The following is a 115,343-nucleotide window of genomic DNA, read 5'->3' on the forward strand; positions in this document are numbered from 1 at the left end:
CTGGACATCGACCCCGCCCTGGAGCCCGAGGGCTACCGGCTGGTCACCGTGCCCACCGGGGGCGTACGACTCACCGGAGGCAGCCCGGCAGGCGTCTTCCGGGGCGCGCAGACCCTCCGTCAGCTCCTGGGGCCCGACGCCTTCCGCCGCGCCCCCGTCAGCGCCGCCGGCAAGACCGTCATCCCCTTCACGGACATCGAGGACAGCCCCCGCTTCCCCTGGCGCGGCCTGATGCTCGACGTCGCCCGGCACTTCCTGCCGAAGGAGGACGTCCTGCGCTACCTGGACCTCCTCGCCGCCCACAAGCTGAACGTCTTCCACTTCCATCTGACCGACGACCAGGGCTGGCGCGTGGAGATCAAGCGCTACCCCCGGCTCACCGAGACCGGCGCCTGGCGCAGCCGCACCAAGTACGGTCACCGGGCGTCCGATCTGTGGGACGAGACCCCGCACGGCGGCTACTACACCCAGGACGACATCCGGGAGATCGTGGCGTACGCCGCCGCGCGGCACATCCGGGTCGTCCCGGAAATCGACATCCCGGGCCACTCTCAGGCCGCCATCAGCGCGTACCCCGAACTGGGCAACACCGACGTCATCGACACGACCGCACTCGCCGTCTGGGACGACTGGGGCATCAACCCGAACGTACTCGCCCCCACCGACACCACCCTGCGCTTCTTCGAGGACGTCTTCGAGGAGCTCCTCGACCTCTTCCCCGCGGACACCTCGCCCTTCATCCACGTCGGCGGCGACGAGTGCCCCAAGGACCAGTGGAAGGAGTCCGCGACCGCCCAGGCGCGGATCGCCGAACTCGGCCTGGCCGACGAGGACGAGCTCCAGTCCTGGTTCATCCGTCACTTCGACACCTGGCTCACCGCGCGTGGTCGCCGCCTCATCGGCTGGGACGAGATCCTGGAGGGCGGACTTCCCCCAGGTGCCGCCGTGTCCTCGTGGCGGGGTTACGCGGGCGGGATCGCCGCAGCCGAGGCCGGCCACGACGTCGTGATGTGCCCGGAGCAGCACGTGTACCTGGACTACCGTCAGGACGGCGGCCCCGACGAGCCGATGCCCATCGCCTACGTAAGGACCCTGGAGGACGTCTACCGCTTCGAGCCCGTACCTCCGGGCCTCTCCGAAGTGGCGGCCCGTCACATCCTGGGCACCCAGGCCAACGTGTGGACCGAGGTCATGCAGAACCGGTCCCGCGTCGACTACCAGGTCTTCCCCCGGCTCGCCGCCTTCGCCGAGGTCGCCTGGTCCCGGCTCCCCGCATCCGGCGAACGGGACTTCGCCGATTTCGAGCGCCGGATGACCGCGCACTACGCCCGGCTCGACGCCCTCGGCGTCGGCTACCGGCCGCCGGGCGGCCCGTTGCCCTCGCAGATGCGCCCCGGCGTTCCCGGCCGCCCGATCGAGGGGGCACCCCCGAACGCGTAGGCACCGCATCCGGGTCGCTCACGGGGCCGCCGCGGGCCCCGTGAGCCTCCTCGGACCCGCCCGCACGAAGGTGACATGTCGTACGGGACTCGCTGAAGAGTGGCAATCCGCACTCTGCGCCGAAGAGGTGCGAATCGGTACCATCCCCTGGTCAGGGGCGGAAACCCCCTTCATGGACCCTCGCGTCGGGCCGGTCGGAAGATGTGCCAGAGTTGCCACGTCCGGGCTGTGAGCACGTACCGTACGGCGGGACAGGCGGGACAGCCGGGAGACCGGAAAGGGGCAGCTGGGTTGACCACTCACGCACCGCAGGCGATGCAGTCGGTGACGCTGCCGGCCTCGCTGGACGAGGCCGTGGCGGCGCTCGGCGCCATGCCCGCCGCCGTCCCTGTGGCCGGTGGCACGGACCTGATGTCGGCCGTCAACAAGGGGCTGCTGCGCCCCTCGGGCCTCGTCGGCCTCGGACGGATCAGCGAGCTGCGCGGCTGGCACTACCAGGACGGTCACGCGCTGCTCGGCGCCGGACTGACCCACGCACGCATGGGACGGCCCGACTTCGCCGCCCTCATCCCCGCGCTCGCCGCGTCGGCACGTGCCGCGGGCCCGCCCCAGATCCGTAACGCCGGGACGCTCGGCGGCAACATCGCGAGCGCGGCCCCGACCGGCGACACCCTGCCGGTGCTGGCCGCCCTGGAGGCCGAACTGATCGTCGCGGGAGCCGGGGGCGCCCGCCGTGAGGTCCCGGTCTCGCACCTGCTGGCGGGCCGCGAGATGATCTCGCCCGGCGAACTGATCGGTTTCGTCCGCGTACCGCTGCTGCACGCCCCGCAGGTCTTCCTGAAGGCCACAGGACGCACCGGCCCCGGCCGCGCGACGGCGTCCGTGGCGATCGTCCTGGACCCCGCCCGGCGCGGAGTGCGCTGCGCGGTCGGTGCCGTGGCACCGATGCCGCTGCGGCCCCTGGAGGCCGAACGCTGGATCGCCTCGCTGATCGACTGGGACGGCGAGCGCGGCCTGGCCCCCGACGCACTGGCCGCCTTCGGCGAGTACGTCGCCGCGGCCTGCATCCCTGACCAGACCCCGCCGGACGACGGGGGAGAGGCGCCACCGCTGCCCCCGGCCGTTCAACATCTGCGCCGCACCGTCGCCACGCTGGCCCGACGCGCGCTCGGGAGGGCACTGTCGTGAGCAACGACCCCAACGAACAGCAGGGGCAGCACGACCCGTACGCGCAGCAGTACGGCAGCTGGCAGCCGACCCCGCAGAGCGGCGAGTACGACGCCGAGGCGACGGCCTTCGTCCACCTGCCCCCGGAGGACCTGGCGAACGACCCGCTGGCCGCCCCCGGCCACGGATACGTACCGCCGATGATCCTGCCGCTGACCCCGGCCGCGGGGCTGGATCAGGCGGGAACGGGCAGCTGGGTCGTCCGGACGCCGAACACGCAGACCTCCGACCCGCATGGCTCCGACCCGCATGGCTCCGACCCGCATGGCTCGGACCTACACGGCTCGGACCTGCACGGCTCCGACCTTTATGCGTCCGACCAGCGGACGCCGGGCCCGCGGAGCCCTGACGGGCCCGCGGAGGGCGAGCCCCCCGCGCCCTCCTCGGTGCACTGGCCGGACCCGAACCAGCAGCAGGAACACCGGGAGTACCCGGTCACCTCCTCCACGACGGCCCAGTGGGACTTCGCCGAGGTGACGACCGCCGCCGCCGAGCCCCCCGCGGGCTCCGGGGCGCCCGGTCACACCGGCCAGTGGACGATCCCGGTCGCGGACGGCGACCTCCCGGAGGAGTCCGGCGAGTTCGCGGCCTCCGCCCTGGCCTCGCAGTGGTACGCCGGCACGGACAAGGACCGGCCCGCCACACTGCCGGGCGGCGCCCCCGCACCGTGGGCGACGCCGCAGCCGGAGGAGGCCGAAGGCGCGCTCCCGGCCGCCGGGGACATGCCGTCGGGCACGGAGCTCCCGGAGGGCACCGAGGACGCGCAGGGCACGGAGGGCACGGAGGACGCGGAGGGAACGGAGGACGCGGAGGCCACGGATGTCACCGCAGCCCCCGCCCCCGACCCCACGCCCACGCCCACCCCCACGCCCGCCCCCGACGCCCAGCCGGAGGGCGACATCCCCGAGGCGACGCCGCCTCACCAGGACCCCGAGGTCCCGGCATACGCGTCCGGCACCGCTGCCACCCCCGTCACGGGCGCCGCGAGCGAGCACCCCTCCGCCTCGTACGTCCTGCACGTGAACGGCGCCGACCGCCCGGTCAGCGACGCCTGGATCGGCGAGTCCCTCCTCTACGTGCTGCGCGAGCGCCTCGGCCTCGCCGGCGCCAAGGACGGCTGCTCGCAGGGCGAGTGCGGTGCCTGCAACGTCCAGGTGGACGGGCGTCTCGTCGCCTCCTGTCTGGTCCCCGCGGCCACCGCGGCGGGCAGCGAGGTCCGTACGGTCGAGGGTCTCGCCGTCGACGGCGAGCCGTCCGACGTGCAGCGGGCCCTGGTCGCGTGCGGAGCCGTCCAGTGCGGCTTCTGCATCCCCGGTATGGCCATGACCATCCACGACCTCCTCGAGGGCAACCACGCGCCCTCCGAACTGGAGACGCGCCAGGCTCTGTGCGGCAACCTCTGCCGCTGCTCCGGCTACCGGGGAGTGCTCGACGCGGTGGGCGAGGTGATCGCGGGCCGCGAGGCGAACGCCGAAGCGGCCGCGTCCGGGCCGGCCGACGAAGTGCGCATCCCGCACCAGGCGTCCCCGGGCGCCGGTAGTGTCCAGCCTCAGCCGCACGAGGGAGGCGACCTGTGAGCCGCAAAAGCAGGACCGCCGCAATCCCGAGCGCGACCCCACCGGCCGACCACAGCTGCTGCCGCAGCGGGGCGAATGACAAGGAGGCGGCGTGAGCAGCGACGCAGCCACCGCGACCAGCGCCACCCGCACCACGTTCCCTGACACCACCGTTCTCGGCTCCGGCCCGGACCAGGAGACTCCCGCGCTCGGCCTGGGCGCCTCGCTCCCGCCCGCCGACGCCCGCGCGAAGACCGAGGGCACCTTCCCGTACGCGGCGGACCTCTGGGCCGAGGGACTGCTGTGGGCGGCCGTGCTCCGTTCACCGCACCCGCACGCCCGCATCCTGTCCATCGACACCTCGGCAGCGGCCGAGATGCCGGGGGTACGGGCGGTCGTCACCCACCAGGACATCCCCGGGGACGGCTCCTACGGGCGTCTGGTCGTCGACCGCCCCGTGTTCGCCTCCGAGCTGGTGCGCCACCACGGTGAGCCCGTGGCCGCCGTCGCCGCGGACCACCCGGACACGGCACGCCTCGCCGCGGCGGCCATCGCCGTCGAGTACGAGGTCCTGGAACCGGTCACCGACCCGGAGAAGGCGTTCGCCGCCGAACCCCTGCACCCCGACGGCAACCTCATCCGCCACATCCCGCTGCGTTACGGCGACCCGGACGCCGTGGGCGAGGTCATCGTCGAGGGCCTGTACCGCATCGGCCGCCAGGACCCCGCCCCGATCGGAGCCGAGGCCGGTCTGGCCGTGCCCCGCCCCGACGGCGGCGTGGAGATCTACACGGCCTCCACCGACCCGCACACCGACCGCGACCTGGCCGCCGCCTGCTTCGGCCTGGAGCCGGACCGGGTGAAGGTCGTCGTCACCGGTGTCCCCGGGGCGACCGGCGACCGTGAGGATCCCGGCTTCCAGATCCCGCTGGGCCTGCTCGCCCTGCGCACCGGCTGCCCGGTGAAACTGGTCGCCACCCGCGAGGATTCCTTCCTCGGGCACGCCCACCGCCACCCGACGCTCCTGCGCTACCGCCACCACGCGGACGCCGAGGGCCGGCTGGTCAAGGTCGAGGCCCAGATCCTGCTCGACGCCGGCGCGTACGCCGACTCCTCGTCCGAGTCCCTCGCCGCCGCGGTCGCCTTCGCCTGCGGCCCGTACGTCGTCCCGCACGCCTTCATCGAGGGCTGGGCCGTCCGTACGAACAACCCGCCCTCCGGTCACGTACGCGGCGAGGGCGCGATGCAGGTCTGCGCGGCCTACGAGGGCCAGATGGACAAGCTGGCGGCCAGGCTGGGCATCGACCCGGCCGAGCTCCGCCTCCGTAACGTGCTGTCCACGGGTGACATCCTGCCCACCAGCCAGACCGTGACGTGCCCGGCACCGGTCGCGGAACTGCTCAGGGCCGTACGGGACTTCCCGCTGCCCGCCCTGCCGAAGGACATCTCGCAGGACGACTGGCTGCTGCCCGGAGGCCCGGAAGGCGCGGGCGAGCCCGGGGCCGTGAGACGCGGAGTCGGTTACGCGCTCGGCATGGTCCACATGCTCGGCGCCGAGGGCGCGGACGAGGTCTCCACGGCCACGGTCCGGGTGCACGACGGCATCGCCACGGTCATCTGCGCAGCGGTGGAAACCGGCCAGGGCTTCTCCACCCTCGCCCGGCAGATCGTGCAGGAGACCCTGGGCATCGAAGAGGTCCACGTGGCCGCGGTGGACACCGACCAGCCCCCGGCGGGCCCGGCGACGCACGGTCGTCACACCTGGGTCTCGGGCGGGGCCGTGGAGCGGGCCGCCAAGATGGTGCGCACCCAGCTCCTCCAGCCGCTGGCCCACCAGTTCGGCATGTCCACGGAGCTCCTCCAGATCGCCGACGGCAAGATCACCTCGTACGACGGGGTGCTGTCCACGACGGTCACGGAGGCCATGGACGGCAAGGAACTCTGGGCCACCGCCCAGTGCCGCCCCCACCCGACCGAACCCCTCGACGAGTCCGGCCAGGGCGACGCGTTCGTCGGCCTCGCCTTCTGCGCGATCCGCGCGGTGGTGGACGTCGACATCGAGCTGGGTTCGATCCGGGTCGTCGAGATGGCGGTCGCCCAGGACGTGGGCCGCGTCCTGAACCCCGCCCAGCTGGCCGTCCGTATAGAGGCGGGCGTCACGCAGGGCATCGGCGCCGCCCTCACGGAGAACCTCCGCACCGCCCGTGGCTTGATCCGGCACCCCGACCTCACCGGCTACGCGCTTCCGACGGCCCTGGACGCACCGGACATTCGCATCGTCAAACTCGTCGAGGAACGCGACGTGGTGGCCCCCTTCGGCGCCAAGGCCGCCTCTGCGGTACCGGTGGTGGCGTCCCCCGCGGCCGTCGCCTCAGCAGTCCGCTCGGCAACCGGCCGCCCGGTCAACCGCCTCCCGATCCGCCCACAGGCAGCGGTGGCAACACCCAAGGCATGACAGGCGCCTGACGGTGTGATCCGCGTTGCACGTGCAACCCGGGGGTGCGGTCTGTCACTGATGCTGACTACAGTGATCTGTAAAGCTTCAGTCAGATGTACACGGGGGAGGGCACTGTGGCGAGCGACGCAGGGTCAGGAGCGGGACCGGCGCCGGGATGGCCGTTCGCGGGCATCTTCGATGTCGTACAGGACACAGTGGGTGACCTGTACACGGAGCTGCAGTCGTTCACGAAGTTCCGGGACCGCATCGACGAGCTCCTGCAGGACCTCAAGGCATCACCGGCCGACGCGAAGAAGGTGGGCGAGGACCGTGTCGCCCCAACCGAGTTCGGCGATGTGGCGTGGACCGAGGCCCAGGGGCTGTACGGATCGTACAAAACGGTCATCACCGAGCTGGAAAACCTCTCGAAGATGCTCTCGGACTCGATAGAGGGCATGGGTATCGCGGTTCTCGCGTCCCACAAGGGCTACGAGAACATGGACGAGGACATCCGCGCGCGCATGCGCGCTATCAGCGGCAGTACCGAGGAGCATTACGGCGGCGAGTACGTGCCGGATGAGCCTTCGGCGAAGTCGGCGGAGCCGACGCCGACGCCGCAGGAAACCTCCGCGGACTTCTGATGGCGACGTTCTGTGGCGGGGTAGGGGTACGGGCAGAGGTAGGGACGGGGGAACGGGATGCCTAGGACATCGTTCGAGGACATGTCGCACGAGCGGATGCTCAGGTGGCTCGACCAGACCAACAGCGGGGCTGTGCAGGGCGCGGCCGACCGCTTGTTGAGCGCGTCCACGGAAATCAAGAAGATCGCGGAGGACTTGAAGATCCGTCCGCAGATCGTGGAGTGGAAGGGCGAGGGCGCCAACGCGTTCCGAACCTGGACCGCGGACCTGGCCAACGCGACCTTGCGCCTCGCCGAGTACAGCGAGGGCGCGTCGAAGCGGCTGGCCGAGGCGTCCGACGCGATCGCCCTGGCCCAGATGGCGATTCCCCGCACGCACGCCGGCGCACAGGCGAACCTGGACGCGGCGCTCGCGGCGCGGAACGACCCGGATGCATCGGCGGTGGCCCGGACGTCGGCGGAGACGCTGATCGCCGGGAAGGAAGCGAACCGCCAAGAAGCTGCCCAGGTGATGAAGAGGCTCTCGGAGGCATACGAGCTGTCGAGCGACCGGATCACGGGCATGGACGTGCCCAAGTTCCCGCCGCCGCCGGAGGCGTTCGTGCCGAACGCGGATCAATACGACAGCACTGGCGGTGGAGACTACAGCCGTACGGGCGGAGCGATCGGCGGAACCGCCGGCGGTGTCGCGGGCGGTCCCGCGGCGTATGCGAGAGAAGCCGAATCGGCAGGTGGCGGCGTAGCGGTGACGCCCGGATTGGTGCAGTCGCCCTCTTCTTCAGGCACCATGCCGCGTTCCGTGGATATGGAGATCGACAGCGTAGCCACGCTGCCGGACGCTCCGGCCATTCCTTCGGCGACTCCGCCGAGCATGCCGGGCGGGGGGAAGGCCGATGGCGGTTTGCCGTCGGTGATCGGGGGCGCCCCGCCGATTGTCGCGCGTGGCCCCGGCCAGCCGCCCACGGCTGTTGGCGGAGGTAAGTCGACAGGTACTTCGCGCCTGCCCGTGTCCCCCGCGACCGGCAGGACTTCCGGCCCCGGGCCCATCGGCCGACCGTCCGGGCAGAGCGGAATCGTCGGTGGCCGCCCGGTCCCACAGTCGTCGGGCAGGCCGATGGTGGGACTTCCCCGCGGCACCGTGATCGGTGGCGAGGGAACCCATGGCGGCCGTGCACCCATGGGGCACGGCCCGGGCATGGGGGGTCCCACCGGTGGTCAGAACGGCATGATGGGCGGTCGCCGTCTGGCGGGTGAGACCGGCGGAATCGTGGGTGGCCGTCCGCAGCAGCAGGGGGCCACCAGCGGCCGTCCGTTCACGCCGGGAGGCAGTGGCCTGGTCAGGGGCGGGGGCTCGCCTCAGAGTGCTCGTGGCGCAGGTCCGGTGGGCCGTGGGGGAGCACTCAATCCTCAGCGTCCGGGGGACTCGCGCCGTGAGGCAAGGGGCGAGAGGCCGGACTACCTCACGGAGGATGAGGAGACCTGGCAACAGAACGGTCGCCGCATCGTGCCGCCGGTCGTCGACTGAGTACTAGGAACTAGTAAAGGAATCGCATGCGGATCAGCAGGAACGTCAACTGGGGAGCTGCTCGCCCAGGAACCGTGGCTTCGGTAGTTTTGGGGCTGCTGCTGATCGGGGCCGTACCTGCTCGTGCGGACTCGGTGCGTTCCGATCAGTGGCATCTCGACAGCATGCAGGCTGAGGAGATGTGGGAGACGAGTACCGGTGAGAACGTGACCGTTGCAGTCATCGACTCCGGCGTCGATCCCTCCAACCCGGACCTGCTCGGCCAGGTGCTCAAGGGGAAAGACCTGGCGCTCACTTCGCCTGGCGACGAACACGTCGACTACGACGGTCACGGAACCGGAATGGCAGGGCTGATCGCCGGTACAGGACAGTCGGGCGGGGGTGACGGCGCGTTCGGGCTTGCGCCGGGAGCCAAGATCCTTCCTATTCGTATGACGGACGACACCGGAAAGGTCAACGGGGCAACCGGAAGCAAGAATTTCAATGACGACCTCACGAAGGGTATTCGGTACGCCGCGGACAATGGCGCCAAGGTCATCAATGTCTCCTCTGGGGATTTGGTAGGTTCGCCACAGCTCGCCGATGCGGTGAAGTACGCCCTTCAGAAGGGATCGTTGATCTTCGCTGCTGTCGGAAATACTGCCGAGTCGGGAAATCCGATGCGGTATCCGGCAGGAACTCCCGGCGTGGTTGGCGTGGCATCCGTCGGTAGGGATGGCAAGAGAGCCGATTACTCGCAGTACGGGACTCAGGTCGATCTCGCCGCACCGGGTGTCGACATGGTCCAAGCCTGCGGTGGGAAAACGGGTCTATGTAAGACCACCGGCACCAGTGACGCCTCAGCTATCGCCTCTGCCTCCGCCGCACTCATCTGGTCCCAGCACCCCGACTGGACCAACAACCAGGTCCTGCGCGTCCTCCTGAACACGGCAGGCGGCCCGAACAACGGTGCCGAGCGCACCGACTACGTCGGACACGGCATCGTCCGCCCCCGCATCGCCCTGAAGACCCCGGGCGACCCCGGTCCCGCCGACGTCTACCCGCTCCCCGACCTCGCCGCAGCCGAGTCGGCGAAGCCGTCCGCAAAGCCGACGCCGACCAAGGGCGGCTCCGAGGCGGATGAGGACGAGACCCCGGCCGTCGCTGCCCCCGCCACCGACGACGAGAGCGGCAACGCAGCGCTCTGGATCGGCCTTGGTGTCGGAGCCGCTGCCCTGATCGGTGGTGCGGTAGCCGTCGCAGCCGCACGCTCCCGCCGCCGCACCGCCGCCCCCACCCCGCCCCCGTACCAGCAGGCGCCCCACCCGGCCTACGCCCCGCCCCACGGAACCCCCGGCGCCCGGCCCCCGTACGGCGGCCCGCCGTCCCAGGACCCCCGCGTCTGAGCGGAGTTGTGCAGGGGAAGTCGAGGCTTGCGGAGGCTGCGTAGCGTCCCACGCAACGCAGCCTCCGCAACCACTTACAACCGCCCCCAAGGGGTTCTGTCGGTCCGAGCAGGAGGCACTTGTCTGGTCTGCGGGCAGATCGAGAACACGAGCTTCGCGATCGACTCGATCCCCCGGCGGGCGTAGGGTGCGGCGGCGCGGGTGCCCTCGCATAAGTTGGCCGTCTCATCCGACGCACCGCGACGAGGATCAGCCCATGCCCAGCAGCACCAGGATCCGCCTGATCGAGCCCACCGACGCCGCTCCGATAGCCGCGCATCGGGTGCGGGACTTCGAGGCTTTCCGGCCGTGGGAACCGGCCCAGCCGGCCGACTTCTTCACCCCGGAGGGCCAGGCGGAGCGGATCGACGGCCTGCTGGCCGGATACCGGGCCGGCGCGGTCTGGCCGGGCGTGGTACTCGCCGACGACCAGGTGATCGGGCAGGTCACCGTCGGAGGCATCCTGCCGCAGCCGCACCTGCGCCGCGGCTCCGTCGGATACTGGATCGCCGGCGTCGCCCAGAATCAGGGGCACGCCGGGCACGCCGTCGGGCTTGTACTCCGGGTGATGACGGACGAACTCGGGTTGCACCGCGCCGAGGCGTCCACCAATCTGGAGAATCTGCCGTCGCAGCGGGTGTTGCGCCACAACGGGTTCAGTCCGTACGGCGTCGCGCACTCCTCGATCTTTCTCGACGGGAGCTGGCGGGACGGGCTGCTGTGGGAGCGGATCCTCAGCGACTAGCCTCGCCGCCGCCCGCCTCACCCGCGGTGGGCGCCGCCTCCGCCTGCGGATCTCGGCGACCTGGCCCTGGAGACACGAACTGGCCACGGCTTTCCACCGCCTCGCCCGCACTGCCCTGACCGGTTGGCTGACCCCCGCCCCCGCCCACCGTCGTGGAGCGTCGCGAGAGGGACGGCCGGATCAAGCTGCACCAGGCCGACGACCACCTCGCCTCCGGTGCGGCGGGTGGCGCGCTCTGGGGACATCGGGCTGCTGTTTCAGGCGCCGTCTCGGCGCGGCCATGGGCGCGCGGCCGCAGGTGGGGCCGTCACGGACACAGGGGCCGGCGAAGCCCGGTGCCGCCTTCCGGGTGCGTGCCCTACGGCTTGGCGGGGTGAGCGGAGAGCCATTCCGGGGCCAGCACCGACCAGATCTCGGTGTCCTGACGTACGCCCCGGTAGAGGTCGTTCTGCCGCTGTACGCCTTCGAGGGTCATCCCGAGCCGCTTGGCCACGTTGATGCTGGGCGTGTTCTCGGGGGACACCAGCCACTCCACCCGGTGCATTCCGCGTTCCCGGACCGCCCAGTCGATGATCACGCGAAGCGCACGGGTGATCAGGCCGCGCCCCGTCGCGTCCGGTTCCAGCCAGCAGCCTGCCTCGCAGGTGCCCGCGGCGGCGTCGAAGGCGGGCAGGAGGATGCCGCCGACGAGGAGTCCGTCGAGCCGGATGCCGTAGATCCGGCCGGTGTCCGCGGCGGTCTTGTCGGCGTGCTTCCGGAGCCAGTTCCGTGCGGAGTCGAGGTCGGGCACGACATCGGGGAGTCCCACGTGCTGACCGATGTAGGCCCGGCCGCGGTCCATGTGGGCGAGGAACTCCTCGGCCTGCCAGGGCTCCAGCGGCTGTAGCTCCGCTCCGTCACCCAGGGGTATCGCGAACACGCCCGTCCTCCTCAACTGCCGTGTACGTCCTTCGATCCTCGCACGCGGCCGGTGCCGGTCCCCGTGGCGCACTCCCCGGCGTGGAGTTGGCGAAACTGGGCGGTTAGCGTGGGCGTCATCGAGGGCGGAGACAATGACGCCGATGGAATCCGATACGCGAGTACGGGGGAATGCATGACGTTCGACGCAGAGTGGGCGGCACTTCGTGTGGAATCGACACAACGGGTTGATATGCGCCTGAATGGTGTCCCTGCGGAGCCCGGTGGTCCGTCTTCTGCCGACCTTGCGGTCAATCAGGACCACCTGGGCGCCATCGGGCACGAGGCGTACGAACTGCGGACCAGGGTCTCGAAGGACGGCGATCACGCCAGGCCCTCGACCTTCGACGCGGCCATCGCGCTCACCAACGGCAACTTCGAGAGCGGCTCGGGCCTTCTGAAGGTCCACGACCGTTGGAGTACCCACCTGAAGACGCTGCTCGACGCGTGCTCGCAGATTTCGAATCACCTTAATTACACGAAATCCGCCCATGCGAAGGATGACGTCCAGATCGGCGGCGACCTGATCTCGGTGTCCAAGCTCAACGAGTATCTGAAGTAATCCGCGGGGGAACAGGTCATGTTGAAGTACGAGGACATCGTCGACGCACCCGTCGGCAGACTGAAGACGGCCGCGGACGACTGGTCGGAGATGGTCACCAAGCTGGACCGGCTGGCCGAGGACGCCACCGACGGGATGAAGGCCAAGGCGGACAAGGCCGAGTGGGAAGGCGCCAACGCCGGCGTCACCAAGGCGTTCGTCGGCAAGACCGCCAAGGAGTTCAAGGACGCGGCGGCCGAGGCGAAGGGCGTCAAGCTCATCCTGGAGGACGCCCACACGGCCATCAAGAAGGCCAAGGACGATCTGGTGACCATCCGGGACGTCGACGGCCCGGCGGCGGGCATCCATGTCGACGCCAAGGGCAAGGTGACGACCCGCCATCCGCTGGAGAAGGACAACACGGCGCGGCACGACCCGGATTACAGCGAACTCCTGGCCAAGCAGCGTGCGTCCCTCGAAGCCTGGCAGAAGAAGATCGACCTGATCGTCGACAACTGCAACGACACGGATGTCGCATTCAAGAACGCCCTGGAAGCCAACGTCACCGAAGGCAAGGACTTCAGCGCACCGAAGTACCAGAACCTCGACCAGGAGGAAGCGGCCCGCGCGGCGCAGTTCGCCGCCAAGGGGCCTGCCCTCACGCACGCCGAACTCCAGGCGCTGAACGAGCTGCTGCGCGACAACTCCAAGTCCCAGGAGTTCTCGAAGAACTTCTATGAGAAGCTCGGGCCGGAGAAGGCCCTCACGTTCTTCGGCCAGATGGGAAGGGACACGCTCGATGAGAATGACTACGGCAAGGTCGACAAGGAACGCCTGAAGGACGTCCAGGAGCTGCAGCGCAATCTCGGTCTCAACCTGGCCACCGCCTCGCACGACAAGACGTTCACGGCCGAGTGGGGTCCAGAACTCCGAAAGCTCGGCACCGAGCAGATGCCGCTCACCCAGGGCGATTTCCGCACCAGTGCGTACGGTTATCAGCTGCTCGGTGGAATCATGCGCTACGGGAACTACGACGCGAAGTTCCTCAACCCGATTGCCGAGCATGTGGCGCAGCTGCACCAGAAGGATCCCTATCTCTTCGCCAACACCAAGCAGATCAACGGTCCGGTGGACAACCCGTTCAACCCGTCGGGGAAGGGCGGCGCCGGCTACGACCCGGCCACGGCCATGCTGGAAGCGCTCGGGAACAGTCCGGATGCCGCGAAGCGCTTCTTCACCGACGACCCGACCGCGTACAACGAGGATGGGACGGTGAACAAGGGGGCTTCGGCGGACCTCGGCAAGGACAAGGACGGCGAGGAGATCAAGAACTATCTCGACTTCTTCGGAAACGAGAAGTGGGAGACGTTCGGCGACAGCAACTCCACCGACCCGGACAAGCTGAAGCCGACGCTTCAGTACATGCCGGATGCACTGGGACGAGCCCTGGAGTCGGCGACCCTCGGCTACCCGGCCGGCCACCCGGACGCGGGCGTGGTCAGAGACGCGGACAACGCCAAGGTCATGCAAGACGTCATGGAGAAGTACGGCGCGGACGCGGGGCTTGTGAAGCACCAGGAGGGTCTGGCGGGCAGCCTCGGCGTCATGGGCGCTGGATACATCGATGACATCAACTGGGCGCTGGAGATGAACGACCAGAACAGTGTTTTCGCGCCGGGCAAGAACCCGGACGGACATCTCGACTTCTCTGACTCTCCGGACAGACACGGTCGGGACGTCGCGCGGCAGTTTCTGAGCGTCATGGGGCAGCATCCTGATGCGTACGCCACTCTCTCCGCAGCGGAGCAGGTCTACACCCGGAGCGTGCTTGAAGCCCAGGTGGGAGCCGATGGGATCGACACGGGCTCGGCCCGGTCGGCAGTGTTCGTGGGTGCCGAGGTGCAGGGCATGCTCGACCAGTCCCGGGCCGACCAGGTCCAGGCAGATCACATGAAGACGCACGAGGACTACGAAAAGGCCGTGGCCAAGCGGGCGGGCTGGGTGGAGTTCGGTGCGGTTGCCGGAGTCGCGGCGGGTGTTGCCTTCTTGCCGGCGACGGCTGCTGTGGGTACGGCCGCGGTGCTCATTCCGTTGGTCACCGACACGGCTAGTGGAGCTGCGGAGCAGGTCATCGGGCAGGTCGTCGGAGATATCTCGGACAACTCGGTGGAGAAGAGCAAGGAAAAGGCCGAAGACCTCACCGAGCAGGAATGGAACAGGATCTATCGTTCCGGCGAAGCGATGGCTGAGGCCCCGATGCGCGAGTTCCTGGCGGGTCATGCGAGCGCCGTCGACACGGGGTTCCGACAGGACATGAAGGAATCGATGACGACGGGTTACGGGAAAGGAAACGACCGCGAGAACCAACAGGGCACGGCACCGAATACCGACTGACGCAAGAGGAGCGGGTACGGGCGGATGAGGATCATGGGATGGGTGCGGGCACGGCGTCTGTTTGCCGTTGCCGGGCTGGTGCTGGTCTTGGGCGCCGGGGGTGTGGCGTGTGGTTCGGACGAGAAGGTGGAGGAGGCCCGGTTCGTCGGTGCCGGTGAGCTCTGTAATGGGCTGTTCGCCGGTCCGCTGGCGAAGAAGGTCGAGTCCGTAACGGGGGACACGGTGTTCTACAACCAGGGGACCAAGGGGCTGGACAATGTCGTCGACGCGCTGAAGCGCGGCTATGCGTCGGGGCGTAGCTGGGCAACCGGGGCCGAACTCTGCAGACTGGAACCGAGGGGTGGCGGGTCGCGAGAAAGAGGCGGGCTCAAGTTCTCCATGTACGCCCCACAGGACGTGGGTGACCTTCGTATGCCAGCCGGATCGGAGCTCTACACCATGGGCTTGCAGGCCGAAGTCGGGAAAGGAGGCGCATCGCTCTATGTCGAGTGTGTCAGCCCTCAGTTGAAGGGGTCGGAAGAGACCCCGTTGCGGATTCTGGGTGGTTTCGGGCGCGGGAAGAGCGACACACCGGACACGCGCGAGTTCCGCGATACCAACTTGGAGATCCTCCATGCTGCTTCGCTCGTCGTGGTGAACAAGCTCGAATGTGAGAACAACGCCGGTCTGACTGAGAAGCCCGTGCTGGAACCCCGCACGTGAGGTGAGGGATGAAGGGCCCCTCGAATTCGCCGGGATCCGAGGGCCCTTCGCGTAAGTACGGGCATGAGCGCCCTGGAGATCGTGACTGGATTCGAACCGGTGTCACTCGAGTTGCAGTCGAGCCTCTGAACCTCTCGGGCACACGGTCATGTGTGTTGTTTTCTTCCTTGCCCTGTCGACGTTATGGAGGCCGTACGCGGCGTCCAAGGGGCCCGGTCGGCCCGCAATCCGACTGCCACACACTGTTCATGAGGTATTGCGGGAACGGAAAAACTGCGGCCAGTGATCTGGATAAGGTCAAATGATGATGCTGTGCAAATCGAATCGGATGACCGTCATCGCCGTTCTGGTCATCGGCGGTCTTCTTTCGGGATGTTCCGGGGGCGAGGAACGCGCAGAATCCCCGGAACTGGGGCGGTGCAAGTCGTTGCTCGGCGCCGGGAACGTGGACGCGGCTGTCAAGACGACGGGCGGAAGCGATGTCGAGGTGAGCGGAACACCTCAGGCGGATGTGCTGGTGAACGGTCTCGTACGGGAGGCGAAGCGGTGGCAGAAGTCGGATCTGCTGCACAACTCCTACACGGGTTGCCGCATGGATGCGTTCGAGGGAGGCCAAATCATCGGCACCGTAGATGCATCGGTGAAGTGGTCCGTTCTCTCACTCGGGTTGCTGGACAGCCCGAAGAACAGTCGGACGTGGCGTCAGGTGAACGAATCGGTGTATGTGGCACCGGAACCTGGTCCGGCCCGAATGCAGTTGCTCGCGGCATGCGCGGTACCCGGAGCAACTGCGTCGCAGTCGTCCGATCTGCCGCTCCAGTTCGAGGTGTCGGGTGCGAGCCTCGGAGCGGAACTCCGGTGGGAGTTGCTGAGGGCGTTCGCTCAGTCGGTGACGGAGGAGATGGGGTGCGCGACGCCTCCCGTTATTCCCTCCGCACTGCCTGCGGCCACGTAACGTGGGATGTCTGACACCGGAGAGGCGCCTCCTGAGACGACGAATGAGGCAGACGCGCGAATGCCCCCACAGAGCTCTGCGGGGGAAGGGCGGTGTCAGCCGACGCAGGCAAGGCGCTGAAGGTGATCACCGGCTCCTCGCGGTTCGAAGCGACTGGCGAGCTGTCCACGGTCGCCCACGCGGCGAAGGAGCTGAGTGACCGGTATACGTCCTTCACCACCGGTGATGGAGACATCTGCCGCGGCTACACCCCCGTCTGCACGTCCGGCGACGAGCTCAGGATCACCTGGCAGGTGCCCGGCAGCGCACCGGTGGACGACCCGGCCCCGAAGTTCACCGTGCTGGAGATGGGGGGCGGGCCCTTACCGCGACGGGCGGCGCGTTCCTCCGGTTCACCAGCCGAAGCGGAAAACTGCCCGGCTCCGGGCCGGCCCACATCGACATGTCGATGGCACCCTCGCGGAGTGGGATCGGGCCGGCGACGGACGGGCCGACTGCTCCCACAAGCACCGCCGGCACGGCGTGAACGTGCGGGTCGTGACCGATCCGACGGGCCACACGCTGTGGATCTCGCCCTCGCTGCCCAGCCGTACCCACGACCTCACAGCGGCCCGCGGGCACCGGATCATCCGGCTCTGCGAACGCCAGGGCGTCCCCGTCCTGGCCGACCGGGCCTACCAGGGAGCCGGACCGTGGGTGACCACCGGACGCAAACGGCCTCCAGGCGGTGAACTGTCCCCGACCCAGCGCACGGTCAGCCGAGCACTGGCCCAGGCCCGGGCACCCGTTGAACGAGGGATGGCACGACTGCAATCCTGGCGCATCTTCCGCCGGTCCCGCGTGAGCCCAAACCGCATGACGTCAATCGCCGCAGCCGTCCTCACCCTGGAGAGACAACGCTGAAAACGGTCAAGGAATCCATGAGGATCGGATACGCGACGGGCAACGACCGTGAGAACCAGCAGGGCAGTGACCCGGAAGCCGGCTGACGCGGTGAGCGGCAACGAGACAGAGAGATGCTGATGTTGATCAAAGGTAGGCGTATCCCCGGCGGCCTCTCCGGTGTGGTCGTGGCTGCTTCTCTGCTCGTCGGCGCCGTCGGCTGCGGCGGAGGCGACGAGGGCGCGAAGGCGGCCGACGAGAAGCCCGTCGCCGCGGAGAAGCTGTGCGGTGGTGCCGTTTCCACCGAGGCGAGGAAGGCGCTGGAAGTCATCACAGGGTCGACCCGGTTCGAGAAGACGGACGAGACGTCCACCGTCGCCCATGCGGCGGAGGAGATGATCGGCGTCTTCTCGCCGCTCAGCAACGGCTCTTCCGGCGGGAACGGTGACGTATGCCGGATCTACACCCCGGCCGGAACGACAGGTGACGAACTCCGCGTCACCTGGCACCTGTCCCTCAGGGACCCGGGGAACGAGAAGCCCGCTCCGAAGTTCACGCCGCTGGACATGGGGGAGGGGGCGGGTGCCGCTCCGGACGAGGCGTTCGTCGGCCTCGCCTGCCGCGGCGAGAAGCTCCCCGGGTCGGCGCAGAATCCCGGCCATATCCGGATCGGTGTCCAGCGCATGGGAATGCCGAAGGAGGCCGAGGGCGACATCGAGGCGTTGACGCGTGCCTACGCGACCGTTACGCACTCGGTGTCGCTCGCCGTGGCGAAGCAGCTGGGCTGCGAAGGGGAGGCAGGGCTGGGCCCCAGGGCCTCATTCGAACCGGCGTAGCACCGGGGCGGGGAACGGAAAAGAGGCTCGGGACGCGGTTGAGGGCAGTGTGCCCTCGCGGCGTCCCGAGCCTCTTCTCAGCCCGTGCGGTGTGGAGACCATGACCGGATTCGAACCGGTGTAACTCGAGTTGCAGTCGAGCCCCTGAGCCTCTCGGGCACACGGTCATGTGTGTTTTCCTGCTTGCTCTGACGACGTTAGGGCGGCGGTGTGGGCCGTTCAAGGGGTCCGGCCGGTCCGCAATACGACTGCCATGCCCCGTTCATGGAGGACGCCAGGACCTACGACCAACGGACGAGACCGGACCCATATATAGACAGGGTTCAAACGCATCCATGCCCCTTACCCTTGGCTCATGACCGCCCTCGAACCGCGCGACGCCGATGCCTCGCCCTCCATCGAAGCCCTTCTCGGAACCCCCATCGGAATCACCGTCGCAGGCGAGAGCGAAAAGCAGCAGGAGCAGCAGCAGCAGGAGCAGGAAGCGAAGAGCGAGGGCGTCCTCGGGCGCACCCACCGCGCGCTCAGCATCGGCATCGTCTCCGTCGTGCTCCTCATCGCCTTCGAAGCCACCGCCGTCGGGACCGCGATGCCGGTCGCGGCGCGTGAGCTGCACGGCATCCCGCTGTACGCGTTCGCGTTCTCCGCGTACTTCACCACCAGCCTCTTCGCCATGGTGCTCTCGGGGCAGTGGGCCGACCGGCGCGGGCCGCTGGGGCCGCTCGCCGCCGGGATCAGTTCCTTCGCGGCCGGGCTGCTGCTCTCCGGGACCGCGAACAGCATGTGGATGTTCATCGCCGGACGGGCCGTCCAGGGGCTCGGCGGCGGGCTGGTCATCGTGGCGCTGTACGTGGTGATCGGCCGCGCGTACCCGGAGCGGATCAGGCCGGCGATCATGGCCGCCTTCGCCGCGAGCTGGGTGATCCCCTCCGTCGTCGGCCCGCTCGCCTCCGGCACCGTGACCGAGCACCTCGGCTGGCGGTGGGTCTTCGTCGGCATCCCCGTGCTGATCGTCTTCCCGCTGGCCCTCGCCCTGCCCGCGATCCGGCGGATGGCGGCGGGACCCGCCGACGGTTCGACGGGCGCGGAACCCTTCGACCGGCGGCGCATCCGGCTCGCGCTCGGGATCTCGGTGGGCGCGGGACTGCTCCAGTACGCGGGCCAGGAGCTGAACTGGTACGCCCTGCTCCCCGCCGCTGCCGGGGTCGTGCTGCTGGTGCCCGCCGTGCGTGGGCTGCTGCCTCCCGGCACCGTACGCGCGGCGCGCGGGCTGCCCGCGGTGGTGCTCCTGCGCGGGGTCGCAGCCGGTTCGTTCATCGCCGCCGAGTCCTTCGTGCCGCTGATGCTCGTGACGCAGCGTGGGCTGAGCCCGACGATGGCCGGTCTGTCCCTGGCCGTCGGCGGTGCGACGTGGGCGTTCGGCTCGTACGTGCAGTCGCGCCCTCGCCTGGAGGCGCACCGGGAGCCGCTCATGGTGGGTGGCATGGTGCTCGTCGCGCTGTCGATCGCGGCGGCGCCCACCGTGCTGATCGACGGTGTGCCGGTCTGGATCGTGGCCGTGGCCTGGGCCTTCGGGTGCTTCGGCATGGGCATGGTGATCGCGTCGACCAGCGTGCTGCTGCTGAAGCTGTCGGCACCGAAGGAGGCTGGGGCCAACTCGGCCGCCCTCCAGATCTCCGACGGTCTGTCCAACGTGCTGCTGCTCGCGGGCGGCGGGGCCGCGTTCGCGGCGCTGGGAGGCGGAGCGCTGGGGGCGGCTGCGCACGGGGCGGGGACCGGGGGCCTGGGCTCGCACCCGGGCGCGTTCGTGGCGGTGTTCCTGCCGATGGCGGGGGTGGCGCTGGCGGGGGCGTGGGTGGCGGCGCGGATACGGACCGGATAGCGGTACCACTCTGGCCCCACTGGCTGGTACCGTTTTGCTATGGCCATGAATCTGCGTCTTCGCGACGACCAGACCGAAGCACTCAAGCAGCGCGCCGAGCAGGAGGGCACGAGCATGCACGCGATACTCCTGCAGGCCGTGGACGACTACCTCGCCAGGACCGCCCAGCAGGCCATCGTCCGGAAGACCGCCAAGGAGCAGGCCGCCAAGTGGGGCGAGCTCATGGAGCGGCTCAAGTGACCTGCGTCTATCTGTCCGCCGAGGACATCCTCGTCATCGCCGAGCATGCCTGCGGCGACATGCAGATCGTGGTGCGCGACGCGGGCCTCCTGGAGTCGGCGGCGCACCGGCCGTCCGCGGCCATGTTCGGCGAAGAGGCGTACCCGGACGTGATCGACAAGGCCGCGGCGCTGCTGCAGTCGCTGGCGATCAATCACCCTCTGTTCGACGGCAACAAGCGCATGGCCTGGCTGTCCTGCGTGACGTTCCTGGCCATGAACGGAGTGGACCTGCGTCCCGACATCGACGCCGCGGAACGCCTGGTCATCGCCGTCGCGACGGGGGAGACGGACGAGGTGAAAGCCATCGCGCAAGGGCTTCGCGAGCTGGTCGTCACCGAGGTGTGACAGCCATCGCAATTCCTGACGCGGCGGCGTAGTTCAGGGACGTTCGCAGCCGGGCCCCCGGTAAGGTGGCCCGGTTGTCGTATCTCGTACGAGGTCGTACGAGGTCGTGCGAGACCCGCGGACAGCGCCACACGTACCCGAGAGACCCGAACCGGAGACCGTGACTACTACCGCCTCCCACCACCTCTCACCCGCCTTTCCCGGCCGCGCCCCCTGGGGCACGGCCGGCAAGCTGCGAGCCTGGCAGCAGGGCGCCATGGAGAGGTACATCCAGGAGCAGCCTCGCGACTTCCTCGCGGTCGCGACGCCCGGCGCGGGGAAGACCACCTTCGCGCTGACCCTCGCCTCGTGGCTGCTGCACCACCACGTCGTACAGCAGATCACCGTCGTCGCGCCGACCGAGCACCTCAAGAAGCAGTGGGCCGAGGCCGCGGCCCGGATAGGGATCAAGCTCGACCCCGAGTACAGCGCGGGCCCCGTGAGCAAGGAGTACCACGGGGTCGCCGTGACGTACGCGGGTGTCGGAGTCCGGCCGATGCTGCACCGTAACCGGTGCGAACAGCGCAAGACCCTCGTGATCCTCGACGAGATCCACCACGCCGGTGACTCCAAGTCCTGGGGCGAGGCGTGCCAGGAGGCGTTCGACCCGGCGACCCGGCGGCTCGCGCTCACCGGGACGCCCTTCCGGTCCGACACCAACCCGATCCCCTTCGTGGCGTACGAGGAGGGGAACGACGGAATCCGGCGCTCCTCCGCCGACTACACGTACGGCTACGGCAACGCCCTCGCCGACGGTGTCGTGCGCCCGGTCATCTTCCTCAGTTACAGCGGCAACATGCGCTGGCGCACCAAGGCCGGTGACGAGATCGCCGCCCGCCTCGGCGAGCCGATGACCAGGGACGCCATCGGGCAGGCGTGGCGCACCGCGCTCTCGCCCACCGGTGACTGGATCCCCAACGTGCTCTCCGCCGCCGACAAGCGGCTGACCGAGGTCCGCAAGGGCATCCCCGACGCGGGCGGGCTCGTCATCGCGACCGACCAGGAGTCGGCCCGTGAGTACGCCAAGATCCTCAAGAAGGTGACCGGCGAGAAGCCGACCGTCGTCCTCTCCGACGAGAAGGCGGCCTCGAAGAAGATCGACGCCTTCACCGACGACGGATCGCGGTGGATGGTCGCGGTCCGGATGGTGTCGGAGGGCGTCGACGTGCCGCGCCTCGCGGTCGGCGTGTACGCCACCACCATCTCGACACCGCTCTTCTTCGCGCAGGCCGTGGGCCGTTTCGTGCGTTCGCGGCGCCGCGGCGAGACCGCCTCAGTCTTCGTGCCGACCATCCCGATGCTCCTCGACTTCGCCAACGAGATGGAGGTCGAGCGGGACCACGTCCTCGACAAGCCCAAGAAGGCCGGGGAGGAGGAGAACCCGTTCGCCGAGGAGGACAAGCTCCTCTCCGACGCGGAGAAGCTGGAGGACGAGGAGACCGAGGAGCAGCTGCCCTTCGAGGCGCTGGAGTCCGACGCGGTCTTCGACCGGGTGCTGTACGACGGTGCCGAGTTCGGCATGCAGGCGCACCCGGGCAGTGAGGAGGAGCAGGACTACCTCGGAATCCCGGGGCTCCTCGAACCCGACCAGGTGCAGCTGCTGCTCCAGAAGCGGCAGACCCGGCAGATCGCGCACAGCCGCCAGAAGCCGGCCGCGGAGGCCGACCTGCTGGAGAAGCCCGCCGAGGCCCGGCCGGTCGTCACGCACAAGCAGCTGCTCGGGCTGCGGAAGTCGCTCAACACGATGGTGTCGGCGTACACGCATCAGAGCGGCAAGCCGCACGGCGTGATCCACACGGAGCTGCGCCGGGTGTGCGGCGGCCCGCCGAGCGCCGAGGCGACGGCCGGACAGATCCAGGACCGGATCAAGAAGGTCCAGGAGTGGGCCACCCGTATGACGTGAGCGGGCGCCGCCCTCTCCGCACCACCACCGCCGGCCCGGGCGAGGAGCACCGCTCCCGCCCGGGCCGAGTGCTCCCCCGACATGTTCCCGGGGGCTCCATGGAATATTTCTGGCCGATTGTTTACAGCACGTTAACGATGGTTCACATGTGGTGTACATGCCGTATACGGAGCGTGGCGGACGAGTCGCCCGACCAGGACGCGCGTAGATGTCCGGGTTCCGGACGGTGTCGCGCTGACCGGCGCTTATACCGGGCGGCCGTACGGAGGTTTCCGCGGGCGCCCGGATTCTGGACGAGGTCTTCCGCTGAGCGGACTCGCTCGCTACTGTCCCGGCCATACGAACGCCCCGTGGCAACGCCGCCGCGGAGCGCAGCCGGTGCCATGGCCTGCCGGCGGCCTCTCCGTGCGTCGCCGATGGGACCGGTGTCGCCACTGCCGCGAGAGAGCCGCCGTCACTCACCAAGAGGGAGAGGGCGTCGTGACCGCGGAGACATCCCAGACGCTCGACCGAGGACTGCGCGTCCTCAAGCTGCTCGCCGACACCGATCACGGCCTGACCGTCACCGAGTTGTCCAACAAACTCGGCGTCAATCGCACCGTGGTCTACCGTCTGCTCGCCACGCTGGAACAACACGCCCTGGTACGCCGCGATCTGGGCGGCCGGGCCAGGGTGGGCCTGGGCGTCCTGCGCCTGGGCCGTCAGGTGCACCCGCTCGTCCGGGAGGCCGCGCTGCCCGCGCTGCGTTCGCTGGCCGAGGACATAGGGGCCACCGCCCACCTCACGCTCGTCGACGGCACGGACGCGCTCGCCGTCGCGGTCGTCGAGCCGACCTGGACCGACTACCACGTGGCCTACCGCGCCGGCTTCCGGCACGCGCTCGACCGGGGCGCGGCGGGCCGGGCGATTCTCACCGCCCGGCAGCAGCCGACACCGGGCCACCCCGGCTACACCCTCACCCACGGCGAGCTCGAGGCCGGGGCGAGCGGGGCCGCCGCACCCCTCGTCGGGGTCTCGGGGGTGGAGGGCAGCGTCGGTGTGGTGATGCTCGCGGACGCCGTACCGGAACGGGTGGGTCCACGGGTGCTGGACGCCGCCCGGGAAGTAGCGGACGCCTTGCGGTGACAGGGACACCGGGCGGGTTCGGCCCCGAGCCCGCCCGGCGGCGTGGGGCCGGGCACGGCAGATAGATTGGGCGGGTGCTCTCTCGCCTCTCGCGCCCCCGCGCGCTCGCCCTCTGTGCGCTGCCCGTCCTCGCGGTGTTCGGTACGGCCGCCTTCGCGCCGCTCCCGTTCACCCTGGCCGAGCCGGGGCTGACCGCGGACGTCCTCGGGAAGGATCACGGAAAGCCGGTGATCACCATCGAGGGCGCACCCACGCGGACCACCGAGGGCGCACTCCGGATGACGACGATCGTCGCGACGGGGCCGACCGCCGCGGTCCGGGTCGGCGATGTGATCGACAGCTGGTTCAGGACGGACCGCGCGGTCATGCCCCGCGACTCCGTCTATCCGACCGGCGGCTCCGAGAAGGAGATCGAGCGGCACAACCTCCAAGACATGAAGGAGTCGCAGGACGTCGCCGTCGACGCGGCCCTGAAGTACCTCGGCAAGGACCCCGGCTCCCTCGACATCACCCTGAACCTCGCCGACGTGGGCGGCCCCAGCGCCGGGCTCTTCTTCTCGCTGGGAATCGTCGACAAACTGGTGGGCGACGGCTCCGGCGGCGATCTCACCGGCGGCCGCACCATCGCGGGTACCGGCACGATCGGCGCCGACGGCAAGGTCGGCGCCGTGGGCGGTGTCTCCTTGAAGACCCAGGCGGCCCGCCGTGACGGGGCCACGGTCTTCCTCGTGCCGAAGGCCGAGTGCACCCAGGCGCAGGCCGAGCTGCCCAGGGGCCTGCGGCTGATCCCCGTCACGACGCTGAGCGGCGCGGTGTCCTCTCTGCGGGCACTGGAGCGGGGGGACAAGGTCCCGAGCTGCTGACACCCTTCCCTGTGACGGGTCCGTGCTCCGGTTCCTCCATCGTGCGCCAGGCGGGGAAGACCAGCGGGCTCAGCGTGGCGAGGAAGTAGACCCCGCCCATCGCGAGCAGCGCGCCCGTCGCACCCGTGCTCTCCACCAGCAGCCCGGCCGCCAGACCGCCTACCGGCATGGCGAGTTCGCAGCCCGCGGTGAGCGCCCCGGACACCCGGCTGCGCAATTCCTCGGGGACGCGTTCGTACGTCATCGTGGTCAGGATCGGGTTCAGCATGCCGCCCGCGATCCCGCTCAGCGCCATCGTGACGGCCAGTGGCAGCGTCGTACCGGTGAACGCGGCGACCGCGAACCGGGGCGCGCCACACAGGATCACGCACACGGTGAACACCGTACGCCGGGAGAAGCGGTGCCCCACGGCCCCGTACAGCAGTGCTCCGGTGAGCCCGCCCGCCCCGAACAGTGCGGTGAGCAGGCCGAGGTCGGTGGCTCCGCCCAAGCGGCCCTCGGCGTGCACGGGGAGCAGAACGGCGTTCCAGCCCTGGTCGGTGCCGTTCATGAACATCACCATGACGACGACGGCGAGCAGGAGCCGGTTGCCCAGCAGGTAGGCGTATCCCTCGCGGAGTTCGGAGCGGTACGCGCGGAGCGTCACCGGCGCCTGGGCCTTGCGCGGTTCGGCCGCCGGGACCCCTCGTACGCCTGCCGCGACCAGCAGGGCGGACAGGACGAACGTCGCTGCGTCCAGGAGGAGCACGGTCTCGGCGCCGACGAGCGAGATCAGCACACCGGCCAGCGCGGCCCCGACCATCCGGGCGCCGCGCGAGACGGCGTCGAAGAGACTGGCGGCGCGGGCCAGCGTGGTGCCCGCGTGCTCGGCGAGGTCGGGGACGAGGACGTACCGGGCAGTGTTGCCCGGTGTGTGGACGAGGCCGTTGAGCGCCATCAGCGCACACAGCATCCAGAATTCGAGGGCCCCGGCGTGGTGCAGCAGCGGGATGGCAGCGATGGCCGTGCCGCAGACGGTGTCGGAGGCGACGGAGACCCGGCGGCGGCCGATCCGGTCGATGACGGGCCCGCCGATCAGCGCGGCGACGACGATCGGCAGCGTGGCGCAGAAGGCGACGACCCCGGCCCGGCCCGCGCTGCCGGTGGTCTCCAGGACGAACCAGGGAACGCCGATGAGCGTGAGCGAAGTCCCTGCGGTGGATATGGAGTTGGCCGCGAGCACAGCGGCCAGTGGGGTGCGGTGACTCATGGCGTTCCCCCTGGTCCTGGTCTATGCCGTACGAGGTGCGCGCACCGCCGCGGGAGCGGGGCGCTCCTGGGCGAGTCGCAGGCCGATCTCGACGAGTGCCCAGCCGAGCCGGGTGCGCAGACCGTGGGACGGGGCCCGTAACCGGGCTGCTTCGGCCTGTAGTTCAGCGGCGCGGCTGTTGTGGAGCAGGACGTGGATGTCCGGATGCATGACGGTCCTTTCATTCAGATGTGCGAGGGAAGGCGTGCAGATGGAACCGGACCTTGGCGGAACCCTCGGTGCCGGGAGCCACCTCCCGCTCCCGGTAACTGTTGATGAGTTCGTGCACCTTGGCGTCCAGTTCCATCGTGAGTTCCGGGGTGAGCCGAAGCGTCCAGTCGCTGAGGTCGTGGGCGTCGGCCCAGTCCGGCCAGTCGCCCAAGGTGCCGAGGAAGGTGCTGAGTTCCTGGGTGTGGATGGAGGCGACCTCGTGGGTGAAGAGGTTCGCGGCGCCCCGCACCGTCGGGTCGGAGTTGGCATGGAGCTCGGAGTTGAACCGGATGGACTCATGGGCCGCCTGCCACCAGCGCTCGCGGCCCTTGCCGTGCTCGGGGGCGTCCTCGACGAAGCCGTACGCGGCCAGTTGGCGGAGGTGGTAGCTGGTCGCCCCGCTGGACTCGCCCAGGACCGCGGCGAGTTGCGAGGCGGTGGCGGGGCCGTTGGCGCGCAGTCTGCTCAGCAGGCGTATACGCAAGGGGTGGGCCAGCCCTCGCAGGGTGCGGGGGTCGAGCTCGTGGACTCTGTCCTGCGGGATCTCCGGCATGAAACCACCGTAGAGTTGCAAAGGAAGTGTTGCAAGCAGTTTTTGCAACGACTTCTTTGCAGCGACTTCTTTGGAGCGACTTCTTTGGAGTCCGGCCGCCCCGTCACCCCTCCTTGATGAACCCCTCCTCGACCAGCCAGTCCTTCGCGACCTCGTGCGGGTCCTCCCCGTCCACGTCGACCTTCGCGTTGAGGACCTGGGCCACCTCCGTCGTCAGCTTCCTGCTGACCGGGTCCAGCAGGTCCGCGATCTCCGGATACTTCTCGAAGGTCGCCGTGTGGATGACCGGGGCCGCGTTGTAGTTGGGGAAGAAGCGCCTGTCGTCCTCCAGCACGTCCAGGTTCATCGCCTTGATCCGCCCGTCCGTGGTGAACACCTCACCGAGCAGGCAGGAGTTGGACTTCGACACCTGGGTGTAGATGATCCCGGCGTCCATCTTCTGGATGTCGGCCGCAGGGACCGACATCCCGTACGCCTTCGCCATGCCCGGCAGACCGTCGTCGCGCGAGGCGAACTCGTTCTCCACGCAGACCGTCACCGCGCCCGGGTTCCTCTTCGTCAGCTCTGCGACGTCCGAGAGCGTCCTCAGCTCGTACTTCGCGTTGTTCCTTTTGCTGATGGCCGGCGCGTACGTGTTGTTGAGCGTGGACTGCGGCAGCCACGTCACCCCGTTGCGGCGGCCCTGCTCGCGGACCGCCTCCCACTGCTCCAACGGGTCGACGACCGGCTTCGCGCGGCCGAGGTAGGTGATCCAGGCGGTGCCTGTGTACTCGTACATCGCGTCGGCGTCGCCCTGCACGATCGCCTCGCGCGCACTGATCGAGCCCGGCAGGTTCGTCCGGTCCAGGACCTCCGCGCCCGCCGCCTTGAAGACCAGGCCGATCATCTGGCCGAGAACGATGTTCTCGGTCAACTTGCCCCGGCCCTTCAGGGCCGGGTCAAGTTGACTCGGTGTCCTCCGCCGCCTGCTCGACCAGCGGGATGATGCGGAGCGGGACCGGGTTCTCCATGACGATCGCCGTGGAGGCCCGGACAATGCCATCAAATCCGACAACAAGGTCGATCACGCGCTGAAGATCCGCGTTCGAGCGGGCGACGAGCCGGCACAGCATGTCCCCGTGCCCGGTCGTGGTGTGCAACTCCAGCACCTCGGGAACGCGACCCAAATGGGCCCGCACATCCGCCCCTTGGCCCTGCTTGATCTCCAGCGTGGCGAAGGCGGTGACGGGGTAGCCGAGCGCGGCCGGGTCGACATCCGGGCCGAAACCCCGGATTACCCCGTTCGACTGAAGGCGGTCCAGCCGGGCCTGCACGGTCCCGCGCGCCACCCCGAGCCGCCGGGACGCTTCGAGCACTCCGATGCGGGGCTCCCGGGCCAGCAGCACGATGAGGCGCCCGTCCAGTCGGTCGATCGCCACGGTCCGCCTCCGGGAGTCCAGTATGTGATGGTCATCCTGTACGCATGGCCACCTGGCGCAGCGTACCGCCTGCACACATTGTCCAGTCGGATCGCGAACTGTTGCGCACCTTGCGAAGCGGCGAGAACCTTCGGGTATGACTGAGACTCTGCACACCACCCCCGACACCGCCCGGCAGGCCGACCCCTTCCCGGTCAAGGGAATGGACGCGGTCGTCTTCGCCGTGGGCAACGCCAAGCAGGCCGCGCACTACTACTCGACGGCATTCGGCATGAAGCTCGTCGCCTACTCCGGACCGGAGAACGGCACGCGCGAGTCCGCGAGTTACGTCCTGACCAACGGCGCCGCCCGTTTCGTCCTGACCTCGGTCATCAAGGCGTCCACCGACCACGGCCGCTTCCTGGAGGAGCACGTCGCCGAGCACGGTGACGGCGTCGTCGACCTGGCCATCGAGGTCCCGGACGCCCGTGCCGCGTACGCCTACGCGGTGGAGCACGGTGCCCAGGGCATCACCGAGCCGCACGAGGTCAAGGACGAGCACGGCACGGTCGTGCTGGCAGCCATCGCGACGTACGGCAGGACCCGCCACACCCTCGTCGAGCGCGGCGGTTACGACGGCCCGTACCTGCCCGGCTTCGCCGCCGCGTCCCCGATCGTCGAGCCGCCGGCCAAGCGCACCTTCCAGGCCATCGACCACTGCGTGGGCAACGTCGAGCTCGGCCGGATGAACGAGTGGGTGGCCTTCTACAACAAGGTCATGGGCTTCACGAACATGAAGGAGTTCGTGGGCGACGACATCGCCACCGAGTACTCCGCCCTCATGTCGAAGGTCGTCGCCGACGGCACGCTGAAGGTCAAGTTCCCGATCAACGAGCCGGCGATCGCGAAGAAGAAGTCGCAGATCGACGAGTACCTGGAGTTCTACGGCGGCGCGGGCGTCCAGCACATCGCGCTGGCCACGAACGACATCGTCGCCACGGTCCGCTCCATGCGCGCCGCGGGCGTCGCCTTCCTGGACACCCCGGACTCGTACTACGACACGCTCGGCGAGTGGGCCGGAGAGACCCGCGTCCCGGTCGAGACCCTGCGCGAGCTGAAGATCCTGGTCGACCGCGACGAGGACGGCTACCTGCTCCAGATCTTCACCAAGCCGGTCCAGGACCGTCCGACGGTCTTCTTCGAGATGATCGAGCGCCACGGCTCGATGGGCTTCGGCAAGGGCAACTTCAAGGCGCTGTTCGAGGCCATCGAGCGCGAGCAGGACAAGCGCGGCAACCTCTGACCCTTGGGCAGCCTCCCCTGAATTACCACCACTGCGAGGCCTCCCCGGCCGTGGCAGCGGAACGGGCCCCTCGGCGGGGGGCCCGTTCCGGCGTTCGTGCGCGGCCTCACTGCCCCGCTGACGGGCGGGCCGACGGGGCCGTCCGGGCCGGGGACGGGGTGGCCGTGGCGGAGGGGGTCTGCTCCTGCTTCCGGGAAGGGGCCGGAGACGGGGTGGCCGTCTTCGCAGGCGTCGAGGCCGATCGCGTCGGTTCCGGGGCCGGTTCCCGGGTCTGGACCGGGGGCGCGGAGGGCCGCATGTCCTTCGGACCGCCGTCCGCCGGTTCGCCGAGGGCGTTCAGGGCGTCCTGGGCGAGGGGCGCGGCCAGCGGGGAGAAGGACGGGTTGGTGCGCAGGGCCTCCCCCAGGTGGCGGCGGGCCGCGCCGTACTGGGCCAGTTCCCGTTCGATCACGCCCAGGTGGTACGCGTACGAGGCGTTCCTGACACCCGTCTCCAGTGCCTTGCGGGCGTACTCCAGGGCCTGCGCCGAGTCGCCCGACCGGTGCAGCGCCCAGCCCAGTGCGTCGGCCACCGCCGCGCTGCGGTGCCGGCGCGACCACTCCGAGCGCAGCAGCTCCACCGCCGTCGCCGGACTGCCGTGGTCCGTCTCCAGGCGGGCCAGGACCAGGGTCTCGTTCACCCCGGCGGTCTTCGCCCGCGTGAGCATCTCCCGCAGCTCCGTGTACTGGCTGAGGGCGTCGCCGTCGAAACCCAGGGACTCGTACAGCTCGCCCAGTTCGAGGACGTACTCCGGACGGGGGAGCTCCGCCACCGCCTTTTGGTAGGCGGCCAGCGCCTCGTCCGTACGGTCCAGGGCCACCAGCGCGCGCGCCCGGCCCGCGTGCGAGGCGTGGTGGCCGCTGTCGGTACGCAGGGCCGCGTCGAACTGGGCCACCGCCTCCTCCGCCTCACCCCGCTCCCAGGCCAGCTCGCCCAGCCGGTGCAGGGCCTCCGCCTTCTCGGCCAGGGTGGTCGCCCGGTCCGCGGCCTCCTGGGCGGTGGCGAGCGCGTCCTCGCGCCAGCCCCTGGCGCGGTACATCTCGGACGTCCGGGCCAGGGCCGGCGACCCCTTGCGGAGCTCACCGAACTTCTCCGTCGCCGCCCCGGCCGCCTTGTGGTCGCCCAGCCCGTTGTACGCGTCGATCAGGACCGCGTACGTCCGCCACGTCTTCGGCTCCCGGGCCCTGACCGTCTCACCCCACTTCTTCGCCGCGAGGAAGTCGTGCCGCGCGTTGGCGAGCGCCGCCATGCCCACCCACGCCTCCCCGTTCCCCCGCTCGCCCGGCCGCGCGGCCAGGGAGCGCTCGAAAGCCTGGTCCGCACGGGAGTAGTACGCCGTGTCCGCAGTGCGCCGCCCCCACTCCACGTACGCCGAACCGAGCACCGCCCACGCCGGAGCGTCCTTCGGATGCCGGGCCACCCACGTCTGCCGGTCCGCGATCAGAGCCGTCAGATCGGGGAGCGCGGCGGGGGAGCCCGCGGTCGTCGCCTGTTCGGCCCGCTCGACCGGACCGGGTACGCGAGGACCGGTGTCCCTCCGGTTCTCCGGCACCGCCACCACGGCCCCCGCCACGAGCACGGCGGCCGCAACCGCCCCGAACGCGGCCCGGCGCAGGGCCGTACGCAGGGTGGGGGGAGGAGGGGCGTCGGCCGTAGCGACTTCCGGCGGGAGGTCGTACGGGTCGGGCGGCTGACGGGATTCCGGGTCCTGCTGCGGCATGACATCCATACCGATCACTCTGCGTCAGTACGAAGAGCACACCGCGTCTTGTGAACGCTGCCGTAGACGGGTTCACACCATTGGCCCCGGGTGTCACGCTTAGATCATGGACGATCTTCTCGAACAGCTGCGTGCCGGTCTTCCCGCCGAGGCCCTGATCACCGACCCGGACGTCACCGCCTCGTACGCCCATGACATGGCGAGCTTCTGCGACGCGGGCGCGCCCGCCGTCGTCGTGCTCCCCCGCACGGTCGAGCACGTCCAGCACGTCATGCGCACGGCGACAGCCCTGCGCGTCCCGGTCGTCCCGCAGGGTGCGCGCACCGGCCTGTCGGGCGCGGCCAACGCCTCCGACGGCTGCATCGTGCTGTCCCTGGTGAAGATGGACCGGATCGTGGAGATCAGCCCGGTCGACCGGATCGCCGTCGTCGAGCCGGGCGTCATCAACGCGGTCCTGTCGCGCGCCGTGAACGAACACGGTCTGTACTATCCGCCGGACCCCTCCAGCTGGGAGACGTGCACCATCGGGGGGAACATCGGCACCGCCTCCGGCGGACTCTGCTGCGTGAAGTACGGGGTCACCGCCGAGTACGTCCTCGGACTGGACGTCGTCCTCGCCGACGGACGCCTGCTCACCACCGGCCGCCGCACCGCCAAGGGCGTCGCCGGATACGACCTCACCCGGCTCTTCGTCGGCTCCGAGGGCAGCCTCGGGATCGTCGTCAAGGCCGTCCTCGCACTGAAGCCGCAGCCACCGCAGCAGCTCGTCCTCGCCGCGGAGTTCCCCTCCGCGGCAGCCGCCTGCGACGCCGTCTGCCGGATCATGGAGCGCGGCCACACTCCGTCACTCCTCGAACTGATGGACCGTACGACGGTCCGCGCCGTGAACGCGATGGCCGGCATGGGCCTCCCCGAGACCACCGAGGCGCTGCTCCTCTGCGCCTTCGACACCCCGGACCCGGCCGCCGATCTCACCGCCGTGGAGGAGCTGTGCACCGCCGCGGGAGCCACCGAAGTCGTCCCCGCCGAGGACGCCGCCGAATCGGAAATGCTGCTCCAGGCCCGCCGGCTGTCACTCACCGCCCTGGAGACCGTCAAGTCCGCCACGATGATCGACGACGTGTGCGTACCGCGCTCGAAGCTCGCCGCGATGCTCGACGGGACCGCCGCCATCGCGGAGAAGTTCGGCCTGGTCATCGGCGTCTGCGCCCACGCCGGTGACGGCAACACCCACCCCGTCGTCTGCTTCGACCACACCGACGCAGACGAGTCCCGCCGGGCCCGTGAGTCCTTCGACGAGATCATGGCCCTCGGTCTCGAACTGGGTGGCACCATCACCGGCGAGCACGGCGTCGGCGTACTGAAGAAGGAGTGGCTCGCCCGGGAACTGGGTGACGTCGGCATCGAGATGCAGCGCGGCATCAAGGCCGCGTTCGACCCGCTGGGACTCCTCAACCCGGGCAAGCTCTTCTGACGTCCGTACCGTCACACCTCACCGTCCTGGGACGGGGACTCGTCCGAGATCCACGGGTCGCTCTGCCACAGGTCGTCGGCCGGCAGCGGCGCGAGCAGCTCGGCGAGCGCCTCGTCCAGGCCCAGCCGGCCGGACTCCGTGCCGGGCGGCACCACCCGCAGGGTCCGCTCCACCCAGGCGGCCACGGCGGCGGACGGGACCTCCAGCAGGGCATTGCCGTCGGGCGAGGTCAGGGCGACACAGATGACGTTCCGCTCGTCGATCTTCGTCGGCCAGATCCGTACGTCCCCGTGCCCGCACGGCCGGAACACGCCCTCGACCAGGAGCTCGCGCGCGAACGTCCAGTGCACGGGCGCCTCGGAGCCGATATGGAACGTGATGTGCACGGCGAACGGGTCGGCCGTGCGATAGCTCAGCCGGGCGGGGACGGGGATGGAGCGCTCGGGCGACAGGACAAGCTTCAGTTCCAGCTCGCGTTCCACGACGTTCAGCATGAGAGTGCACGACCTTCCGGTGCTCGGTGGCCGGTCCCATGACCGGCCCGCACAAGGAGAGAGAGCCCTCCCTGCCACCTATTACGCGACTTCTCAAAAAAACTTCAGAAGTTCGCGGAACAGGGTCCAAACGCCGGGACCGGCCCGGGGGCGGGCGGCCGTCTGATAGATGTGGACCCTTGTACAGACGGTCTGAGACCTCGAAGAGAGATACGGGACCACGGTGATGAGCGCGCCAACCCCGGCACCCGGTGAAGACAGCCCCCGCGAGGGGTACTACCCCGACCCCTCCATTCCCGGTTACGTCCGGTATTGGAACGGCGCTTCGTGGGTTCCCGGTACGAGTCGGCCGGCGCCCCGGCAGGGCGAGACGGCCCCCGCGCCGCCGCCCGCCGAAGCCGCTGCCCCGCCCGGACGGCGGACGGCCGCCGTGGAGGAGACCGGGCCGGTCTTCTTCGACGAGGTGGACGACGTCGACGAAGTGCACGGAACCCAGGGCGAACCGGGGGCGGGTGGCTCCACCGCCGGCAACCGTTTCGAACCGCAGCCCGCCTGGCAGGCCGACACCTCCTGGCAGACCGGCTTCGACGGCGACCGCGACCGCCGCGTCTCCTGGGGCGGCGACCAGGCGGCCCAGGGCGCGCCGGAGGCCCGGACGCCGGAGGCCCGTACCCCCTCCGACAGGGGTCCGGCCGACCGCGCCCCCGCCGATCCCCGTCGGCCCGTGGCGCAGGACCCGACCGGCGGCGCGCTGCCCGGTATGCGGGACGGCCGCACCCCCGCTCCCGCCCCCGCCCCCGCCCCGGACGGCACGGTCACGATCCGGGCCACGGGCGGTCAGGGCGGCAGCGGCGCCAGGCCGAACCGGCCGCGCGACACCGGACCCGTGCCCGCCGACGGCACGATGACGATCCGCGCGACGGGCCCCGGCACCGCCCCGCAGGCCTCCGCCCCGCAGCCCTCCGTTTCACCACCGCCCACCCCCGCCCAGCGGCAGGCGCCGCCCGAGGCGGCACAAGGCCCTCAGGCGGTCCGTGGCCAGGCCCACAACGAGGCCCCCGCGCCTGCCCCCGCCCCGAGCCCGGCCCCCGTACCCCCGGCGCTCCACACGCCTCTGACGCCCGGCCCCGGTGGAGGCTCGGCCTCCTGGGCCCAGCAGGTGCACCAGCTCGCCCAGCCCGAACAGACGGCGCGCCCCCCGCAGCAACTCCAGCCCCAGCAGCCCCAGAACCCACAACAACACCAGCAGGCGGGCGCGCAGTCCCAGCAGCCCCAGCAGCATCAGGGGCAGCAGGCTGCCCGGCCCGACCAGCCCGTCGTGCCCTGGAAGCCTCCCGTCGACGACCACTTCCAGCAGCTCGCCCGTGCCCAGACCTCGACCAGGCCCGCCGGGCTCGGGAAGCGGTTCGCCGCCCGGCTCCTCGACACCGTCGTACTCGGCGCGGTCGTCGGTGCCGTCGGCTTCCCGCTCGTCACGCAGGCCCTGGACCACATCGACGGGAAGATCGAAGCCGCCAAGCAGTCCGGCGAGACGGTCACCGTCTGGCTGGTCGACTCCACGACGGCCGGCCTGTTCGGCGGGGTCCTCGGCGCCTTCCTCGTCCTCGGCTTCCTCCTGGAGGCGCTGCCCACCGCGAAATGGGGCCGCACGTTCGGCAAGAAGCTCTGCGGCCTGGAAGTGCGCGACATCGAGTCCCACGGACCGCCCACCGTCGGGGCCGCGCTGCGCCGCTGGCTCGTCTACGGCGTCCTCGGCATCCTCGCCGTCGGCGTGCTCAATGTGCTGTGGTGCCTGATCGACCGTCCGTGGCGCCAGTGCTGGCACGACAAGGCCGCCCGCACCTTCGTCTCCGGCTGACGTCCCGTCGGACGGCCCGGTGGCCGCGCCCCTTCCCCCGAACGCACCTGAGCCGTTGCGGGCGGGGGTGGGCCGGGGTGCACTGCCCCCATGAGTAACGACCAGCCGACGCCCGGCCAGCCGCCCGAGGACGACGATCCGTTCCTCAAGAAGCCGCAGGAGCCGACGCCGCCGTCCGGGGATTCTCCCTACGGCAGCGTGCCGCCTCCGCCGCCTCCGCCGCCGCCGTACGATCCGGGCCGGTACGGCGGTCAGTACGGGGGAGTCGATCCGCTGGCCGGAATGCCGCCGCTCGCCGAACCGGGCAAGCGGATCCTGGCGCGTCTGATCGACTTCCTCATCATCTCGATCCCGCTGTATGTGATCTCGCTGCCCTTCGGGGGCGCGGTGGACGTCACGAACGACAACGGTGACGAGGACTTCTCCTCGGCCTTCAGCAACTCGTACACCGGGCACCAACTGCTCTGGTCACTGATCGGCCTCGTGGTCTACGTCGCGTACGACACGTATCTGACCAAGAAGGACGGCCGGACGATCGGGAAGCGGCTGCTGAAGCTGCGTGTCGCGATGCTGAACGACGGTCGGGTGCCGGACACCAGTTCGGCGCTGATGCGCGCGGTCGTGCTCTGGTTGCCGGCCCTGCTGTGCTGCCCGTGCCTGTGGTGGCTGATCAACATCGTGCTCATGTTCACGGACAAGCCTTACCGGCAGGGGCTCCAGGACAAGGCGGCCAAGACGGTGGTCGTGACCGTCCCGTAGCGCCCGCGGCGCCCGGGCGGACCCCGCGGCGCCGACGGTGTGTCAGCGGCGCAGTGAGTGTTGCCCCACGCGCTCGGTGGCGCGCTCCGCGGAGCGGGCCGCGGGGACCTTCGCCGAGGGCGCGTCGAGCGCCCGGTGCGTACGAGCGGTGGCGGACGGTGTCGCCGTCCCGGCCGTCCGCGATGCTCCGGGACGCTTCGGCAGAGGCACGGTCACGGCCACCAGCAGCCCGAGGGCGAGCGCGGTGGTGCAGACGACCGCCACACCGGCGAGCGAACTCGTCCCGGAGAGCAGCAGCATGGCGAGGGTCGAGAAGACGACGGTGACCGAACCGTAGGAGAGCTGTGCGGCAGTCGGATGCGGCATGGCGATTTCCGTCCTCGGGACGTCGGTTGGGCGGTCTCTCAACACGGTCGCACTGTCAAGCGACTCTACGACGGTGGATGCCCGAGCGGAACGTGTAGTAAGCGTGACCTAACCCACCGTGCCGAGGCACAGGGGGCGCACTGGGTCACAGTTCGGGGCAACAGACCGGTGCGACGCGCCCGTTGCGATCCGATGAACGTCCGGATACCGGAAGGAGTCTCCTACATAGTGCACTTGGCCTGTTCAAGTCAAGATCTGTCTTTTCTTCCGTAAGTCCGATCGAATGTCGTCACTTGTGACGCGTTTACGCGCGCGGCCCTTAAGAAACCCCCTGGCCGCGGACGCGGGCGCTGGGGAGGACTGCATCAAGTGACCACCAAAAGACGCGCGCTTCGTGCCACCGCGGTTGCCGTGGCCTTGGCCACGAGCGCCGCGACGGCGTCGGCATTCGCCACCGCCCAGGCAGACGACCAGCCCTCGGGCTCGGCTGCTTCCCACATCGACCGCCGTGACCCGGCGGCACCGGCGAAGGGACAGGACCACGACCTGGAGGGCCCTTTCAGCAAGCAGCAGGACGCGCAGCGTCAGGCCGCTCTGGACCAGGTCATCTCCGGAGACAAGAAGGTCACCAACCGCAACGGTTCCAAGGTCGTCAAGCTCGACGACAAGAAGTACGTCGAGCTCGGCCGCGAGAAGACCGACAAGATCTTCACCATCCTGGTGGAGTTCGGCGACCAGGTGGACGACACCACCATGTTCGACCCGGACGGCGACGGCCCCAAGCCGCCCGTCAAGAAGTTCGGCGGCACGCCCGGCCCGGCCCACAACGAGATAGCCGAGCCCGACGAGTCGAAGGACAACAGCACCGCCTGGAAGGCCGACTACAACCAGGCCCACTTCCAGGAGCTGTACTTCGGTGAGGGCAAGGGCGTCGACTCGCTCAAGACCTACTACGAGAAGACCTCCTCCGGCCGCTACTCGGTCGACGGAGCGGTTTCCGACTGGGTGAAGGTCCCGTACAACGAGGCCCGTTACGGCTCCAACTACTGCGGCAGCAGCAACTGTGCCAACGTGTGGGACACCGTCCGCGACGGCGTCAACGCCTGGGTCGCGGACCAGAAGGCCAAGGGCCGCACGCTCGACCAGATCAAGACGGACCTGGCGCAGTACGACCAGTGGGACCGTTACGACTTCGACGGCGACGGCAACTTCAACGAGTCCGACGGATACATCGACCACTTCCAGCTGGTGCACGCCGGCGAGGACGAGTCGGCCGGCGGCGGCGCCCAGGGCACCGACGCGCTGTGGGCGCACCGCTGGTACGCGTACGGCACCAACGCCGGCGCGACCGGCCCGGCCGGCAACAAGGCCGGTGGCGCCGAGATCGGTGACACGGGCATCTGGGTCGGTGACTACACCGCGCAGCCCGAGAACGGCGGCCTGGGCGTCTTCGCCCACGAGTACGCCCACGACCTCGGCCTCCCGGACCTGTACGACACCTCCGGCGGCGGCGAGAACTCGGTCGGCTTCTGGTCCCTGATGTCGGCGGGCTCCTGGCTCGGCACCGGCACCGGTGAGATCGGCAACCTGCCGGGCGACATGACCGCCTGGGACAAGCTCCAGCTGGGCTGGCTCGACTACGACACCGCCAAGGCGGGCAAGAAGTCGCTGCACAAGCTGGGTGTGTCGGCGTACAACACGAAGGACAAGCAGGCGCTCGTCGTCGAGCTCCCGGAGAAGGCCGTCACCACCACGGTCACGAAGCCCGCGGAGGGCTCGAAGCAGTGGTGGAGCGACATGGGCGACGACCTGTCGAACACGCTGACCCGCTCGGTCGACCTGACCGGCAAGTCCGCCGCTTCGCTGGACCTTTCGGGCTGGTACGACATCGAGGCCGACTACGACTACCTCTACACCGAGGTGTCCGAGAACGGTGGCGCCAACTGGACCGCTCTCGACGGTACGGCCGACGGCAAGGCCATCCCGCGTGACGCCAGCGACAAGCCGGCGCTCACCGACGTCTCGGGCGCGTACAAGAAGCTCTCGTACTCCCTGGACGCCTACGCGGGCAAGAAGGTCGACCTCCGCTTCCGCTACCAGACGGACGGCGGCGCCGGCGGCAAGGGCTTCACCGCCGACGCCATCACCGTGACCGCCGACGGCTCCGTGCTCTTCACGGACAACGCCGAGGGCGAGGACAACGGCTGGACCGCCAAGGGCTTCTCCCGAATCGGTGAGTCCTTCACCCAGGACTACCCGCAGTACTACATCGCCGAGAACCGCCAGTACGTCTCGTACGACAAGACCCTCAAGGTCGGCCCGTACAACTTCGGTTTCTCGACGACCCGTCCCGACTGGGTCGAGCACTACCCGTACCAGAACGGTCTGATGGTGTGGCTCTGGGACAAGTCCCAGAAGGACAACAACACCTCCCAGCACCACGGCCAGGGTCTGATCCTTCCGGTCGACTCCCACGCCAAGCCGATGAAGTGGGCCAACGGCTCGCTCCTGCGTAACAAGATCCAGCCGTTCGACGCTCCGTTCAGCTGGCAGCGCACCGACGGCTTCACGCTCCACAACGCCGACGTGCCGCTGCGGATCAAGCCGTCGCGCGGTGTCCCGGTCTTCGACGACCGCAAGGGCACGTACTGGTACGCGGAGAACCCGACGGGCAGCGTCAAGGTTCCTGACACCAACACCCGCATCTCGGTCGTCGGTGAGCCGCGCAACGGCTCCTCGATGACCGTCCTGGTCGGTCCGTCGACCAAGTAATTCGTATCACCGAAGGTCAACACATGATCGGCCGTCGCCCTCTAGCGGGCGGCGGCCGATCGTGTTTAGGTGCCTCTTGTTCGGATCCTTATTGACACGATGTCTCACGGGGGAGCGCGGAGCATGGCAGGCGGAGGTTTCTGCAGATTGCCGAACGGCACGGTGGTGGTGGCACTCACCTTGATCCACACGGCCGGGGGGGCGGACCCGGCAGCACCCGTACGGGTCCTGGTGCACGCGGTCAACCGGGCGCGCGCCCTGACCAGGCTGCGCAATCTGGGTCTGCGCGCCGTCTACCTGCGCGGCAACGCCCATCCGCCCACGCCGGACGAGATCACCGCGGTGCTGCACCACCCGGACGGACTGCTGTGGAAGGCCCTGCCGCAGACGGGCCAGGAACTCTGGCACCCGATACGCGCCCTGCTGAGGCCGGGCGGCGGCTACGCGGGCCCGGTCCGCCCGGCCGCCTGACCCGGCCCTCCGGCCGACGTCCTACGCGGCGGGCCGGACGATCGGCTTGCCGGAGAGTTCCACACCCGCCGCACGGAGCTCCGCCAGGGCGCGCCCGGTGGTCCCCTCGGCGACTCCGGCGGTCAGATCCAGCAGCACGTGGGTGGTGAAGCCCTCGCGCACCGCGTCGAGCGCCGTGGCCCGGACGCAGTGGTCCGTCGCGATTCCCACCACGTCGACCTCGGTGACGGAGCGGTCCCGCAGCCACTGGGCGAGGCCGAGTCCGTTCTCGTCGACACCTTCGAAGCCGCTGTACGCCGCGGTGTGCTCGCCCTTGTCGAAGACGGTGTCGATGGCGCCCGAGGCGACGGCCGGGGCGAAGTTCGGGTGGAAGCCCACCCCCTCCGTACCGGCGACGCAGTGCGCGGGCCAGGAGTGTTCGAAGTCGGGCCGGTCGGAGAAGTGCTCTCCCGGGTCGACATGGCGGTCCCGGGTGGCGACCACATGGCGGTAGCCGGCCTGGGCCTCACCGATCAGGTCGGTGATGGCGGCGGCGACATCGGCGCCGCCCGCCACCGCGAGGCTGCCGCCCTCGCAGAAATCGTTCTGAACGTCCACGACGATCAACGCGCGGTGCATGGCGGGTGTCCTTCGGTGGGGGAGAAGAGGGGAGCGGGGCCGGCCGGGGATGCCGCTGAGCCTGGAGGTGTCGGGCCTGGGGACATCGAGCCTAGAGACTCCGCCCCCACAATCAAGCCCGTCGGGAGAACGGGGGCAGCGGGCGACCCGGGCGACCCGGGTACCCCCTCGCGCTCCTCACACGTACTCGGTGGGAATCACCGGCTCGCCGCGCGACAGCTGGCTCGCCGACATCGGCAGCCCCTCGCGGGCGGCGATGTGCCGGACCCGGGCCGCCTCCAGCGGTTCGCGCGCGATCACCTCGCCGCCGCGCACCAGCTCCACCAGCAGCTGCCGGCCGGCCAGCTCCGCCGGAACCGGTCCGGTGCCGATCACCTCGGCCTCGGCCACCCCGTGCTCGTCCAGCCGGCGCGCGGCCCACTTGCGGCCGCCCACCGAGGACTTGCCGCCCATCGACTTCTTGGCGACCGGACGCAGGGTGTCCGCCGGGTCGGCGGAGCCGGCGCGGGCGACCAGCTTGTAGACCATCGAGCAGGTCGGGTGACCGCTGCCCGTGACCAGCTGGGTGCCCACCCCGTAGGCGTCGACCGGCGCCGCGGCCAGCGAGGCGATGGCGTACTCGTCCAGGTCGGAGGTCACCACGATCTTCGTCTCGGTGGCGCCCAGCTCGTCCAGCTGCTGGCGCACCCGGTGTGCGACCAGGAGCAGGTCCCCGGAGTCGATCCGTACGGCCCCGAGTTCCGTACCGGCGATCTCCACCGCCGTACGGACCGCCTCGGTCACGTCGTACGTGTCGACGAGCAGGGTCGTGTTCCGGCCGAGGGAGTCGACCTGGGCCTGGAACGCGTCGCGCTCGGTGTCGTGGAGCAGGGTGAAGGCGTGGGCGCTGGTGCCGACGGTCGGGATGCCGTACCGGAAGCCGGCGGCCAGGTCGGACGTGGTGTCGAAGCCGCCGACGTACGCGGCCCGTGCCGAGGCCACCGCGGACAGTTCGTGCGTGCGGCGGGCGCCCATCTCGATCAGTCCCCGGCCGCCGGCCGCGACCGACATCCGGGAAGCCGCGGCGGCGATCGCCGAGTCGTGGTTGAGGATGGAGAGGATCACGGTCTCCAGCAGTACGCACTCGGCGAAGGAGCCCTCGACCCGCAGGATCGGCGAGCCGGGGAAGTACACCTCGCCCTCCCGGTAACCCCAGATGTCGCCGCTGAAACGGTAGTCGGCGAGCCATTCGAGGGTCGGCGCGTCGACGACGTCCCGTTCGCGGAGGAAGGTCAGCATCTCGTCGTCGAAGTGGAAGTTCTCCACCGCGTCGAGCACCCGCCCGGTCCCTCCGACCACGCCGTACCGCCGCCCCTCGGGCAGCCGCCGCGTGAATGCCTCGAACACCGAGTGCCGGTCAGCCGTGCCGGCCTTCAGCGCCGCCTGCACCATCGTGAGCTCGTACTGGTCGGTGAAGAGTGCGGTCGACGGCACACCGACCCGTCGCCCAAGGTCCGCTGAGTTCATGACACGGATGCTACCCCCTATTTCGTCAAAGTGACGAGATGTAGGGCCCGTTTGTGCGATGAGCCCTCCCGGGTGGCAGCATGGGGTAGGTGAGCGTTGCTGCCCCCGTAGAGATCGAACGTCCCGAATCGGCCGAGGAGACCTCCGTCGTTCCCGAGCCCGACGTCCCCTGGGTGACGCTGGTGCACAACGACCCGGTCAACCTCATGAGCTATGTGACCTATGTCTTCCAGGCGTACTTCGGCTACTCCAAGGACAAGGCCCACAAGCTGATGCTGGACGTCCACCAGAAGGGCCGCGCCGTCGTCTCCAGCGGAAGTCGCGAGGAGATGGAGCGCGATGTCCAGGCCATGCACGGGTACGGCCTCTGGGCGACCCTGACCCAGGACCGCAACTAGCCTCGTCGCCGAACCCGCCCCGCCCCTCCTTCCGCCCCACCATCGGAGAATCCATGGCCGGCCATTTCGAGGCCACCCCCGGCGGCGGCGCGGCCGTCGCGCTCGACGAGGTCGAGATCGCCATCCTGCGGTCCCTCGCCGTCCAGCTGCTCGAACTCATCGGTCCGGGCGACGAACCCGCCGAGGGCGAGGACCCCCTCGCCGCCCTCTTCGCCGAAGGGCCCAGCGAACCGCCCTCCGACCCCGCCCTGGCCCGGCTCTTCCCCGAGGCGTACGGGGACGAGGACAAGGAGCTGCGCGAGGCGTCCGCCGAATTCCGCCGCTTCACCGAGAACGACCTGCGCAGCCGCAAGCGCGACGACGCCCTCGCCGTCGTCAGAACCCTGGACTCGCTCTCACCCGGCGGCGACGGCGGCGCCGTCCTCAGCCTCACCGCCGAGGAGTGCCGGCACTGGCTGGGCTCCCTCAACGACCTCCGGCTGACCATCGGCGCCCGCCTGGAGGTCTCCGACGAGGACGGCGCCGAGGAGGGCTCGCTCTACCGCCTTCCCGACAGCGACCCACGCAAGCCCATGGTCATGGCCTACCTCTGGCTCGGCGCTCTCCAGGAAACGCTCATCGAGACCCTGATGCCGTAGAGGCGTCCAGTGTTCGCTCAACGGACGCTCAAATCCGGATAACGATCGCGTCACCCGAAAGGCCTTGTTTGCCGCCCCGGGAGACGTTTGTCCCCTTTTTGCTGTGGCGTGCACCACAACATGACCCCCGGCCCCCTCGGGCGAACGTGATAGATCTGCACGACCGCCCGGGGTCGCCACCGCTGTTCCCGGGTACGCCGCAGACCGGCCGAACGCCGGCGGCACTACCTCCATATCCGGGGGGATCAGGACCGGTCCGTAGCCGTCGAAGGCGCGGACGCAACCCCGAGAACACCGCCTTCGTCAAGCGCTGACCCCGCCCGAAGGCCTCCCCGGACGTCCGGCCGCCCCAACGGCCGCGTCCACCATGTGGGCCCGCGCGTACCACTCCCCGGTACGCGCGGGCCCTCATGCATATCCTGGGCGCCATGCTGACCCTTACCCAGGCGCTGTACGACCAGATCGTCGCGCACTCCCGCGCAGACCACCCCGACGAGGCGTGCGGCGTGGTGGCGGGCCCGGCCGGAACGGGCCGCGCCGAACGCTTCATCCCCATGCTCAACGCCGCACGCTCGCCCACGTTCTACGAATTCGACTCGGGCGACCTGCTGAAGCTCTACCGCGAGATGGACGACCGCGACGAAGAGCCCGTGATCATCTACCACTCGCACACGGCGACCGAGGCCTACCCCTCGCGCACCGACCTCACGTACGCCAACGAGCCCGGGGCCCACTACGTCCTCGTCTCCACCGCGGACACCGACGAGGCGGGCCCCTTCCAGTTCCGCTCCTACCGCATCGTCGACGGCGAGATCACCGAAGAGGACGTCGAGGTCGTCGAGGCGTACTGAGCCGGCTCCTGACTCCCGGACCGCCCGGGAGGGGCATCCCCCCGGCCGCCGACGGGAGTCAGGAACCGCCCAGCCGCCCCTTCACCGCACCGCTGTCCACACAGCGAACGCACATCGTCCACGATGCGAGATCACACTCGGGTTTCCCCGGGGGGAATCGATACGATGAGCCCATGGTTCTCCATGACGTGAGCGACAAGACGCCGGGCATGATGCTCGTCGCGCGGCTGCACGTCGACCTGTGCAGGCTCTCCAGCGCGATGTGTCCCGGCTGCAGCCTGCCCCCGAGCCGTACGGTCTGAGCCGCGGGCCCGAGCGCCACCCACACGCCCCACCCCCCTGCGCGGGGGCACAAACGCGCGCCCCACGTCACCTCTCCGCTTCCGACAGGAGCCCACGCCATGGCCATCGAGGTCCGCATCCCGACCATCCTCCGCACCTACACCGACGGCGCCAAGGCGGTCGAGGGCAGCGGAGCGACCGTCGCCGACCTGTTCACCGACCTGGAGAGCCGCCACACCGGCATCCACGAGCGCATCGTCGACGGCGGCGAACTCCGCCGCTTCGTGAACGTCTACCTCAACGACGAAGACGTCCGCTTCCTCGACGGCATCGACACCCAGCTGAGCGACGGCGACAACATCACCATCCTCCCGGCCGTCGCCGGCGGCATGCGCTGATGCGGTACGACTCCCCGCTGGCGGCCGTGGGCAACACGCCCCTCGTCCGCCTGCCCCGGCTGTCCCCGTCCGACGACGTACGCATCTGGGCCAAGCTGGAGGACCGCAACCCCACCGGCTCGATCAAGGACCGCCCCGCGCTCCACATGGTCGAGCAGGCGGAGAAGGACGGCCGCCTCACCCCGGGCTGCACGATCCTCGAACCCACCAGCGGCAACACCGGCATCTCGCTCGCCATGGCCGCCAAGCTCAAGGGCTACCGCATCGTCTGCGTCATGCCCGAGAACACCTCGCAGGAACGCCGCGACCTGCTCACCATGTGGGGCGCCGAGATCATCCCGTCCTCGGCGGCGGGCGGCTCCAACACGGCCGTCCGCGTCGCCAAGGAACTCGCGGCCGAACACCCCGACTGGGTGATGCTCTACCAGTACGGCAACCCGGACAACGCGGGCGCCCACTACGCGACGACCGGCCCGGAGATCCTCGCGGACCTCCCGTCCATCACCCACTTCGTCGCCGGCCTCGGCACGACGGGCACCCTCATGGGCGTGGGCCGCTACCTGCGCGAACACGTCGAAGGCATCAAGATCGTCGCCGCCGAACCGCGCTACGACGACCTCGTCTACGGCCTGCGCAACCTCGACGAGGGCTTCGTCCCCGAGCTGTACGACGCCTCGGTCCTCACCACCCGCTTCTCGGTCGGCTCCGCCGACGCGGTCACCCGCACCCGCGAACTCCTCCAGCAGGAGGGCATATTCGCGGGCGTCTCCACGGGCGCCGCCCTGCACGCGGCGATCGGCGTCGGCAACAAGGCCGTGAAGGCCGGTGAACCGGCCGACATCGTCTTCGTCGTCGCCGACGGCGGCTGGAAGTACCTGTCGACGGGCGTCTACACGGCGCCCACCACGGAAGCGGCCATCGAAACGCTGCAGGGCCAGCTCTGGGCGTAACCCGGACCGGACCGCCCTCACCGTCCCCCACCGTCGGACGGGCTGACACACCAGCCCGTCCGGCATCTTCTTTTCCGGCCCGTCACCCCGACGTCCGCACCCGCGCCCACACCCCCGCGTCCACCACACCCACCCTCCGCCGGAACCCCCGCACCGCGACCCTCCGCGTCTCGTCCGGCTCCAGATAGCTCGTCCGCCCCTGCGCGTCCCCCACCGTCCCCGGCGGCAGCGCGATCACCCCGGGGCGCTCCGCGTGGTGCTTGCTGGTGATCTTCGCGACGACGGCCGTGCCGCGCCGTACCGACAGCACGAGACACGGCCGGTCCTTCGACCCGGGCCCGTCCTCGTACGGCACCTCCGCCCACCAGATCTCGCCCGGCCGAGGCGACTCCCCGGTCCGCCGCGGACCCGCCGGACGACCCGGCGGACGGGTCCGCCCGCCCGGACGGCCCCGGCCGCCGCGCCCCCGGCCGTCCACCACCGCGACGACCAGTGCGAGCAGTACGACCGCGACGAGAGCCACCCACCAGGACGTGTTCATACGACGACCGTACCGGCGCCTTCCGTCGAACCGGTGACAGAGCAGGTGAGTTCCCCCACAACGGCAGGCTGCGGAGGAGCGACCAGGTGTTTCGCGCCTTACGCTCGACGAACCGTTCCACGCACCGCTCACGGCACCGCTCATCGCACCGCAGGAACCGCACGAACCCTCCCCGTTCCCACGTCTCGGAGGTTCACGCTCCATGAAGCTCACCGTCGTCGGCTGCTCCGGCTCGTTCCCGTCCGCGGGTTCGGCTTGCTCGAGCTACCTCGTAGAGGCCGACGGCTTCCGGCTGCTCCTCGACATGGGTAACGGCGCCCTCGGCGAGCTCCAGCGCCACGTCGGTCTCTACGACCTCGACGCGATCTTCCTCAGCCACCTCCACGCCGACCACTGCATCGACATGTGCGCGTACTTCGTCGTGCGCTACTACCGGCACGACGGCGGGCGCCCCGCGTCCATCCCGGTGTACGGCCCCGACGGCACCGAACAACGGCTGACCACGGCCCACGCCGACACACCCTCGGACCGGGCGATGAGCGAGGTCTTCGACTTCCACACGCTCAAGTCGGGATCGTTCGAGATCGGCCCCTTCTCCGTCCGTACGGAGCAGCTCTGCCACCCGGTCGAGACGTTCGGCATCCGGGTCGAGCACGGCGGCCGGACGCTCACGTACTCCGGCGACACCGGCTCCTGCGAGGCCCTGGACGAACTTGCCGAGGGCGCGGACCTGTTCCTCTGCGAGGCGTCCTTCGTCGACGGCAAGGAAGACATTCCCGATCTTCACCTGAACGGCCGTGAGGCGGGTGAGTACGCCGCGCGCGCCGGAGCCGGCCGCCTCGTCCTCACGCACATCCCGCCGTGGACGGACGCCGCCCGCAACGTGGCCGACGCCCGCAGGGTGTACGACGGCCCGGTCGAGCTGGCGGCCCCCGGCGCGGTCTACGAGGTCTAGGTCCTGTCTGGAGTTCCCCCGCGGCGTCGCGGCGTCCGGCACCGCCGCCTCCGGCGTTGTCGTCAGTCGCGAGGGCTCCGCCATCGCTCCCTCCTCCGCCTTGGATTCGACGGCACCGGACGCCGCTCCTTCTCCCGCGCTGGAACTCCAGACAGGACCTAGGCAGCTCCCGCGCCGGGACACGCACGAGGCCCCCACCTTCCGCCGACGGGAAGGTGGGGGCCTCGTGCGAGTCCGTCAGGCCAGGGCTTACGCCTTGGTCAGGTCCTCGACCTCTTCCTCGGGCTCGCGGCCCGGGGTGGTGAGGTTGAACTTGGTGATGGCGAAGCGGAAGACCACGTAGTAGATCACCGCGAAGACCAGACCGATCGGGATGATCAACCAGGGCTTGGTCGCCAGGTTCCAGTTCAGGAAGTAGTCGATCGCACCGGCCGAGAAGCTGAAGCCGTGGTGCACGCCCAGCCCCCAGGTGACGGCCATGGAGACGGCGGTGAGCACCGCGTGGATCACGTACAGCAGCGGCGCGATGAACATGAACGCGAACTCGATCGGCTCCGTGATGCCGGTGACGAACGAGGTCAGCGCGAGGGACATCATCATGCCGCCGACGGCCTTGCGGCGCTCGGGGCGTGCGCAGTGCGTGATCGCCAGGGCGGCGGCAGGCAGGGCGAACATCATGATCGGGAAGAAGCCGGACATGAACTGCCCGGCGGTGGGGTCGTTGTGGAAGAAGCGCGGCAGGTCGCCGTGCCACACGGCACCCGCGGAGTCCTTGAAGGAACCGATCTCCTGCCAGGCCACCGTGTTGACGAACTGGTGCATGCCGACGGGCAGCAGGGCACGGTTGACGACACCGAAGATGCCGGCGCCGACGGCGCCCAGACCGGTCATCCACTCACCGAAGTTGGTGATGAGGTCACCGATCGGCTCCCAGACGAGGCCGAAGAGGACACCCATGATCGTGCCCACGAAGGCCATGATGATCGGGACGAGGCGGCGGCCGTTGAAGAAGCCGAGCCAGTCCACCAGCTTGGTGCGGTGGTAGCGCTGCCATATGACGGCGGCCAGGAGGCCCATGATGATGCCGCCGAAGACCTTGGGGTCGTTGTACGTCGCGGCGACGTCGACACCCTTGTTCGCCGTGGTGTTGACGACGGCGTCCGAGGTCGGGAACGCGGTCAGCACGCTCTTGTAGACCAGGAAGCCGACCAGGGCGGCCAGTGCGGTGGAGCCGTCGGCCTTCTTGGCGAAGCCGATGGCGATACCGACGCAGAACAGCAGCGGCAAGTTGGCGAAGACCGCGTCACCGGCGGACGCGAAGACCGTGGCGACCTTGCCCCAGCCGAGGCCTTCGGCCCCGAAGACGTCGGGCTGGCCGAGGCGGAGCAGAATGCCTGCGGCGGGCAGCACGGCGATCGGCAGCTGGAGGCTGCGTCCCACCTTCTGCAGGCCCTGGAACAGGCCGGCGCCCCGCTTCTTCGCGGGGGCCGCCGAATCGGTGGCCGTACTCATCAACTTCCTCCATTGGCAAGGCGCCGCCAGGACTGGTGTGCTCGGGGCGACGACTCAAGGAACGCGGCGGGTCAGGGCCGCGTGGTCTGGACCACTCAGTGGTGTAGACCAGTTTTAGCACGGTGAAGGTTGGATAAGGAACCTTTGAATTCCCCTTGATTCGCAGTAGTGCATCCAGCACTTTCCGTGACATGCCGAAGGCCCCCGGACCAGACGGTCCGGGGGCCTTGGCGGGGCCGGGTGAGGAGCCCGGCACGGCCTACTTCGTGAGATTCTTCTCGATCTCCTCCTCGACCTCGTCGGGCTCCCGCCCGGGGGTCTGGAGGTTGAACTTGGTGATTGCGAACCGGAAGATCACGTAGTACACGACGGCGAAGGCCAGGCCGATCGGAATGATCAGCCAGGGTTTGGTCGCCAGGCTCCAGTTGATGACGTAGTCGATCAGGCCCGCCGAGAAGCTGAAGCCGTCCTTCACCCCGAGCGCCCACGTCACCGCCATCGAGACACCGGTGAGCACCGCGTGGATCGCGTACAACAGGGGCGCCACGAAGAGGAACGAGTACTCGATCGGCTCGGTGATGCCCGTCACGAACGACGTCAGACCCACCGAGACCATCAGACCGCCGACCGCCTTGCGCCGGTGCGGCTTCGCGCAGTGGTAGATCGCCAGGGCCGCGGCCGGCAGGGCGAACATCATGATCGGGAAGAAGCCCGTGGTGAACTGGCCGGCCGTCGGGTCACCGGCCAGGAACCGGTTGATGTCACCATGTACGACGGTGCCGTCGGGCTTGGTGAAGTCGCCGAACTGGAACCAGACGAACGTGTTGAGGAACTGGTGGAGGCCGAACACCAGCAGCGCGCGGTTGGCGACACCGAAGATGCCGGATCCCAGCCAGTTCAGGTCCACCAGCCACTCGGAGAAGCTGATGAGACCGTCACCGACCGGCTGCCACAGCCAGGCGCCGAGGCCCGCGAAGACCAGGCCGACGAACGCCATGATGATCGGGACGAGTCGGCGGCCGTTGAAGAAGCCCAGCCAGTCCACCAGCTTGACGCGGTGGAACCGCTGCCAGAACCAGGCCGACGTCAGGCCCATCACGATGCCGCCGAACACCCCGGGATTCTGGTACGCGGCCGGTGTAACCGTGGTGTCGTCGGCGACGCAGACACCCGCCCACATCCCCGCACCGCTGTACGTCGTAGCGCCCTCGCAGTCCACCGGGAACGCGCGCAGCACCGCGTAGTAGACGAGGAAGCCGGTCACCGCCGCGAGCGCCGTGGAGCCGTCCGACTTCTTCGCCATGCCGATGGCGACACCCACGCAGAACAGGAGCGGCAGACCGAGACCTGAGTCGAGCAGCGCACCGCCCGCCGCCGCGAACACCTTGGCGACGTTCGTCCAGCCCAGGCCGTCGGCGCCGAAGACGTCCGGCTGGCCGAGCCGGTTGAGGATGCCCGCGGCCGGCAGCACCGCGATCGGCAACTGGAGGCTGCGGCCCATCTTCTGCAGGCCCTGGAAGAGGCCGCTCCACCACTTCCGTGTCGGCACTGCTGCGCTGCTGGAGCTCATCGGCATCCTCCCGGAACACGCCTGGTTTGGCGGTTGTTGCAAACTGGTGTAGACCAGTCGCGGTACGGTGCGGAGTCCGTTCGGGCGGCAGGGCACCGGTGATCGTCATCTTTCGTGATCAGCCGGATACCCGCCTGCGAAGTTGGGCCAACCGTGCGTTACCGTGACGAAAAGGACCCATGGTGGGCCGCTCACAGCACGCAAAGACCAGGGAGTAGGACATGGCCAGCAAGGCTGAGAAGATCGTCGCCGGGCTCGGCGGTATCGAGAACATCGACGAGATCGAAGGCTGCATCACCCGCCTCCGCACCGAAGTCCACGACGCCGGCAAGGTCGACGAAGCCGCTCTCAAGGCCGCCGGAGCCCACGGCGTCGTCAAGATGGGCACCGCCATCCAGGTCGTCATCGGCACCGACGCCGACCCCATCGCCGCAGACATCGAAGACATGATGTGACCCGCTGACACCGGCTCACCCCACCGGCCGCCGCCCCCTGCCACCCAGGGAACGGCGGCCGGTCCCGTACCCCCGGGCGCGCCCATTAGGCTGCCCCCATGTCTCGCATCGACGGCCGCACCCCCGAACAGCTCCGTCCCGTCACCATCGAACGCGGATGGAGCAAGCACGCCGAAGGATCCGTACTCATCTCCTTCGGCGACACCAGAGTCTTCTGCACCGCCTCCGTCACCGAAGGCGTCCCGCGCTGGCGCAAGGGCAGCGGCGAAGGCTGGGTCACCGCCGAGTACTCGATGCTGCCCCGCTCCACCAACACCCGCGGCGACCGCGAATCCGTTCGCGGCAAGATCGGCGGACGCACCCACGAGATCAGCCGGCTCATCGGCCGTTCCCTGCGCGCGGTCATCGACTACAAGGCACTCGGCGAGAACACCATCGTCCTGGACTGCGACGTCCTCCAGGCCGACGGCGGCACCCGCACCGCGGCCATCACCGGTGCCTACGTCGCCCTCGCCGACGCCATCGCCTGGGCCCAGACGAAGAAGATCATCAAGGCCGGCCGCAAGCCGCTGACCGGCACCGTCTCCGCCATCAGCGTCGGCATCGTCGACGGCACCCCCCTTCTCGACCTCTGCTACGAGGAGGACGTCCGCGCCGACACCGACATGAACGTCGTCTGTACGGGCGACGGCCGCTTCGTCGAGGTCCAGGGCACCGCCGAGGCCGAGCCCTTCGACCGCAAGGAGCTCAACGTGCTCCTCGACCTCGCCACCGCGGGCTGCGACAACCTCACCGCACTCCAGCTCGAAGCCCTCGCCCGCACCCTCGGCGAGTAGAGAAGCAACCAGAACCACACCGCACAGCGTCGTTACGGGCACGGGCGCACGGGTCGAACCGTGCGCCCGTCCACGTACCAACTCCCGGGGAGGGACCGCACCATGGCCACACGCCACCACCGCCGCAACCGCATCGCACTCGCCGTCACGGCCACCTTGCTGACCCTCACTACCGCCGTGGGCTGCAGCGCCCTCGACAAGGCACTCGACTGCGTCCAGACCGCCGACGCGATAGCCACCAGCGTCGGCAAGCTGGAGAAGGCCGTCTCCACCGCCGCCGACGACCCGACGCAGGCCTCCGAAGCCCTCGACGAGATCGACAGGGAACTGAAGGACCTCGGCGACAAGACCGACAACGCCGACCTCAGCAAGGCCGTCGAGGACCTCAAGACCGGCGTCACCAACGTCCGCGGCTCCATCGAGTCCGGCGACGCCACCCCCGACATCAGCCCGGTCACCGACGCAGCCACCGAGATCGGCAAGGTCTGCACCCCGTAGGGCCCGGCCCCGCTCCGGCCGGCTCCATCCGGCGATAATCGAGGCATGACGCGCCTCATCCTCGCCACCCGCAACGCCGGGAAGATCACCGAACTCCACGCGATCCTCGCCGACGCAGGTCTCAGCCACGACCTCGTCGGCGCGGACGCGTACCCCGACATCCCCGACGTCAAGGAAACCGGCGTCACCTTCGCGGAGAACGCCCTCCTCAAGGCCCACACCCTCGCCCGCGCCACCGGCCACCCGGCCATCGCCGACGACTCCGGTCTCTGCGTCGACGTACTCGGCGGCGCCCCCGGCATCTTCTCCGCCCGCTGGGCCGGCGCCCACGGCGACGACAAGGCCAACCTGGACCTGCTCCTGGCCCAACTCGCCGACATCGACGACCCGCACCGCACGGCCTACTTCGCCTGCGCGGCAGCGCTCGCCCTCCCCGACGGCACGGAACGCGTGGTCGAAGGCCGCCTCCCGGGCACCCTGCGCCACACCCCGTCCGGCACGAACGGCTTCGGTTACGACCCGGTCCTCCAGCCGAACGGCGAATCGCGAACCTGCGCGGAACTGACGGCGGCGGAGAAGAACGCGATCAGCCACCGGGGCAAGGCGTTCCGGGCGCTGGTGCCGGTGGTGCGGGAGCTGGTGGGCTGACGCCTTCTGGTACGCCACAGGCCCGGTTCATAAGGGCATGAGCCATGAGCCGGGCCTGTTCGTCAAGTGCGCGAGAAGGGACTCGAACCCTCACGCCGCTAGGGCACTGGTTCCTAAGACCAGCCTGTCTCACCAATTCCAGCACTCGCGCGCGCGTTGGCAGTCTACAAGGGGAGGGCGAGTACGCCAGGTCAGAACTTCGGGTCCGGGCTCTGCGCGTGGACCATTTCCGCCGCTTCCTCCGCCGTTTCCACCGACGGCGGGGAGCCCGCCAGGGGCTGGTTGGCTGTTTCCTTCATGCAGGCCACCGCGATCACGCCGACCAGGGCCGCCGCCATCGAGTAGTACGCGGGCATCAGGTCCGAGCCGGTCCAGCTGATCAGGCCCGTGATCACCAGCGGGGTCGTACCGCCGAAGATCGACGCGGAGATGTTGTAGCCGACCGACAGGGAGCCGTAGCGGACGTTCGTCGGGAACAGGGCCGGGAGGGCGGCCGACATCGTGCCCAGCATGCAGACCAGGGACAGGAACAGGAAGCCGAGCATGCCGGTCATCAGGAGCGGCTTGCGGCCGAAGCGGTCGGAGAGCCTGATGTCGGTCCGGCGCAGCTTGGGGTTCTGGCGCTTCCTGATGGCGCGGAAGAGGGTGGGGTGGCGGTGACCGCTTCTCGGTCGGCCCCCTGATGGAGGTCGGAGGCCGCCATGGCCGGTTCCTTTCCTGGCAGGGCGCTTCCAGGACAGGCTTCTGTTCGGCCATGGCGGCCGCAAACCGGCTCACAGCCGGATTGGGACGTGGGTCACAGGGGTTCGACCTGCGGGGCGATCGGCGGGGCGATCGGCGGGTGGGTCCGTGGGCTCGTCAGATGCCGAGGTCCTTGATGATCTTGGCTACGTGGCCGGTCGCCTTCACGTTGTAGAAGGCGTGTTCCACCTCGCCCTGTTCGTCGACCACGATCGTGGACCGGATGACGCCCGTCACCACTTTGCCGTAGAGCTTCTTCTCGCCGAAGGCGCCGTACGCCTCCACGGTCTCCCTGGTGGGGTCGGCGACCAGGGTGACCTTGAGGTTCTCCTTCTCGCGGAACTTGGCGAGCTTCTCCGGCTTGTCGGGGGAGACGCCGATGACGTCGTATCCGGCGCCCGCCAGGAGGTCCAGGTTGTCGGTGAAGTCGCAGGCCTGCTTGGTGCATCCGGGGGTGAGGGCGGACGGGTAGAAGTAGACGATGACCTTGCGTCCCTTGTGGTCGGCGAGCGAGATCTCGTTGCCGTCGGCGTCGGGAAGGGTGAAGGCCGGGGCGGTGTCGCCGGGCTGGAGTCGCTCGCTCATGGTTCTCCTCAGTTGGCACATCTGGTGTTTGGGGCCGAGCTTAATAGGGGTGCCGCCGGGTGTCCGGGCGGTCGAGCTGACAGACTGTCGATGAAGGTTTACCGGACGACGACCACGGAGGCGGCGCAGTGTCGGATGCCAGGACCCCTGCGCAGATCGAGGCGGACATCATCACCAGGCGTGAGCAGCTCGCCGTGGTGCTCGATGAGATCGGGGTGCGGGTGCACCCTAAGACGATCATGGGTGACGCGAAGGCCAAGGTGGCCGGGACGGTGGACCGGACGGCCGGGCGTGCGTTCGTCGCGGTGAACCGTTCGGTGTCGGACGTGAAGGCGAAATTCGTTTCGGAGGACGGTTCGCCCCGTCTGGAGCGGGTGATTCCGGCTGCGTTGGTGGTGGTCGGTGTGGTGGGTCTGCTGACCCTGTCGGTGCGTCGGAGGAAGTAGGACGTGCCGGGGCGCCCCTCGTGGGCCCCTGGGGCGTGCGGTGCGGGTTCGAGCGGGTAGGTTTCGGCTCGTGAGCGACAACACCCACGACGACAAGCTGCCCATCCGGATGCTGCACGACCGCGTGCTGGTCCGGTCCGATTCGCCCGAGGGCGAGCGGCGGTCGGGCGGAGGCATTCTGATTCCGGCGACGGCCGCGGTCGGCCGGCGGCTGGCGTGGGCCGCGGTGGTGGCGGTCGGCCAGAACGTGCGGACGGTGGAGCCGGGGGACCGGGTGCTGTACGACCCCGAGGACCGGGCCGAGGTGGAGGTGCGGGGCGTGGCGTACGTGCTGATGCGGGAGCGGGATCTCCACGCGGTGGCCGCGGACCGTTTCGAAGGTTCGGTGGATTCGACCGGGCTGTATCTGTAGTTCGTCGGGTCGTGGTGACGGCTGAGGGAGCCCGGTGACTGGCGTCACCGGGCTCTTTGTCGTTTTTTGCTACGGTGGTGGGACCCCGACGAGACGCGCCGTACCGGGCTCCGCAAAGACGACGCACCGTGTTGTCCGCGTGTTTTCTCGTCGGAGGTGCCGTCATGGCGTGGGTTCTGCTGGTTGTCGCCGGTCTGCTGGAAGTGGGCTGGTCGATCGGGATGAAGTTCACCGAGGGGTTCACCCGGCTGTGGCCGAGTGTGTTCACGGGCCTCGGGATCGTCGCGAGCATGGTGTTGCTGTCCCATGCGGCGAAGACGCTGCCGATCGGTACGGCGTACGGCGTGTGGGTGGGGATCGGCGCGGCCGGTGCCGCGGTGGTCGGCATGGTGGCGCTGGGTGAGCCCGCGACGGCGGCCCGTATCTTCTTCGTGTGTCTGCTGCTGGTGGCGGTGGTGGGTCTGAAGGTGACCTCGGGTCACTGACGCACTCCCCTGGCCGGCTCCCGGCCCGGCCGGTCATTCGTCCTGTGGACGGGTGCCGCGTACGCCTTCGAAGGAGCCTCCGGCGTTGCCGGGGGCTTCTTCCGTTTCCGGGGCGTCCCCGGTTCCTCCGGTGACGTTCTGGCCGGGGGAGGTGGACGGGGTCCCTGACGCGCTTTCGATGCCTTCGGTGGCGGTGTCTTCGGGGTCCCCGCTGTCGTCCGGGTCCGGTTCCGTTTCTTCCTCGGACGGCGGGGGCTCGTCGGCGCCGTCCTGGAGCTCCAGGTCGAATTCCTGCGGCTCGGCGGTGGCGAGGGCGGCGGCGGTGTAGTCGGCCCAGGTGGCGGCGGGCGGGCCGCCGCCGTTCATGCGGGCCAGGCCGAGTGCTCCGTACAGCGGTGTCTGGGCTCCGGTGTCGGGGTCCTGGCCCATGACGGCGACGACGGTCGCGAGGTCGGGGGTGTAGCCGGCGAACCAGGCGGCCTTGTCCTCCTCCGCGGTTCCGGTCTTGCCGGCGGCGGGGCGGTTGGCGGCCTGCGCGGCGGTTCCGGTGCCGTCTTCGACGACGGTCCGCAGGATCGATGTGGTGGTGTCGGCGGCGGTGCGGCTGACGGCCTGTTCGGTGTCCCTGACGGGGAGGGTGATGTTCTCACCGTCCTTGGTGACCTTGTCGACGAGGGTGTACGCGCCGCGCCTGCCGTGGTTGGCGAGGGTGGCGTACGCCTCGGCCATGTCGAGGACGCTGGCGGTGGCGGGGCCGAGTGCGATGGACGGTGAGGCGGTGAGGTCGGGGGTCTTCTCGGGGATGCCGAGCTCGACGGCGGTGTCCCTGACCTTCTCCGGGCCGACGTCCTGGGCCAATTGGGCGTAGACGGCGTTCACGGACCGGTCGGTGGCGGTGCGCACGGTGACGGAGCCGTAGTCGGCGTCGTCCTCGTTGGCGGGGTCGTATCCGGTGGGTCCGTCCGGGCCCACGACCATGCGTTTGTTGGTGCCGTCGTAGACCGCCTCAGGGGTGATGGGGCGGCCGTCCTGGGTGGCGGAGCCGTGGGCGACGGCGGAGGCGAAGACGAAGGGCTTGAAGGTGGAGCCGACCTGGTAGTCGCGGCGGGTGGCGTTGTTGACGTACTGCTTGGTGTAGTCGACGCCCCCGTACATCGCGACGACCTTGCCGGTGCCGGGGTCGATGGAGGCGCCGCCGACGCGGACGTTGCGGTCGATCGCCCGGGTGTCACTGGTCCTGGACATGACGTTCTTCTCGACGGCGTCGACGAAGGCGTCCTGCTTCTCCTTGTCCAGGGTGGTGGTGATGCGGTAGCCGCCGGTGGCGAGGGTCTTCTCGTCGATGATCCTGTTGCTCGTGAGGTAGTCCTCGGCGGCCTGGACGAGGTAGCCGCGCTGTCCGGCGAGGCCGGGGGAGAGCTTGGCCTTGCCGGGGACGGGGAAGCGGGTGGCCGCGCGTTCGGCGGCGGTGAGCCAGTCCTCCTTGACCATGCCGTCGAGGACGTAGTTCCAGCGGGCGAGGACGGCGGCCTTGTTCTCGGGGTGGGCGACGACGTCGTAGGCGCTGGGGGCGTTCAGGAGGGAGGCGAGGTACGCGCCTTCGGCGGTGGTGAGGGCTTCGGCGTTCTTGCCGTAGTAGGCGTGGGCGGCGGCCTGGATGCCGTAGGCGTTGCGGCCGAAGTAGCTGGTGTTGAGGTAGCCCTCGAAGATCTGGTCCTTGCTCACCTCGCGGTTGAGCTTGACCGCGATGAAGAACTCCTTGGTCTTGCGGACGACGGTCCGTTCCTGGCCGAGGTAGTAGTTCTTGACGTACTGCTGGGTGATGGTCGAGCCGCCCTGTGTGCCCTTGCCGGTGAGGGTGTTCCAGCCGGCGCGGCCCATGGCTTTGATGTCGACGGCGCGTTCGGAGTGGAAGTCCCGGTCCTCGGCGGCGAGTACGGCGTGCTGGACGGTGAGGGGGACCTGGTTGAGCCGGACGTTCTCGCGGTTGACCTCGCCGTCGCGGGCGAGGACCGTGCCGTCGTTGTAGAGGTAGGTGTTGGACTGGGCGGTGGCGCTGGCGTTGGCGGCCGGGATGCCGACGAGCTGGTATCCGGCGAGCAGCCCGCCGATGACGAGGAGCGCGAGGCCGAGGACGGTGCCGAGGAGCATGCGCCAGGTGGGGACGGCGCGGCGCCAACCGGTGCGCTTGGGGCGCGTTGTGCGCCTCTTCTTCTTGTTCGCGCCGGGTGAGCCGGTGGAGAGTGGCCGGCCGTCGGGGTCGCGCGGGGCCCAGTGCTGCACGTCGCTCATGTCGGTGGGGACTCCTCGGCTGCGGTCAGTCATCACATAATGCACCTTTTTATCCGATAAGTTCCGGATTCTCCCGTGATAACCGGTCGCGGCGGCTGCCGGGCGTGGACTAGGGTCGTGCGCTTTGATGCCGAGGGCCCGGGGGTGGCTGTGGTGCGGTTGTACGGGGTGGTGGCGGCAGGCGGGTTCCGGCGCCATGCCACGTACCGGATCGCGACGGCGGCGGGGGTGTTCACCAACACCGTCTTCGGCTTCATCATGGCGTACACCTACATCGCCCTCTGGGACGAGCGTCCGCGGCTCGGCGGTTACGACATGTCCGAGGCGCTGACGTACGTGTGGCTGGGGCAGGCGCTGCTGATGACCTGCGCCATGATGGGCGGCGGCTTCGAGGACGAGCTGATGGAGCGCATCCGTACCGGCGACATCGCGGTCGACCTGTACCGGCCGGCGGACCTTCAGTTGTGGTGGCTGGCGGGCGATCTGGGGCGGGCGGCGTTCCACCTGCTGGGGCGGGGCATCGTGCCGATGGTGCTGGGCTCCCTGGCGTTCGATCTGGCGCTGCCCGGTTCGTACTGGACCTGGCCGGCCTTTCTGCTCTCCGTGCTGCTCGGTGTCGTGGTGAGTTTCGCGGTGCGCTATCTGGTGGCCCTGTCGGCGTTCTGGCTGATGGACGGGGCGGGCGCTATGCAGATCGCGTGGCTGGCCGGGCTGTTCTTCTCCGGGATGCTGCTGCCGCTGAATCTGTTTCCCGGGCTGCTGGGCGAGGTGGCGCGGATGCTGCCGTGGTCCTCGTTGCTGCAGGTCCCGGCCGATGTGTTCCTGGGCAAGCGCACGGGCTGGGGGCTGGTGGAGGCGTACGCCTTCCAGGCCGGCTGGGCGCTGGCACTGCTGACGGCGGGACGGTTCGTGCAGGTGTTGGCGACCAGGAGGGTGGTGATTCAGGGTGGCTGAGCCCGAGGGCGCGTCCGAGGTCGCGTTCGAGGACCGTTCCCGGCTGGTCGAGGGGGTCAGGGCCTATGGGCTGATCGTCGCGATGTGGCTGCGCTCCACGATGGCGTACCGGGCGTCGTTCGCGATGACGGCACTGGGGAATTTCGTGGTGACCGCGTTCGACTTCGTCACGATCCTGCTGATGTTCTCGCACGTGGACGCGCTGGGCGGGTACACCCTGCCGGAGATCGCCCTGCTGTACGGGATGTCGGCGACCGCCTTCGGGCTGGCCGACCTGCTGCTGGGGTCGATGGACCGGCTGGGGCGGCGGGTGCGGGACGGGACGCTGGACACCCTGCTCGTACGGCCCGTACCGGTGCTGGCGCAGGTGGCGGCGGACCGTTTCGCGCTGCGCCGGCTGGGGCGGATCACGCAGGGGCTGCTGGTCCTCGGGTACGCGCTGGTGTCGCTGGACATCGCGTGGACGCCGCTGAAGGTGCTGATGATTCCGCTGATGGTGCTGAGCGGGGCGGCGATCTTCGGGGCGGTGTTCGTGGCGGGCGCGGCGTTCCAGTTCGTCGCGCAGGACGCCTCGGAGGTGCAGAACGCGTTCACGTACGGCGGGACGACGCTGCTCCAGTATCCGCCGACGATCTTCGCGAAGGATCTGGTGCGCGGGGTGACGTTCGTGGTGCCGCTGGCCTTCGTGAGCTGGTTGCCCGCGCTGTACGTGCTCGGCCGGGAGTACCCGTTGGCGCTGCCGCAATGGGCGGCCTTCCTGCCGCCGGTGGTGGCAGGTGCGTGCTGGGCACTGGCGGGACTGGCGTGGCGGGCGGGACTGCGGGCGTACCGGAGCACGGGCAGTTAGGCGGGTGCGGACATCTAGTCCGTCCGGCGACCGAGGACGAAGGAAAGGGTGAGGCGGACATGGACGCGGACTTCATCGAGCTCGACGGAGTCGAGAAGGTCTTCGACGTACGCCGCCGGGCGGGCTTCCTGCGCCGGGAGCGCCATCAGGTGCGTGCGGTCGACGGCATCAGCTTCCGTGTGCCGCGCGGCGAGATGGTCGGATACATCGGCCCGAACGGTGCGGGCAAGTCGACCACGATCAAGATGCTCACCGGGATTCTCACCCCGAGCGGCGGCCGGCTGCGGGTGGCGGGCATCGACCCGTCCCGTGAGCGTACGCGGCTGGCGCACCGGATCGGTGTGGTGTTCGGGCAGCGGACGACGCTCTGGTGGGACCTGCCGCTGAAGGACTCGTACCGGCTGATGCACCGGATGTACCGCATCCCCGACAGCCGGTTCCGCGAGAACCTCGACCGGTGCGTCGAACTTCTCGATCTGGCCGAGCTGCTGGACGTGCCCGTACGGCAGTTGTCGCTCGGGCAGCGGATGCGCGGGGACATCGCGGCGGCGCTGCTGCACGATCCGGAGGTGCTGTATCTGGACGAGCCGACGATCGGGCTCGATGTGGTGTCCAAGGCGAAGGTCCGCCGGTTCCTCCGGGACCTGAATGCCGAGCGGGCCACGACCGTGCTGCTGACCACGCACGATCTCACCGATATCGAGCAGCTGTGCAAACGGGTGATGGTGATCGACCATGGCCGGCTGATGTATGACGGGGCGCTCGCCGGACTGCACGAAGTGGGGGAGAGCGAGCGCACGCTGGTGGTCGATCTGGAGCGTGAACTCCCGCCGATCGAGCCGTCCCCGGAGTTCGCGGTGCGGGTGGTGAAGGTGGCGGGGCCGCGGCAGTGGCTGGCGTTCCCGGCGTCCGCTTCGGCGGCGCCGCTGGTGGCACGGATCGCGGCGGACTACCCGCTCGTGGACCTTTCGGTCCGGGAGCCGGACATCGAGGCCGTGATCGCGAGGATGTACGAGACGGGGGCGGCGGCTCCGGGCATCGGGGGGACGGACGTGGGCGCGGCCCCGGGGTCCAGGTCGGGCGGGTAGTTCATCGGCCGGTCGATGACGTGAGCGGGTGCGTTCAATAGGCTGCCCGGTATGACAAGTGAACTTCCGGAGATGCGTGCCTCCGATGCCGAGCGTGACCGGGTCGCCGAGCGGCTGCGCGAGGCGGTGGCCGAGGGACGGCTGGAGATGGACGAGTTCGAGCAGCGGCTCGACGCCGTGTACAAGGCCCGTACACACGGGGAGCTGGCGCCGCTCGTCAGGGACATTCCGGCTCCGGGTTCGACGTTGGAGCCCGCGGGGGCGGCTTCACCCGTCACGTCCGGGCAGGGCGCCGGCTGGGCGGAGCGCATCGGGGGCCCCGCCACATCGAGGGGTGCTTTCGCCTTCTGGGGCGGGTTCAACCGCAACGGCCGGTGGACCGTGGGCCGGCAGTTCACCGCCTTCGCGATGTGGGGCGGCGGCCACATCGATCTGCGGCAGGCCCGTTTCGAGGACCGCGAGGTCGTCATCCGCTGCTTCACGATCATGGGCGGGATCGGGGTCACCGTCGAGCCCGATGTGGACCTGGAGGTCAGTGGCGTCGGCATCATGGGAGGGTTCGGCGAGCACTCCCCGAAGAGCGAGGAGGCCGCTCCGGTGCCGGGTGCCCCGCGGGTGCGGGTCGTGGGGTTCGCGCTGATGGGCGGGGTCGACGTGCAGCGCAAGTGGTCCAAGGCCAGGCGGCGGAAGCTGACCGAGGGGCCCGAGGCGTCCTGACCCCGCCCGGCGCCGGGTCCTGACCCCGCCCGGTGTCCGGTCGGGGCGCCGGTGGGTTGTCCGGGCAGGCCGCCGACGTGTTGTCAGAACGCGTCTGACCTGGGGGTGTTCACCAGCTTGCCGGTGTCGATCAGGTCGGCCAGTGCCTGGTAGCCGGCGTCGTTGAGGTGGAGCCGGTCGCCGGAGTCGTACGCGGCCAGGAGCCGGTTCGGTACGTACGGGTCGCTCACGGCCCGGTCGAAGTCCACGTAGGCGTCGAAGACGCCGCCCGCCCGGATGCGCTCGTTGACGGCCAGCCGTACCGCGTTCCGTTCGGGCGTCCACGTCGGGTAGCCCTCGTACGGTGTCAGGGTCGCGCCGATGACCCGCAGCCCCCGGGCGTGCGCCTGGGCGGTCAGGGAGCGGAAGCCCGCGATGATGCGCTGAGGGTCCGGCTCCTGGGGGGCCTGCTGCACGTCGTTGATGCCGAGCGCGATGATCACCGTCTTCGCGCCGGCCACCGACAGGACGTCGCGTTCGAAGCGGCTCATGCCGCTGGGCCCGCCGAGTGCGTTCGGCCCGTCGGTCAGGAGCCTGTTGCCGGCTATCCCCTGGTTGGCGACGCCGTAACGCCCGCGCAGCCGGTCGGAGAGCAGGTCGGGCCAGCGGTTGTTCGCGTCGGTCGTGGAGCCGCTGCCCGCGGCGAGTGAGTCACCGATCACGACGATCGTGCCGGGTGTCGTCTCGTTGCGGACGTCGACGGCCGTCAGATAGCGCCAGTGGGTGGTCCGCCAGGTACCGCGGTCGTCGGCCAGATAGGACGTCTGGTGGGAGTTCGGGTGGATGGTGACGGGCCCGGAGGCGCGGGGCGTGCGGAAGCTGACGATCAGGTCGGCGTCGGCGGCGACGGGCACGACGACCGGGTCGCTGACCACCTGCTTGCCCGCGGGCACGGTGATGGTGGCCGAGCCGTCGAAGGTCACCGGGCGGGTGTTCACGGTGACTTGGTCGAGGCTCAGGGGGCCCGTACCGAAGACATTCGAAAGGGTGATGCGGGCCGCGTCGCCTCCTACGCTCGTGTGCACGGTGTTGCGGATGGTGCGTCCGGGAAGGCCGTGCGCGGTGTCCGGTTCGGCGGTGACGGCTGCCGCGGTCCAGGTCGCGACCCAGGTACCGGCGGAGTTGGCCGGCGCCGCCGGGGTACGGGCCGCCGCGTGCGGGTCCGGCTCGGTCAGCGGCCCCGGCCGGGAGCCCGCCAGGAGAGCCGTGCCGAAAGCGATGGCGGCGGCGAGTGCTGCTGTGCCTGCCACGAGGGCGATGAGCAGGGCATAGCTGTGGCGCCTCGGCATGTGCGGTGTGTCTCCTCGTGCAGATCGAACTGGTCCCATGATGCGACAGGCCGACGGGAACTCGACATGCGGCCCGGGAGTAGGTGAGGTAAGGACAATGCGTACGGCACGGGGGCGACTCGTACGCGGACGGGTGGAACGCATGGAACGGACCGGATCCGGAGCGCACGACGCCGGGCAGGATCCAGTGGTGCACGACGACGTGGTGCATGACGTGGAGCAGGGAGCGGGGCAGGTGGCGGAGGCCGGTGAGCAGGCAGGGCAGCCGGGGGAGCCGGGGCAGGCGGACTCCGTTCCTGCGGCCGGTCCCGGGGACGCCCCCGAGGCCGGGCACGGTCCGGGCGCCGCAGGGGCGACGGGCAGCGCGGGTGGCACGGGTGGCACGGGTGGCACGGGGCGGCGGAGCCCGACGCCGCTCGCCGTGTTCGCGTACACGGCGGCGGACGAGGAGAAGCGGCGCGGCGTACGCCGGATGAAGACCACCGCCACCGGCCTCCTCCTGCTCGTCGCGCTCGTGTACGTCCTGGCCACCTGGGCGAAGAGCGCAGGTGTGAGTGGCTGGCCGGGCTACGTCGCGGCGGCCGCCGAGGCGGGGATGGTGGGCGCGATAGCGGACTGGTTCGCCGTCACGGCGCTCTTCCGGCGCCCGCTCGGTCTGCCCATCCCCCACACCGCCATCATTCCCACGAAGAAGGATCAGCTCGGGGCGTCACTTGGTTCCTTCGTGGGGGAGAACTTTCTCTCCGGAGAGGTCGTTCGTGACCGAATTCACGCTCTCGGGGTCGGTTCGAGGCTCGGTGCGTGGCTGGCGGAGCCGGATCACGCCGACCGGGTCACCGCCGAACTGGCCACGGCACTGCGCGGCGCGCTGACCGTACTGCGGGACTCCGACGTCCAGGCGGTCGTCGGCGAGGCGATCACACGGCGGGCGAACAGCGCGGAGGTCGGGCCGGGGCTCGGCAAGATGCTGGAGAAGATCGTCTCCGACGGCGGTCACCGCAAGGTCGTCGACCTGGTCTGTGTACGCGCGCACGACTGGCTGGTCCTGCACGGAGACTCGGTGTTGGGCGCGGTGCAGGGCGGGGCACCCGGCTGGACACCGAGATTCGTCGACAAGCGGGTGGGGGAGCGGGTCTACAAGGAACTGCTGCGCTTCATCACGGAGATGCGGGACATGCCGGAGCATCCCGCGCGGGGTTCGATCGACACGTTCCTGACCGACTTCGCGGCCGACCTCCAGTCGGACTCGGACACCCGGGCGCGGGTGGAGCGGCTGAAGGCGGAGATCCTGGGGCGTGGCGAGGTCCAGGACGTCATCGCGTCGGCCTGGTCCTCCGTACGCACGATGATCATCGCGGCGGCGGAGGACGAGCAGAGCGAGCTGCGGCTGCGCGCGCGGGCCTCACTGATGTCGCTCGGCGCCCGGCTCGCGACGGACGACCGGCTGCAGTCCAAGCTGGAGGGCTGGCTGGAGGACGCTGCGGTGTACGTCGTGACGACGTACCGCTCGGAGATCACGTCGCTGATCAGCGACACGGTGGCCGGCTGGGACGCGGATCAGACGTCGAAGAAGATCGAGGCGAACATCGGCCGGGACCTGCAGTTCATCCGGATCAACGGCACGGTGGTGGGCGCGCTGGTGGGTCTGCTGATCTACACGGTGTCGCACGGGTTCGGGGCCTGAGGGGCGGCCGGGGGATGCGGCGAGCGTCCTGACCACGTCTGAGATCGCCCGGGAACGCCCGTGGTGCGGCGGCCCGGTAACGGCCGGGCCGCCGCCGTACAGGCGCGCTCAGTTCGCCGCGCGCCGTGTGACCGCCCAGGACGCCGCGGCGACGCCGCCCGCGACCGCGAACACGGCGGGCCAGGCGCCGACCTTCTTGGCGAGCGGGTGCGAACCGGCGAACGCGGCGACGTACGCGACGGTCAGCCCCGCGGCGGCACGCGGACCGGCCTGCCGGTTCCACTCGTACGCGGCGAGGGTCCCGGCGGCCGCCAGCGCGACCCCGCCGAGCGGCCGCTTCTTCGTCCACCGTGCCACCCCGTACCCGCCGACGAGCCCACTCGCCGCCACCGCCGCTGCCGGAACCTTCGCCATTGCCGCCGCCTTCGCCTCTGTGCCGTCAAGCCCTGTGATCGAACGCCTCGGGCATGTGTATGGTCTGACCCAATCGTACGAGGGGGGTCTCATACGCATCCGAACCGGCTGCCGTGCTGCCGTGCTGCCGTGCAGAGCTGGGTCGTCGCGGCGTTCCCGGGGTCAGCCGGCCGCGGGGTACTCCGTGGCGGGCACGGCCGGCCGGCCCGGCCAGGCGTTCAGGCTGGTCGCCAGCTGGGCGCGCGAACGGACATCCAGCTTCTGGTAGATGCGGGTCAGACGGGCCTCGACCGTCTTCACGCTCAGATACAGCTTCGCGGCCGCCTCCTGGTTGCTGGCGCCCTGGCCGACGAGCTGGGCGAGGCGCAGCTCCGCCTCCGTGAGGGAGGACAGGGCGTTCCCACGGGCCGGGGACGGTTCAGCCGTACGGGACGGAGTCTCCGTCGTGAGTCCCAGCCACGGGGTCGCCCCCGCCTGCTCGAAGCCGGCGGCAGCGGCCTGCAGCGCGCTCTGGGCGGCCGACCGCCTGCGGCGACGGCGCTCCACGCGGGCGAGCGCGATCAGTGCCCGGCCGCGCTCCAGCGGCAGCCCCGCCGAGGCGAACCGCTCGGCGGTCCGGGACAGCAGGCCGACGGCCTCGTCCGGATTCCCGCCGGCCGCCAGGTACAGCGCGTGCACCCGGTCGCAGCCGAGCAGTACCGTCGTGAGGCCGAGGCGTTCCGCGACCGGACGGACGTCGGCCAGCAGCGCTGCCGCCTCCTGGGGGGCGTCGTTCGCCAGCAGCGCCTCGGCCAGCTCCTCGTGCCAGCGCAGCATGGAGGGGTCGACGGTCGACTGGGCGCGTTCGTCGGCCTGTACCCGGCGCAGGGTCTCCAGGGCGCTCGCCACGTCCCCGTTGATCAGTTGGACCCGGCCGAGCGCGTACAGGCTCCGGGGCAGGAAGACCCGGTCGCCCTCCTCCCCGGAGGCGTGGACGCTGCGCCTGGCGTAACTCGCGGCGCGCTCGAAGCTGCCGCCCGCGGTCTCCGCGAGGGCCAGTGCGTACCAGGCGGGCCCGGGCGAGAGGCCGGCCTCCAGGGTCAGGGCGAGGCACCGTCCGGCGTGCGCGAGTGCCGCCGGGCACTGCCCACGTCGGGCCTCGACCTCCGCGAGCGTGCGGAACAGCTCGATGGCGTCCTCCACCGGGCCGCGGCGCTCGATCAGGGGGAGGAGGGCGTGGGCCTGATCGCGGGCCTCGGTGAGCCGGTCGTCGAAGAGTGCGTGACGGATCGTCAGGATCTGCGCGGCGTTACGGATGCCGAGCGGACGCTCGAACTGTTCCAGGCCCCGGGCCTCGGCCAGTACCCGTTCCGCGTCCGGTGAGCCGAGGACGCGGTCCATGCGGGCTTGTACGGTCAGGGCCCTGGCGGCCGTCTTGCGGTCACCCACCGACGCGGCGAGCGCGGCGGCCTCGACGGCGGCGGCCCGGGAGCGCTGGGGGTCGCCGTCGGCCAGGACGTACTTCACCGCCAGCCGGAGCTGGACGGCTGCCCGCAGGGCCGTATCGCCTTCGGAGTCCTCCATGGCGTGGACGTAGAGCTCGTCGAGGCCGCTCAGCCCCTGACCCGCGGTGTCCAGCACCGCGAGCCGGGCGCGGACGCGGTCGGCCGGTGTGGCGTCCCGGGCAAGGAGATCGGTTGCCGCGCGGATGGCCAGGTCGGCGCGGGCGGCGCGGGCGGCTTCCTGGGCGGCGTCCAGGAGCCGGGCGATCCGCTTGGTGCCGTGCTGGAGGGGCGTGGAATCGGCGGCGAGGAGAGCCAGTTCGGCGGCCAGCGCACTGTTCCCGCGGAGCCGGGCGGTGTCCGCGGCCGCCGCGACCTCCGCGGCCAGCTCCTCGTCCGGGGTGTCCGAGGCCAGTGCCCGGTGCCGTACCGCTTCGACGGGGTCGTCCACGACCCGCGCGAGCGCCGCGTGACCGGCGCTGCGTTCGTCCCAGCAGGCGTCGTGCACGAGCGTGGACGGCAGCACACCGGCCGTGAAGCCGACCGTCCCGTCCTCCTTGACGGAGATCAGGTTCGCCCGCTCGGCGGCGGCGAGGTCGGCCGATGCGGTGGGGCGGCCCGCCCGGCGTATCAGCGTCACTGTCGGGCGGAGCGCCAGGGCGGCCAGCAGGAGCGTGGAGCGGACGGCGGGCGAGACGACCCCGAGGAGCTGCCGCGCGATCTCGCGGGCCCGGCCGGACAGGGACAGCGCTTCGGCGTGGTGCACCGGAGTCCGCGCGTCGGCTAGGGACCTGCCGACGGCGAGCGCGAGGCGCGGATTGCCGCCGCTGGCCTTGTGGATGCGGCCGGCCATCCGGGAGGGCAGCCGGTGGTGGATGAGGAGTTCGGCGATCTGGTCGGCGTGCAGTGGCGGTACGAACAGGACGTCGGCCTCGGACGGTACCCACAGGAGTTCCGGGCCGGCCACGTCCGGCTGCCGGGTACCGGCGTGCGGCGTACCGGAGTGCTGCGCATCGCCAGGCTGCGCATCGCCACCATGCGCATCGGCGTGCGGCGTACCGGCGTGCGGCGTAAGGGAGTCGGGGCTGTAGGGCGCCGGTGTCTCGACGGCGATCACCCGCAGCGCGGCCGGGGCGAGGTGGAGCGCGAACCGCAGGAGGTCGGCACTGGCGGTGTCGATGCGCTGGATGCCGTCGACGACCAGCAGGGCGGGGCCGCGCGCGACGAGGGTCCGCAGGATCTGGGCGAGGGCCAGCCGCAGGGCGATGGGGTCCCAGCCGCCGTCGGGGATGGGTGCTTCGCGGCACAGCATGGCCACGGCAGTCCGCTGCGGGCCCGGCAGCCCTTCGAGGACTCCTGCCGCGGCTGACGTGTCCGTCCCGCCTGTCGTGCCTGTCCTGCCCTTCTCGGCAGGCTTGTCGGGCGCCCCGGGTGCCGGCCAGGACACGGACGCCGATACGGACGCGACGAGGGCGGCGGCGGCGGCACCCGGTATGTCGCGGTCGGTGGGGAGCGTGGGCAGCCACAGGACGGTCTCGCCGCGGGACTCGGTGCGCGCGGCGGTGGCCAGGGCGAGTTCCGTCTTGCCCACCCCGGCGGGGCCGGTGAGCAGGGCGCGCCCGCGGGTGTGCAGGACCCGTTCGAGGCGGGCCAGGAGCTCCGCCCGACCGACCGGCGCAGGGCGGTAGGTTGCCGACGTCACGTACCCACCCCACCCTCCGGCGTGCGCGAGCCCGCTGCCCGTGCGAGAGCAGAGAATACGAAGTCGGCCGCCGCCGTCCAGGTCCGATGTCGGCATACGGACCGACCGCCTGCGGGGCGCGCCCGCGAAGATTCCCGCGGACACGCCCCTGACCAGCGATGATGCCGAATTTCAGGCGTCTCAGAGAGTGAGACTCCAGGTGTCGATGTAGCCGGTGTCACCCGATGCGACGTCACGGACCTGGAGTTTCCAGGTGCCGTTGGCGATCTCGCTCGACGCGTCGACCGTGTACGTCGCGAGGACGTTGTCGGCGCTGTCCGAGGACGACGAGCCCTTGAGGTTGCGCATGGTGCCGTCCGGGGCGATCAGGTCGACGACCAGGTCGCCGCGCCAGGTGTGCTTGATGTCCACGGCGACCTTGAGGGCGGCGGGAGCGTTGCCCGTACGGCCGGTGACCGTGATGGACGAGGTGACGGTCGCGTTGTCGGAGATCGTCACGTTCGTCGCGTTGCTGAACGTGGTGCCGCCGGGGGTGGTGGGAGTTCCGGTGACGGCGTTCACGGTCTTCGTCGCGTCGGCGATACCGGAGCCGCAGCCGCCGGTGCAGGTGCCGGGAAGCGGCCGGGCGTTGCTCTTGATCGCGGACTCGATCTCGGCCGGGGTCAGGGTGCTCTTGGCCGACTTGAGCAGCGCGGCGAGGCCGGCGATGTGCGGTGCGGCCATCGAAGTGCCCTGGTAGGGCTTGTAGTTCTCGACCGACTGGGTGGTGGTACCGGAGTTCAGCGTGGAGAGGATGCCGTTCTCGGGGGTGGTGATGGTACCCGGCGTGTCGGTGGCGCGGCGGGTCTCGCCACCGGGCGCGGAGACGTCGATGATGCTGCCGAAGTTCGAGTAGAACGAACGGTTGCCCTCACGGCTGGTGGACGCCACGTTGATGACACCGGCGCAGTTGGCGGGGGTGAAGCCGGAGGCGTTGGCGTTGCTGTTGCCGGCCGCGACGACCACGGTGGTGCCGCGCGAGACGGCGCCGTTGATGGCGGTCTGGTAGACGCTGGGGCAGGTGGAACTGGCGCCGCCGAGGCTCAGGTTGATGACCTTGGCGGGGTTCGCGTTCGCCGTGGCGCCCGGGACGGTGCCGCCGGACGCCCAGGTGATGGCGTCGGCGATGTCCGAGGAGGAGCCGCCGCACTTGCCGAGCACACGTACGGGCTGGATCTTCGCGCTGTACGCGATGCCCGCGATGCCCTTGGCGTTGCTGGCGGTCGCACCGATCGTGCCGGCGACGTGCGTGCCGTGCCAGGAGGAGTTGCCCGCCGTGGAACCGGTGCCGCACTCGCCGGCGGTGGCGTTCCAGTCGCCCTCGTCCTTGGCGTCGCTGTCGCGGCCGTTGCCGTCGCGGGCGTCCGTGGAGGAGGAGATGAAGTCGTATCCGGGGACGATGTTGGCGGCCAGGTCCGTGTGGGCGGCGTAGCCGGTGTCGATGACGGCGACGGTGACGCCGGTTCCGGTGCCCTTGTCCCAGGCGCCGGGGACGTTCATGCCGCCGGTGGCCTCGAACAGGTCCCACTGCTTGGCGTAGTCGGTGTCGTTGGGGGTGACCGCCATCGCGTAGGCGCGGATGTCGGGCTCCACGGACGCGACGGACGGGTCGGCGCGGAAGGCGGCCATGACGTCGGTGACGTCCTTCTTGGACGTCTCGCCACCCAGGTCGACCAGGGCGGCGCCACTGGCGAGGCGGCGCTCGAACGACAGGCTCTCGCCGGTCTCCTTGGCCTTGGCGGCCGCGTCGCTCCTGGCCGCGGCGTTGGAACCGGCCTCGGCGGCCTTGGACTTGTAGGTGACGATGACATCCTCGACCGGCGCGGTCGGCAGGGTGGTCATGGCCTGCGAAGCCGGGGCCGGCTTCGGCGAAGGGGCCGCCGGGGCGGCGGCGAGCGCCACGGAGGAGGTGGCAACGACACCGGCGATCGTGGCGGTCGCGGCCACGATGGATATGAGTCTCCGCCTGGAACCGTTCAAGGTGTTCCCTTTCAATCACTACTCGTGCGGATCGCGGCGGTCGGCGCGAGAACCGCGGCGCAGCGTGGGGGCTGCGGTCCGCGGTTCCTGGGCCGGGTCGCCCGTGCGCCGCCGTCGACATCACGGCCCTGGTCAAGGCCGCCACCGCCGTCACCCATGCCTTGCATGCACCTGACAGCTGGGAGTCAAGGACGTGCGGGGAATGGGATTCGCCGGTGCGGCAGACAGTAGGGAAAGGCGAGATGAACCCGATACGGGGAAAACCCTTGTCCACCGGCGAGGGGGCGGGGCGGGAGGCTCGGGGAACCCTCGCGCGGCCCGGCCGGGGCGGGTGGTGCGGGCGTCCGACGGCGGGGCGCGCGGCCAGGGAGGGCGCGCAGGGCGGGGAGGCCAGGAAGGTCAGGGAGGCGGGGAGGCGGGGAGGTCACAGGGAGGCCAGGAAGGTCAGGGAGGCAGGGAGGCGGGGAGGTCACAGGGAGGCCAGGGAGGCGGCCAGGGAGGCGGCCAGGGAGGCGGGGAGGCCGGCGCGGGGCCGCCCGCGGCGTGGGGCCGCGCCATGACCCCCTGCCGTGTCCCCGCGGCGTGGGGACGCAGCATGACCCCATGCCGTGTCCCTACGTCGTGTCCCCCGTCGTGTCTCCATGCTGCGTGTCGCCAGGCTGTGGGAGCACTGCGTGTCCCCGGGCTGGGGGGAATCGGCTGTGGGAGCACGCCGTCGACCGGTGCCGGCCGTGGGCCCGCGCGTCTGCCGGTCCTGGGCTGCTTCCTGCCCGGCCGTCAGTCGGCGAGCGTCTGAATCAGCTCACTGCGGGCGGAGTCGTGGATGACGCGACCGAGCGCCCCGTTGACGAGCGGCATGTACGGCGGGACGTGACCGCATTCGACGTCGGCGATGAGGGGCACACCCAGGGACCCGAGCGCGTCCAGTACGGCTTCGTGCTGACTGAGCGAGGAGGCGTCCGGCGCCGACGTCCGGCCTACGAGCACGGCGTTGGCGCCTTCGAAGAATCCGGCCAGCTTCATGCCGTGGAGAGTCCGGCAGATCGTGAAGGCATCGTGCTCCACCGCCTCGACGTACACGAGCAGCCCTTCCGGGGCGCGGTCGCGAGCGAACGACGCGACATCGCCGTACGGCGTACCGGCCACATGGCAGACCGTCTCGACGCACCCGCCGATGAGCCGCCCGGAGACGTCCACATCGCCGCCTCCGTCCAGCCTGGTCCAGCGGCCGGGGGTGTCGAGCGTGAACGCGCTGACCTCGGGATGTGCCTGGAAGTCGTCCCGGCCGGAGGCCCGATGGCGGCCCGGCGGGATCTGCGTGAACCGGCTCCCCCCGGGCATGGCGACGATGTCCAGCCAGGACAACAGCCCCTCGGGTGCCCGGTAGGGCGTGTCCATGAGGTTGTTGCCGTGCACGGTCGCGACCCCGGTGAGCAGGGTGAGGGGGGTGATGACGGTCGACATGTCCGAGTACCCGACGACCCAGGTCGGCTCGGCACTCCGCAACCGCTCCCAGTCGAGCAGCGGCAGCAGATCGATCGCGGTCTCGCCGCCCCACGGGGGGACCACGGCCCTGATACGGGGATCGGTCAGCATTCTCATCAGCTCGGCCGCACGTTCGGCCACGGACGCACTGACATGCCCGCCACCGTCCATGCACGTGCCGACGACGACCTCGTACCCCCGCGCCTCCACTTCCCGTACGGCGACGTCGAACCGCCCGCGCAGCTCCTTCGGCACACCGCTGGAGGGAGAGGTGACGCCGACGCGGTCACCAGGACGGAGGGGGCGCGGGTATCGAATGGGCATGCGGGCGAGCATGGCACGGCAGCCGACGCCCGGGCCAGGCACTTTCGGCTCGCCGGCCACGCACTCGCGGCCACCCCCGCGGGAGCACGCCCCGTCGGGCTCGGCGCGGCTCGGCCCGGACGACGCGCGACGGCAGTCGCTGAGGGACGCGTACCCGGCGCCGGCGCCGGAAGGCCTGGAATACGCGGCGTCTCAGGGCCAGACGGCGTACAGCCGCGGGCCGTTGCCGGTGTCGGCCGGAGGCGGGTCCAGGCGCCGAGCCACGCGGAGGAGTCCCGTACGTACCGGATGTGAGGCCGAGCCCGGATTGCGGACTCTCCGTAGCGCAACACGCAACGCAGAATCCGCAATCGGCCCCATGGGTTGGAGCCGACCGACCGATGGGGAGGAGGGGACCATGGCCGCTGCGACGAAAGCCGATGTCAGGACGCTCGACCGGCTCGCGGGCCGGCAGAGAGGCCTGGCCACCAGCTGCCAGCTCCAGGCCGCCGGCCTGGCCAGAAGCACGATCCGGCGCCGTTGCGAACCGGGCGGGCCGTGGCAGTGGGTGCTGCCCAGGGTCACGCTGATGCAGACCGGCGCCCCGGACCCGTACCAGCGGGTGCTGGCGGCCGTCCTCTACGCGGCGGAACCGGCCTCCGACCCGCTGTCCGGCACGACGGCCGTCGTGACGGGCGAGGCGGCGCTGTCCCTCTACCGGGTACGTGGCACAGGCAGCGGCACCGTGGACGTCCTGCTCGACGAGGCGCGCAGGATGCGGGACGTGGCGTACGTACGCATCCGCCGCACCCGCCGCCACCCGCCGAGCCTGCTCCTCGAAGGGGTGCCGTGCGTCCGAAGGCCCCGCGCGGCGGCGGACTTCGTCGCCCGCGAGACCTGCCAGGACCGCGTACGCGCGATCCTGGCGAACACCGTCCAGGCCGGACGTTGCGACCCCCGCGACCTCCTCACCGAACTCCGCGCGGGGCACGCCCTGCGCGGTGCGCCGTTACGCGCGGTGGCGGACGAACTCCTCGTGGGCGTCCGCTCGATCGAGGAGGGCCGCACCCGCGACGTACTACGAGCAGGAGGCGTCCCGGAGGCCCTCTGGAACCCCACCCTGCTCACCCCGGACGGCACCTTCCTGGCCGTACCCGACGCCTACTGGCCCGACGAGGGCGTAGCCCTGGAGGTCGACTCGGAAGAATTCCACCTGGGAGCGACCGAGTACCGCGCCACGCTGCGCCGCCGCCTGAAACTGGAGGCCCAGGGCGTGGAAGTGGTGAGCGTGGCACCGGCCCTGGTGCGCGACCACCCGGACGAGGTGGTCGCGGCTGTACTGGCCAAGCTGCGGCTGGGCGCGGGGCGGCGGGCGCCGATTGCGGTGGTGGTGCGGGCGTAGGGGTGGGCGCACCTCACAGACGCAGGGCCGATACGAACTCCGCCCACGCAGCGACCCGTACGGAGATGGAGGCCCCTTCCGGGCGCTTCGAGTCACGTACACCGACGACGGCGTGCAGATTGGCCACCTCGACGCACTCAGTGCCGCTTCCACCGCTGTACGACGACTTGAACCACACGCGTTCGCTGTCCATCAAAGCTCCCCAATGACCCGATTCAGGAGCGCGGCAGACTGATCGATATCCAACGACTGCGCACGCAGGTACTCGAACGCCAACCTATAGCGCGCTAGTTCCTGCGGCTTCTCCATGAAAAGGCCACCGCCGATGATATCGACGTACACGACGTCGAGTTCAGGCGTTGGGCCGCCGAGGATGACGAAGCTGCCGACAGCAGCGGCGTGGGCGCCTGCTTCGAACGGCAGTATCTGAACGGTGATGTGAGGCTGGGACGCCTGCTCCCTGAGGTGCCTCAACTGCTCCCGCATGACGTCACGCCCGCCCACCATGCGCCGGATCACCGCCTCATCAATCACGGCCCACATGTGAGGAGGCTCGGCACGAGAGAGAAGCTCCTGCCGTTTCATTCGGATGTCCACCATGTGGTGGATCTCTTGATCCGTGCACCTCATCTCGGAGGCGCGGTGCACTGCTTCCGCGTACGTGCGTGTTTGGAGAAGCCCTGGGACGTACATGCACGCGTAGTGGCCCTCGCTGACCACTTCGTCCTCAAGTGTCAGCATGAGATTCATCGACTCGGGAATCGGGTCCGCCAGGGATCGCCACCACCCCTGAATACGAGCTCCCTTCGCCAAATCGACCAGCGATTCACGTTCCTGGTCGGAGGCGCCGTACTGGCGACACAGGGCGTCCACGGCTGGCCACTTGACGGTGCCTTCCTTCGTCTCATACCGACTCAACGTCGCCTTTGAGATGCCGACTCCGGCGCCCGCCTCCTCCAAAGTGAGGCCTTTGCGCTCGCGGAGCCGACGTAGGTCTGCGCCGAGCTGTCGTCTACGGGTGGTTGGTCCGACTGGCATGGCCGTCCTTCGCGTTGATCCCTCAGAGGGTGCACGGTGCAGAGCGCTCCGAGCAAGACAGCGCACTCCGGGGGCGTGCACCGGCGACTGTGCTCCCATCAGTCGCTAGTGAGAGTTCCAAAATGAGAGTTCCAATGTCACTCTATTGATGGGAGCGGGCACGCTGGGTGACTGCGTCTCTCGCAGGAGTGATGATGGGGATGAATGGATGTCGCTTCGGCATCGTCAGGAAGGCATGGGACCTGCCCTTCCTGGCCGAGGCAGGGGAGTTGGTCGGCTTGCGGCGTGTGATGCGACTGCATCTGGAGCTGTGGGGCCTACCTGATGTAGTCCACTCCGCGCAGATCTGCGTGACGGAGATGGCGGCGAACGTGATCAAGCACGTGGGATCAGGTACTCCGACGCGCTTGGACGTTTTCATGAGCGGCAGCGACCTCCGCATCGAGATGAGCGACCCTGATACGCGCGCGCTCCCCACTCTCATCGAGGCAACCGACGTGTCTGAGACGGGGCGAGGGCTTGCCCTTATCGATGGCATCGCTGAGCGCTGGGGCGTCATCCTTCGCGGCGACTCCAAGGTCATCTGGTGTGAGCTCGCCACGGGCCTACCCTCGCCGGTTGGCCATGTCGATGGGCCGCGTGTGGCGAAGGCGGAAGCCGTTTTGGGACTACTTCAGTTGAGGCCTGCGGTGGAATCCTCGACCTTCAGTCGGCTGAGTGTGGCGAGTGCGGAGATGGCGGCGATCGATCTCATCGCTGATCTTCTTCATTGGTTGCGAGCTCACGGGTGTGACCCGGACAGCGCGATGGATCGCGCGCAAACGTACTTTGAGGCCGATTTGCCGGGAGTCAGCTGAGTAGATTCCAGCCACCTAGCAACTGCGGTGGACGGAGCTCCACGGTCAGCACCGTTGAGGACGGTGGAGCAGCACCGCATAGAGAAGCGATTCATACGGGCTCGCCGTCGCTCTGGCACATTCAGGAACAGGGCCTCGGTTCCTAGCCGGCGGCAATGGCGGAGTACGTCAGCACGTCCGCAGGGATCTCGTGGCGAAGCTTCCAGACGATGCCCATGGGCTTGCTGCCCTTGTGCTTCACATACTCGGCTGGGCCGAGCAGTATCCATGGCTGAGGGCCACCGATGTCCGTCTTCTTGAAGCGGCGGACGAAGAGGAGGACTCGGGTATTCCTCTCCTTGTGGGTCTGGTAGCGAATGCCCGTGGGGGAGGCCTCAGATGTCTGGTTCTGAGACTCCCAATGGAACAGGGAGTCGTTGAGCGCGTAGTCCTTGTAGCGCGTCTCTGGGGAAAAGTCCTTCTCGTCCTTCTCTAGCGTGATGAGCAGCGCGTCCGTTTGGATGCTCTCGCACCACTTCACCCCCTCGCGGAAGTGCCCCGGCATGAAACCGTCCACCGTGGATTGGCCCAGGGCGGTAAGGATCTCTTCGCGGCTGTAGGAGGCGTGGACCGTCAGCGACAGGCTGGCGTGGGTGCCCAGTAGCGGTACGGGGACGTGGTCAGCCTGCTCCATGACATGGGCGAGGACTTGTCGCAGTTCATCCCGGAAGGCCCGGTGGGGGCGGAGCGTGTCGAAACCGGCCTGGTAGCTCGTGAAGTTGGCCCCCAACGGCCAAAGGGAGAAGAAGAACATCCGGGCGTACGCCTGTTCTTGGTTGCTGAGCTCTTCGTACGCGAGGGCGTCCTCGCCGACGAGCTTCGCGTATGCGGTGGCCCGCAGCGGGTCATCCACGTGGAGGAAGGCTGATACGCGCTTGAGTAGAGCCTCCTCGCCGTCGGGGCCGGTCTGATCGAGGAGCTTGGCTCGACGGAGGAGCCCGGTCCATGAGTTCCCGTTCCGGTAGAGCTCCTTGAGCTCTCGGCCGCTCTCTCGCAGATAGCCGGCGAGAAGAGGCTCGGCGTAAGACGCCACCTCGCCGGCGAGCTGCGTGACGTTGACTCCGATCTGGTTGCGAATGTTGTCGATGATCAATTCCTTGGCTTTCGTCTCAAGGATGATCTGACAGCCAGAGGGGAGCTGGGGGAAGTCGTGCTCAATGCTCGTGAGGAGCCGGTTGCGTGTGAGGTTCGTCAGCGCGCGGAACTGCTCTTCGAACCGAAATTCCTTGCGGTGCTGTCCGATGAAGTCCAAGACCGTAAGGACGGCTTTGCCCTCCGTTCGCCGTAGCCCGCGGCCCAGCTGCTGAAGAAACACTGTGGCGCTGGATGTGGGTCGAAGGAGGAGCAGGGTGTCTACGTCGGGGATGTCTAGACCCTCGTTGAAGAGGTCTACGGAGAAGATGACCTGGAGCGCACCCGTTCTCAGCTGATCGAGCGCTACCCTGCGCTCCCCCCTGGGGCTCTCGCCGGAGAGCGCAACGGCGGCGAGACCTGCTCGCTGGAAGAAGTCGGCCATGAAGTGAGCGTGGGCGACCGAGACGCAGAATCCCAATGCCCGCATGGCGCCCGGATCAGCGATCTTGTCCTTCACAGCCTGCACGACGAGCCTGGCGCGAGCATCGTTGCCCGTGAAGAGGTTACTGAGAGCCGTCGAGTCATACGCGCCGCGCTTCCACGTGACCGCACTCATGTCGGTGTTGTCGGTGATACCGAAGTAGTGGAACGGGCTGAGCAGGTCATTCTCCAGGGCTTCCCAAAGTCGCATCTCGGCGGCGATTCGGCCGTCGAAGAACTCGTCCTGAATATTCAGACCATCCATGCGCTCCGGGGTAGCCGCAATGGTCCTGAGTTAGCTGCCCGGGGTGCGATGATCTTGGGGTGGAGCGGATTGAGGGTGTGGCCGCGGGGCGGCTGACGGATGACGTGTCGATCGGGTTGCTGGCGGCGGTGTTCCCGGAGGAGGCCGTGCGGGCGGCGATCGATGAGGCGGGGGCGCGTGAGGAGCGAACGCGGTCGTTGCCGGCGAAGTTGATGATGTATTTGTCGCTGGCGTTGTGGTTGGAGCCGGGCAAGGGGTACGTGCGCACCCTGCGGGGCCTGCTGGAGGGGCTGCGGTGGTCGCGGGGCGGCTGGGGCGAATACCGGGTGCCCAGTGACGGGGCGATCTCGCTGGCCCGTTACCGGTTGGGTGAGGCGCCGTTGCGGAACCTGTTCGACGAGGTCGCAGCCCCGGTGGCCGATGAGCGCACCCCGGAGGCGTTCTGGCGGGGGCTGCGGTTGATGGCGGTGGACGGCACGGTCTTCGATGTGCCCTCGGGGAAGCGGAACGAGGCGGCGTTCGCGGTTCCGGCCGGTGGAAGCCGGCCGCAGGTCCGCCTGGTGGCGCTGGCCGAGTGCGGCACGCTGGCCCTGACCGGGGCGGCCTTCGACTCCATCGCGGTCGGTGAACGCACCCTGTTCACCCGCCTGTTGGACCGGTTGGCGCCCGGCATGCTGCTGCTGGCCGACCGCGGCTTCCCCTCGTTCGGCCTGTACCGGGCTGCCGCCGCGACGGGCGCACAACTGCTGTGGCGCGTCTCGGCTTCCTTCACCCTGCCCGTCAAGAAACGGCTGGCCGACGGCACGTACCTGTCCGAACTGCGCGGCGAGCGGAAGTCGCAGCGGGTCACGGTACGAGTCATCGAGTACTCCGTCGCCGACGACGGCGGAATCAGCGAGGTCTTCTGCCTCATCACCACCCTGCTGGACCCTGAGCACGCGCCCGCTTTGGAGCTGGCCCGCAACTACGCCGAACGCTGGTCGGTGGAAGTGCTCTTCAAACTGCTCAAGGTCGACCTGCGGCAAAGTGGCGGCATCCTGCGCTCGGGCAAACCCGAGGGAGTACGACAAGAACTGTGGGCGCTACTCTGCGTCTACCAGGCCCTGCGCACCCTGATCGCCAGGGCCGCCGTGATCGCGGGCATCGACCCCGCCCGCATCAGCTTCCCGCCCGTCCTGGACGCCGTCAAAAGCTCCCTCAGGACGGCTTTTTCCCCCTGACCAGCTCGCGAAGGCCCTGCACTTCCTCATAGCCGACCTCCCCGGCATGCACATCCGAGACCGCCCCACCCGCACCACGCCCCGCACCACGAAACGCCCCCATCTCAGCTACCAAACCCGCAGCTCAACCGACCCCGGAACCCGGCGCGTCACCCGCACCATCGTGCTCCACACACTGACACCCGACCCGATCTAACTCATGGCCATTGGGGGTAGCCGTGAGTCCGAGAAGCTCCAGTGGAGCGAAATGGTCAAGGAGCCTACGGTAGGTGGGTGATGTGCCGTGGTGGAACTCGTCGATCACGATCACGTCGAAGTGATCCGGTGCAAAGCGGTCCAGTGCACGCGGGTTGAGGGACTGTGCGCTGGCGAATACATGAGTCCAATTGTCGGGAATCTCCCCAGTGAAGAAGAGCTCTCCGAAGTTCGCGTCGACGAGGACGTTTTGGTACACGCGGAGGGACTGTTCGAGGATCTCTTTACGGTGGGCCACGAAGAGGAGGTGCGGGTCGCGGCCGAGCTGCTGCCGCAGGCGCTTGTAGTCCAGTGCCGCCATCACGGTCTTGCCCGTACCTGTCGCGGCGACCATCAGGTTGCGGTGCCGGTCGTGCACGGTGCGCTCGACTTCTAGCCGCTCAAGCATGTCGCGCTGGTGGGGGTAGGGGCGAACTTCCAGGCCAGAGAGCGTAATGCTGTTCCGGACCTGAGTGCTGGTGCCGCTTGCGTGTGACAGTGCTTCGTCGAGCCGCTGAGCGTCAGTGTGTGGGTCGTACGGCTCGAATGCCTGCTCACTCCAGTAGGCATCGAACGTTGCCTCGAACTTGCGGAGCACGGCGGGCGTGGCGACGGACGACAGCCGGACGTTCCATTCAAGGCCGTCGAGGAGGGCAGCCTTGGACAGGTTGGAGCTGCCAACATATGCCGTGTCGAATCCGCTGTCTCGGCGGAAGAGCCATGCCTTGGCATGGAGCCGGGTGGAGCGAAGCTCGTAATTTACCTTTACCTCGGCGCCGAAATCCTGAACCAGCCGGTCCAATGCGCGACGCTCGGTGGCGCCAATGTAGGTCGTTGTCAGCACGCGAATGGGAACACCACGTTCCCGTGCAGATGCCAGTGACTTTTCAAGAACGCGGAGACCGTGCCACTTTACGAATGCGCAGAGGAGATCCACACGATCGGCGGTGGCCAACTCGGCCCGAAGCTCAAAGCCGAGGCTCGGATCTTCCGGCGAGTTGGTGATCAGTGCTGTGTCCGAGAGCGGAGTGGCTGGGCGGATGGCGTAGACGCCGGGAGCCTCCTGCTCGGCCACAGCGAGCAGCTGGCGTGGGCCGTCGGCCACGAGGTCTATCCACTGGGTCGCACCCTCGATGGTGTTGAGGGACTCCAAGATGTGGTTGGCGGCCAGAACCTGTTCCGCGGGCGTGAGCCGCTGAAGGACCTGCCGGACCGTGTCGCCAATGTGTCGAGACAGGACGTGCGGCGTGGACTCCTGCCCCACGATGGCGTCAATGGAGCGCCATCCCGTGGCATCGAAATCTTTGAGGCGCTCTGCGAGGCGATGAGTGATGAGCGTTTCGTAAAGCCCAGCGACTGGCGCCGCATCCGCGAAATCGTTGGGCATGGTCGAGTCCCCTCATCCCGGCACGTTGTTACGTGAGCAGTTGTATCAAGGGGTACTGACAGAAGCGTGTCCGAGATGCGCATGATGGGGAGAGTGGATCGCGGCCCGCTCGGTCCCGCGCCGTCCCCGCGCCCCGCGCCATCCCCCGCCTCGGTGATAGTGCCGTCAAAGCCGGGTCGGATGTCAACTGGCGTGAAATAATCCGGAGTTCAGGGACGGGATGTTCCAGGTCGCTTCAGGTGGGACGGCAATGGCGCCGATGGGGGCAAGCGGATGACGGACGGGCCGGGCGTGAGCGGGCAGGGGCAGAAGCCGGAGCAGAGGCCGGAACAGGGGCCCGGAGCGGGGGCCGGGACCGTTGAGGTGCGGATCGGGGTGAGCGGGACGCATACCCGGCGTGATGATCTCGAGGCGCTCCATACCTGGTTGCAGAGCGCGCCCGATCTCGAAGAGGTACGGGAAGCGGATCAGCTGGCTGTCGGGCGCAAGGTCTCCGACCAGCAGACCGAGGGCATGAGCGGGGAGCTCATCCAGGACATCGTGCTCGTGGTGTCCGTCGAGGTGGCTCGTAACGTCATCGACAAGGTGTGGCGGTCCGTGGAGACCTGGGTGCGGAACCGGCGCAGGTTCGCCGACCCCGAGGAGACGCCGCGCGTCACCCTCGACGCACCCGACTCCGGGCCCGGGGCCGTGCTGGGGCGGGACACCGATGAGGGTGGGGACGCCGATCGGGACGGAGACGGCGGGACCGGCGGGACCGGCGACAGCGGCGACAGCGGCGACAGCGGAGGGTCGCGGGGCGGTGGCGGGGGTCAGGTGCGTCGTGGCGACGAGGCCGGGGAGGTCTAGGCGTCGTGCCGCCGTACAGCGCGCGCGGCGAGGAGGGCAGGGGCAAGCGGCACCGTGCGGTCGTCGTCGGTGTCGAGTCCTACAGCGGTGACCGGAACGACCTGCCCGCCGTCCGCCACAACATCCGGCTGGTCGCCGAGGCGCTGACCGCCGAAGGCACCGGGGTACTCGACCCCGCAGACGTCGTCGTGATTCCGGGCAGGGGGGCCACCCGGGCCGTTGATCCGCTCCAGGTGCGGGCCGCGCTGCGCGCCGCGCGCGAGGAGGTCGGCGGGCTGCTGGTCGTCTACTTCGCCGGGCACGGCATCGTGCGTCCCGACGGGAGCGACCTTCATCTCCTGTTCACCTCCTCACGTGTGACCCGGGACCGGCACCATCCCTTCGTGGACGCGCTGTCCTGGCGGGACGACGTGATGCCGGAGCTCTCCAAGGCCCGCGCCGACTGGGTCGTGGCGATCCTCGACTGCTGTTTCGCCGGAAACGCGCTGCAATCGTTCAACCCTGCCGTCGGGCAGAACTTCGCCCTGCTCACCGCTGCGGAGCCGGGCGTGGAGATCCCTCCCGGCGACCCCTCGGCCGGTACGGAGTTCACGGTCCGGCTGCACGGGCTGCTGACCGGGCGTACGGCTGCCGTGCAGCCGGCCACGTTCACCCGGCTCGTCACCGAGATGCGGGAGGCGATCGCGCCCCTCAAGGCCGTCGACGGACACCGGTGGATTCCGGACGAGCGGCGGCACGGGGACGATGTGCTGCTCGCCCTCCCGGTACGCGGGGGGAGCGGGCCGCACACGGGGAATGAGGGCAGGGAGGGGGACAGGAACGGAGCCGGGGAAGGGGACGGGAACGGGGGCGCGGACCGGGACCGGGACGGGAACAGGGGCGCGGACCCGGGCCAGGACGAAGGCACGCACGGAGACGGGGGCACGGAGGGCGAGGAGAAGCGCGTGCACGGCGGTGTGGTGTCCTCCGTCGCAGGGCGGTGGTGGTTACGGCTGCCCCTTCCCCGCCTCGTACGGCGTCGGCTGTCCGCGCCCCGTGGTGCGCGCGCACGGCGTGCGCTGCGGTCGCGGCGTCGCCGCTCTACCGCCCTCGGGCTCGCCGCCGCCCTGGCCCTCGCCGGTTTCGGTACGTGGTGGGCGGGCGGGCTGCCCGGCGGCGCCTCCCGCGACTGTCCGCCCGCGATGGAGCTCCGCGTACTCACCGATCCCGACCTCCGGCCCACCGTCAAGAAGGCCGCCGACGCCTATATGGAGCGCGGCAGCGGCTGCCGTTCCGTCGGGATCACCACGTACGACGCCAAGGCGACCGACGCCGTGGCCGCCCTCCGGGCCTCGTCCCTCTGGCAGGACCCGCCCGCCGCCTGCCCCGCGACCGGTGAGTGTCTGCGGCCCCAGCGCGATGTCGGCCCACAGCCGGACATCTGGATTCCTGCGGCGGGCAGCGCCTGGCGCCGGGTGATGGAGGGCGGGCAGACCGAGGCCGGCGGGAGCGCCGCTGCGACGGCCACCGGCGACGTCTCCTCAGGAGGCGACGGAACGGAAGGGGCCGAGGGGGCAGCAGGTGAACGGGCCGTGACCCTGGACGCGCTGGGCTCGGTCGCCTTCACGCCCATGGTTCTGGCGGTACCCATCAGCATGGCCCTGGTACCGGAGTCGCAGACGGGCCGGCCGCTCGGGTCGCTCATCTCCGAACTGCGTGACGCGCAGCGCCCGGACCGGTCCGTCTCCGTACTCAGGCCCGACCCCGAAGGCACCGACGGGGCACTGTTGGCCACCGAAGCCCTGTACGCCTCGTCCGAGGCGGGGTCCGGGTCAGGTTCGGCGTCATCCCTGGAGCAGAGCATGGCGCAGGCGCTGCGTCCGATGCCCGCCACCGCGAGGGAGTTGATGTGCGCGCTGGCCGACGGCACCCGCAATCCGCTGGAGGACAGCGCGGCCGTTCTCGTACCGGAACAGACCATGGCCCAGTGCAACCTGCCGTCCGGCGACCCGGGACGCCCCCGCTGCGCGACGGATGTGCTGGACAACCGAACCGCCCAGTACCCCAACGACATCCCGGTGCTCGATCTGCCGTACCTCCAGGTCACCTGGGACGACGCGGGCCGCGACGCCGAGGCGCGCGACCGGGAGGTGAGGCGCTTCTACGCGTGGCTGGCCGAGGACACGGCGGCGCAGAAGTTCTTCACCGATGACGGCTTCCGCAGGGTCGGCGACAACGGCAAGCCCGCGCCGCCCGAGGAGAACTCGCCGCTCCGCGCGGACCTCGACGCGACGGGGAGGTATGCCGTACGCCAGTCGATTCCGCCGACCGCCACGAGCACCGTCACGGCCGCTTCGCTCAACACCACGCTGCGCCGCTACCGGCAGGCGCTCGGCCCCGGGCGGGTGCTGTACCTCCTGGACAACTCCACCTCGATGGCCGACAAGCGGGTCTGGGACGGCTCAGGGCGGGCGAAGGAGCTGGTGGTCCGGTCGATGAGTTCGCTGGGTGCCGGTGACGCGTACGGCGTGTGGTCGATCGCTTCGGAGAAGGACCCGGACGTCGTGCCGTTCGGGCGGCACGGTCGTGCCGCCGCGCAGAAGGCCGTCGCCGCGGCCGGGACCGCCGATGTCGACGCGCGCGTCGTGGAGGGGCTTCGCGAAGGATTCGCGACCTTGCGTGACGGGCTGACCGAGGACGATCCGCCACGGCTCCTCGTCCTGGTCACCGACGACGAGGACTCGAAGGGGCTGACGAAGAAGGAGCTGGCGGAGCTCGTCGCCAAGGCGGAACAGGCCCCGCCGGTACGGGTCGTGGTCGTGTCCCTGCGTGGTGGCGGCTGTTCCGCCGGCCGGCTCAACGAGGCGATCACGGAGGCGACCGGCGGGCGCTGCCTGGACCTGTCGGACGACATCCCCACCGAACTGACCGCCGAGGTCGCCAAGACGGGCACGGGGGACGCGGAATGACCTGGCTCGGAAGTCGAAGTGGAAGCGGAGGTGGAATGGGACGTGGAAGTGGAAGCGGAATGGGACGTGGAAGTGGAGGACAGGGAGGCGCCCGGCGCGGGGGAGGACGGAGCACGGGACGGCGGGTCCTCCTCGCCGGCGTGCTCGGCTGTCTCCTCGCCGTGTCCTCGGCCGCCTGTTCGGGCGGACCAGAGGGTACGCCGCAGGCGGGCCAGGACGGCAACGCCACCGACCAGGGGCCGATCGTCGTCGCCAGCGGGCTCGATGTCACCGGGTCCGGCGGGGTGCGCCAGCAGCTCATAGAGGAGTGGAACAGGAAGCACGCCTCGTCGAAGTCCGAGCAGGCCAAGCTCGTCGAACTGCCGGGCGGCGCCGACCAGCAGCGCAGCCAGCTGCTCGGCGCGCTGCAGTCCGGGAGCGCCGGATACGACGTGGTGAACCTCGACATCACCTGGATTCCCGAGTTCGCCGAAGCCGGACTGATCCGCCCGATGCCCGAGGAGGAGACCGTCGACCGTGACTTCATCAACCGGGTCCACCGGACGACCCTCTGGAAGGGCCGCTCCTACGCCAGGCCCTTCAACACCGATGTGGGCCTGCTCTACTACCGCCCCGACCTGCTGGAGGCCGCCGGAATCCAGCCGAGCAGGCAGCCCACCCTCAACTGGTCCTGGGGTGACCTCAACGCGTCCATCAAGACCCTCGCGCTCAGCCCCGGCCGGGGCGACGACCAGGCGGGCTGGACCACGCAGCTCAAGCAGTACGAGGGGCTCACCGCCAACACCGTCGAGGCGTTCGCCAGCGTGGGTGTCGAACTCGCCGACGAGGAGGGCAGGTACCGGGCGAGCGAGGCGGACCTCAAGAAGGGCCTCGACGAACTCCTCGAACGGACCCGTCACGACCGGATACTGGCCAGCGCGGTCAGCGCGGACGAGACGGCGACCCTGGCCGACTTCGCCGCCGGACGCGTCGCCTTCCTGCGCCACTGGCCGTACGTCTACGGCGCCTTGCGGACGCTGCTGCCGCCCGACGCGTACTCCGTGAACCGGCTGCCCGGTGCTTCCGTGCTGGGCGGGCAGAATCTCGCCGCCACCGCCGATTCGCCGCGCGCCGGGAACGCCCGCGCCCTCATCGCGTTCCTGACCTCGCAGGAGAGCGAACGCTGCCTGCTCGACGCGGGCTTCGCCGCGACCAGGGCCTCCGCGTACAACGGGAATTCCAGGCCCTGCTGGCCCCGCGTCGCCGCCGCTCTCCGCCCGGCCGACGGCGCTTCCACCGCCACCGGCGGTCCGTCGTCCGCGCCGCCCTCCAAGGCGGGGGAGGGCGGCGCGAAGGACCAGGGGGCAGCGGCGCGGAAGGCCTTCACCTGGACGCTGAGCGGGGCACTGAAGGAGGCGGTCCAGCGCCCCCGTACGCCTTACTACGGGGCGTTCACCCAGGTGTTGCAGGCGCATGTGCACGCGCTGCTGTCCGCGGAGAGGCCGGACAGCGCGAAGGCCGCCGGCCGTCTCCACCTCGACCTTCGGGACGCCTTCGAAGGGAAGTGAGGCCGTCCCGAAGATCCGCCCGCTCCACCCCCTCCGCCCGCTCCACCCCCTCCGCGGCTACGCGACCCCGTGGCACTCCCGGTACGCCCGCCCCGAACCGCACCAGCACGCCGCACTGCGCGCCGGCGGCCAAGGGATCGCACGGCCCCGGGCGGCGAGCGTGGTGGCGTACTGGGGGAGCAGGTTCGGATCGGCCGGGGACGCGGCCTCCGAGGCGGCGAACGCCTCGTACGAGGGGACCGTGCCCGCGACGATGCCGAGGTTCGGGGTGCCACCCGCGTGCAGGTCGCGCAGCGCGGCCTCCAGGCGGGCCAGGTGCTCGGTGTGGGTGGTGTACTCCTCGTCGGCCAGGGAGGGGTAGGCGTCGAGGAGTTCGGCCAGTTCGGCTTCCGGCCAGTGCAGGACCGCCACCGGGAACGGACGCGACAAGGCCGCCCGGTAGGTGCCCAGTTCGGCACGGAGCCGGGTGATCTCGGCCTTCAGCTCGCCCGGGTCCGAGGAGCCCAGGGACCACAGGCGCTTCGGGTCGTGGAGCTCGTCGAGCGAGACGTTCGCCGTGCTCAGGGCGTCGGCCAGTTCGTCCCAGGCGTCGTGGTCGTGGCCCATCAGCCGGCGTACGCGATGCCGCCCGGTCAGCAAGGACTGGGTGGCGTACGGGACTTCCTCGCCCGGTGCCAGGAGCAGCGTCAGCGCGGTCTGGAGGACGTCGTGGGCCGCCTCCAGCTCGTCGTGGGCTTCGAGGGTCCCGGCGACGATCTGCCACGGGGCCGCCTGGAGCGGGCCGGCCACGCGGATTCCGTCGATGATCGCGCGGGCCTCGGCCTCGTGTCCGTACTCCCAGAGATTTGCGGCTTTGAGGGCTTTGACCAGGTACGGGTTGGCGGTGTCCGTGGGGGGCGCGCTGAGCAGTTGGTCGTAGAGGCCGGTGGCGCGGGCGCGGTCACCGGCCAGTTCCAGATGGGCCGCGGCCTGGAGGAACAGCGGTTCGTGGTCCTCGGGGTACTGCGCCGCGGTGCGGAGCAGGCGCTCGGCTTCGGTGATGTGATCGGCAGGCGTGTCGGGGCGCATGGAGCACACGGTACTGCCGCACAGGCGCTTGCTGGGAGAGCCGGCCGGTGGGCGTGGGTGACGACACATGTCTGGTGGGTTACGGGGATTGCCCCTATCGTGCGGGCCGTGCGGGAGCGGATACCTGTGGTGGTGCAGCGGAACTCGCCGGGCCGGCGGGCCGCTGTGCGCGGCCTGTGGACGGGCGCCGAACTGGTGGTGACGCTCGGCGTCGTCCTCCTGCTCCTCGTCGCGCATCAGCTGTGGTGGACCAACCGGCAGGCCCGCGAGGGTGCGGAGCGCCAGGTCCGGGCCCTCCAGGAGGACTGGGGGCGGGATCGCGGCGCGGCTGCGCCGGTGGACGAACCGCCGGAGGGCGGCCAGGGCGACGAGCCCGGGACCGATGGGCGCAGCGGGCGGCAACCGCAGCCCCCCGCGCCGGACCGTGCGGCCACGTCCGTCACCCCCGCCGCCCCCAGGGCTCCCCGCTGGGATCAGGCGTACGCTGTCCTGCGCATCCCCCGCCTCGGCCTCACCGCGCCCGTCGCGCAGGGCGTCGGCAAGCCAGGCGTCCTCGACAAGGGGTACGTCGGCCACTATCCGCGTACCGCGCAGCCCGGACAGCCGGGCAACTTCTCGGTGGCCGGGCACCGCAACACCCACGGAGAGCCCTTCCGTCGCATCGACCGGCTGCGGCGCGGTGACCGGATCACCGTCGAGACCCGGGACGCCGTCTACACGTACACCGTCGACAAGGGCCTCGCGCAGACGTCGCCCTCCGACAGCGGGGTGATCGCCGCCGTGCCACGCAGCAACGTGCGGACGTCCGTCGGATACAGCGAGCCGGGGTACTACCTGACGCTGACGACCTGCACGCCCGAGTTCACCTCGCGGTACCGGCTGATCGTCTGGGGCAAGCTCACCGCGATGCGACCGAGGTAGCGCGTCCGTATCCGCTGTCCGCACCGAACACCCCTCCCGACGAGCGCTGTTGTGGTGTGCGTGGAAGTCGTGCGTCGGCACTGAAGGGCGGCCTCAACCTCGCGCCGAACGGCTACGGCTGGGCCTCGGGCGGCTACATCGCCGACTCCGAGATCGACGGTCGGATCGGCGACTACTGGCAGCAGCAGCGGTACACGGTACGGAACGCGGAGTACCGGCTGCCCTGATCCACCTGATCCACCACTGACGGACGGCCGTCCCCTCGCCCTCGCCGGGGGAGGGGACGGCCGCCGTCAGCGGGCCGCGCGCTGCGGGATGGCCGCGCGCTGCTGGAGGCTCGCGCGCCAGGCGGGGGCCGGCTCCTGCGGGCCGGTCTCCCGCGCACGGCCGCCGCGTGCGAAGAAGTCGGCGAGCGGCAGGATCGCCGCCCCGACGGTGACGGCGTCCGGTCCCAGCGTGCCGAGGTCGATACGCACATGGGAGGCCGGGTACGACAGGGCGTAGGAGGTGGCGTGCGTCCGTACGGAATCCAGGAAGCGGGCACCGAGCTGGAGTCCCGCCCAGCCGCCCACGAGGATCCGCTCGGGCTGGAAGAGGTTGATGAGGTCGGAGAAGCCCGCGCCGAGGTACTCCGCTGTCTCCTCCAGGACGGCCAGCGCCGTGGCATCGGCCTCGCGCACCGCGGCACCGCCGTGCGCGCCCGCGTCGGCCTCGGGGTAGGCGGCGGCGAGCATCGCGGTGAGCGCCGTCTCCTCGTCCGCGCCCTCGGGCGGGTGTCCGCCCGCCTCCGCCCAGCGCTGGAGGAGCGCCTCGGCTCCCGCGTACGCCTCCAGGCACCCCTGGGCTCCGCAACGGCAACGGCGCCCACGGACCCGTACCGTCAGATGCCCCCACTCCACGGCCCGGCCCGGGCGCATCGAGTCGGAGACCACGCAGGCGCCGACGCCGGAGCCGAAGAGCACGACCACCGCGCTCTGCGCGCCGCGGCCGGCCCCGAACCACATCTCGGCCTGGCCCAGCGTCTTGGCGCCGTTGTCGATGTAGTACGGCACGGTCTCGGGCAGCAGCCCGGACTCGCGCAGCAGCCGTTCCAGCGGGACGGCGTCCCAGCCGATTGTCTGGCCGTGCACCACGGCCCCGTCGTCGGGGGTCCGCGCGACGATGCCGGGCACTCCGATGCCGACCCCGAGCAGCAGGTCGAGGGGGATCTCCGCCCGCTCCAGGACCTCGGCGATGCCGTCCAGGAGATGGCCGACGACGACGCCGACGTCGTAGCGGGTGTTGCGGCCGACACGGTCTCCCGTGAGCGGCTTCTCGACCCGGGCGAGCTCGGTGAGGGCGAGGTCGAAGAGCTCGATCCGTACGCGGGTCTCCCCGACGTCGACACCGATCACGTATCCGCACCGGGGGCTGATGCGCACCAGGATGCGCGGGCGCCCGCCGCCGGAGTCGACGCTGCCGGCCTCCTCCACGAGCCCTTCCGCGACCAGCTCCGCCACCACGTTGCTGACCGAGCCCGAGCTGAGGCCGGTGGCGGGACCGAGCGAGAAGCGGCTCAGGGGCCCGTCGAAATACAGCCGTTGCAGAACGGCGGTGCGGTTTTCCCGCCGCAGGTCACGCACCGTACGGCCCCTGCGCACTTTCACCCTGCTCCCTCTTCCTGAAGTTCCTGCTCGCAACCTACAGGCGCCAGGACCCTTGACGCGCCCTTCGCTTGAGGTTTAACTCACATCCTGAATTAAGTCGCAGGGGCCTTCAGGTTCCGAACGCGGGGTGCTGCTCCGACCGAGCGGAATCCCGGCGTCGGCCAGCAGCCGCGGCAGCGGATCGGCGCCGAGACGACGAGCGCCACACTCCCCGCGCGCCGGGTGAGTGACCAGGGCCCTGACCGCCCGGTTGGGGGCGTACCCGGTCCGGTCGATCGGGTGCCGGACCACGTCCTGGATACCGGGGTCGACGTCGCGCACCCCGTTCACGACCCGCGACACGGTCGCCCGGGACACCCCCGCCTGGCCCGGGGCACCCCCTCCTCGCGTGCGACGTCTTCGAGCGTCGGGCCCCGTCTGCTCATGGCTTGAACCTCAAGGCGCTCGCGGGAGCCGTCGGGTCCGGCTGGGGCATCATGTATAACGACGTGAGGGGCGAACGCGTGTGCGCGTCCCGGAAGACCGTGACCGTGGTGACTGTGGTGAAGGAGGGGCCGATGGGTGACGCGAACCGTCTCCGCGGCGCCTTCGCACGGCTGCTCCGGCCCCTCGGTCTGATCGTTCTCTTCTTCACCGAGGTCCTCCTCGCCGAAGGCGGCAGCCTCTCTGCCGCGGTCGCGCTCGCCGCCACCGCGGCAGCAGGTTCCGCCCTCCTCGCCTCCGCCGTCATCAGCGCGCGCTGCGCCGCCCCCGTGCCCCGCACCCGGGTCCGCACAGCCATCCGTGACCGGGAGGAACGCACCGCGTTCCTGCCCCAACGGGACCCCGACGCACGAGGCCGCACCAGGCCCCGGGCACCGGGGCGCGCCCTCCTGACGGCCGCGTAGGGGTTTCGCCGCACCAAGAGCCACACCGTGTCGCACCCCGCGTGGGTCGTCCTGCCGAGTCCGTACGCAACTCCCGCGTACTCCCGCGTACTCCTGGCACGACGAGACCCCCGGAGGGCTCATCCATGTCCGCTTTCATGTCCGCCTTCGCGAGCCTGGTCGGCTCGCTCGCCGACCTGCTCCAGCCGTTCTTCCAGACGGCGTCCACCGCCGCCGCGATCGTCCTGTTCACCGCCCTCGTACGGCTCGCCGTGCACCCCCTGTCACGGGCGGCGGCCCGGGGCCAGAAGGCGCGGACCAAGCTCCAGCCGCAGATCGCCGCACTCCGCGAGAAGCACGGCAAGAACCCCGAGCGGATGCAGAAGGCGCTCATGGAACTGCACACGGCAGAGAAGGTCTCCCCGCTCTCCGGATGCCTGCCGAGCCTGCTCCAGATGCCGGCGTTCTTCCTGCTGTACCACCTTTTCTCCAGCACCCGGATCGGCGGCGAGCCCAACGCCCTCCTCAGCCACCGGCTCTTCGAGGCCCCCCTCGGAGAGCGCTGGCACGACGCGCTCGCGGACGGTGGCGTGTTCGGTGCGCAGGGGCTCGTCTACCTGGCGCTCTTCCTGATCGTCGCGGCCGTCGCCACCTTCAGTTACGGGCGGACGAAGCGACAGATGGCCGCCAACCCGATGACTCCGGCCACGGGCCCCGACGGACAGCCGGTGCCCGGCATGGGGGCGATGACGAAGCTGATCCCGCTGATGTCCTTCATGACGCTCTTCACCGTGGCGTTCGTACCGCTCGCCGCCGCCCTCTACGTGGTCACCAGCACCACCTGGACCGCGATCGAGCGGGCGTTCCTGTACCGCGACATGACGGCTCCGGGCACCGCCATGGCCGGTGCGGCGTAGGCGGGCGGGCGAATGCGCCGGTCCAGTGAGTGAACAGGGTCTTGCCAGGTGATCCGATGTCTTGGAGGATCGGCCAAGCCCCATCGATGGCCGCAACCACCGACGGGCTCGATCTCGACCAAGGGGAGATGAACCGTTGAAGCTGCTTCGAGTCGGTACGGCAGGTGCGGAACGCCCTGCGCTGCTCGACCAGGACGGAACCCTGCGCGACCTGTCGGGGCTCGCCGGTGACATCGACGGCGGACTGCTCGCCGACGCGTCGGCGCTCGCCCGGATACGGGCCGCGGCCGGGTCCGGTGAGCTGCCCGTGCTGGACGCGGACGGGCTGCGGATCGGGCCGCCGCTCACCCGGATCGGCAAGATCGTGTGCATCGGGCTGAACTACCATGACCATGCGACGGAGACCGGCGCCGCGATCCCGGCGGAGCCGATCCTGTTCTTCAAGGCACCCGACACCGTCGTGGGCCCCGACGACACGGTCCTGGTGCCGCGCGCCTCCCGCAAGACCGACTGGGAGGTCGAACTCGCCGTGGTCATCGGGCGGACCGCCCGCTATCTGGAGTCGGCGCAGGAGGGGCTCGCGCACGTGGCGGGATACGCGACGGCGCACGACGTCTCCGAGCGCGAGTTCCAGATCGAGCGCGGCGGCACCTGGGACAAGGGCAAGAACTGCGAGACGTTCAACCCGCTGGGTCCCTGGCTGGTGACCGCCGACGAGGTGCCCGACCCGCAGGCCCTGTCGCTGAGGCTCTGGGTCAACGGTGAGCTGAAGCAGGACGGCAGCACCGCCGATCAGATCTTCCCGGTGGGTGAGGTCGTCCGCTATCTGAGCCATTTCATGACGCTGTACCCGGGCGATGTCATCAACACCGGAACACCGGCCGGGGTCGCCATGGGGCGGCCCGAGCCCAAGCCGTATCTGAAGGCGGGGGACGTCGTCGAGCTGGAGATCGAGGGGCTCGGACGGCAGCGGCAGGAGCTGAAGGACGCCTGACCGCTGCGCCGCGGGGCGCCTGACAGCTCCTGCGGAGCACGGAAAGGTCGGAGGGGTGAACCCTCTCCGGCGGCCGGCGGCCGGTGGCCGGGTGGTCGGCGGGTGGACGGGGAAGCGGCGCCCGCCGGCCAGGTAGGCCCCGCCCGCCGCTCGCCCGTCCTTCCCCTGCTCGCCCGTCCGTCCGCGGCTGCCCGCCGGTCAGCCGGTCAGCCGCCGAGCTTCGTGGCGAACTGCTCCAGTGCCTCGACGACCAGTGCGTGGTCCTCGGCCTGGGGCAGACCGGACACCGTGACCGAGCCGATCACGCCCGCGCCCTCGACCGCGATCGGGAACGAACCGCCGTGCGCGGCATAGACACCCGGGTCCAGGCGCGAGGACTCCTCGAACGTCGTGCCCTTCGCCCGGAAGCGGGTGCCCACCAGGTACGAGCTCTCCGCGTACCGCTCGACGACCCGCCGCTTGCGGTCGATCCAGGCGTCGTTGTCCGCGGTCGAACCCGGCAGCGCCGCATGGAACAGCTGCTGCGCGCCGCGCCGGATGTCGATCGCGACCGGCGCGTGCCGGGCCCGCGCCAGCGCGACGAGCAGCCCGCCGAGCACGTACGCGTCGTCGTACCCGAAGTGCGGCAGCGTCAGGCTGCGCTCCTGGGCGATGAGCTCGGAAATGGTCGGGGCGGTGGGGTTCATGCGGAGTTCTCCTCGGTGGGGTGGGGGAGAAGGGTCACGGAGGTGCCCTCGCGCGCGGAGCGGCGTGCACCCTCCAGGACGTCCAGGGTGGCCGCGGCCTGGAGAGCGGTCACCGGGTTCTCGCCGGTGCCGCGCAGGGCGGCGGCCACCGCCGCGTAGTACGCCGGGTAGTCGCCGGGAAGCGAACGGACCGGGGCGCCGCCGCCCGTCAGGGGCGACTCGCCCGAACCGAGCCGGCCCCACAGCTCCTGCGGCTCCTCGCCCCAGGGCTCGCCCGCGGCGGGGCGCAGGCCCTCGCGGAGGGCGGCCTCCTGCGGGTCCAGGCCGTACTTCACATACCCGGCCGCGGAGCCGAGGACACGGAAGCGCGGGCCCAGCTGGGCGGTCGTGGCGCTGACGTGGAGATGCGAGCGCACCCCGCTCGCATGCGTGATCGCCATGAAGGTGTCGTCGTCGGCCGAAGCGCCCGGACGGCGTACGTCGCACTCCGCGTACACCTGCACCGCCGGGCCGAACAGGGTGAGCGCCTGGTCGACGACGTGGCTGCCCAGGTCGTAGAGCAGTCCGCCGATCTCCAGCGGGTCGCCGGACTCGCGCCAGCCGCCCTTGGTCTGCGGACGCCACCGCTCGAACCGGGACTCGAATCGCTGTACGTCACCGAGCTCGCCGTCGGCGATCAGCCGGGCGAGCGTGCGGAAGTCGTTGTCCCAGCGGCGGTTCTGGAAGACGGAGAGCAGGAGACCGCGCTCGTCGGCGAGCGCGGCGAGCTCCCGCGCCTCGGCGGCCGTGCCCGCGATCGGCTTGTCCACGACGACCGGCAGGCCGGCCCGGAGCGCGGCGGTCGCGAGGGCGACGTGGGTCTTGTTGGGGGAGGCGATCACGACGAGATCGAGCTCGTCGGCGCGCGGCCAGAGCTCGTCGGACGAGACCGCGATCCGTACGTCGGGGAACTCGGCGAGGGCCTGCGCCCGCCGCTCCTCGTTCGACGTGACGACCGTGTCCAGGACCAGGCCCTCGGTCGTGGCGATCAGCGGGGCGTGGAAGACGGAGCCGGCCAGGCCGTATCCGACAAGTGCGACCCGGAGCGGGGCGTTGGGGTTCCCAGTCATGCCCGCCACTTAAGCAACGCTGTTGCCAAAGTGCAAGCGGTGGGGACAATGGGGTCGTGAACAGAAGCAATACCAGGAGCGGCAGCGGAGCCAACCTCCCGACACTGCGCCACCACAACGCCGCGCTCGTGCTGGACCTGCTGCGGGTGGCGGGCGAGCGCGGGATCAGCAGGCTGGAACTGGCCGAGCGGACGGGGCTCACCCCGCAGGCTGTCAGCAAGATCACCACCCGGCTGCGGGCTGAGGGGCTGGCGGCGGAGGCGGGCCACCGCGCGTCCACGGGCGGCAAGCCGCGGACGGTGCTCCGGCTGGTCCCGGACGCGGGGTACGCGGTGGGGCTCCACCTGGACCGCGACGAGCTGACGGCGGTCCTGGTCGACCTGGCCGGCACGCCGGTCGCGGCCCGGACGACTCCTCTCGACCTCGGTGCCCCGGCGGGCGAGGTGGTCGCGGAGGCTGCGGAGGCTGCGGAGGCGGTACGCGGTCAACGGCCGGTGTTCGGGCTGGGGGCGGCCATGCCGGGGCCGCTGGACCACCGGGGCGGGGTGCTGCACCGGGTGACGGGCTTTCCGCAGTGGGACGGCTATCCGCTGCGGGACGCGCTGGCCTCGGCGACGGGGCTGCCGGTGGTCGTCGACAAGGACACCAACGCGGCGGCCCTCGGGCTGGCCCTGCGGGAGCCGGGCGAGGGCGACTTCGCGTACCTCCACCTGGGGACCGGGCTCGGCGCGGGCCTCGTACTCGGCGGTGAACTGCACCGGGGGGCGCGTACGGGGGCGGGGGAGTTCGGCCACCAGACGCTCCAGCTGGACGGCCCGCTGTGCGAGTGCGGGGGGCGGGGCTGCGTCGAGGCCCTGTGCCTGGCCGCAGTGGCGCGCGGCGATGTCGCGGAGGCGGTACGGGTGCTGGGGGCGGGGGCGGCGAATCTGGTCGGCCTGCTCGACATCGACCGCGTCGTACTGGGCGGACGGATCGTCGCGGCGGACGAGGAGGCGTACGTACGGGGCGTCCGGGCGGTGATCGAGCACCGGGCCCGCCGCGACGGAACGGGTCGGCGTCCGACCCCGGTCACGGTCGCGGGCGGAGGCGACCGCCCGGTCGCGGAGGGAGCGGCCCAGCTGGTCCTGGCCCCGCTGTTCGGCCGAGTAACAGAACCGGGCCCGTGGCCGGAGGCCATGTCCTCAACCGCCGGACGGGCCGGGTTTGGCGGACGGGCTTGATTCTGGCCGGGCGAGTGGGGAAGTTTCGTTCGCCGGGAGCTTGAGAGCAGGGATGCGGGCACGATTCAGCCTGCCTGGCGTTTGAGGGCGAAGGGGTGCTGCGGACGCGCGGTGCCATCCCAGCCCGTCCGGCGTCCGAGGACGGACCGGTGCTGTGTGGGGCGGTGAGCGACACCTGAGCCCGTCCGGCGATTGAGGACAAAAGGCGGTGCCCGCACGGGGCCGGGTCCGGAATCTCAGCCCGTCCGGCGATTGAGGGCCAACGCTGGGCCGGGTACGAGGGCTCCGTACGGGGGACCCCACCCGCATGTCGGCCCCCTTCGCCCGCGCGCGCGTGGCAACGTCGACGACCACCGCCCCGCGAGCAGCAAAGGGTGACCGACCATGCCTCCCAAGCCCCCCGCCCGGCTCCGCGACGGCCGCGCCCTCATCACGCTCGGCACCCTCGGCCCCGCGGCCGGAATCGCCGCAGCAGCCGTCCTCCTCGTCGGAGCGGTCCCCGCGGGCGCCGCCGCGTCCTCCGTCAGCGCCGACCGGCAACCCGGCTGCGGTGACCCGAACTCCGACGAGTTCCCCATCGAGACCCGCATCCACGGCGGCCCGGACACGTACGCCTCCGGCGGCGGCTACGGGATCTGGTTCCTCGATCTGACCAACAACACCTCCGAGCCGTGCCGCGCCGTCCACCCGGTCCTCGTGCTGACCGATCAGGGCCGGAAGCTCGCCGCCGACCAGATCCAGCTGGAGTTCTCCGAGCGGACCAAGCGCGCCGGCCCCGACGTGGAGTACCGCGTCAGCTGGGAGACCACGGACCGGGACGAGCAGATCGGCGTCTTCGGAGGGGGTGGGGAGGACGAGGACTTCCCGGGTTTCACGGTGCCCGCCGGACGTACCGTCACCGTCCAGGTCCGCATGGCCTTCACCTCCGACACCGAACCCGGCAAGGTCACCCTCAACGCCGCCGTCGTCCACCGGCACAAGGGCAGTGGAAGCGGCAGCGGCGACGGCGAGTGGATCGGGGAATCCGGCGGCTACCCCTTCGTCATCGTCGACGGCGACCCGGATGTCCATACGGATTCCGACCCCGGCGACCCGGATGTCCATACGGATTCCGACCCCGGTGACCCGGACACCGACCCCGGCGACCCGGACACCGGCACCACCACCCCCCGTGACGCCGCCGGCAACCCCCTCCCCGAGCTGGCCCGCACCGGACAGGACCCGGTCCTCCCGCTCGGATTCGCCACCGGAGCCCTCATCATCGGCGGGGCGGCCGTCGTGACCCGCGCGGAGCGCGCCCGCCGTGAGCAGGGGTAGGCGCCACGACCGAACCCCGCCCCGTTCATATCGGTCTGCCACCATCGCTCCGTGGACTATCCGAACGACCAGGCACCTGGCGCACCGATCCGCTCCGGCATCCCGGAGCACGGCCGTATCCCCAAGTACTACGCCGTCAAGGCCCATGTATCCGTCCTCATCGACGAGTTGGGCGAAGGCGGCACGCTTCCCACCGAGCGCGACCTCGCCCTGCGCTACGAGGTGTCGCGCGAGACCGTGCGGCAGGCGCTGCGCGAACTGCTCCTGGAGGGACGGCTGCGCCGCCGCGGCCGCGGCACTGTCGTCGCCGGGCCCAAGCTGGAGCAGCCGCTGTCGCTCGCCAGTTATACCGAGGGCGTCCGCCGCCAGGGCCGTACGCCCGGCCGTACGCTCATCGGCCTCGACCGTTTCCCCTGCCCCGAGGCACTCGCCGCCGAGATCGGCGTCACCCGCGGCGAACCGGTCTGGCACCTGGAACGCGTCCTGCTCGCCGACGACGAACGGGTCGGCCTGGAGAGCACCTACGTGACCGTTGCCCGTGTCCCGCGTCTGGACACGGAGTTCGACCCCGACTCCTCCTTCTACGCCTACCTCCACGACCGCCTCGGCATCTCCTTCGGCGACGGCGACGAGCGCATCGAGACCGTGCTCGCCACCCCGCGCGAGGCCCTGCTGATCGGCACCCCGCCCGCCCTGCCGATGCTCCTGATCCACCGGGTCTCCCGGGACGCCTCGGGCCTCCCGCTGGAGCGGGTGCGGACACTCTTCCGTGGCGACCGGTTCTCCTTCACGACGCATCTGGGCAACCGGCCCAACCAACGCTGAGCCGAAGTGGCCGATAGACGACGCACATTTGATAACGGAAACATAACGGGTCTGGTCCAAGCTTGGGTGCTCGTTCACCCTCCCGTTGCCGCGCCGATTCGTTCGGGCCACCCGCCCCCAGGAGCGTGGCCGTCGTGAGAGTCATCGTCGTAGGAGCCGGCGTGGTGGGAACCATGCACGCCTGGCACGCAGTGAACCGCGGCCACGAGGTCGTCCAGATCGAGCGAGAGAGCGAGGCGCGCGGGGCATCCCTTCGCAACTTCGGACAGATATGGGTCAGCGGCCGGGCGGGCGGCGAGGAGCTCGACACCGCCCTGCGCGCCCGTGAGCTGTGGGAGGGCATCGGCGCACAGGTCCCCGGCCTGGGCTTCCGCCCCTGCGGATCGCTCACCCCGCTCCGTACACCCCTGGAACACGCCGTCGCCGAGGCGGCCGTCGCCCGCCCCGACGCCGCGGCCCGCGGCTACAAGCTGCTCACCGCCGCCGAGGCCCGAGCCGTGAACCCGGCGCTGCGCGGAGCGTTCGAGTCCGCGCTCTGGTGCGAGCGGGACGCGGCCGTCGAGCCGCGCACCGCCCAACTTGCCCTGAAGGAAGCCCTGCTGGCCTCCGGCCGGTACGCCTACCTCGGCGGCCGCGAGGTCCGCGAGGTCATCGGCGCCAGCGCGGTCCGCGACGACCACGGCGACGTACACACCGGCGACGTGGTCATCCTGTGCACCGGCGCCTGGCTCGGCGGACTCGTCCGCGAACTGGCCGGACCCGACCTCCCCGTGCGCCGCGTCCGCCTCCAGATGATGCAGACCGACCCGCTCGGCGAGCCGCTCACCACGTCCGTCGCCGACGCCGACAGCTTCCGCTACTACCCGGCGTACACGAGCGAGGCCCTGGACGCGCTCAACGCCGGGCAGGCCCAGGAGCCCACCGCCGCCGAGCACCGGATGCAACTGCTCATGGTCCAGCGTCGCGACGGCGGACTGACCATCGGCGACACCCACGAGTACGAGCACCCCTTCGCCTTCGACACCGTCGAGGAGCCGTACGAACACCTCACCCGGGTCGTCGAGTTCTTCCTCGGCCGCCCGCTGCCGAGAATCCGCCACCGCTGGGCCGGCGTCTACGCCCAGTGCACCGACACCAGCCGGGTCGTCCACCGCCAGCGGGTACGCGGCGGCACCTGGCTGGTCACCGGACCGGGCGGGCGCGGGATGACCTGCTCGCCCGCCATCGCCGAAACGACCGCAGACGAACTGGGCTGGTGAGCACGTTGAACGGGAAGCACACCCACAACCTGGTCGTACTCGACATGGCCGGAACCACCGTCGCCGACGGCGGACTGGTCGAGCAGGCCTTCGCTGCCGCCGCCCAGCGGCTCGGCGTCGAACCCGGCTCCGTCGAACACGCCGAGCAGCTCGCCCACGTCCGCGCCACCATGGGCGAGTCCAAGATCTCCGTCTTCCGGCACCTCTTCGGTGTCGAGGACAAGGCCCAGCAGGCCAACACCGCCTTCGAGGAGGCGTACGGGAAGCTCGTCGACGGCGGACTCATCGCCCCGATACCCGGCGCCCGGGAAGCCATCGAGGAGCTGAAGGCCGAGGGCCGCACCGTGGTCCTCTCCACCGGCTTCGCCCGCCCCACCCAGGACGCCATCCTCGACGCTCTCGGCTGGCAGGACCTGGCCGACCTAACCCTGTGCCCCGCCGACGCGGGCGGCCGCGGACGCCCCTACCCGGACATGATCCTTGCCGCGTTCCTGCGCACCGGCGCCGTGGACGGCGTCCACGACCTCGTGGTCGCCGGCGACACGTCGTACGACATGCTCAGCGGCGCACGCTCCGGGGCCGGCCTCGTCGCGGGCGTCCTGACCGGCGCCCACGACACGGCGCGCCTGGAGCAGCACGGCGCCACCCATGTCCTCGGCTCGGTCGCCGAACTGCCGGGCCTGATCGCGCGGACCGAGGCATGACGGGCGGCGGCGCCGTCCGCAGCGGCATCCGGTTCGACCAGGTCACCGTCGCGTACGGGGGGAACGTCGTCCTCGACCGGCTCGACCTGACCGTCGAACCCGGCGAGGTCATGGCGCTGCTCGGGCCCTCCGGCTCCGGGAAGACCACCGCGCTGCGCGCCGTCGCCGGATTCGTCCGGCCCGCCTCCGGGCGGGTCCACCTCGGCGACCGCGATGTCACCGCGCTGCCCCCGCACAAGCGCGGCATCGGCATGGTCGTCCAGCAGTACGCCCTGTTCCCGCACATGCGGGTCCGGGAGAACGTCGACTTCGGCCTCAAGGCCCGCAAGGTCCACAAGTCCGAGATCCCGGGCCGGGTCACCGAAGCGCTCGAACTCGTCGGCATGGGCGCCTACGCCGAGCGATACCCGCGCGAGCTGTCCGGCGGCCAGCAGCAGCGCGTCGCCATCGCCCGCGCGCTCGCCATCCGGCCAGGCGTCCTGCTCCTCGACGAACCGCTCTCCGCGCTCGATGCCCGGCTCCGCTCCGGAATGCTCGCCGAACTGGCTCGACTGCACCGCGAGTTGCCGAACGTCTCCATCCTGTACGTCACCCACGACCAGGTCGAGGCGCTGACGCTCGCCGACCGGATCGCCGTCATGGACAAGGCGCGGCTCCAGGACTGCGGTACCCCGCAGGAGCTGTACCGCCGTCCCCGTACGGAATTCACCGCCTCGTTCGTCGGCAACGCGAATCTCCTTCCGGTGACGGTCGGTTCGGGGTCCGTGACCTTCGCGGGGAAGCGCCTGGAACTCTCCACGGGCGAGGCCGCCGAGGGCAGCACGGCCACCCTGTGCGTACGCCCCCACCTCGTCGGTCTCGGTGAGGGCCCCAACGCCCTCACCGGCACGGTCGCCGAGGTCCAGTGGCGAGGCTCCACACACCGGCTGTACGTCGACGTCGACGGCCACCGACTCAAGGCGGACGTACGGGAGTTGCGCGAGACACCGGCGCTGGGGGAGGACGTCACGCTGCACTTCGCACCCGAGGACGCGGTACTGCTCCCGGGCGTCCGTCAAGCCCGCCCGGCTCCTGAGCGCGAAACGGTAACCGGAGGGGCCCGTGGCTAGCGCCGTCGCCGCAGACATCCGCCCGGGCCCGGCCGGTACCCCCGCCCCGCGCGAGCGCCGTACGGCCTGGATCTGGGCGCTTCCCCCGGTGGCCGTCCTCGCCCTCGTCCTCCTCTACCCGCTCGCCCTCGTCGTCCAGCAGTCCGTCAGCCCCGACGAGGGCGGCACCTCACTCACCCCGTACGCGGACGTCTTCGCCTCCGAGTCCTTCCGCTCGGCGCTCACCACCACCGTGTGGCTCGCCGTCGGATCGACGGCCGGCTGTCTCGTCCTCGGCTTCGCCCTGGCCCTCGTCATCGCGTTCGTGCCGTTCCCCGGCGGGAAGGCCGTCGCCAAGTTCATCGACGTCTTCCTCTCCTTCCCGTCGTTCCTGATCACGCTGGCCCTGCTGTTCATCTACGGCACGGTCGGCATGGCCAACGGGCTCTGGACCGACGTCACCGGAGCGCCCGACGGGCCCTTCCACTTCCTCACCACCCCGTGGGGCGTACTCCTCGCCGAGATCACGTACTTCACCCCGTTCGTGATGCGGCCCCTGCTCGCCGCCTTCTCCCAGCTCGACACCGCGCAGCTGGAGGTGGCGTCCTCGCTGGGCGCCCGCCCCGCACGGATCGTGCGGAAGGTGATCCTCCCCGAGGCCCTTCCCGCGCTCGCCGCCGGCGGCAGCCTCGTCCTCGTCATGTGCCTCAACGAATTCGGCATCGTGCTCTTCACCGGGGCGAAAGGGGTCACGACCCTGCCGATGCTCGTCTACGGCAAGGCGATCCTCGAATCCGACTACCCGGCCGCCTGCGTCGTCGCCGTGGTCAACATCGCGATCTCGGTCGGTCTCTACGGCCTGTATCGGTTGGTGAGCCGCCGTGTTGGTGCATAGTCGGTCCGCGAAGTGGGCCATCTGGGCCCTCTTCCTCCTCCTCTTCGTCCCCCTGTTCGCGGTGCCGCTGCTGGTGATCGTCGCCGCCTCGTTCGCCACGAACTGGTCCGGCGCCTTCCCCTCCGGGCCCACCGCCGAGCACTACGCCGCCGCCACCAGCGGCGACGCGCTCCAGGCCCTCACCACCAGCCTGACCACCGCCGTCGGCGCCAGCCTGCTGGCCCTGACCGTCGGCTCCTGGGCCGCCGTCGCCGCAGCCTCGCTGCGCAGGGGCGGCAAGAGGTTCCTGGACGCCCTGTTCATGCTGCCGGTCGCCGTGCCCTCCGTCGTCGTCGGCCTCGCGGTGCTCGTCGCGTTCAGCAAGCCGCCGATGCTCCTCAACGGGACGCGCTGGATCGTGATCCTCGCGCACACCGTTCTTGTCACGGCGTTTGCCTACCAGTCGGTTTCGGCCGCGACAGTACGTCTCGACCCGATGTACGAGCAGGCGGCGGCCAGCCTCGGCGCCCGCCCCTCGTACGTCCTGTGGCGGATCAGGCTCCCGCTCCTGCTGCCGTCCCTCACGGCCGCTGCGGGGCTCTGCTTCGCCCTGTCCATGGGCGAGTTGAGCGCCACGATGATGCTCTACCCGCCCGACTGGACACCGCTCCCGGTGCAGATCTTCGCGGCCACCGACCGTGGCTCGCTCTTCACCGGCGCCGCGGTGGCCGTGGTCCTGATGGGCACGACCCTGCTCGTCCTGCTCGGCGTCTCCCGCATCCGGACCAGGGCCTCGTACCGCTGACAGCCCCGTACTCACTTCAGGAGATACGACACCATGCGCAAAAACCTCCTCAAGCCGATCGCCGCCGTCACCGGCAGCCTCGCCCTCGCCGCCACCCTCTCCGCCTGCGGCTCCTCCGCCGCCTCCGACGAGAAGGTCGTCACCGTGTACAGCGCCGACGGCCTCAAGGGCGAGAACGGCGACGGCTGGTACGACAAGGTCTTCAAGGACTTCGAGAAGAAGACCGGCATCAAGGTCGAGTACGTCGAGGGCGGCTCCGGCGAGATGGTGCAGCGCGCCGTCCGCGAGAAGTCCAACACCCAGGCCGACGTACTCGTCACCCTCCCGCCCTTCATCCAGCAGGCCGACTCCAAGGGCCTGCTGAAGGCGTACGAACCGGCCGGCTCCGACCAGGTCGACGGCGCCGACAAGGCCGCCGACGGCAAGTGGACCTCCGTCGTCAACAACTACTTCGGCTTCATCTACAACACGAAGGAGCTCAAGACCCCGCCGAAGACCTGGGAGGAACTGCTCGACGGGAAGTTCAAGGAGAAGATCCAGTACTCCACCCCGGGTGTGGCGGGCGACGGCACCGCCGTCCTCATCAAGGCCATGCACGACTTCGGCGGCAAGGAGCCGGCGATGGAGTACCTGAAGCAGCTCCAGACCAACAACGTCGGCCCGTCCGCCTCCACCGGCAAGCTCGCCCCCAAGGTGGACAAGGGCGAACTGCACGTCGCCAACGGTGACGTCCAGATGAACTTCGCCCAGTCCAAGGACATGCCGAACCTCGGCATTTGGTTCCCCGCGAAGGGCAGCGGCAAGCCCACCACCTTCGCCCTCCCGTACGCGGCCGGACTCGTGAACAAGGCCCCGCACAGCGAGAACGGCAAGAAGCTGCTCGACTTCATGCTCTCCGAGCAGGCCCAGAAGGACGTCAGCGCGGTCGGCGGCGGCTTCACCGCACGCAAGGACATCGAGTCCACCGACGCCAACGCCATCGAACTCACCGCACTGCTCGACGGCGTAGAGGTCTTCGAGCCCGACTGGTCCGACATCGGCACCAACCTGGACAGCTACGTGGACGCCTGGAAGTCGGCGACCGGAAGCTGACCGGCCACCTTTCGGCAACGGTTCACTGCAAGGCTCTGGACCGGACCCCTCTTGTCTCGCAAAGATAACGGGTCTGGTCCAGACATCGCGCTCTCGTTGGAGGATCACGTGTCCAGAGGTATGTCCAGGCGCTCCGTGCTCGCCGGCACCGCCGCCGCGGCCGCCGTCGCCACCGGCCCACTCACCGCCACCGCCGCCCGCGCGGCAACCACAGCCGCAGCCGCGCCCACCCTCCCCAACGGCACCAGCCTCGACAAGGTGCTCGTGATCGGCATGGACGGCGTACGCCACGACAGAATCGCCGCCGCCAAGGCCCCGAACCTCAAGTCCCTGACGGCGAACGGCACATACGGCACCTCACTGCTGTACGCCAACCCGATGGCCGCCACCTCGTCAGGACCCGGCTGGTCGACCATCTCCACCGGAGTCTGGCCCGACAAGCACGGCGTCAAGGACAACTCCTTCACCGGCAAGAACTACACCGCCTACCCCGGCTTCCTGGCCCGTCTCGCCCAGGTGCGCCCCGAACTCTCCACGTACGCCGCCGTCGACTGGAAGCCGCTGGACACCCAGGGCACGGTCACCGCCGGCGCCGACGCCAAGCTCGTACTCGACGGTGACGCCGACGGCTACATCGGCCACGACGCCACCATCGCCGCTCAGTCCGAGTCGATCCTGCGCAACCAGAACCCGGACGTCCTCTTCGTCTACTTCGGCCAGAGCGACATCGTCGGCCACAACCAGGGCGCCAGGAGCCAGGCGTACCTGGACGTCATCGACGTCCAGGACGGCTACGTCGGCCGGCTGCTCGCGGCCATCAAGGACCGCCCGTCGTACGCCTCCGAGCGCTGGACCGTCGTCGTCGCCACCGACCACGGCCATCTCGACGCGGGTGGCCACGGCGGAAGCGCCATCGAGGAGCGGCGTACGTTCGTCCTCGCCCAGGGCCCCGGAATCGCCGCAGGCGCGCGACCCATCGACACCCGTCTCGTCGATGTCGCGGCCACCGTCTTCAAGCAGCTCGGGATCGCCCCCGAAGCCTCCTGGGGCCTGGATGGCAAACCCGTCCAGGAGCGCTCCACCGACCCCTTCGACGCCCTGCAGTCCTCGCTCTCCGGCCGGGTCGACGAGAGGGGAATCCCGGCCGGAGTCCTCGGCTTCACGCACTCCGCGCCCAGCGGCTGGTCGGTCATCAACTCGGCGATGGGCACGGGCGGGACGACCGAGTGGCGGGGCTGGTCCTTCGCCACCGACGAGTTCTGGAGCCGTACCCAGCGCGACCAGTCCCGCGAGCTCAATGTCCGCGCGCGCGGTGTGTTCGCGGTCGCCGATTCCGACGAGTGGGCGGACAAGTCCTTCTCCGGTACGTACGACTCGACGCTCGTCACCCCGGCGTACGCCGTCGGAGGCAAGGCCACCGTGAAGCTCGACTTCACCACCTTCTACCGGCAGGAGGGCAGCCAGAGCGCCCGGATCCTCGCCTCCTGGAACGGTGGCACGCCGGTCGCTGTCGCGTCGTACACCTCCGACGTGATCTCGCAGCCGCAGTCGCTGAGCCTGCACGTTCCGGCCGGGGCCACCAGCGTGAGTTTCCGGTTCCATTACACCGGCAGCAACAACTGGTACTGGGTGGTGGACGGCGTCAAGATCAGTTCCTCGTGACCGAGTAGTTCCGCCCGGTCGGTCGGCACGCCTAAAATCGGGACGTCGGCGCTGCACAACGCGGTGCCGCCGGCGTCCCCGCACATCGCGTGCACAGTACGTACGGCAGGAGCCCGTCCCATGGCAGAGCGCAAGCCGATCGAATCCTGGCTGACCGACATGGACGGCGTCCTCATCCACGAGGGCACGCCGATCCCCGGCGCCGACGCCTTTCTCAAGAAGCTCCGAGAGTCCGGCAAGCCCTACCTCGTGCTGACGAACAACTCCATCTACACCGCACGTGACCTTCAGGCCCGTCTCACCCGCATGGGCCTTCACGTGCCCGTCGAAAACATCTGGACCTCAGCGCTGGCGACCGCTCAGTTTCTCGACGACCAGCGTCCCGGCGGTACGGCATACGTCATCGGCGAGGCGGGCCTGACCACCGCATTGCATGACATCGGGTACATCCTCACGGACTCTGATCCCGACTTCGTGATTCTGGGTGAAACGCGCACATATTCCTTCGAGGCTCTGACGAAGGCTGTCCGGCTGATCAATGACGGTGCACGCTTCATTGCCACCAACCCGGATGAGACCGGACCGTCGACAGAAGGAGTGCTTCCGGCAACCGGATCGGTTGCCGCGCTGATCACCAAGGCGACCGGTAAGGACCCGTACTTCGTCGGCAAGCCGAACCCGCTGATGATGCGTGCCGGGCTGAACGCCATCGGGGCGCACTCCGAGACCTCCGCCATGATCGGTGACCGTATGGACACCGACGTACTCGCGGGCCTGGAAGCCGGCATGACGACGTTCCTGGTCATGACCGGAGTGACTCAGCCGGGCGACACCGACCGGTACCCGTTCACACCGTCGAAGATCGTCGAGTCCATCGCGGATCTGGTCGACCTCGTCTGACGGTGGATGCAGCAGCCCACCCCACACCGGGTGGGCCTGCTGCATCGGTAGCTCAGTGCGGTCATCTCCAAACGATCTCGAGCAGCTCCGGACGGAATCGACCTCGCTGCGCGCCGCCCTTGCCCGCCTTGCTGATCACCACGGCTTCCATGCTCCGCGCGATCTCCGCCCGTCTCATGTCCACGGTGTACGAGTCCCATTCGCGGACGATCCGGGCAGCGACGGAACCGGCCCGGGCCGGAGTGACAGAGAGAAGGGACGCAAGCTCCTTCACCTCTTGTTCCTTGTCCTCAAGGCGTCGGACCTCGCGGGCGAACTCGGACAGCGAAAGCTCGTCCGAGGCGCGAAGCCGACGGGCCTCGACCTTGTCCGACTCGATCTGCCTGAGCTTGGCCTTCGCCGCCTCCAGCTCGGGGCCTTCCGGTTTGGCGGGCGTCACATCCCGAGCCTGCGTCTTGAGGTGGCTCAGCAGGATCTCCTGCACATAGTCATCGACCGGGGGACCGCTACGGGACAGCTTCCCGCAGCCCCCTCCCGCGACCCTGCACAGGTAGTAGTACCCGTACCGCTGATAGCTCGGCGTGGAGCGCTGATATATGGCGGACGCCAGCCCGGAGCCGCAGTTGCCGCAACGTGCGATGCCGGTCAGTAGTCGCTTTGTGACCGTGCTGCCGACCTTGCGGCCCTTGCCCGTTTTCTTGCGAGCGTCGAGAACGTCCACCAGTTCTTGCCACTCGTCCGGGGTGAAGATGGTCTCCCACGTCCCGATGACCGGGGTGCCGTCCATGCGCTCGACGAGGTGCTCGACGGGGTCCACGCGCCCGGCCCGGTCGCGGTGCATCTGGGGATGTAGGCGCGGTACCCGCAGAGGCGAGGGTTACGGAGGACGTACGTGACGCTGCTGTAGCTGATGGTCTTGCCCGAGGGGGTCTGTGGCGTGCGGACCATCGCTTCTGCCCACTCGCGGTGGACCGAAGCGACCAGCTTGCCGTTCACGATGTCCTTGCGTGCTTTCCGGAGGATCTCGGCCTCCGTCTCATCCACATGCTCGGCGTCCTTCCATCCGAAGGCGCGCTGACCCTTGTGCGGCTTGCCCTCCGTGGCCTCGGCAAGCTTTTGCCGGGCGACTCGGCGGGCAGCATCCGCAGAGAACTTGTTGGCGATGTTGACGTGGATGCGCGCCTCGAAGCGTCCGTCCGGAGTAGTCAGGTCGTAGTCGCCGGCCGTAGTGGCGAAGATCATCGGGCGGCGGGCCTGTTCGTAGATGTCGATCAGACGCTCGAGGTCGCGGGGCTGCCTGGCTATGCGGTCGATGTTGTAGGCCAGGATGCCGCTGATCGCCGCAGACGCGAGGTCCGCGGTCATCTCCTCGAACCCCCTGCGCGAGACGTTCCTCTTGTAGGCCGAGAGGTCGTTGTCCTCGTACACGTGCCGGACATTGACCCGCTTGAGCTCGGCGAGGTTGTACACGTCCTCGCGTTGACGGATCACCCCTTGCCGTCCGTCGCGTCCGTCTCCGATCTGCCCGGTATCGGAGATTCGCGTGTACCCACCCACGTCAAGCATGCCTGCCCCCTCGCGAGCACCGTTGCCGCCTTGATCGCTCCTCACTGTATGTGTTTTCTGCGTGCGTAGAGGAGTCAGAACATACAGCTTTGATGGGCACACCAGTACGATCGTGCCCACCTGTGAGACCCCCTGCCCGGGCTCCTGCGGATGCGAAATGCCGACGCACGGGCGAACCTTCGGGAAGGAGGTTCACCATGCGTTCACTACCCCTCACGTTCTGTGCCGCAGCGGCTGTCGCGGCGACTCTGCTGCCCACGACCGCCGCGCTGGCCGACTCCGAGCCCCAGGGAAGGGTCTCGGTGACTCCGTCCGCGATAGCCCCCGGCGGGGAGGTGGAGCTCTGGGTCGACATCTGCGGCAAAGGCAAGGAAGCCAAGGGCAACTCCGACGCCTTCGTCTCGGAGGCCCACTTCGCCCCCGCCGACAACAAGGGTCTGTTCGCCGAGGCCCGTATCCGCTCCGACGCCGAACCCGGCGACTACGACGTCTGGGTGAACTGCAAGGGCGGCAAGGGCAAGGCCACCGGCAAGCTCACCGTCGTCCACCACAGGCAGCCCTCGCCCGTCGCACCCGTCAGGGCCGGCGGCGGTGGCACCGCCACCCTGGCCGACCAGGCAGCCGAGCAGGACGGCCCCGGCACACGGCACGCCGTGACCGGGCTGGTCCTCGCGGCCGTCGCGGCCGTCGCCGTCGCCTTCCGCAGCGTGCGGCGCCGTCGCTCGGCCACGGACTGACGTGTCCGTCTCGGACCGCCCGGCGGGCACCGGGCGGCTGCTCACCGGAGTGGCCTGGGCCGTTCTCCTGCTGGGCCTCTGGCTCTGGGGCCGCGAGATCACGGACGGCCCGGGCGGCAGCTCCGCCCCGACGACCGGCGACGTCGCCGCGGTCGGGCGCCCGCTGGGCGTACCGCTGCCGCCGGCGCACAAGCCGCTCGACGGAGCCGCGCCCGAGCGGGTCGAGATCCCCTCGATAGGCGTCGAGGCCCCCGTCGTCCGGCGCGGACTGGACGAGGGCGGGGCGATCGACCCGCCGCCGTACGGGAAGCCGCAGACCGTCGGCTGGTACGGCAGCGGCACCGAACCGGGCGCCGAGGGCGCCGCGCTCTTCGTCGGCCATGTCGACACGGAGACGAAGCCCGCCGTGTTCTACGGGCTCAGCGCCGCCCGCCCGGGCGAGAAGGTCCGGGTGGCCAGGTCCGACGGCTCGGTCGCGGTGTTCACCATCGACGACGTCCAGGTCTTCACCCGGGAGCGCTTCGACGCCCGGAAGGCGTACGGCCCCCGCGAGGACGGCCGGGCGGAGCTCCGGCTGATCACCTGCGGCGGCACGTACGACCGCAAGACGCGGTCGTACACGGCCAATGTGGTCGTCTCGGCCTATCTGACGGGCCAGGACAGCGCGGGAGCGAAGACCCCCGCCTGAGAGCCTGTCGTACGGCACCCCGTGAACACCTGGCCCGGCCGGCAGCCCACTCCCCCTCGGAGTGTGTCGGCCGGGCCGGTCCTCGACCGCTGGTGCCCCGGCCGCGGGAGTGGCCGGGCACGGCACGGGAGGTCGGGAGCCTGCCCGACACTGTAGGCACGGGGAGGCCCTCGGACCACGTCACTTCTGACGGGATGTCCGGATACCGAGGTCCCGGCGGACGCCCGTGGCGCTGTGTCAGGATGGACGGGACCGGGAGTACATCGGCGCGGCCGGCAACGGATGCGACCAGTGCGACCAGTGCACCCGAGGGGGAGTGGATGTACGGCAGACACACCGGTACGGCGGCCGCGATCGCGGCTGTCGTACTTCTGGCGGGATGTTCTTCGTCCGGCGAGGAGAAGAAGGACGGCGGGTCCGCCACGATCGGCCAGCAGCCCAAGGACGCTGACCCGTTCTGGGTCGACCCCGACGGCACGGCGGCGAAGCAGGCCGCCGGCTACGCGGAGCACGGCGACGACAGGAGCGCCCGCCTGATCAGGAAGATCGCCCAGCAGCCGGTCGGTGAGTGGATCGGCCCGGACGACCCCGAGGCCGAGGTGAAGGGCGTCACCGAGGCGGCCGAGAAGGCCGACCGTGAGGCCCTGCTGGTGCTCTACAACATCCCGCACCGTGACTGCGGACAGTTCTCCAAGGGCGGCGCGTCCGACGGGGACACGTACCGGGGCTGGGTGGAGAGCGTCGCCAAGGGCATCGGGGACCGCCGGACCACGGTGATCCTGGAGCCGGACGCGCTGCTGCACCTGGTGGACGGCTGCACACCGCAGGAGTTCCACGAGGAGCGCTACGACCTGCTCAAGGGCGCGGTGCAGCGGTTGAAGCGGCAGCCCGGGACGACGGTGTACGTCGATGCGGGCAACGCGGGCTGGCAGAGCCCGGACGCGCTGTTCGAGCCGCTCCAGCGGGCGGGCGTGGGGGACGCGGACGGCTTCGCGGTCAATGTGTCCAACTTCCAGACCACGGCGGCCAGTACGGACTTCGGGAAGCGGCTGTCGGCGAAGGTCGGCAGCAAGCCGTTCGTGATCGACACCAGCCGCAACGGGAACGGCCCCTACGACGGCGGCGACCCCGCGGAGAACTGGTGCAACCCGCCGGGGCGTGCGCTGGGCGAGACCCCGACGACGGAGACCGGTGACGAACTGGTCGACGCCTATCTCTGGATCAAGCGCCCCGGCGAATCGGACGGCGCCTGCAGGGGCGGCCCGAACGCGGGTGAGTGGTGGCCGGAGTACGCCCTGGGCCTGGCGGGCGGCTGAGGCGCCCGGTCACCGGCGCACGGTGTGTCCTCAAGCGCCGGACGGGCCGGGTCGTGGCTGAGCGGGCCCCGGCCACGTCGAGCCCGCCCGGCGTTCGAGGGCGCAACGGCCACCGGACGGCCCCGGTGCCTACGGCACCTCCACCCACGTCCCCTCCGACGGCGTGCCCCGGTCGTCCGTGACGAACAGCATGTACCAGCCCGAAGGAACCAGCGCCCGGTTCCTGGGCACCGTCACCGTGACCCCGTCCGCCGAGGTCTTCAGGTCCAGCGCTACCGTGCGCTGGTCCGTGTCCGTGACATGCGTGACCGCGCTCGGCCGCATCAGCTTCGCCGACGTCAGGGACGAGGCCTGCGGGCTCTCGAACGTCCCCGTGCCGCCCCGCGCGATCCGCTTCGGACCGCCCGTCAGCTCCGGCCGGCTCCCGCGGTACAGATACGGCGGGGTGTAGATCTCGATGCGCTGCTCGAACGTACCCGGCCGGGTGTTGTCCCGGTCCGCGTACAGGGAGTCGGAGCCGAAGATCATGACCCGGCCGTCCGGCAGCAGCACCGAGCCCGAGTGGTAGTTGCGGCCGACCGCGGGGTCGGCCACCCGCTTGTACGTGTCCGACTTCGCGTCGTACAGCCGTGCCTGGAGCACATCGGAGCCCCCGCGCCCGCGGTAGTCCTCGGAGCCGCCGGTGACGAGCAGGGAGTCGTCCGGCAGCAGTGAGGCGCTCGGATAGCGCGTGCCGTCCGACAGCGCAGCGCCGTCCACGAACCGCGGCTTCGGCTGCCCGAGATCCACCAGCCGGGACCTCTCGCTCGACTTCTCGGACTCGCCGACCCCGCCCCCGCCGATGACCATGAACTTCTCGTCCTGGGCGGGGGGCAGCCGTACGGTCGCCGAGGTCTCCATCTTGTCCGGGTCGCTGAGCCCGGGGATCTTCTTGAACGTGTTCGTCCCCAGGTCCCAGACGCCGGGCGCCCGGCCCATGCTCGCGGGTCCGTACCCGGCGTTGGAGCCGGAGTAGAAGAGCTTGCCGTCGTTGAGCAGGAAGACCGCCGGGTAGGTGGGGAACTTCCGGACGACGCCGGTGTACTCCCACTTCTTCGTCTCGGGGTCGTAGATCTCGTCCTTGCCGGGCACGATCTGCCCGATCTCGTCCAGGCCGGAGAGGGCGAGGACCTTGCCGTCCTTCAGCGTGGTCAGCGTGGGATACCAGCGCGCCTCGTTCATCGGGTCGACGGTGATGTACTTCTCCGCGACCGGGTCGAACTCGTAGGCTTCCTTGATGCCCTGGAAGTCCTTCTTGTCCAGGGCGAGCTTCTGCGCGATCCCGTACACGTTACGGGTGTCGGAGCCGGAGAGACCGGCGATCCGGTAGTTGTCCTCGGTGCCCGTCTCGTACTTCATGCCGGACTTCCGGGCCTCGACGTAGATCCGTCCGCGGCCGGGCTCGTTGCGTACGAAGGCCCCGGTCTGCTTGTCGAAGATCTTCGTGGCCTTCTCGACCAGCACCGGGTCCTTGGAGACGAACGTCTTCCCGTTCTCCTTGCCCGTGAACCGTGTGCCGGCCGGCAGGGTGATGGGCTGGTCCGGGTCCTCGTTCTGGACGATCATCAGGCCGCCGGCCTTGGTGACGTCGCCCTCCAGCTTCTCGTACCGCTTGGTGCCGCCGGCTATCAGGAGTTTTCCGTCCGGCAGTTGGGTGTGGCCCGAGCAGAACATGTCCTTGGGCGTGGGTATGTTCTTGAACCCGTTCGTCTCCGGGTCCCACAGCACCGACCGGAAGCTCTTCGCGTCGAAGTTCTTCTGGTTGTTGCCCGAGCCCGCGACGAGCAGCACCTTGCCGGTGTGCAGCAGCGCCGCGTGGATCGTGTTGATCCGGAACTCGGCGGGGACGTCGAGGTAGTCCCAGTGGCCGTTCGCGGCCTTGTACTCGGCGGTGTTGATCTCGTACGCGTGGTAGCGCTCGGTCCCGAAGCGGTACAGCCACGGTCCGTTCGCCCCCGCGAGCGCGAGAACCACCGCCGTGCTGATCGCCAGTCGGCGGGTACGGCGGCTCGGGCGGTACTTCATTTCTCACGTCTCCCAAGGGCGATCTGCATGGTCTGTTCGTTGTCGGCCGGGCCTGGCCTCCGCGACGGCTCCGGCTGTGGCCGCGGCGGAGGCTGGGGCCCCGCGCGGCGCTTCTTCCTCTCGGCGCGCACGGTGTACCGCCAGCCCAGGATCGGCGCCGCCGTGATCAGCAGGGCGAGGCAGGCCCACGTCAGCATCGCGGGATGGCTGTGGCCCAGGAAGAAGGACGCGACGATGGAGCCGCCGAAGACGAGAAGGAAGAAGAGGTGGATGCGGAAGGTGCCGAAGAGGGTGTCCGGGCTCGACGAGTCGCCCTTGGGCGTCACCACGAACGAGCTCTTGCGGCGCAGGACGGCATCCATCAGGGAGCGTGCGTAGATCGGTGCCGAGAGCGCCGACATCATCATCCCGGCGAGTCCGCCGGAGCCCTCGGGCTCGTGGGGCGAGACGTTGTGGCGGCGGTTCCAGATGTAGAGACCGATCTGGAGCGCGGAGGCGTTGCCGTAGAGCATCATCCAGATCGTCGGGTCGATCTGCACACCCGAGGCGCCCATGCCGAGGAACAGCGCGCAGCTCAGCGCGGCGAGTATCCAGTTCATCGCCGACATCGGATAGAAGATGATCATCATCGTGTAGTTGAAGAGCTTGCCCGCGGGGAGCGAGAACCAGCCCTTCCAGTACTGCTTGAGGATCGTCTCGTAGGTCCCGCGCGACCAGCGGAGCTGCTGGGTGAAGAAGTCCGTCCAGGCGGTGGGTCCCTCGCCGACGGCCAGCACGTCCGGCGTGTAGACCGAGCGCCACTTCTTGCCGGTCAGCGGGTTGCGGGCGCGGTGGATCTCGAAGCCGGTGGCCATGTCCTCGGTGATCGAGTCGTACAGACCGCCGATCTGCTTGAGGGTCGAGATCCGTACGGCGTTGCTCGTGCCGACGAACATCGGGGCACCGTAGCGGTTGCCGGCGCGCTGGATCAGCGCGTGGAAGAGGAACTGCTGCGACTCGGCGGCCTTCGTGACGAACGTGTCGTAGTTGCCGTAGACCTGAGGGCCGATGACGAAGCCGATGTCCGGGTCGCGGAAGTAGCCGAGCATCCGCTCCAGGTAGTTGGGCAGCGGTACGTGGTCGGTGTCGACCGAGGCGAAGAAGTCGTAGTCCCCGCCGTGGGCGTCGAGCCAGGCGTTGTAGTTGCCGTGTTTCGTCTTCGCGCGGTGTGGGCCCGTGGCCTGGTTCCAGCGCGCGACACCCTTGCGGGAGAAATGGTGCACACCGAGCCGGGCGCACACCTCCTTGACCGCGGGGTCGTCGCCCTCGTCGAGCAGCCAGACGTGCATGAGTCCGCGGTGCCGGATGCGTACCGCCGCCTCCAGCGTCTTCGTCACCATCTCCAGGGGCTCCTTGCCCGGCACGAAGGAGGTGAGGAAGGCGACCTTGGTGCCGGTCTCCGGCACCACCGGGACCGGGTCACGGGCCACGAGTGTCGCGTGCGCGTTGGAGAGGACGTTCATCGTGCGGAAGAGCTCGATCAGACCGATCGAGACCAGCATGACGATGTCGAGGATCAGCAGCGTGTCGTTCTTGAGGTTCGGGTCGCGTTCCGTCCAGTGCGCCGGCTGCATCAGCCAGGCGAAGAGGCCGAGGGAGACGAGAGGAGCCGCGCCGAGGAGCAGGGCGGCCCTGAGGCGGTGCGGCTCCTGCGAGAGCAGGGAGCGGTAGCGGACCGTGTAGGGCCGGCCGGGTTCGGGCTGGGTCAGGGGACCCGCCAGCCGGCTGTAGTGCTCGTAGTCGTATCGCGGCAGCGCCTTGTTCGTCTGGCGCCGTCGCTGCCCGGTCCGCAGCTGCGACGGTATCCGTAGCTGGGTGGTCCGGGAAGAGTCGTTGTCCTGCCGGGCGCCTGGCGGCGTCGACGTCATGGGTCATCCCCCCGCACGCAGGGTCAGTGCGTGATTGGTCGGTCAGTCGTGGGCGGTGGAGCCCCCCCGGATCACCGCGCACGCACACAGTGGCGGGTCACTTTTCCACAGACATGGAAAGGAGTGCTGCCGGTTGCATGATGCCCTCTCGGTGTTCGTCCGTGAGCGGGACCCCCACCCCGCGGTGAAAGCAACCGGCATCTCATGTTCCGCTGCCCAACTGTCCGGGCACGGCGCCCGCCTTGGAGCCCGACGGCCAGATAACAGGTTGTCCGGCTCAACGCCGTTGCGTTTGGGTTTTGAGTCGCAGGTCAAGCCCTGTTGAATGACGCAACGGGACGTCCTGATAGATCAGCTTGTGTCGAGCAAGAAGATCATCGGGAGTCCCGTTGCAGGAGAAGTCTGTCATCACGCGCACGGTCGAGGCGGCCGGGGGTGTGTACGCGCCCGGCCACTTGGGCGAGCTGACCCAGATCGTGGACTTCGTACTGGTGGACGCGGTGATCGATGAGACAGGGTCACGTGAGAAGCGGCTGCGGCTGCTGCCGTCCCGGGTGGTGGTCTATTTCGTCCTCGCGCTGGCCCTGTTCGAGGACTGTTCCTATCGGGGCGTGTGGGGCAAGCTGACGGCGGGGCTGGAGGGACTGCCGTTGGTGCGTCCGGCGGTCTCCTCGCTGTCCCGGGCCCGACGGCGGATAGGAGCGGCACCGCTGCGGCGGCTGTTCGAGATCCTCGCCGGACCCGTCGCCCACCTCGGGCAGGCCGGCTCGTTCTATCGGGGGCTTCGGACCGTGGCCGTGGACGGCACCTTGCTGCACGTGCCCGATGAGGAGGCGCTCACCTGGCGCTATCCCAAGCGGGCGGGCGAGAGCGTGGAGTTCGGCTACCCGCTGCTACGACTCGTGGTCCTGGTCGAGTGTGGCACCCGTGCCGTGCTGGCCGCCGCGTTCGGCCCCGAGAGTGACGGCGAACTCACCTACGCGGGACGCCTGTTGAGTGTGCTGGACCGCACGATGCTCCTGCTGGCCGATGCCGGCTTCGACGCGAACGAGTTCGCCCGGGACGTCCAGGCCACCGGCGCCCAGTTCCTGGTGCGCTCCTCCGCCCGCCGCATACCCACCCCCTTCCGGCACCTGGACGACGGCTCCTACCTGGCCCGGATCGGCTACGGCGTCCTGCCCGTCATGCTGACCGTCCGCGTCATCGAGGCGTCCGTCACCGTGACCCTGGCCGATGGCACCGTCCGCACCGAGCAGTGGCGCCTGCTCACCACTCTCCTCGACCCGGCCGCCCACCCAGCTGCCAGGCTCGTGGATCTCTACCACGAGCGGTGGCAGTCGGAGACGACGTACTTCTCGATCAAGGCAACGATGCTGGACGGCCGTGTCCTGCGCTCCCGCAGCCTGACCGGCCTCGACCAGGAGGTCTACGCCCTGCTCACCACCTACCAGGCCCTGATCCGTGCCGCTTCCGACACCGCCTGCACCCGGCCCGGCCTGGACATGGACCGCATCAGCTTCACCGTCCTGCAGACCACCGCCGGCGACACCGTGACCACCGCGACCGCGATCCTGCCCCCGACGGGACCCGCCGACCTCGTCGGCACCATCGGCCGGGCCGTCCTCGACGCCCTGCACCCCGCCCGCCACCGGCACCGCGTCAAGGCCCGCACCCGAAAGAACCCCACCAGCAAGTACGGCCCGAACGCCGGACAACACCCCACGACCAGCCAGAACTACACCGTCCACACCACTGTCACGTTCTTCGAGCACGGACTTGCGAGCCGCTCGCGGACGTAAACGCAACGGTGTTGTTGTCCGGCTTGTCGGGTGATCACAAGGGCGGAACGCGGTGTTTATCGGGCGTATGTACGGGTTGGTCGGGTGTAGGGGGGTAAGGGGGAGGGGCGCGCGGGGGTGCGTGTGAACTCCCGCGCGCACGAACAAGGCCCCCTCACGCTCGGTGAGGGGGCCTTGTCTTTGCGTGCGCCGTCAGGGACTCGAACCCCGGACCCGCTGATTAAGAGTCAGCTGCTCTAACCAACTGAGCTAACGGCGCCTGCTGACCTGGAGAACTCTACCGGATGGGAGGCCGTGCCCCTGACCAATTCCGCCGCGCCGCGTCCTGTGGGATGGTCGTTTTTTTGATTTGATCCGTCAAAATGCGATATGTCAGGAGAGTTGAGACACTGACGCCCGTTGCAGATGCGCCCAAAGATCTTGACGAGTGCGGAGGGGAATCGCATGACTGTGCCGGTCTTCGAGGAGTACGAACCCGCTGTCGACTGCACCTGTGCGGGGTGTGCCGCGCAGCGCCGTGCCGCGGCCAGGGCCGTGCCGACGCGGCACGGCGGACATCCGGCGGCGCACGGCGCACGCCGGGCGCTGGTGCTGGTGACCGCCGCCGGAGTGGTCCTGTCCAGCGGGGCCGCCGAGGCGGCGACCGCCACGGGACACGCCACGGGGCCCGCCCGGACGGACGCGCCGGCCGACCCGGAACCGGCGACCCCACAGGGCGAGAAAGGTCCACTGCAGGGGGTGGGTGCCTCGGGGCCGCCCTCGGCTCCGACGTTCCGGGCGACCACGCGGGCCGACATCATCAACCGGGCCAAGGTGTGGGTCTCCGCGAAGGTCCCGTACAGCATGGAGAAGTACTGGTCGGACGGCTACCGCCAGGACTGTTCGGGCTTCGTCTCGATGGCGTGGAACCTGGGGCGCAACGAGTGGACGG

The 115,343-nt window shown here is 69.9% G+C and carries 102 protein-coding genes, 3 tRNA genes, 5 pseudogenes and 1 riboswitch (2 of these 111 cut by a window edge); of the genes and pseudogenes, 72 read left to right on the plus strand and 38 right to left on the minus strand.

All coding sequences use genetic code 11. The annotated features are described in order from the left end of the window. The 8 genes from F0344_RS22605 to F0344_RS22640 form a co-directional block, all read left to right on the plus strand. On the plus strand, positions 1-1,440 hold the 3' portion of the coding sequence (locus tag F0344_RS22605) for a beta-N-acetylhexosaminidase (protein ID WP_185300537.1). It extends 195 nt beyond the left edge of the window; only the last 1,440 of its 1,635 coding nucleotides appear in the window; the start codon falls outside the window, past its left edge; its stop codon occupies positions 1,438-1,440. Positions 1,441-1,731: 291 nt separating this feature from the next. Then, positions 1,732-2,628 carry an FAD binding domain-containing protein gene (locus tag F0344_RS22610; RefSeq protein ID WP_185300538.1) on the plus strand — a complete coding sequence of 299 codons (897 nt, stop codon included), beginning with the start codon at positions 1,732-1,734 and terminating at the stop codon, positions 2,626-2,628. Continuing rightward, complete coding sequence (locus tag F0344_RS22615; RefSeq protein ID WP_185300539.1) at positions 2,625-4,244, plus strand: 2Fe-2S iron-sulfur cluster-binding protein; 1,620 nt, start codon at positions 2,625-2,627, stop codon at positions 4,242-4,244. The genes F0344_RS22610 and F0344_RS22615 overlap by 4 nt, the downstream gene beginning before the upstream one ends. Before the next feature lie 91 nt (positions 4,245-4,335). Beyond that, a complete protein-coding gene (locus tag F0344_RS22620) occupies positions 4,336-6,678 on the plus strand; it encodes a xanthine dehydrogenase family protein molybdopterin-binding subunit (RefSeq protein WP_185300540.1) in 2,343 nt (780 codons plus the stop codon). Between the two features lie 116 nt (positions 6,679-6,794). Next, positions 6,795-7,301 carry a hypothetical protein gene (locus F0344_RS22625; RefSeq protein ID WP_258050052.1) on the plus strand — a complete coding sequence of 169 codons (507 nt, stop codon included), beginning with the start codon at positions 6,795-6,797 and terminating at the stop codon, positions 7,299-7,301. Positions 7,302-7,358: 57 nt separating this feature from the next. Beyond that, positions 7,359-8,825 (plus strand): WXG100 family type VII secretion target, encoded by a 1,467-nt coding sequence (locus F0344_RS22630; RefSeq protein WP_185300541.1) that lies wholly within the window; start codon positions 7,359-7,361, stop codon positions 8,823-8,825. A gap of 26 nt (positions 8,826-8,851) precedes the next feature. Continuing rightward, positions 8,852-10,210, plus strand: a complete 1,359-nt coding sequence (gene mycP, locus F0344_RS22635) for a type VII secretion-associated serine protease mycosin (protein ID WP_185300542.1) — start codon at positions 8,852-8,854, stop codon at positions 10,208-10,210. Between the two features lie 256 nt (positions 10,211-10,466). After that, complete coding sequence (locus F0344_RS22640) at positions 10,467-10,994, plus strand: GNAT family N-acetyltransferase (protein ID WP_185300543.1); 528 nt, start codon at positions 10,467-10,469, stop codon at positions 10,992-10,994. 358 nt (positions 10,995-11,352) lie between these two features. Here F0344_RS22640 and F0344_RS22645 read toward each other — a convergent pair whose 3' ends face one another. Beyond that, positions 11,353-11,913 (minus strand): GNAT family N-acetyltransferase, encoded by a 561-nt coding sequence (locus F0344_RS22645; RefSeq protein WP_185300544.1) that lies wholly within the window; start codon positions 11,911-11,913, stop codon positions 11,353-11,355. 174 nt (positions 11,914-12,087) lie between these two features. Here F0344_RS22645 and F0344_RS22650 point away from each other — a divergent pair, with 174 nt between their 5' ends. The 6 genes and pseudogenes from F0344_RS22650 to F0344_RS22675 all read left to right on the plus strand — a co-directional run bounded on the left by F0344_RS22650 (position 12,088) and on the right by F0344_RS22675 (position 18,261). Further along, positions 12,088-12,513: a hypothetical protein gene (locus F0344_RS22650; protein ID WP_185300545.1), complete on the plus strand. Its 426-nt coding sequence runs from the start codon at positions 12,088-12,090 to the stop codon at positions 12,511-12,513. Positions 12,514-12,531: 18 nt separating this feature from the next. Continuing rightward, positions 12,532-14,886: a hypothetical protein gene (locus F0344_RS22655; protein WP_185300546.1), complete on the plus strand. Its 2,355-nt coding sequence runs from the start codon at positions 12,532-12,534 to the stop codon at positions 14,884-14,886. Between the two features lie 24 nt (positions 14,887-14,910). After that, positions 14,911-15,588, plus strand: a complete 678-nt coding sequence (locus F0344_RS22660; RefSeq protein ID WP_258050054.1) for a hypothetical protein — start codon at positions 14,911-14,913, stop codon at positions 15,586-15,588. Between the two features lie 328 nt (positions 15,589-15,916). Continuing rightward, positions 15,917-16,543, plus strand: a complete 627-nt coding sequence (locus F0344_RS22665) for a hypothetical protein (protein WP_185300547.1) — start codon at positions 15,917-15,919, stop codon at positions 16,541-16,543. Between the two features lie 444 nt (positions 16,544-16,987). Beyond that, positions 16,988-17,446, plus strand: a pseudogene (locus tag F0344_RS22670) (transposase family protein); the annotation flags it as partial. A gap of 167 nt (positions 17,447-17,613) precedes the next feature. Further along, entirely contained in the window at positions 17,614-18,261 is a 648-nt protein-coding gene (locus F0344_RS22675) for a hypothetical protein (protein ID WP_308460984.1), read from the plus strand. Between the two features lie 92 nt (positions 18,262-18,353). Here the strand turns inward: F0344_RS22675 and F0344_RS22680 are convergent. Then, a tRNA-Cys gene (locus F0344_RS22680) sits at positions 18,354-18,428 on the minus strand. 188 nt (positions 18,429-18,616) lie between these two features. On the opposite strand from F0344_RS22680, the gene F0344_RS22685 reads away from it, so the two are divergent. The 6 genes from F0344_RS22685 (at position 18,617) to F0344_RS22710 (ending at position 24,699) form a co-directional block, all read left to right on the plus strand. Further along, a complete protein-coding gene (locus F0344_RS22685; RefSeq protein WP_185300549.1) occupies positions 18,617-20,143 on the plus strand; it encodes an MFS transporter in 1,527 nt (508 codons plus the stop codon). A 39-nt stretch (positions 20,144-20,182) separates the two neighbouring features. Continuing rightward, positions 20,183-20,383 (plus strand): ribbon-helix-helix protein, CopG family, encoded by a 201-nt coding sequence (locus F0344_RS22690; RefSeq protein ID WP_073738190.1) that lies wholly within the window; start codon positions 20,183-20,185, stop codon positions 20,381-20,383. Then, a complete protein-coding gene (locus F0344_RS22695; protein WP_185300550.1) occupies positions 20,380-20,769 on the plus strand; it encodes a type II toxin-antitoxin system death-on-curing family toxin in 390 nt (129 codons plus the stop codon). The genes F0344_RS22690 and F0344_RS22695 overlap by 4 nt, the downstream gene beginning before the upstream one ends. 160 nt (positions 20,770-20,929) lie before the next feature. After that, positions 20,930-22,711 carry a DEAD/DEAH box helicase gene (locus F0344_RS22700; RefSeq protein WP_185300551.1) on the plus strand — a complete coding sequence of 594 codons (1,782 nt, stop codon included), beginning with the start codon at positions 20,930-20,932 and terminating at the stop codon, positions 22,709-22,711. Between the two features lie 480 nt (positions 22,712-23,191). Further along, positions 23,192-23,836 carry an IclR family transcriptional regulator gene (locus tag F0344_RS22705; RefSeq protein WP_185300552.1) on the plus strand — a complete coding sequence of 215 codons (645 nt, stop codon included), beginning with the start codon at positions 23,192-23,194 and terminating at the stop codon, positions 23,834-23,836. 74 nt (positions 23,837-23,910) lie between these two features. After that, the gene (locus tag F0344_RS22710; RefSeq protein WP_185300553.1) at positions 23,911-24,699 is read left to right on the plus strand and encodes a S16 family serine protease; all 789 of its coding nucleotides are present in this window, start codon (positions 23,911-23,913) and stop codon (positions 24,697-24,699) included. Here the strand turns inward: F0344_RS22710 and F0344_RS22715 are convergent. The 5 genes from F0344_RS22715 to F0344_RS22735 all read right to left on the minus strand — a co-directional run bounded on the left by F0344_RS22715 (position 24,629) and on the right by F0344_RS22735 (position 28,168). Then, entirely contained in the window at positions 24,629-25,948 is a 1,320-nt protein-coding gene (locus F0344_RS22715) for an MFS transporter (protein ID WP_185300554.1), read from the minus strand. The two genes, F0344_RS22710 and F0344_RS22715, sit on opposite strands and share 71 nt — an antisense overlap. Positions 25,949-25,969: 21 nt before the next feature. Next, the gene (locus tag F0344_RS22720) at positions 25,970-26,158 is read right to left on the minus strand and encodes a hypothetical protein (RefSeq protein WP_185300555.1); all 189 of its coding nucleotides are present in this window, start codon (positions 26,156-26,158) and stop codon (positions 25,970-25,972) included. Between the two features lie 10 nt (positions 26,159-26,168). Further along, positions 26,169-26,750, minus strand: coding sequence for a winged helix-turn-helix domain-containing protein (locus F0344_RS22725; RefSeq protein WP_185300556.1), 582 nt, complete (start codon positions 26,748-26,750; stop codon positions 26,169-26,171). Between the two features lie 103 nt (positions 26,751-26,853). Further along, positions 26,854-27,663, minus strand: coding sequence for a glycine betaine ABC transporter substrate-binding protein (locus F0344_RS22730; protein ID WP_258050055.1), 810 nt, complete (start codon positions 27,661-27,663; stop codon positions 26,854-26,856). A 25-nt stretch (positions 27,664-27,688) separates the two neighbouring features. Then, on the minus strand, positions 27,689-28,168 hold the full coding sequence (locus F0344_RS22735; RefSeq protein WP_185300557.1) for an Lrp/AsnC family transcriptional regulator: 480 nt from the start codon (positions 28,166-28,168) through the stop codon (positions 27,689-27,691). 136 nt (positions 28,169-28,304) lie between these two features. Between F0344_RS22735 and hppD the strand changes: the two genes are divergently transcribed. Beyond that, positions 28,305-29,450, plus strand: a complete 1,146-nt coding sequence (gene hppD, locus F0344_RS22740) for a 4-hydroxyphenylpyruvate dioxygenase (protein WP_185300558.1) — start codon at positions 28,305-28,307, stop codon at positions 29,448-29,450. Positions 29,451-29,556: 106 nt separating this feature from the next. On the opposite strand, the gene F0344_RS22745 is transcribed toward hppD, so the two are convergent. Then, a complete protein-coding gene (locus F0344_RS22745) occupies positions 29,557-31,218 on the minus strand; it encodes a tetratricopeptide repeat protein (protein ID WP_185300559.1) in 1,662 nt (553 codons plus the stop codon). A 97-nt stretch (positions 31,219-31,315) separates the two neighbouring features. On the opposite strand from F0344_RS22745, the gene F0344_RS22750 reads away from it, so the two are divergent. Continuing rightward, positions 31,316-32,683 (plus strand): FAD-binding oxidoreductase, encoded by a 1,368-nt coding sequence (locus F0344_RS22750; protein ID WP_185300560.1) that lies wholly within the window; start codon positions 31,316-31,318, stop codon positions 32,681-32,683. Between the two features lie 11 nt (positions 32,684-32,694). On the opposite strand, the gene F0344_RS22755 is transcribed toward F0344_RS22750, so the two are convergent. After that, positions 32,695-33,177 (minus strand): SsgA family sporulation/cell division regulator, encoded by a 483-nt coding sequence (locus F0344_RS22755; protein WP_185300561.1) that lies wholly within the window; start codon positions 33,175-33,177, stop codon positions 32,695-32,697. A 226-nt stretch (positions 33,178-33,403) separates the two neighbouring features. Between F0344_RS22755 and F0344_RS22760 the strand changes: the two genes are divergently transcribed. Beyond that, complete coding sequence (locus tag F0344_RS22760; RefSeq protein ID WP_185300562.1) at positions 33,404-35,035, plus strand: RDD family protein; 1,632 nt, start codon at positions 33,404-33,406, stop codon at positions 35,033-35,035. 90 nt (positions 35,036-35,125) lie between these two features. Then, positions 35,126-35,794, plus strand: coding sequence for an RDD family protein (locus tag F0344_RS22765; protein WP_185300563.1), 669 nt, complete (start codon positions 35,126-35,128; stop codon positions 35,792-35,794). Between the two features lie 42 nt (positions 35,795-35,836). Here F0344_RS22765 and F0344_RS22770 read toward each other — a convergent pair whose 3' ends face one another. Beyond that, complete coding sequence (locus F0344_RS22770; RefSeq protein ID WP_185300564.1) at positions 35,837-36,160, minus strand: hypothetical protein; 324 nt, start codon at positions 36,158-36,160, stop codon at positions 35,837-35,839. A 369-nt stretch (positions 36,161-36,529) separates the two neighbouring features. Between F0344_RS22770 and F0344_RS22775 the strand changes: the two genes are divergently transcribed. After that, the gene (locus F0344_RS22775; RefSeq protein ID WP_185300565.1) at positions 36,530-38,932 is read left to right on the plus strand and encodes an immune inhibitor A domain-containing protein; all 2,403 of its coding nucleotides are present in this window, start codon (positions 36,530-36,532) and stop codon (positions 38,930-38,932) included. Between the two features lie 123 nt (positions 38,933-39,055). Continuing rightward, positions 39,056-39,403, plus strand: a complete 348-nt coding sequence (locus F0344_RS22780) for a hypothetical protein (RefSeq protein ID WP_185300566.1) — start codon at positions 39,056-39,058, stop codon at positions 39,401-39,403. 21 nt (positions 39,404-39,424) lie between these two features. Here the strand turns inward: F0344_RS22780 and F0344_RS22785 are convergent, their stop codons facing one another. Next, positions 39,425-40,021, minus strand: a complete 597-nt coding sequence (locus tag F0344_RS22785) for an isochorismatase family protein (RefSeq protein WP_185300567.1) — start codon at positions 40,019-40,021, stop codon at positions 39,425-39,427. A 177-nt stretch (positions 40,022-40,198) separates the two neighbouring features. After that, positions 40,199-41,527, minus strand: a complete 1,329-nt coding sequence (locus tag F0344_RS22790; RefSeq protein ID WP_185300568.1) for a nicotinate phosphoribosyltransferase — start codon at positions 41,525-41,527, stop codon at positions 40,199-40,201. Positions 41,528-41,616: 89 nt separating this feature from the next. On the opposite strand from F0344_RS22790, the gene clpS reads away from it, so the two are divergent. From clpS to F0344_RS22815, 6 genes are all read left to right on the plus strand, one after another. Then, a complete protein-coding gene (clpS, locus tag F0344_RS22795; protein ID WP_185300569.1) occupies positions 41,617-41,925 on the plus strand; it encodes an ATP-dependent Clp protease adapter ClpS in 309 nt (102 codons plus the stop codon). A 53-nt stretch (positions 41,926-41,978) separates the two neighbouring features. Then, entirely contained in the window at positions 41,979-42,563 is a 585-nt protein-coding gene (locus F0344_RS22800) for a DUF2017 domain-containing protein (RefSeq protein WP_185300570.1), read from the plus strand. A gap of 428 nt (positions 42,564-42,991) precedes the next feature. Continuing rightward, positions 42,992-43,414: a Mov34/MPN/PAD-1 family protein gene (locus F0344_RS22805; protein ID WP_185300571.1), complete on the plus strand. Its 423-nt coding sequence runs from the start codon at positions 42,992-42,994 to the stop codon at positions 43,412-43,414. A gap of 173 nt (positions 43,415-43,587) precedes the next feature. Beyond that, the gene (locus F0344_RS36020) at positions 43,588-43,716 is read left to right on the plus strand and encodes a putative leader peptide (RefSeq protein ID WP_374940110.1); all 129 of its coding nucleotides are present in this window, start codon (positions 43,588-43,590) and stop codon (positions 43,714-43,716) included. 99 nt (positions 43,717-43,815) lie between these two features. Next, positions 43,816-44,094, plus strand: coding sequence for a MoaD/ThiS family protein (locus F0344_RS22810; RefSeq protein WP_185300572.1), 279 nt, complete (start codon positions 43,816-43,818; stop codon positions 44,092-44,094). Next, positions 44,094-45,044: a PLP-dependent cysteine synthase family protein gene (locus F0344_RS22815; RefSeq protein ID WP_185300573.1), complete on the plus strand. Its 951-nt coding sequence runs from the start codon at positions 44,094-44,096 to the stop codon at positions 45,042-45,044. The genes F0344_RS22810 and F0344_RS22815 overlap by 1 nt, the downstream gene beginning before the upstream one ends. A gap of 82 nt (positions 45,045-45,126) precedes the next feature. Here F0344_RS22815 and F0344_RS22820 read toward each other — a convergent pair whose 3' ends face one another. Beyond that, positions 45,127-45,585 (minus strand): type II toxin-antitoxin system PemK/MazF family toxin, encoded by a 459-nt coding sequence (locus tag F0344_RS22820; RefSeq protein WP_185300574.1) that lies wholly within the window; start codon positions 45,583-45,585, stop codon positions 45,127-45,129. A 202-nt stretch (positions 45,586-45,787) separates the two neighbouring features. Between F0344_RS22820 and F0344_RS22825 the strand changes: the two genes are divergently transcribed. After that, positions 45,788-46,540: an MBL fold metallo-hydrolase gene (locus F0344_RS22825; protein WP_185300575.1), complete on the plus strand. Its 753-nt coding sequence runs from the start codon at positions 45,788-45,790 to the stop codon at positions 46,538-46,540. Positions 46,541-46,789: 249 nt separating this feature from the next. On the opposite strand, the gene F0344_RS22830 is transcribed toward F0344_RS22825, so the two are convergent. After that, positions 46,790-48,052 carry a PTS transporter subunit EIIC gene (locus F0344_RS22830; protein WP_185300576.1) on the minus strand — a complete coding sequence of 421 codons (1,263 nt, stop codon included), beginning with the start codon at positions 48,050-48,052 and terminating at the stop codon, positions 46,790-46,792. Positions 48,053-48,311: 259 nt separating this feature from the next. After that, on the minus strand, positions 48,312-49,622 hold the full coding sequence (locus F0344_RS22835) for a PTS transporter subunit EIIC (protein WP_185300577.1): 1,311 nt from the start codon (positions 49,620-49,622) through the stop codon (positions 48,312-48,314). A 221-nt stretch (positions 49,623-49,843) separates the two neighbouring features. Here F0344_RS22835 and F0344_RS22840 point away from each other — a divergent pair, with 221 nt between their 5' ends. From F0344_RS22840 to rdgB, 4 genes are all read left to right on the plus strand, one after another. Beyond that, complete coding sequence (locus F0344_RS22840) at positions 49,844-50,077, plus strand: glucose PTS transporter subunit EIIB (protein WP_185300578.1); 234 nt, start codon at positions 49,844-49,846, stop codon at positions 50,075-50,077. A gap of 98 nt (positions 50,078-50,175) precedes the next feature. Further along, positions 50,176-50,913 carry a ribonuclease PH gene (rph, locus tag F0344_RS22845; protein WP_185300579.1) on the plus strand — a complete coding sequence of 246 codons (738 nt, stop codon included), beginning with the start codon at positions 50,176-50,178 and terminating at the stop codon, positions 50,911-50,913. A gap of 102 nt (positions 50,914-51,015) precedes the next feature. Next, on the plus strand, positions 51,016-51,411 hold the full coding sequence (locus F0344_RS22850) for a hypothetical protein (protein ID WP_185300580.1): 396 nt from the start codon (positions 51,016-51,018) through the stop codon (positions 51,409-51,411). Between the two features lie 45 nt (positions 51,412-51,456). Then, on the plus strand, positions 51,457-52,059 hold the full coding sequence (rdgB, locus tag F0344_RS22855; protein WP_185300581.1) for an RdgB/HAM1 family non-canonical purine NTP pyrophosphatase: 603 nt from the start codon (positions 51,457-51,459) through the stop codon (positions 52,057-52,059). A gap of 67 nt (positions 52,060-52,126) precedes the next feature. On the opposite strand, the gene F0344_RS22860 is transcribed toward rdgB, so the two are convergent. The 3 genes and pseudogenes from F0344_RS22860 to bcp all read right to left on the minus strand — a co-directional run bounded on the left by F0344_RS22860 (position 52,127) and on the right by bcp (position 53,385). Continuing rightward, positions 52,127-52,210, minus strand: a tRNA-Leu gene (locus F0344_RS22860). Positions 52,211-52,250: 40 nt separating this feature from the next. Then, positions 52,251-52,649: pseudogene (locus tag F0344_RS22865) on the minus strand (MFS transporter); the annotation flags it as partial. Positions 52,650-52,917: 268 nt separating this feature from the next. Further along, positions 52,918-53,385, minus strand: a complete 468-nt coding sequence (gene bcp / locus F0344_RS22870) for a thioredoxin-dependent thiol peroxidase (RefSeq protein WP_185300582.1) — start codon at positions 53,383-53,385, stop codon at positions 52,918-52,920. Between the two features lie 128 nt (positions 53,386-53,513). On the opposite strand from bcp, the gene F0344_RS22875 reads away from it, so the two are divergent. The 3 genes from F0344_RS22875 to F0344_RS22885 all read left to right on the plus strand — a co-directional run bounded on the left by F0344_RS22875 (position 53,514) and on the right by F0344_RS22885 (position 54,728). Then, positions 53,514-53,831 carry a DUF3618 domain-containing protein gene (locus F0344_RS22875; protein WP_185300583.1) on the plus strand — a complete coding sequence of 106 codons (318 nt, stop codon included), beginning with the start codon at positions 53,514-53,516 and terminating at the stop codon, positions 53,829-53,831. Between the two features lie 70 nt (positions 53,832-53,901). Next, complete coding sequence (locus F0344_RS22880; protein ID WP_185300584.1) at positions 53,902-54,243, plus strand: GroES family chaperonin; 342 nt, start codon at positions 53,902-53,904, stop codon at positions 54,241-54,243. Positions 54,244-54,306: 63 nt separating this feature from the next. Next, a riboswitch (guanidine-III (ykkC-III) riboswitch) is annotated at positions 54,307-54,371 on the plus strand. Positions 54,372-54,407: 36 nt separating this feature from the next. Then, positions 54,408-54,728, plus strand: a complete 321-nt coding sequence (locus tag F0344_RS22885; protein ID WP_185300585.1) for a DMT family transporter — start codon at positions 54,408-54,410, stop codon at positions 54,726-54,728. A gap of 33 nt (positions 54,729-54,761) precedes the next feature. Here the strand turns inward: F0344_RS22885 and F0344_RS22890 are convergent, their stop codons facing one another. After that, on the minus strand, positions 54,762-57,020 hold the full coding sequence (locus F0344_RS22890; RefSeq protein WP_185300586.1) for a transglycosylase domain-containing protein: 2,259 nt from the start codon (positions 57,018-57,020) through the stop codon (positions 54,762-54,764). A 153-nt stretch (positions 57,021-57,173) separates the two neighbouring features. Here F0344_RS22890 and F0344_RS22895 point away from each other — a divergent pair, with 153 nt between their 5' ends. The 4 genes from F0344_RS22895 to F0344_RS22910 all read left to right on the plus strand — a co-directional run bounded on the left by F0344_RS22895 (position 57,174) and on the right by F0344_RS22910 (position 60,626). Continuing rightward, positions 57,174-57,974, plus strand: a complete 801-nt coding sequence (locus F0344_RS22895; RefSeq protein ID WP_185302840.1) for an ABC transporter permease — start codon at positions 57,174-57,176, stop codon at positions 57,972-57,974. Beyond that, positions 57,967-58,821: an ABC transporter permease gene (locus F0344_RS22900; protein ID WP_185300587.1), complete on the plus strand. Its 855-nt coding sequence runs from the start codon at positions 57,967-57,969 to the stop codon at positions 58,819-58,821. Before F0344_RS22895 ends, F0344_RS22900 begins: the two co-directional genes overlap by 8 nt. Positions 58,822-58,880: 59 nt before the next feature. Next, positions 58,881-59,909 carry an ABC transporter ATP-binding protein gene (locus tag F0344_RS22905; RefSeq protein WP_185300588.1) on the plus strand — a complete coding sequence of 343 codons (1,029 nt, stop codon included), beginning with the start codon at positions 58,881-58,883 and terminating at the stop codon, positions 59,907-59,909. Positions 59,910-59,981: 72 nt separating this feature from the next. Beyond that, positions 59,982-60,626: a DUF1707 SHOCT-like domain-containing protein gene (locus F0344_RS22910; protein ID WP_185302841.1), complete on the plus strand. Its 645-nt coding sequence runs from the start codon at positions 59,982-59,984 to the stop codon at positions 60,624-60,626. Positions 60,627-60,709: 83 nt separating this feature from the next. Here the strand turns inward: F0344_RS22910 and F0344_RS22915 are convergent, their stop codons facing one another. Further along, positions 60,710-61,954 carry an SGNH/GDSL hydrolase family protein gene (locus F0344_RS22915; protein WP_185300589.1) on the minus strand — a complete coding sequence of 415 codons (1,245 nt, stop codon included), beginning with the start codon at positions 61,952-61,954 and terminating at the stop codon, positions 60,710-60,712. Positions 61,955-62,096: 142 nt separating this feature from the next. Between F0344_RS22915 and F0344_RS22920 the strand changes: the two genes are divergently transcribed. Further along, the gene (locus F0344_RS22920; protein ID WP_374940111.1) at positions 62,097-63,638 is read left to right on the plus strand and encodes a DUF445 domain-containing protein; all 1,542 of its coding nucleotides are present in this window, start codon (positions 62,097-62,099) and stop codon (positions 63,636-63,638) included. Between the two features lie 108 nt (positions 63,639-63,746). Here F0344_RS22920 and F0344_RS22925 read toward each other — a convergent pair whose 3' ends face one another. The 4 genes from F0344_RS22925 to F0344_RS22940 all read right to left on the minus strand — a co-directional run bounded on the left by F0344_RS22925 (position 63,747) and on the right by F0344_RS22940 (position 71,063). After that, on the minus strand, positions 63,747-64,052 hold the full coding sequence (locus F0344_RS22925; RefSeq protein ID WP_185300591.1) for a hypothetical protein: 306 nt from the start codon (positions 64,050-64,052) through the stop codon (positions 63,747-63,749). A 162-nt stretch (positions 64,053-64,214) separates the two neighbouring features. Next, positions 64,215-67,235, minus strand: a complete 3,021-nt coding sequence (locus tag F0344_RS22930) for a helix-turn-helix transcriptional regulator (RefSeq protein WP_258050058.1) — start codon at positions 67,233-67,235, stop codon at positions 64,215-64,217. Between the two features lie 180 nt (positions 67,236-67,415). Continuing rightward, a complete protein-coding gene (locus tag F0344_RS22935; RefSeq protein WP_185300593.1) occupies positions 67,416-69,221 on the minus strand; it encodes a S8 family serine peptidase in 1,806 nt (601 codons plus the stop codon). An 810-nt stretch (positions 69,222-70,031) separates the two neighbouring features. Continuing rightward, the gene (locus F0344_RS22940) at positions 70,032-71,063 is read right to left on the minus strand and encodes a S66 family peptidase (protein ID WP_185300594.1); all 1,032 of its coding nucleotides are present in this window, start codon (positions 71,061-71,063) and stop codon (positions 70,032-70,034) included. A 397-nt stretch (positions 71,064-71,460) separates the two neighbouring features. Here F0344_RS22940 and F0344_RS22945 point away from each other — a divergent pair, with 397 nt between their 5' ends. Beyond that, entirely contained in the window at positions 71,461-72,444 is a 984-nt protein-coding gene (locus tag F0344_RS22945; protein WP_185300595.1) for a hypothetical protein, read from the plus strand. Positions 72,445-72,457: 13 nt separating this feature from the next. Here F0344_RS22945 and F0344_RS22950 read toward each other — a convergent pair whose 3' ends face one another. Further along, a complete protein-coding gene (locus F0344_RS22950) occupies positions 72,458-72,637 on the minus strand; it encodes a DUF397 domain-containing protein (RefSeq protein WP_185300596.1) in 180 nt (59 codons plus the stop codon). Further along, positions 72,637-73,482 carry a helix-turn-helix domain-containing protein gene (locus F0344_RS22955; protein WP_185300597.1) on the minus strand — a complete coding sequence of 282 codons (846 nt, stop codon included), beginning with the start codon at positions 73,480-73,482 and terminating at the stop codon, positions 72,637-72,639. The genes F0344_RS22950 and F0344_RS22955 overlap by 1 nt, the downstream gene beginning before the upstream one ends. Before the next feature lie 191 nt (positions 73,483-73,673). Here F0344_RS22955 and F0344_RS22960 point away from each other — a divergent pair, with 191 nt between their 5' ends. Next, positions 73,674-74,339 (plus strand): ATP-binding protein, encoded by a 666-nt coding sequence (locus F0344_RS22960; RefSeq protein ID WP_258050059.1) that lies wholly within the window; start codon positions 73,674-73,676, stop codon positions 74,337-74,339. A gap of 142 nt (positions 74,340-74,481) precedes the next feature. Here the strand turns inward: F0344_RS22960 and F0344_RS22965 are convergent. Continuing rightward, a pseudogene (locus tag F0344_RS22965) lies at positions 74,482-76,218 on the minus strand (DUF3427 domain-containing protein); the annotation flags it as partial. Positions 76,219-76,256: 38 nt separating this feature from the next. On the opposite strand from F0344_RS22965, the gene F0344_RS22970 reads away from it, so the two are divergent. Continuing rightward, positions 76,257-77,417: an IS4 family transposase gene (locus F0344_RS22970; RefSeq protein WP_185297178.1), complete on the plus strand. Its 1,161-nt coding sequence runs from the start codon at positions 76,257-76,259 to the stop codon at positions 77,415-77,417. Between the two features lie 157 nt (positions 77,418-77,574). Here F0344_RS22970 and F0344_RS22975 read toward each other — a convergent pair. Beyond that, positions 77,575-79,038 (minus strand): annotated as a pseudogene (locus tag F0344_RS22975) (DEAD/DEAH box helicase family protein); the annotation flags it as partial. A 375-nt stretch (positions 79,039-79,413) separates the two neighbouring features. Between F0344_RS22975 and F0344_RS22980 the strand changes: the two are divergent. From F0344_RS22980 to F0344_RS22995, 3 genes are all read left to right on the plus strand, one after another. Next, positions 79,414-79,887, plus strand: coding sequence for a hypothetical protein (locus F0344_RS22980; RefSeq protein ID WP_258050060.1), 474 nt, complete (start codon positions 79,414-79,416; stop codon positions 79,885-79,887). Positions 79,888-79,892: 5 nt separating this feature from the next. Continuing rightward, positions 79,893-82,835, plus strand: a complete 2,943-nt coding sequence (locus F0344_RS22990) for a VWA domain-containing protein (RefSeq protein WP_258050061.1) — start codon at positions 79,893-79,895, stop codon at positions 82,833-82,835. 140 nt (positions 82,836-82,975) lie between these two features. Continuing rightward, positions 82,976-84,382 (plus strand): extracellular solute-binding protein, encoded by a 1,407-nt coding sequence (locus tag F0344_RS22995; RefSeq protein WP_258050062.1) that lies wholly within the window; start codon positions 82,976-82,978, stop codon positions 84,380-84,382. A gap of 57 nt (positions 84,383-84,439) precedes the next feature. Here the strand turns inward: F0344_RS22995 and F0344_RS23000 are convergent, their stop codons facing one another. Next, entirely contained in the window at positions 84,440-85,450 is a 1,011-nt protein-coding gene (locus F0344_RS23000) for an SEC-C domain-containing protein (RefSeq protein WP_185300599.1), read from the minus strand. Between the two features lie 108 nt (positions 85,451-85,558). Here F0344_RS23000 and F0344_RS23005 point away from each other — a divergent pair, with 108 nt between their 5' ends. Further along, positions 85,559-86,371: a class E sortase gene (locus tag F0344_RS23005; protein ID WP_374940112.1), complete on the plus strand. Its 813-nt coding sequence runs from the start codon at positions 85,559-85,561 to the stop codon at positions 86,369-86,371. Positions 86,372-86,427: 56 nt separating this feature from the next. Further along, positions 86,428-86,598, plus strand: a complete 171-nt coding sequence (locus F0344_RS23010; protein ID WP_185303041.1) for a hypothetical protein — start codon at positions 86,428-86,430, stop codon at positions 86,596-86,598. A 66-nt stretch (positions 86,599-86,664) separates the two neighbouring features. On the opposite strand, the gene F0344_RS23015 is transcribed toward F0344_RS23010, so the two are convergent. Both F0344_RS23015 and F0344_RS23020 read right to left on the minus strand, forming a co-directional pair. Next, positions 86,665-88,017 carry an ROK family transcriptional regulator gene (locus F0344_RS23015; protein WP_185300601.1) on the minus strand — a complete coding sequence of 451 codons (1,353 nt, stop codon included), beginning with the start codon at positions 88,015-88,017 and terminating at the stop codon, positions 86,665-86,667. A 188-nt stretch (positions 88,018-88,205) separates the two neighbouring features. Continuing rightward, positions 88,206-88,442 (minus strand): annotated as a pseudogene (locus F0344_RS23020) (LacI family DNA-binding transcriptional regulator); the annotation flags it as partial. Positions 88,443-88,574: 132 nt separating this feature from the next. Here F0344_RS23020 and F0344_RS23025 point away from each other — a divergent pair. From F0344_RS23025 to F0344_RS23035, 3 genes are all read left to right on the plus strand, one after another. After that, positions 88,575-88,904: a DUF6412 domain-containing protein gene (locus F0344_RS23025; RefSeq protein WP_185300602.1), complete on the plus strand. Its 330-nt coding sequence runs from the start codon at positions 88,575-88,577 to the stop codon at positions 88,902-88,904. Positions 88,905-89,029: 125 nt separating this feature from the next. After that, complete coding sequence (locus F0344_RS23030; protein ID WP_185300603.1) at positions 89,030-89,800, plus strand: YidC/Oxa1 family membrane protein insertase; 771 nt, start codon at positions 89,030-89,032, stop codon at positions 89,798-89,800. 136 nt (positions 89,801-89,936) lie between these two features. Further along, positions 89,937-90,794: a fumarylacetoacetate hydrolase family protein gene (locus F0344_RS23035; RefSeq protein ID WP_185300604.1), complete on the plus strand. Its 858-nt coding sequence runs from the start codon at positions 89,937-89,939 to the stop codon at positions 90,792-90,794. A gap of 206 nt (positions 90,795-91,000) precedes the next feature. Here F0344_RS23035 and F0344_RS23040 read toward each other — a convergent pair whose 3' ends face one another. Both F0344_RS23040 and F0344_RS23045 read right to left on the minus strand, forming a co-directional pair. Beyond that, positions 91,001-91,480, minus strand: a complete 480-nt coding sequence (locus tag F0344_RS23040) for a heme-degrading domain-containing protein (RefSeq protein ID WP_185300605.1) — start codon at positions 91,478-91,480, stop codon at positions 91,001-91,003. Further along, positions 91,477-92,589 (minus strand): Gfo/Idh/MocA family oxidoreductase, encoded by a 1,113-nt coding sequence (locus F0344_RS23045; protein WP_185300606.1) that lies wholly within the window; start codon positions 92,587-92,589, stop codon positions 91,477-91,479. The genes F0344_RS23040 and F0344_RS23045 overlap by 4 nt, the downstream gene beginning before the upstream one ends. A gap of 56 nt (positions 92,590-92,645) precedes the next feature. Between F0344_RS23045 and F0344_RS23050 the strand changes: the two genes are divergently transcribed. The 11 genes from F0344_RS23050 to F0344_RS23100 all read left to right on the plus strand — a co-directional run bounded on the left by F0344_RS23050 (position 92,646) and on the right by F0344_RS23100 (position 104,335). Further along, positions 92,646-93,809: an ROK family transcriptional regulator gene (locus F0344_RS23050; RefSeq protein ID WP_185300607.1), complete on the plus strand. Its 1,164-nt coding sequence runs from the start codon at positions 92,646-92,648 to the stop codon at positions 93,807-93,809. Between the two features lie 384 nt (positions 93,810-94,193). Continuing rightward, complete coding sequence (locus F0344_RS23055; protein WP_185300608.1) at positions 94,194-95,126, plus strand: hypothetical protein; 933 nt, start codon at positions 94,194-94,196, stop codon at positions 95,124-95,126. A gap of 51 nt (positions 95,127-95,177) precedes the next feature. Next, on the plus strand, positions 95,178-95,951 hold the full coding sequence (locus tag F0344_RS23060; protein WP_185300609.1) for a GntR family transcriptional regulator: 774 nt from the start codon (positions 95,178-95,180) through the stop codon (positions 95,949-95,951). Between the two features lie 134 nt (positions 95,952-96,085). Next, positions 96,086-97,210, plus strand: a complete 1,125-nt coding sequence (locus F0344_RS23065; RefSeq protein WP_185300610.1) for a TIGR03364 family FAD-dependent oxidoreductase — start codon at positions 96,086-96,088, stop codon at positions 97,208-97,210. Next, a complete protein-coding gene (locus F0344_RS23070) occupies positions 97,207-97,914 on the plus strand; it encodes a phosphonatase-like hydrolase (protein WP_308460985.1) in 708 nt (235 codons plus the stop codon). Before F0344_RS23065 ends, F0344_RS23070 begins: the two co-directional genes overlap by 4 nt. Continuing rightward, positions 97,911-99,023: an ABC transporter ATP-binding protein gene (locus tag F0344_RS23075; protein ID WP_185300611.1), complete on the plus strand. Its 1,113-nt coding sequence runs from the start codon at positions 97,911-97,913 to the stop codon at positions 99,021-99,023. Before F0344_RS23070 ends, F0344_RS23075 begins: the two co-directional genes overlap by 4 nt. A 16-nt stretch (positions 99,024-99,039) precedes the next feature. Next, a complete protein-coding gene (locus F0344_RS23080; protein ID WP_185302846.1) occupies positions 99,040-99,897 on the plus strand; it encodes a 2-aminoethylphosphonate ABC transporter permease subunit in 858 nt (285 codons plus the stop codon). Continuing rightward, complete coding sequence (locus tag F0344_RS23085) at positions 99,884-100,681, plus strand: ABC transporter permease (protein WP_185300612.1); 798 nt, start codon at positions 99,884-99,886, stop codon at positions 100,679-100,681. The genes F0344_RS23080 and F0344_RS23085 overlap by 14 nt, the downstream gene beginning before the upstream one ends. A gap of 33 nt (positions 100,682-100,714) precedes the next feature. Further along, positions 100,715-101,773: a 2-aminoethylphosphonate ABC transporter substrate-binding protein gene (locus tag F0344_RS23090; RefSeq protein ID WP_185300613.1), complete on the plus strand. Its 1,059-nt coding sequence runs from the start codon at positions 100,715-100,717 to the stop codon at positions 101,771-101,773. 108 nt (positions 101,774-101,881) lie between these two features. After that, positions 101,882-103,435, plus strand: a complete 1,554-nt coding sequence (locus tag F0344_RS23095) for an alkaline phosphatase family protein (protein WP_185300614.1) — start codon at positions 101,882-101,884, stop codon at positions 103,433-103,435. Between the two features lie 120 nt (positions 103,436-103,555). Then, entirely contained in the window at positions 103,556-104,335 is a 780-nt protein-coding gene (locus F0344_RS23100) for an HAD-IIA family hydrolase (RefSeq protein WP_185300615.1), read from the plus strand. Between the two features lie 61 nt (positions 104,336-104,396). On the opposite strand, the gene F0344_RS36025 is transcribed toward F0344_RS23100, so the two are convergent. Both F0344_RS36025 and F0344_RS36030 read right to left on the minus strand, forming a co-directional pair. Next, a complete protein-coding gene (locus F0344_RS36025) occupies positions 104,397-105,056 on the minus strand; it encodes a zinc ribbon domain-containing protein (protein ID WP_258050063.1) in 660 nt (219 codons plus the stop codon). Continuing rightward, positions 104,981-106,021: a recombinase family protein gene (locus F0344_RS36030; protein ID WP_258050064.1), complete on the minus strand. Its 1,041-nt coding sequence runs from the start codon at positions 106,019-106,021 to the stop codon at positions 104,981-104,983. The genes F0344_RS36025 and F0344_RS36030 overlap by 76 nt, the downstream gene beginning before the upstream one ends. A gap of 77 nt (positions 106,022-106,098) precedes the next feature. On the opposite strand from F0344_RS36030, the gene F0344_RS23110 reads away from it, so the two are divergent. From F0344_RS23110 to F0344_RS23120, 3 genes are all read left to right on the plus strand, one after another. Further along, on the plus strand, positions 106,099-106,638 hold the full coding sequence (locus tag F0344_RS23110; protein WP_185300616.1) for a hypothetical protein: 540 nt from the start codon (positions 106,099-106,101) through the stop codon (positions 106,636-106,638). A 1-nt stretch (position 106,639) separates the two neighbouring features. Continuing rightward, positions 106,640-107,326, plus strand: coding sequence for a class F sortase (locus tag F0344_RS23115; protein WP_185300617.1), 687 nt, complete (start codon positions 106,640-106,642; stop codon positions 107,324-107,326). A gap of 320 nt (positions 107,327-107,646) precedes the next feature. After that, entirely contained in the window at positions 107,647-108,642 is a 996-nt protein-coding gene (locus F0344_RS23120; RefSeq protein WP_185300618.1) for a glycoside hydrolase family 6 protein, read from the plus strand. 129 nt (positions 108,643-108,771) lie between these two features. On the opposite strand, the gene F0344_RS23125 is transcribed toward F0344_RS23120, so the two are convergent. Next, entirely contained in the window at positions 108,772-110,706 is a 1,935-nt protein-coding gene (locus tag F0344_RS23125) for a kelch motif-containing protein (protein ID WP_185300619.1), read from the minus strand. Beyond that, positions 110,703-112,613: a glycosyltransferase family 2 protein gene (locus F0344_RS23130; RefSeq protein ID WP_185300620.1), complete on the minus strand. Its 1,911-nt coding sequence runs from the start codon at positions 112,611-112,613 to the stop codon at positions 110,703-110,705. Before F0344_RS23130 ends, F0344_RS23125 begins: the two co-directional genes overlap by 4 nt. Before the next feature lie 389 nt (positions 112,614-113,002). Between F0344_RS23130 and F0344_RS23135 the strand changes: the two genes are divergently transcribed. Next, a complete protein-coding gene (locus F0344_RS23135; RefSeq protein WP_185296855.1) occupies positions 113,003-114,412 on the plus strand; it encodes an IS4 family transposase in 1,410 nt (469 codons plus the stop codon). Positions 114,413-114,597: 185 nt separating this feature from the next. Here the strand turns inward: F0344_RS23135 and F0344_RS23140 are convergent. After that, positions 114,598-114,671 (minus strand) — tRNA-Lys (locus F0344_RS23140). A gap of 185 nt (positions 114,672-114,856) precedes the next feature. Here F0344_RS23140 and F0344_RS23145 point away from each other — a divergent pair. Next, positions 114,857-115,343, plus strand: partial view of a peptidoglycan-binding protein gene (locus F0344_RS23145; RefSeq protein ID WP_185300621.1) — the start only. 803 nt of this gene lie beyond the right edge of the window; only the first 487 of its 1,290 coding nucleotides appear in the window; its start codon is at positions 114,857-114,859; its stop codon lies off the right edge, out of view.

This window comes from Streptomyces finlayi, from assembly GCF_014216315.1.
GTDB classification, from domain to species: Bacteria; Actinomycetota; Actinomycetes; order Streptomycetales; family Streptomycetaceae; genus Streptomyces; species Streptomyces finlayi_A.

Excerpts from the sequence above, each read along its gene's own strand:
- F0344_RS22630 (WP_185300541.1), top strand. The coding sequence starts at position 7,359 with ATGCCTAGGACATCGTTCGAGGACATGTCGCACGAGCGGATGCTCAGG.
- mycP (WP_185300542.1), top strand. The coding sequence starts at position 8,852 with ATGCGGATCAGCAGGAACGTCAACTGGGGAGCTGCTCGCCCAGGAACC.
- F0344_RS22640 (WP_185300543.1), top strand. The coding sequence starts at position 10,467 with ATGCCCAGCAGCACCAGGATCCGCCTGATCGAGCCCACCGACGCCGCT.
- F0344_RS22650 (WP_185300545.1), top strand. The coding sequence starts at position 12,088 with ATGACGTTCGACGCAGAGTGGGCGGCACTTCGTGTGGAATCGACACAA.
- F0344_RS22655 (WP_185300546.1), top strand. The coding sequence starts at position 12,532 with ATGTTGAAGTACGAGGACATCGTCGACGCACCCGTCGGCAGACTGAAG.
- F0344_RS22660 (WP_258050054.1), top strand. The coding sequence starts at position 14,911 with ATGAGGATCATGGGATGGGTGCGGGCACGGCGTCTGTTTGCCGTTGCC.
- F0344_RS22665 (WP_185300547.1), top strand. The coding sequence starts at position 15,917 with ATGACCGTCATCGCCGTTCTGGTCATCGGCGGTCTTCTTTCGGGATGT.
- F0344_RS22685 (WP_185300549.1), top strand. The coding sequence starts at position 18,617 with ATGACCGCCCTCGAACCGCGCGACGCCGATGCCTCGCCCTCCATCGAA.
- F0344_RS22690 (WP_073738190.1), top strand. The coding sequence starts at position 20,183 with ATGGCCATGAATCTGCGTCTTCGCGACGACCAGACCGAAGCACTCAAG.
- F0344_RS22715 (WP_185300554.1), bottom strand. The coding sequence starts at position 25,948 with ATGAGTCACCGCACCCCACTGGCCGCTGTGCTCGCGGCCAACTCCATA.
- F0344_RS22720 (WP_185300555.1), bottom strand. The coding sequence starts at position 26,158 with ATGCATCCGGACATCCACGTCCTGCTCCACAACAGCCGCGCCGCTGAA.
- F0344_RS22725 (WP_185300556.1), bottom strand. The coding sequence starts at position 26,750 with ATGCCGGAGATCCCGCAGGACAGAGTCCACGAGCTCGACCCCCGCACC.
- hppD (WP_185300558.1), top strand. The coding sequence starts at position 28,305 with ATGACTGAGACTCTGCACACCACCCCCGACACCGCCCGGCAGGCCGAC.
- F0344_RS22745 (WP_185300559.1), bottom strand. The coding sequence starts at position 31,218 with ATGGATGTCATGCCGCAGCAGGACCCGGAATCCCGTCAGCCGCCCGAC.
- F0344_RS22750 (WP_185300560.1), top strand. The coding sequence starts at position 31,316 with ATGGACGATCTTCTCGAACAGCTGCGTGCCGGTCTTCCCGCCGAGGCC.
- F0344_RS22755 (WP_185300561.1), bottom strand. The coding sequence starts at position 33,177 with ATGCTGAACGTCGTGGAACGCGAGCTGGAACTGAAGCTTGTCCTGTCG.
- F0344_RS22760 (WP_185300562.1), top strand. The coding sequence starts at position 33,404 with ATGAGCGCGCCAACCCCGGCACCCGGTGAAGACAGCCCCCGCGAGGGG.
- F0344_RS22765 (WP_185300563.1), top strand. The coding sequence starts at position 35,126 with ATGAGTAACGACCAGCCGACGCCCGGCCAGCCGCCCGAGGACGACGAT.
- F0344_RS22770 (WP_185300564.1), bottom strand. The coding sequence starts at position 36,160 with ATGCCGCATCCGACTGCCGCACAGCTCTCCTACGGTTCGGTCACCGTC.
- F0344_RS22780 (WP_185300566.1), top strand. The coding sequence starts at position 39,056 with ATGGCAGGCGGAGGTTTCTGCAGATTGCCGAACGGCACGGTGGTGGTG.
- F0344_RS22785 (WP_185300567.1), bottom strand. The coding sequence starts at position 40,021 with ATGCACCGCGCGTTGATCGTCGTGGACGTTCAGAACGATTTCTGCGAG.
- F0344_RS22790 (WP_185300568.1), bottom strand. The coding sequence starts at position 41,527 with ATGAACTCAGCGGACCTTGGGCGACGGGTCGGTGTGCCGTCGACCGCA.
- F0344_RS22800 (WP_185300570.1), top strand. The coding sequence starts at position 41,979 with ATGGCCGGCCATTTCGAGGCCACCCCCGGCGGCGGCGCGGCCGTCGCG.
- F0344_RS22805 (WP_185300571.1), top strand. The coding sequence starts at position 42,992 with ATGCTGACCCTTACCCAGGCGCTGTACGACCAGATCGTCGCGCACTCC.
- F0344_RS36020 (WP_374940110.1), top strand. The coding sequence starts at position 43,588 with ATGGTTCTCCATGACGTGAGCGACAAGACGCCGGGCATGATGCTCGTC.
- F0344_RS22810 (WP_185300572.1), top strand. The coding sequence starts at position 43,816 with ATGGCCATCGAGGTCCGCATCCCGACCATCCTCCGCACCTACACCGAC.
- F0344_RS22815 (WP_185300573.1), top strand. The coding sequence starts at position 44,094 with ATGCGGTACGACTCCCCGCTGGCGGCCGTGGGCAACACGCCCCTCGTC.
- F0344_RS22820 (WP_185300574.1), bottom strand. The coding sequence starts at position 45,585 with ATGAACACGTCCTGGTGGGTGGCTCTCGTCGCGGTCGTACTGCTCGCA.
- F0344_RS22825 (WP_185300575.1), top strand. The coding sequence starts at position 45,788 with ATGAAGCTCACCGTCGTCGGCTGCTCCGGCTCGTTCCCGTCCGCGGGT.
- F0344_RS22830 (WP_185300576.1), bottom strand. The coding sequence starts at position 48,052 with ATGAGTACGGCCACCGATTCGGCGGCCCCCGCGAAGAAGCGGGGCGCC.
- F0344_RS22835 (WP_185300577.1), bottom strand. The coding sequence starts at position 49,622 with ATGAGCTCCAGCAGCGCAGCAGTGCCGACACGGAAGTGGTGGAGCGGC.
- F0344_RS22840 (WP_185300578.1), top strand. The coding sequence starts at position 49,844 with ATGGCCAGCAAGGCTGAGAAGATCGTCGCCGGGCTCGGCGGTATCGAG.
- rph (WP_185300579.1), top strand. The coding sequence starts at position 50,176 with ATGTCTCGCATCGACGGCCGCACCCCCGAACAGCTCCGTCCCGTCACC.
- F0344_RS22850 (WP_185300580.1), top strand. The coding sequence starts at position 51,016 with ATGGCCACACGCCACCACCGCCGCAACCGCATCGCACTCGCCGTCACG.
- rdgB (WP_185300581.1), top strand. The coding sequence starts at position 51,457 with ATGACGCGCCTCATCCTCGCCACCCGCAACGCCGGGAAGATCACCGAA.
- bcp (WP_185300582.1), bottom strand. The coding sequence starts at position 53,385 with ATGAGCGAGCGACTCCAGCCCGGCGACACCGCCCCGGCCTTCACCCTT.
- F0344_RS22885 (WP_185300585.1), top strand. The coding sequence starts at position 54,408 with ATGGCGTGGGTTCTGCTGGTTGTCGCCGGTCTGCTGGAAGTGGGCTGG.
- F0344_RS22890 (WP_185300586.1), bottom strand. The coding sequence starts at position 57,020 with ATGAGCGACGTGCAGCACTGGGCCCCGCGCGACCCCGACGGCCGGCCA.
- F0344_RS22905 (WP_185300588.1), top strand. The coding sequence starts at position 58,881 with ATGGACGCGGACTTCATCGAGCTCGACGGAGTCGAGAAGGTCTTCGAC.
- F0344_RS22910 (WP_185302841.1), top strand. The coding sequence starts at position 59,982 with ATGCGTGCCTCCGATGCCGAGCGTGACCGGGTCGCCGAGCGGCTGCGC.
- F0344_RS22915 (WP_185300589.1), bottom strand. The coding sequence starts at position 61,954 with ATGCCGAGGCGCCACAGCTATGCCCTGCTCATCGCCCTCGTGGCAGGC.
- F0344_RS22920 (WP_374940111.1), top strand. The coding sequence starts at position 62,097 with ATGGAACGGACCGGATCCGGAGCGCACGACGCCGGGCAGGATCCAGTG.
- F0344_RS22925 (WP_185300591.1), bottom strand. The coding sequence starts at position 64,052 with ATGGCGAAGGTTCCGGCAGCGGCGGTGGCGGCGAGTGGGCTCGTCGGC.
- F0344_RS22940 (WP_185300594.1), bottom strand. The coding sequence starts at position 71,063 with ATGCCCATTCGATACCCGCGCCCCCTCCGTCCTGGTGACCGCGTCGGC.
- F0344_RS22945 (WP_185300595.1), top strand. The coding sequence starts at position 71,461 with ATGGCCGCTGCGACGAAAGCCGATGTCAGGACGCTCGACCGGCTCGCG.
- F0344_RS22950 (WP_185300596.1), bottom strand. The coding sequence starts at position 72,637 with ATGGACAGCGAACGCGTGTGGTTCAAGTCGTCGTACAGCGGTGGAAGC.
- F0344_RS22955 (WP_185300597.1), bottom strand. The coding sequence starts at position 73,482 with ATGCCAGTCGGACCAACCACCCGTAGACGACAGCTCGGCGCAGACCTA.
- F0344_RS22960 (WP_258050059.1), top strand. The coding sequence starts at position 73,674 with ATGATGGGGATGAATGGATGTCGCTTCGGCATCGTCAGGAAGGCATGG.
- F0344_RS23000 (WP_185300599.1), bottom strand. The coding sequence starts at position 85,450 with ATGCGCCCCGACACGCCTGCCGATCACATCACCGAAGCCGAGCGCCTG.
- F0344_RS23025 (WP_185300602.1), top strand. The coding sequence starts at position 88,575 with ATGGGTGACGCGAACCGTCTCCGCGGCGCCTTCGCACGGCTGCTCCGG.
- F0344_RS23030 (WP_185300603.1), top strand. The coding sequence starts at position 89,030 with ATGTCCGCTTTCATGTCCGCCTTCGCGAGCCTGGTCGGCTCGCTCGCC.
- F0344_RS23040 (WP_185300605.1), bottom strand. The coding sequence starts at position 91,480 with ATGAACCCCACCGCCCCGACCATTTCCGAGCTCATCGCCCAGGAGCGC.
- F0344_RS23045 (WP_185300606.1), bottom strand. The coding sequence starts at position 92,589 with ATGACTGGGAACCCCAACGCCCCGCTCCGGGTCGCACTTGTCGGATAC.
- F0344_RS23055 (WP_185300608.1), top strand. The coding sequence starts at position 94,194 with ATGCCTCCCAAGCCCCCCGCCCGGCTCCGCGACGGCCGCGCCCTCATC.
- F0344_RS23075 (WP_185300611.1), top strand. The coding sequence starts at position 97,911 with ATGACGGGCGGCGGCGCCGTCCGCAGCGGCATCCGGTTCGACCAGGTC.
- F0344_RS23090 (WP_185300613.1), top strand. The coding sequence starts at position 100,715 with ATGCGCAAAAACCTCCTCAAGCCGATCGCCGCCGTCACCGGCAGCCTC.
- F0344_RS23100 (WP_185300615.1), top strand. The coding sequence starts at position 103,556 with ATGGCAGAGCGCAAGCCGATCGAATCCTGGCTGACCGACATGGACGGC.
- F0344_RS23110 (WP_185300616.1), top strand. The coding sequence starts at position 106,099 with ATGCGTTCACTACCCCTCACGTTCTGTGCCGCAGCGGCTGTCGCGGCG.
- F0344_RS23120 (WP_185300618.1), top strand. The coding sequence starts at position 107,647 with ATGTACGGCAGACACACCGGTACGGCGGCCGCGATCGCGGCTGTCGTA.
- F0344_RS23125 (WP_185300619.1), bottom strand. The coding sequence starts at position 110,706 with ATGAAGTACCGCCCGAGCCGCCGTACCCGCCGACTGGCGATCAGCACG.
- F0344_RS23130 (WP_185300620.1), bottom strand. The coding sequence starts at position 112,613 with ATGACGTCGACGCCGCCAGGCGCCCGGCAGGACAACGACTCTTCCCGG.